The organism is Mucilaginibacter sp. OAE612 (assembly GCF_041806395.1).
Classification (GTDB): Bacteria; Bacteroidota; Bacteroidia; order Sphingobacteriales; family Sphingobacteriaceae; genus Mucilaginibacter; species Mucilaginibacter rubeus.
This window is the reverse complement of the sequence record NZ_JBGMUW010000001.1, coordinates 3171351-3286693: the sequence shown is the minus strand read 5'-3', so window position 1 is coordinate 3286693 and position 115343 is coordinate 3171351. Positions and strand designations below refer to the sequence as shown.

Annotated in this window: 84 protein-coding genes and 1 tRNA gene (2 of these 85 cut by a window edge); 42 read left to right on the top strand and 43 right to left on the bottom strand. The window is 43.2% G+C overall.

All coding sequences use genetic code 11. The features are described from left to right. The 14 genes from ABID99_RS13570 to ABID99_RS13505 all read right to left on the bottom strand — a co-directional run. Positions 1 to 1122 carry the 5' portion of a glycosyltransferase family 2 protein gene (locus ABID99_RS13570; protein ID WP_373614026.1) on the bottom strand. The gene continues 93 nt to the left of window position 1, outside the view, so 1122 of the gene's 1215 nt are visible here — the first part of the coding sequence; the start codon lies at positions 1120 to 1122; its stop codon lies beyond the left edge, outside the window. A 58-nt stretch (positions 1123 to 1180) separates the two neighbouring features. Then, positions 1181 to 2398 carry a glycosyltransferase gene (locus tag ABID99_RS13565; protein WP_373614025.1) on the bottom strand — a complete coding sequence of 406 codons (1218 nt, stop codon included), beginning with the start codon at positions 2396 to 2398 and terminating at the stop codon, positions 1181 to 1183. Between the two features lie 9 nt (positions 2399 to 2407). Continuing rightward, the gene (locus ABID99_RS13560) at positions 2408 to 3751 is read right to left on the bottom strand and encodes a lipopolysaccharide biosynthesis protein (protein WP_373614024.1); all 1344 of its coding nucleotides are present in this window, start codon (positions 3749 to 3751) and stop codon (positions 2408 to 2410) included. A gap of 10 nt (positions 3752 to 3761) precedes the next feature. Further along, positions 3762 to 4376: a DapH/DapD/GlmU-related protein gene (locus ABID99_RS13555; RefSeq protein WP_176624223.1), complete on the bottom strand. Its 615-nt coding sequence runs from the start codon at positions 4374 to 4376 to the stop codon at positions 3762 to 3764. A gap of 24 nt (positions 4377 to 4400) precedes the next feature. Then, positions 4401 to 5888 (bottom strand): O-antigen ligase family protein, encoded by a 1488-nt coding sequence (locus tag ABID99_RS13550; RefSeq protein ID WP_373614022.1) that lies wholly within the window; start codon positions 5886 to 5888, stop codon positions 4401 to 4403. 24 nt (positions 5889 to 5912) lie between these two features. Then, positions 5913 to 6050, bottom strand: a complete 138-nt coding sequence (locus ABID99_RS13545; RefSeq protein WP_175489921.1) for a hypothetical protein — start codon at positions 6048 to 6050, stop codon at positions 5913 to 5915. Between the two features lie 47 nt (positions 6051 to 6097). Continuing rightward, the gene (locus ABID99_RS13540) at positions 6098 to 8263 is read right to left on the bottom strand and encodes an AAA family ATPase (RefSeq protein WP_188831762.1); all 2166 of its coding nucleotides are present in this window, start codon (positions 8261 to 8263) and stop codon (positions 6098 to 6100) included. A 3-nt stretch (positions 8264 to 8266) separates the two neighbouring features. Continuing rightward, positions 8267 to 8950 (bottom strand): TolC family protein, encoded by a 684-nt coding sequence (locus tag ABID99_RS13535; protein ID WP_176624230.1) that lies wholly within the window; start codon positions 8948 to 8950, stop codon positions 8267 to 8269. A gap of 4 nt (positions 8951 to 8954) precedes the next feature. Then, positions 8955 to 10043 (bottom strand): sugar transferase, encoded by a 1089-nt coding sequence (locus ABID99_RS13530; protein ID WP_188831763.1) that lies wholly within the window; start codon positions 10041 to 10043, stop codon positions 8955 to 8957. Continuing rightward, positions 10024 to 10410, bottom strand: coding sequence for a PleD family two-component system response regulator (locus ABID99_RS13525; protein WP_188831764.1), 387 nt, complete (start codon positions 10408 to 10410; stop codon positions 10024 to 10026). Before ABID99_RS13525 ends, ABID99_RS13530 begins: the two co-directional genes overlap by 20 nt. 427 nt (positions 10411 to 10837) lie before the next feature. Then, complete coding sequence (locus tag ABID99_RS13520) at positions 10838 to 11221, bottom strand: VOC family protein (RefSeq protein WP_090525066.1); 384 nt, start codon at positions 11219 to 11221, stop codon at positions 10838 to 10840. Positions 11222 to 11285: 64 nt separating this feature from the next. Further along, a complete protein-coding gene (locus ABID99_RS13515) occupies positions 11286 to 11507 on the bottom strand; it encodes a hypothetical protein (RefSeq protein ID WP_090525068.1) in 222 nt (73 codons plus the stop codon). A gap of 105 nt (positions 11508 to 11612) precedes the next feature. Then, complete coding sequence (locus ABID99_RS13510) at positions 11613 to 12047, bottom strand: VOC family protein (RefSeq protein ID WP_188831766.1); 435 nt, start codon at positions 12045 to 12047, stop codon at positions 11613 to 11615. Positions 12048 to 12213: 166 nt separating this feature from the next. Continuing rightward, entirely contained in the window at positions 12214 to 12963 is a 750-nt protein-coding gene (locus ABID99_RS13505) for an NUDIX domain-containing protein (RefSeq protein ID WP_090525072.1), read from the bottom strand. A gap of 143 nt (positions 12964 to 13106) precedes the next feature. Between ABID99_RS13505 and ABID99_RS13500 the strand changes: the two genes are divergently transcribed. Continuing rightward, positions 13107 to 14738 carry a carboxylesterase/lipase family protein gene (locus ABID99_RS13500; RefSeq protein WP_373614020.1) on the top strand — a complete coding sequence of 544 codons (1632 nt, stop codon included), beginning with the start codon at positions 13107 to 13109 and terminating at the stop codon, positions 14736 to 14738. A gap of 81 nt (positions 14739 to 14819) precedes the next feature. Here ABID99_RS13500 and ABID99_RS13495 read toward each other — a convergent pair whose 3' ends face one another. Further along, a complete protein-coding gene (locus ABID99_RS13495; RefSeq protein WP_354482310.1) occupies positions 14820 to 15212 on the bottom strand; it encodes a hypothetical protein in 393 nt (130 codons plus the stop codon). A gap of 106 nt (positions 15213 to 15318) precedes the next feature. On the opposite strand from ABID99_RS13495, the gene ABID99_RS13490 reads away from it, so the two are divergent. From ABID99_RS13490 to ABID99_RS13475, 4 genes are all read left to right on the top strand, one after another. Then, on the top strand, positions 15319 to 15513 hold the full coding sequence (locus ABID99_RS13490; protein ID WP_176624244.1) for a hypothetical protein: 195 nt from the start codon (positions 15319 to 15321) through the stop codon (positions 15511 to 15513). A 50-nt stretch (positions 15514 to 15563) separates the two neighbouring features. Then, a complete protein-coding gene (gene hscB, locus ABID99_RS13485; RefSeq protein WP_373614019.1) occupies positions 15564 to 16088 on the top strand; it encodes a Fe-S protein assembly co-chaperone HscB in 525 nt (174 codons plus the stop codon). Positions 16089 to 16107: 19 nt separating this feature from the next. Next, a tRNA-Leu gene (locus ABID99_RS13480) sits at positions 16108 to 16187 on the top strand. Positions 16188 to 16334: 147 nt separating this feature from the next. After that, positions 16335 to 18194 carry a WG repeat-containing protein gene (locus ABID99_RS13475; protein WP_373614018.1) on the top strand — a complete coding sequence of 620 codons (1860 nt, stop codon included), beginning with the start codon at positions 16335 to 16337 and terminating at the stop codon, positions 18192 to 18194. Positions 18195 to 18485: 291 nt separating this feature from the next. Here the strand turns inward: ABID99_RS13475 and ABID99_RS13470 are convergent, their stop codons facing one another. From ABID99_RS13470 to ABID99_RS13450, 5 genes are all read right to left on the bottom strand, one after another. Then, positions 18486 to 18692: a hypothetical protein gene (locus ABID99_RS13470; RefSeq protein ID WP_373614017.1), complete on the bottom strand. Its 207-nt coding sequence runs from the start codon at positions 18690 to 18692 to the stop codon at positions 18486 to 18488. A gap of 60 nt (positions 18693 to 18752) precedes the next feature. Continuing rightward, a complete protein-coding gene (locus ABID99_RS13465; protein ID WP_373614016.1) occupies positions 18753 to 21227 on the bottom strand; it encodes a DUF5686 family protein in 2475 nt (824 codons plus the stop codon). A gap of 510 nt (positions 21228 to 21737) precedes the next feature. Further along, the gene (locus tag ABID99_RS13460) at positions 21738 to 24011 is read right to left on the bottom strand and encodes a histidine kinase dimerization/phosphoacceptor domain -containing protein (protein WP_373614014.1); all 2274 of its coding nucleotides are present in this window, start codon (positions 24009 to 24011) and stop codon (positions 21738 to 21740) included. Between the two features lie 210 nt (positions 24012 to 24221). Continuing rightward, positions 24222 to 24503 carry a hypothetical protein gene (locus ABID99_RS13455; protein ID WP_373614012.1) on the bottom strand — a complete coding sequence of 94 codons (282 nt, stop codon included), beginning with the start codon at positions 24501 to 24503 and terminating at the stop codon, positions 24222 to 24224. A gap of 76 nt (positions 24504 to 24579) precedes the next feature. Further along, entirely contained in the window at positions 24580 to 26928 is a 2349-nt protein-coding gene (locus ABID99_RS13450) for a PAS domain S-box protein (protein WP_373614011.1), read from the bottom strand. Between the two features lie 242 nt (positions 26929 to 27170). Here ABID99_RS13450 and ABID99_RS13445 point away from each other — a divergent pair, with 242 nt between their 5' ends. Then, a complete protein-coding gene (locus ABID99_RS13445; RefSeq protein ID WP_090525095.1) occupies positions 27171 to 29483 on the top strand; it encodes a PAS domain S-box protein in 2313 nt (770 codons plus the stop codon). A 144-nt stretch (positions 29484 to 29627) separates the two neighbouring features. Here ABID99_RS13445 and ABID99_RS13440 read toward each other — a convergent pair whose 3' ends face one another. Beyond that, complete coding sequence (locus tag ABID99_RS13440; protein ID WP_373614010.1) at positions 29628 to 32009, bottom strand: ABC transporter permease; 2382 nt, start codon at positions 32007 to 32009, stop codon at positions 29628 to 29630. Positions 32010 to 32708: 699 nt separating this feature from the next. Between ABID99_RS13440 and ABID99_RS13435 the strand changes: the two genes are divergently transcribed. The 4 genes from ABID99_RS13435 to ABID99_RS13420 all read left to right on the top strand — a co-directional run bounded on the left by ABID99_RS13435 (position 32709) and on the right by ABID99_RS13420 (position 41484). Then, entirely contained in the window at positions 32709 to 38693 is a 5985-nt protein-coding gene (locus ABID99_RS13435; RefSeq protein WP_373614009.1) for a DUF2341 domain-containing protein, read from the top strand. Continuing rightward, positions 38690 to 38923 (top strand): hypothetical protein, encoded by a 234-nt coding sequence (locus tag ABID99_RS13430; protein WP_090525102.1) that lies wholly within the window; start codon positions 38690 to 38692, stop codon positions 38921 to 38923. The genes ABID99_RS13435 and ABID99_RS13430 overlap by 4 nt, the downstream gene beginning before the upstream one ends. Positions 38924 to 38997: 74 nt before the next feature. Beyond that, positions 38998 to 40983: an ATP-binding protein gene (locus tag ABID99_RS13425; RefSeq protein ID WP_373614008.1), complete on the top strand. Its 1986-nt coding sequence runs from the start codon at positions 38998 to 39000 to the stop codon at positions 40981 to 40983. 126 nt (positions 40984 to 41109) lie between these two features. After that, positions 41110 to 41484, top strand: a complete 375-nt coding sequence (locus tag ABID99_RS13420; RefSeq protein ID WP_090525106.1) for a PleD family two-component system response regulator — start codon at positions 41110 to 41112, stop codon at positions 41482 to 41484. 70 nt (positions 41485 to 41554) lie between these two features. On the opposite strand, the gene ABID99_RS13415 is transcribed toward ABID99_RS13420, so the two are convergent. Continuing rightward, positions 41555 to 42964, bottom strand: coding sequence for an MmgE/PrpD family protein (locus ABID99_RS13415; protein WP_373614007.1), 1410 nt, complete (start codon positions 42962 to 42964; stop codon positions 41555 to 41557). Positions 42965 to 42974: 10 nt separating this feature from the next. Beyond that, on the bottom strand, positions 42975 to 43145 hold the full coding sequence (locus tag ABID99_RS13410) for a hypothetical protein (protein ID WP_176624282.1): 171 nt from the start codon (positions 43143 to 43145) through the stop codon (positions 42975 to 42977). A gap of 106 nt (positions 43146 to 43251) precedes the next feature. On the opposite strand from ABID99_RS13410, the gene ABID99_RS13405 reads away from it, so the two are divergent. From ABID99_RS13405 to ABID99_RS13390, 4 genes are all read left to right on the top strand, one after another. Further along, positions 43252 to 45450, top strand: a complete 2199-nt coding sequence (locus ABID99_RS13405; RefSeq protein ID WP_373614006.1) for a hypothetical protein — start codon at positions 43252 to 43254, stop codon at positions 45448 to 45450. Between the two features lies 1 nt (position 45451). Next, the gene (locus tag ABID99_RS13400) at positions 45452 to 45919 is read left to right on the top strand and encodes a low affinity iron permease family protein (protein ID WP_373614005.1); all 468 of its coding nucleotides are present in this window, start codon (positions 45452 to 45454) and stop codon (positions 45917 to 45919) included. A gap of 167 nt (positions 45920 to 46086) precedes the next feature. After that, a complete protein-coding gene (locus ABID99_RS13395) occupies positions 46087 to 46575 on the top strand; it encodes a DUF421 domain-containing protein (RefSeq protein WP_373614004.1) in 489 nt (162 codons plus the stop codon). A 5-nt stretch (positions 46576 to 46580) separates the two neighbouring features. Next, positions 46581 to 47306, top strand: a complete 726-nt coding sequence (locus ABID99_RS13390; protein WP_373614003.1) for a DUF72 domain-containing protein — start codon at positions 46581 to 46583, stop codon at positions 47304 to 47306. A gap of 48 nt (positions 47307 to 47354) precedes the next feature. Here the strand turns inward: ABID99_RS13390 and ABID99_RS13385 are convergent, their stop codons facing one another. The 5 genes from ABID99_RS13385 to ABID99_RS13365 all read right to left on the bottom strand — a co-directional run bounded on the left by ABID99_RS13385 (position 47355) and on the right by ABID99_RS13365 (position 51877). Next, the gene (locus tag ABID99_RS13385; protein WP_229701486.1) at positions 47355 to 48413 is read right to left on the bottom strand and encodes a DUF892 family protein; all 1059 of its coding nucleotides are present in this window, start codon (positions 48411 to 48413) and stop codon (positions 47355 to 47357) included. An 82-nt stretch (positions 48414 to 48495) separates the two neighbouring features. Further along, entirely contained in the window at positions 48496 to 49548 is a 1053-nt protein-coding gene (locus ABID99_RS13380) for a glycoside hydrolase family 130 protein (protein ID WP_373614001.1), read from the bottom strand. After that, the gene (locus ABID99_RS13375; protein WP_090525118.1) at positions 49545 to 49916 is read right to left on the bottom strand and encodes an STAS/SEC14 domain-containing protein; all 372 of its coding nucleotides are present in this window, start codon (positions 49914 to 49916) and stop codon (positions 49545 to 49547) included. The genes ABID99_RS13380 and ABID99_RS13375 overlap by 4 nt, the downstream gene beginning before the upstream one ends. Further along, on the bottom strand, positions 49900 to 50367 hold the full coding sequence (locus ABID99_RS13370; RefSeq protein WP_090525120.1) for a hypothetical protein: 468 nt from the start codon (positions 50365 to 50367) through the stop codon (positions 49900 to 49902). The genes ABID99_RS13375 and ABID99_RS13370 overlap by 17 nt, the downstream gene beginning before the upstream one ends. Continuing rightward, complete coding sequence (locus ABID99_RS13365; protein WP_373614000.1) at positions 50354 to 51877, bottom strand: FAD-dependent oxidoreductase; 1524 nt, start codon at positions 51875 to 51877, stop codon at positions 50354 to 50356. The genes ABID99_RS13370 and ABID99_RS13365 overlap by 14 nt, the downstream gene beginning before the upstream one ends. Before the next feature lie 238 nt (positions 51878 to 52115). Between ABID99_RS13365 and ABID99_RS13360 the strand changes: the two genes are divergently transcribed. From ABID99_RS13360 to ABID99_RS13335, 6 genes are all read left to right on the top strand, one after another. Further along, the gene (locus ABID99_RS13360) at positions 52116 to 52499 is read left to right on the top strand and encodes a TraR/DksA C4-type zinc finger protein (protein WP_090526195.1); all 384 of its coding nucleotides are present in this window, start codon (positions 52116 to 52118) and stop codon (positions 52497 to 52499) included. Continuing rightward, positions 52496 to 52723, top strand: a complete 228-nt coding sequence (locus ABID99_RS13355; RefSeq protein WP_090525124.1) for a hypothetical protein — start codon at positions 52496 to 52498, stop codon at positions 52721 to 52723. Before ABID99_RS13360 ends, ABID99_RS13355 begins: the two co-directional genes overlap by 4 nt. Beyond that, a complete protein-coding gene (locus ABID99_RS13350; protein WP_090525126.1) occupies positions 52720 to 53448 on the top strand; it encodes a DUF72 domain-containing protein in 729 nt (242 codons plus the stop codon). Before ABID99_RS13355 ends, ABID99_RS13350 begins: the two co-directional genes overlap by 4 nt. Positions 53449 to 53932: 484 nt before the next feature. Then, positions 53933 to 55912, top strand: a complete 1980-nt coding sequence (locus ABID99_RS13345) for a glycoside hydrolase family 127 protein (RefSeq protein ID WP_373613999.1) — start codon at positions 53933 to 53935, stop codon at positions 55910 to 55912. A gap of 446 nt (positions 55913 to 56358) precedes the next feature. Beyond that, the gene (locus ABID99_RS13340) at positions 56359 to 58362 is read left to right on the top strand and encodes an FAD-dependent oxidoreductase (protein ID WP_373613997.1); all 2004 of its coding nucleotides are present in this window, start codon (positions 56359 to 56361) and stop codon (positions 58360 to 58362) included. 217 nt (positions 58363 to 58579) lie between these two features. Next, positions 58580 to 59587: a GntR family transcriptional regulator gene (locus ABID99_RS13335; protein WP_373613996.1), complete on the top strand. Its 1008-nt coding sequence runs from the start codon at positions 58580 to 58582 to the stop codon at positions 59585 to 59587. Here the strand turns inward: ABID99_RS13335 and ABID99_RS13330 are convergent. Then, on the bottom strand, positions 59582 to 60613 hold the full coding sequence (locus tag ABID99_RS13330) for a GntR family transcriptional regulator (protein WP_373613995.1): 1032 nt from the start codon (positions 60611 to 60613) through the stop codon (positions 59582 to 59584). The genes ABID99_RS13335 and ABID99_RS13330 overlap by 6 nt on opposite strands. 253 nt (positions 60614 to 60866) lie before the next feature. Here ABID99_RS13330 and ABID99_RS13325 point away from each other — a divergent pair, with 253 nt between their 5' ends. The 13 genes from ABID99_RS13325 to ABID99_RS13265 all read left to right on the top strand — a co-directional run bounded on the left by ABID99_RS13325 (position 60867) and on the right by ABID99_RS13265 (position 84561). After that, positions 60867 to 62126, top strand: a complete 1260-nt coding sequence (locus ABID99_RS13325; RefSeq protein WP_373613994.1) for an oligogalacturonate lyase family protein — start codon at positions 60867 to 60869, stop codon at positions 62124 to 62126. Positions 62127 to 62139: 13 nt separating this feature from the next. Beyond that, positions 62140 to 64998 carry a glycosyl hydrolase gene (locus ABID99_RS13320; RefSeq protein WP_373613993.1) on the top strand — a complete coding sequence of 953 codons (2859 nt, stop codon included), beginning with the start codon at positions 62140 to 62142 and terminating at the stop codon, positions 64996 to 64998. A gap of 170 nt (positions 64999 to 65168) precedes the next feature. Next, entirely contained in the window at positions 65169 to 68384 is a 3216-nt protein-coding gene (locus ABID99_RS13315) for a SusC/RagA family TonB-linked outer membrane protein (protein WP_373613992.1), read from the top strand. A gap of 19 nt (positions 68385 to 68403) precedes the next feature. Further along, complete coding sequence (locus ABID99_RS13310; RefSeq protein WP_373613990.1) at positions 68404 to 69927, top strand: RagB/SusD family nutrient uptake outer membrane protein; 1524 nt, start codon at positions 68404 to 68406, stop codon at positions 69925 to 69927. 224 nt (positions 69928 to 70151) lie between these two features. Beyond that, the gene (locus ABID99_RS13305; RefSeq protein WP_373613989.1) at positions 70152 to 71516 is read left to right on the top strand and encodes a glycoside hydrolase family 28 protein; all 1365 of its coding nucleotides are present in this window, start codon (positions 70152 to 70154) and stop codon (positions 71514 to 71516) included. Beyond that, positions 71497 to 74430: a sugar-binding domain-containing protein gene (locus tag ABID99_RS13300; RefSeq protein ID WP_373613987.1), complete on the top strand. Its 2934-nt coding sequence runs from the start codon at positions 71497 to 71499 to the stop codon at positions 74428 to 74430. The genes ABID99_RS13305 and ABID99_RS13300 overlap by 20 nt, the downstream gene beginning before the upstream one ends. 1 nt (position 74431) lies before the next feature. Next, positions 74432 to 75199, top strand: coding sequence for a rhamnogalacturonan acetylesterase (locus ABID99_RS13295; protein WP_373613985.1), 768 nt, complete (start codon positions 74432 to 74434; stop codon positions 75197 to 75199). Positions 75200 to 75213: 14 nt separating this feature from the next. After that, positions 75214 to 76020: a rhamnogalacturonan acetylesterase gene (locus ABID99_RS13290; RefSeq protein WP_373613984.1), complete on the top strand. Its 807-nt coding sequence runs from the start codon at positions 75214 to 75216 to the stop codon at positions 76018 to 76020. Between the two features lie 26 nt (positions 76021 to 76046). Then, positions 76047 to 77120, top strand: a complete 1074-nt coding sequence (locus tag ABID99_RS13285; protein WP_373613983.1) for a glycoside hydrolase family protein — start codon at positions 76047 to 76049, stop codon at positions 77118 to 77120. A 9-nt stretch (positions 77121 to 77129) separates the two neighbouring features. Next, complete coding sequence (locus ABID99_RS13280) at positions 77130 to 79271, top strand: hypothetical protein (RefSeq protein WP_373613982.1); 2142 nt, start codon at positions 77130 to 77132, stop codon at positions 79269 to 79271. Between the two features lie 43 nt (positions 79272 to 79314). After that, entirely contained in the window at positions 79315 to 80460 is a 1146-nt protein-coding gene (locus ABID99_RS13275) for a glycoside hydrolase family 88 protein (protein WP_373613981.1), read from the top strand. Then, positions 80460 to 82931: a glycoside hydrolase family 31 protein gene (locus tag ABID99_RS13270; RefSeq protein ID WP_373613980.1), complete on the top strand. Its 2472-nt coding sequence runs from the start codon at positions 80460 to 80462 to the stop codon at positions 82929 to 82931. The genes ABID99_RS13275 and ABID99_RS13270 overlap by 1 nt, the downstream gene beginning before the upstream one ends. A 22-nt stretch (positions 82932 to 82953) precedes the next feature. After that, positions 82954 to 84561 carry an arylsulfatase gene (locus ABID99_RS13265; protein WP_373613979.1) on the top strand — a complete coding sequence of 536 codons (1608 nt, stop codon included), beginning with the start codon at positions 82954 to 82956 and terminating at the stop codon, positions 84559 to 84561. Between the two features lie 194 nt (positions 84562 to 84755). On the opposite strand, the gene ABID99_RS13260 is transcribed toward ABID99_RS13265, so the two are convergent. From ABID99_RS13260 to ABID99_RS13230, 7 genes are all read right to left on the bottom strand, one after another. Continuing rightward, on the bottom strand, positions 84756 to 86684 hold the full coding sequence (locus ABID99_RS13260; RefSeq protein ID WP_373613978.1) for a PAS domain S-box protein: 1929 nt from the start codon (positions 86682 to 86684) through the stop codon (positions 84756 to 84758). A 134-nt stretch (positions 86685 to 86818) separates the two neighbouring features. Beyond that, positions 86819 to 87070: a hypothetical protein gene (locus ABID99_RS13255; protein ID WP_188831807.1), complete on the bottom strand. Its 252-nt coding sequence runs from the start codon at positions 87068 to 87070 to the stop codon at positions 86819 to 86821. A 117-nt stretch (positions 87071 to 87187) separates the two neighbouring features. Continuing rightward, positions 87188 to 88042 carry an SDR family oxidoreductase gene (locus tag ABID99_RS13250; RefSeq protein WP_373613977.1) on the bottom strand — a complete coding sequence of 285 codons (855 nt, stop codon included), beginning with the start codon at positions 88040 to 88042 and terminating at the stop codon, positions 87188 to 87190. Between the two features lie 298 nt (positions 88043 to 88340). Next, on the bottom strand, positions 88341 to 89291 hold the full coding sequence (locus tag ABID99_RS13245; RefSeq protein WP_373613976.1) for a manganese catalase family protein: 951 nt from the start codon (positions 89289 to 89291) through the stop codon (positions 88341 to 88343). Positions 89292 to 89415: 124 nt separating this feature from the next. Continuing rightward, positions 89416 to 91098: a glycoside hydrolase family 26 protein gene (locus ABID99_RS13240; RefSeq protein ID WP_373613975.1), complete on the bottom strand. Its 1683-nt coding sequence runs from the start codon at positions 91096 to 91098 to the stop codon at positions 89416 to 89418. A 6-nt stretch (positions 91099 to 91104) separates the two neighbouring features. Further along, positions 91105 to 94089 carry a glycosyltransferase family 2 protein gene (locus ABID99_RS13235; RefSeq protein WP_373613974.1) on the bottom strand — a complete coding sequence of 995 codons (2985 nt, stop codon included), beginning with the start codon at positions 94087 to 94089 and terminating at the stop codon, positions 91105 to 91107. Then, on the bottom strand, positions 94086 to 95348 hold the full coding sequence (locus ABID99_RS13230) for a glycoside hydrolase family 2 TIM barrel-domain containing protein (protein WP_090525169.1): 1263 nt from the start codon (positions 95346 to 95348) through the stop codon (positions 94086 to 94088). The genes ABID99_RS13235 and ABID99_RS13230 overlap by 4 nt, the downstream gene beginning before the upstream one ends. A gap of 449 nt (positions 95349 to 95797) precedes the next feature. Between ABID99_RS13230 and ABID99_RS13225 the strand changes: the two genes are divergently transcribed. Further along, positions 95798 to 97243: a phytoene desaturase family protein gene (locus tag ABID99_RS13225; RefSeq protein ID WP_373613973.1), complete on the top strand. Its 1446-nt coding sequence runs from the start codon at positions 95798 to 95800 to the stop codon at positions 97241 to 97243. Between the two features lie 88 nt (positions 97244 to 97331). Here the strand turns inward: ABID99_RS13225 and ABID99_RS13220 are convergent, their stop codons facing one another. Continuing rightward, positions 97332 to 97916 (bottom strand): RNA polymerase sigma factor, encoded by a 585-nt coding sequence (locus tag ABID99_RS13220; protein WP_373613972.1) that lies wholly within the window; start codon positions 97914 to 97916, stop codon positions 97332 to 97334. A gap of 139 nt (positions 97917 to 98055) precedes the next feature. Between ABID99_RS13220 and ABID99_RS13215 the strand changes: the two genes are divergently transcribed. The 3 genes from ABID99_RS13215 (at position 98056) to ABID99_RS13205 (ending at position 104316) form a co-directional block, all read left to right on the top strand. Further along, on the top strand, positions 98056 to 99225 hold the full coding sequence (locus tag ABID99_RS13215) for a FecR family protein (RefSeq protein WP_373613971.1): 1170 nt from the start codon (positions 98056 to 98058) through the stop codon (positions 99223 to 99225). 138 nt (positions 99226 to 99363) lie between these two features. Continuing rightward, complete coding sequence (locus ABID99_RS13210; RefSeq protein WP_373613970.1) at positions 99364 to 102786, top strand: TonB-dependent receptor; 3423 nt, start codon at positions 99364 to 99366, stop codon at positions 102784 to 102786. A gap of 9 nt (positions 102787 to 102795) precedes the next feature. Beyond that, positions 102796 to 104316: a RagB/SusD family nutrient uptake outer membrane protein gene (locus ABID99_RS13205; protein ID WP_373613969.1), complete on the top strand. Its 1521-nt coding sequence runs from the start codon at positions 102796 to 102798 to the stop codon at positions 104314 to 104316. Between the two features lie 231 nt (positions 104317 to 104547). Here the strand turns inward: ABID99_RS13205 and ABID99_RS13200 are convergent, their stop codons facing one another. Further along, positions 104548 to 105000: a pyridoxamine 5'-phosphate oxidase family protein gene (locus tag ABID99_RS13200; protein WP_090525181.1), complete on the bottom strand. Its 453-nt coding sequence runs from the start codon at positions 104998 to 105000 to the stop codon at positions 104548 to 104550. Between the two features lie 395 nt (positions 105001 to 105395). Here ABID99_RS13200 and hemA point away from each other — a divergent pair, with 395 nt between their 5' ends. Further along, positions 105396 to 106667 carry a glutamyl-tRNA reductase gene (hemA, locus tag ABID99_RS13195; RefSeq protein ID WP_373613968.1) on the top strand — a complete coding sequence of 424 codons (1272 nt, stop codon included), beginning with the start codon at positions 105396 to 105398 and terminating at the stop codon, positions 106665 to 106667. Between the two features lie 234 nt (positions 106668 to 106901). Next, entirely contained in the window at positions 106902 to 107594 is a 693-nt protein-coding gene (locus ABID99_RS13190) for a hemerythrin domain-containing protein (RefSeq protein WP_090525184.1), read from the top strand. Positions 107595 to 107608: 14 nt separating this feature from the next. Here the strand turns inward: ABID99_RS13190 and ABID99_RS13185 are convergent, their stop codons facing one another. From ABID99_RS13185 to ABID99_RS13170, 4 genes are all read right to left on the bottom strand, one after another. Further along, positions 107609 to 109672, bottom strand: coding sequence for a copper-translocating P-type ATPase (locus ABID99_RS13185; protein ID WP_373613967.1), 2064 nt, complete (start codon positions 109670 to 109672; stop codon positions 107609 to 107611). 38 nt (positions 109673 to 109710) lie between these two features. Beyond that, positions 109711 to 111903, bottom strand: a complete 2193-nt coding sequence (locus tag ABID99_RS13180; protein WP_090525188.1) for a multicopper oxidase domain-containing protein — start codon at positions 111901 to 111903, stop codon at positions 109711 to 109713. 43 nt (positions 111904 to 111946) lie between these two features. Then, positions 111947 to 112450 carry a DUF3347 domain-containing protein gene (locus tag ABID99_RS13175; RefSeq protein WP_373613966.1) on the bottom strand — a complete coding sequence of 168 codons (504 nt, stop codon included), beginning with the start codon at positions 112448 to 112450 and terminating at the stop codon, positions 111947 to 111949. A 128-nt stretch (positions 112451 to 112578) separates the two neighbouring features. Then, positions 112579 to 112977, bottom strand: coding sequence for a hypothetical protein (locus tag ABID99_RS13170; protein WP_090525192.1), 399 nt, complete (start codon positions 112975 to 112977; stop codon positions 112579 to 112581). A 196-nt stretch (positions 112978 to 113173) separates the two neighbouring features. Between ABID99_RS13170 and ABID99_RS13165 the strand changes: the two genes are divergently transcribed. Beyond that, entirely contained in the window at positions 113174 to 113635 is a 462-nt protein-coding gene (locus tag ABID99_RS13165) for a DUF3659 domain-containing protein (RefSeq protein ID WP_373613965.1), read from the top strand. A 52-nt stretch (positions 113636 to 113687) separates the two neighbouring features. Here ABID99_RS13165 and ABID99_RS13160 read toward each other — a convergent pair whose 3' ends face one another. After that, positions 113688 to 113813, bottom strand: a complete 126-nt coding sequence (locus ABID99_RS13160; protein ID WP_255485223.1) for a hypothetical protein — start codon at positions 113811 to 113813, stop codon at positions 113688 to 113690. 36 nt (positions 113814 to 113849) lie between these two features. On the opposite strand from ABID99_RS13160, the gene ABID99_RS13155 reads away from it, so the two are divergent. Together ABID99_RS13155 and pta are read left to right on the top strand one after the other, a co-directional pair. Then, positions 113850 to 114224: a hypothetical protein gene (locus tag ABID99_RS13155; RefSeq protein ID WP_090525198.1), complete on the top strand. Its 375-nt coding sequence runs from the start codon at positions 113850 to 113852 to the stop codon at positions 114222 to 114224. Positions 114225 to 114254: 30 nt separating this feature from the next. Beyond that, positions 114255 to 115343, top strand: partial view of a phosphate acetyltransferase gene (gene pta / locus ABID99_RS13150; RefSeq protein ID WP_373613964.1) — the 5' portion only. It continues 1017 nt past the right edge of the window; 1089 of the gene's 2106 nt are visible here — the first part of the coding sequence; the start codon lies at positions 114255 to 114257; its stop codon lies beyond the right edge, outside the window.

The following is a 115343-nucleotide window of genomic DNA, read 5'->3' as shown; positions in this document are numbered from 1 at the left end:
CAGAAGTAAAAACATGGTAAAAAATATAAGCGGCAGTTTAAGCATGGCTTCTAAAAGTTTTCTATTATAAAACGATGTTGGTATGGCAACTATGATGCCAAGGTAACAAGCCACTGTTGCCCCGAGCCACAAATGCCAGTGCGGGCCTATGCCCGGAGTAAAAAAAGAGATCAATAGCATAAAAGGCATCAGGCCAAGCATTAATACGCGCGGCAGGATAGCCATCTGATAAATCTCATTCACGTAGTCAAAATTGCCGCGGAAAAATTGGGCCGGCGCGGTTGCTCCATACTTTTTAAGCAAGTTAAACTGAGCCGAAAGCCAGCGCTTACGCTGCTTTTCAAACACTGCGGGATTACTCACTTTTTCATCGTAGATATACGCTTTTTCTGCATAAGCAACATGGATCTTATCACGGGTCAATAATAAGCCCATTTCCTTGTCAAACCCGCCCACGGCATCAATACGCGACATTACATTTACAAACAGGTTGTACTCCAAGGCCATACCCGAACCTATAATGGCTGCCGAAAAATTAAACAATTGCTGCGATTTTCTGAAAATGTGATTGTTAACTTCTTCGCTTACAGCATCAAGTATTGCTACCTGTGTGTTTGAGTTTTTTGCTACCCTATGGCCCTGCACCACCCGGTGACCTGCTTGTAAATAGTTGTTGATCTGGTATAGGTAATCGGGCGCGGCAATGTTATCAATGTCAAAAACAACCGCGGCATCAAATCCAACCGCCGTGTTTTCAATGGCTTTGTTCAGCGCTTTTGATTTGGTGCTGGTTTCAAAAACCACCTCTACTACCTGCAAAGGCATCTGCTTTAATTTAACAATGGTTTCAGGTTTCATGGAGTCGGCTATCACACAAACCGTGAACATATCTTTAGGGTAATCGATAGTTAGTGCCGCCGCCGCCGAGTTTAAAATAATTTCATCTTCTTTATAAGCGCAGATATAAACTATGAATTTACTGAGTGCGGTGGCTGTAGCAGGCGGTTTGATAGGGATTAATTTTCCGAGTACCGAAAATACAAACAGGTACAGGCTATATACACCAAGGTATATAAACAGCAAAATGGCGATTAGGGATGCTATGAATTTAATGATTTCCATGTGTTTTATTGCTAAACCCTGTTTGTATTAATTAGCAGCAGGTTTGTATTATTAAAAATTAACTTTTCCGTTTATTGTTCAAATTTGTTGCCAGCAAACTTTTGATCTCTGTTATACGGTGCTCCCATGTATTTTGTGCGGCTATTTTTAATCTTTTTTGTTGTAAAAAAGGAGTGTCGTTTAACGATAAATTAAGGGCAGCAGAAAATTCATCAACATTTTTGCAGATATATACGCTGTCGCCGGTAAACTCTTCTAAATCTTCGTTAAAATCAGTGATCACTACCGGCCGGCCCGATCCCAGGTATTCAAATAACTTAAGCGGGAAAATGGAACTGCTTACATCATCTTTTTTGAAGGGGATAATAGCAACATCAAATCCCTTAAGCACGGCAGGCAACTGCTCATAGGGTACTGCTCCTTTTTTGAAAATATTAGGCGCGTTAAAAGCAGGATTATTCTCATAATCTTTACCAACCGGACCTACAAATACAAAGTTTTTATCGGGGTTTTGTTCGAGTAGCTGTGTTAATAAATTATAATCAATACGTCGTTCAATATTGCCGAAATAACCGATTATCGGTTTAGGGATATCAAAAAGGATATCTGCCACAGGCAACGCCGGATCCAGCGCTTTTTGACTATGGCCGATGTCGGCTGCATTTGGTACGAAGTACGAGTTAGGGTTAAGTTTTGCTTTTGCATTGCGTAACTCTTTACTGGTGCTGATCACCAGGTCCATATCTTTCACCAATATATCTTCGGATATAAGGCCGTGACGGATCTGGTATTCCTCAATAAGGGGATCAACGCAATGATAAACTTTTAATAATGGTTTCAATTTCAACAACCGGTGCATGGTTGGGTAGTAAAACGCATAGGAGTTGATAAAGATATAGTCCTTTATTTCAAGGCTCTTAATAATTTTATTGAGCCTCGCCGCTACAATTCGTTCGTTCACCTTTACGGCCAGCCGATAGACAGCTCCTTCGGGCAATGAATTGATCGACGGCACCGGAGGCGTAATAATAATCTTTAAATTAGGGATCTCTGTTTGGATAAAACTATTTTTGGGAGAAAAGAAGTGCGGTTTGCGTGCCTTATAGCCCGGCGTATTTTTAAACTGGATATAATCTTTCCAGGTATAGGGCCTGTCAACATAATACACGTAGTTATCTTTGGCCAAATGTTTGGCCATAGTATAGTTTGTTGATTCGAGGCGGCTATCAAACTGCATTTGCGAAAATATTACGATATGCCGATTTTTAAGCTCCATATAACTTAATTATTCAGTTAGTCGTTTTCCTTTTATTTTGCCCATCACAACACCTATAAGCTCTTTTAGTTCGATGTAGCCTAAGACAAAGATGTCGGATATTTTAAACTGAAGATGTTTTTTTAATGCCCAGTACCCAAATATAGCGCCGGTAGCAAAGGTAAAGATAGAAGCAACTGCTACCGCATACAGGTTGTGGAATATGAGAATCCCCGTAAAATCGCCTATTACGTTAACTGTTAGCATCAGGAACACTTTGATCATGTTAAGATGTGGTTTATTGATGATATCAAGCGTTATCCCGAAAAACCTGTCGATAGGCAACAGCATTACATAACACATAAAAATCCTGAAGATATTGCCTGCATCAGAATGCTGGTATTTAGCGCCGAAGAGGAGTCCAATAATAAGGTCGGCAGCAGCAAAACAGATCACAGCGATAGGGGTAAGCGCTATGGTAAGCATGCCCGCATATTTTTTCATGATGTAGGTGACATATTTTTGATCGCCCCGCTGTACCGCTGCCGACATTACCGGCAATGCAGTAGAAATGAAAGCCCTGAGCGGGATTTCAAAAATCTCCATAAGTCGTTGCGGAATGTAGTAAACAGCCAACAGGTCGGGGCTGAACATAGGCTTTACGATAAACGTATCGGAGCTCCTGAGCAGGTACGAACTTATAGACGTGCCTACACTGTATTTACCAAAATGGGCCATTTGTTTTATTGTAGCCCAGTTTTTGTATGCTATGGTTTTTACCTTAGCCCAGCCTGTAATAATGCAAATAACGCTGCTTAACAGGTTAGCTGTAAAGTAACAATATATAGTTGTTTCAAAATTTGATTTGCCTGCAACGGCAACGCCAACCACCAGCGCCAGAAAACCTCCCTGGTTCATTAATTGCAAGGTGAACATTTTATCAAAGCGCTCTTCGGCCTGGAGCGTCCAAAGGCTCACCGCCGATGGGAGTGTGCATAAATAAATGATACTGAACCATTTAAGTGTAATTCCTATATCAGCATCCGGATTTGTGTAAATAAAATAGATCAGGAGATTTACGACGGCAAATACGCAGGTGACCATAAAACCCAGGTACCAGGCGGATCCTGATATATTTTTCATTCTTTCGGATGTGGAGCCCGAATAAAATTTAATGACCGATGTTTGCAGAAAACCCGTGCGAAAGGTATCGGCCAGTGTAAATACAATCTGGAAAAATACATAGTTGCCAAAGGCGGGTTTACTTAAGCGGCGGGCCAGCAGTGATAGTATTACCATTCCCAAAACCGGTAATACGGCGTTAGTCGCCAGTGAAAGCGTGTGTTTGTTTATTAATTTTTTAAATAAACTCATGTATCATGTTTTACGCTTTCTCCCACAATTGTGTTGTAAAATTATATTGTTTTATTACTTTGGCGGGGTTGCCAACTGCTACCGAATAAGGCGGGATATCCCTTGTAACCACACTGCCGGCCCCAATAACCGAATGTTTACCTATAGTTACACCGGCGGTTACCACACAATTAGCGCCTATCCACACATTATCATCAATAGTAATTAATTGGGTGGTTACTTTTTGATGGCGGGGCGGTATACTTACGTCCTGATAGCCATGATTAAGGCCGGATATTACAACATGCTGCGCGGTCATGCTGAAATTGCCTATTTTAACCGGGCCAATTACTACCGTACCGATGCCAACGCCTGATCCTTCGCCGATAAATACATCGCCAACGCCGTTATTGATCACAGCGAAGTCTTCCACAATACTTTTTGCGCCAAGGGAAAACTTGTTAAACGGAAAAAGGTCCATCCGTGCATTAAACCTTACTACACTGTTTTTGCCCCGGTGATGGAAAAAGCGGTTAAGTATCAGCCTAACCCAAAGCCTTGGCCTCGACTGTCCGGGCGGAATAAGCATCCAGTGGACTAATTTTTTTAATTTGGGATTTGATTTTATGGATGATACAAATGACATCTGCTTAATTAATTAGTATTGTCCCTATACTATTTTTTTTAATTGCTCCTGCTCCTGGTTGTCAAGGCGCTTGCATACTACAAGGATGGATATGGCCAGGTAGAACAGGATGTTTGATGGGTATTGAACGATAGCCTGCTGCGGAAAGTTACCAATATTGAACGCGAACAAGATTAGCAACATAGCCAGGCAGTAGTTTTTAAGTTCAGGGTTTTTGATACTGAAGTAAAAGTTTATCCCCGTTTTAAGCACCACAAAAAATAGTGTACAAAATAAGATGAGCCCGAGCCAGCCCATTTCAACAGCTACGCGCACATACCCGCTGTCGGGCGGGAATTTGGCTAACATGGAGTTTGGTGAAAACTTACGGCCCCAAACGCCTACAGAACCTAAGCCGCCACCAATAGGGTGGGAAAGGATATAAGGCTTGATCCTCCTTTGATTTTCAGCACGGACGTTGTAAGATGCGTCATCGGATGGGTTAAAAGCTGTTTGAAACCGCTTGATCAATGGGTTGGAGGTCGGCATTACTATCAAAATGCCGAGCATGCCTCCTGCCACAAGTGTGAAAAATAAAACCCGTTTGTTGAAGTTTAAAACGGCCAGCATGGAAAGCGCTCCTGGTACCAATACATAGGCAGCCCTTGTACCGGAATAGAGCATAACATATAAGAAGAAAGCAGCTATAAAGCCCAGTAATACTTTGCGTTTAACAGGTAAATTGCCCATGATAAGCACAACACAGAGCAATGCGCCTATAACCATGTTGTATGAAAATGTAACAGGGTCAGAGAAGATGGCAAATTTACGCATATGACCGTTGATGAACAACAAGCTTACACGGGTAGGATCAGAATACAGGTATCGGCGCTCGAATGAAAAAAAACCTATATTTTCTTGTTGAAAAGCAGAAATTCCCGCCAGTATATCCAGCAATAACCAAAGCTTTAAAAGCGTTTTTATAAACTTTACCGTGCGGATCTGGTAAACAAAAACAAAGTACATCAGCATAATGAAACCCACAGTCCGAACGGTATAAATCCAGGCCAGCCGCGATGCGGCTGCTGGGTTTACAAACTCAAACATATTGTAAGCCAGCCATACCAATATCATGTAGCTGATAGGATTTTTAAAATAGGTCCAGTTTTGTTCGGTGCGCTGTTTTATAAAAAAACCAAGGATAAGCAGATAGGTGGTTACATCCATCAATGTACCGATGGGTACTCCGCTTGGTAATAATTCAGCAACGTAACTGATGAAAAATGCACCTATGATCAGCGCGCAAATTCCGAATTCAGGATAAACGGTAATGGCAAATACAATAGGTAAACCTATAGTTATCGCTAAAACAGCACCTACCCCTATAAATCCAAGCTTATAGGTTAAAAAACTTATCACAAGTGAGATAATCAGCAGAAAAAACAGGGCAAACGGATGCGAAAACTTTTGAATCAGAAGCGCTTTCCAAAAGTTTTGCTTAATTTCAGTATTACCTGTTGGTTCATTGCGCATGAAGTAGTAACTCTTTTTATAAATTTACAGGAACAAGATCTTCACAGCCCATACAAATACACTGATAAACGCAAATACTATAGCCGCTTTGCGTGTTTTTTTTTGAAGCGGACTTAAATCTCCAAACGGATCCTTTTTAGGTTTGGGAGGGTCAATTCTCATTTTAAGTAACGTTAAGTATATGAACCGGTGTTGCGCGCTTCGTTCAATTAGGAGCGTTTTTCTTTGTTCTGATTGTATTCGGTTTTATTGAGTACCCAGCCGGCAAACTTGTTTTCGAGCCCTTTTAAATAGGTTATGTGCTGTTTCTGAATATTGTTTATTTTCCTGTTGGCTTCAAATACAGCTATTGTTTTATTTGCAAATAATAACCATTCTTTGGATTTATTAAGCGCGGTAAGTGGGGCAGTATCAATAATCACAATATCGTATTTAGTCCGCAGCTCGTCAAATTTGCTCTTAACAAAGCCTTCGCTGCCAATTTCAAGCAGGGTTACATCACCTCCGCGGTTGCCTAAAACGGTAGTGTTTGAACTGCTGAGCTCGGGTTGGCCAAATTGGCTGTTTTTAAAATAATCTTCAAGGTATACCTGCGGCTGAGCGGTATTACTTATCGTGGCGTTATTGAAGTTGCCATCAATTAACAATACTCTTTTGTTAATCATGGAGTAAGAGTACGCCAGGCTTATCGCCAGCAGTGTTTTGCCTTCGCCAGGCTCAATGCTTGTTATGGCTAAAATTTTTTCACCTTTTAATTCCTGGTCAATCTCAAACCGTATAGAGCGCAACAGCTCTTTAAAGGTTTTCATTTTTTCACGGTGCTCCACATCCCACAGCTTGCGCAGATCGAGATTCTCACCGCTGATCTTATTCAGATAGCCTAATAACGGTAGCTGGGTTTTATTAACCAGTTCGGTAGGGCTTTTAATAGTATCATCGATGTAAAATAATACGAACAGCCAGAAGAGACAGGCAAATAAACTGCCCATGCCGCTTAATATAATAAGCAGCATTTTTTTTGAAGGTTGGGCCACGTCCGGCTGGGCCATCTCAATCTGGACCAGTTTTATTGAAATGCTTGAACGCAGGTTAGTTTCATTGTATTTGTTCAATACATCAAGATATTCTTTACCTGCAATATCAATATCAAAATAAAGGGTTTTTACTTTCGCATCAAACGGAACCAGGCGAGAGAATTTAGCATTAAGATTCGTGAGCTCGTCATTTATTGATTTAACGCTGTATTTAGCCAAATCGCGGGAAATCTCAAGACCAAGCTTTTGTTTAACCTGATCCTCTTTAGCCACAAGCGGATTGGTAATGTATTTATCAGATGTTAAATTTACCTGATTTGAGAGCTGTTTCTGTAACGAATCAAGAGATTCTTTATACTTATTATTAAACCCGCTGCGTACATACTGGTCTTCCAGTATATGCAATTGGTCCTGAGTGGAAATGATAGCCTGGTTGTATTTGTTGGTTATCGACTCAACATATTTCCTTTCATCGGGTGAGAACTTTTGGACGATAGCATCAATGGCGCCCTGATTGGATATTACATCCTTTTCGGCCTGCAATTTTCTGTCATTGTAAGTCATGATCTGGCTAAAAATCGCTTTGGACTGCTCATCCAGGTTCAATACACCGTTTTGAATTTTATATTGCTGTAATTCGCTGGTTTTTTCACTCAGCGCCTTACGTTTGGTATCTAACAGATTTGATAAAAAATTTACTGCATTTGATTCATTTTGCTTTACGCTTTGGGTATAATAGTCGATAAACTGTTTGCATAATGTATTCACTACAAACGCCGAAAGCTGAGGGTTTTCTGAATTAAAACTTACAGAAATAAAATCACTGCTTTCTTCACGGTAAATTAGCAGGTCTTTTACTATGTTACGCTCATCGTATTTCATTGACCTGAGCAAACCAATAAGTGAGTTCTCGGTTTTATCATAAACAGATAACGGTTGAAGGGTGGCAAATTTCTTTTTAAAAATCGCTAATACGTTATCCTTTTCATAAGGCCGCAATTCAAGTAATTCCTTACTTTGTTTACGAAAGGGATAAGGATCGCTCAGGTCATGGATCATGAGCGAATAAGAAACCTGGTCAATAAGTTTCTTTAGCTTCATGATCGCCATGAGGTTACTGAATTCGCGGTAAACCTGTTGCTCTTGTACGTTAGTCGTCGGATCTTGATCAAGAAGATGGCTGGACGCGTCAACTATGCCGGTGGCTATTTCCGCGTGCGACTGGTAATTATCAGGTAAGTTTTTTACCAGGAAAAAAGAAGTGATTACTGCTACAAGCGGTATTATTATCAGTACAGTTCTGTATTTCTTTAGTAGATTGAAAAAATTGCCTATCTCCATCTTTTACTTAACGTCTTCTAATTTAGTACCCAATAATTCTTCAAGATTGGTTTTGGCTGTAAATGTCGATAATTCAGCTTGTACTTTAAAGGCGTTTTGGCTGTATAAGGTGGTAAGCTGTTCATTATAGATCTGAAAAGTTGTTTCGCCTTTTTGAAACGCGTATTTTAATTGCTTAACAGCACTTTCGGCATCAATTACAGCATTTGCCCGCAGTCTTAGTTCGGCCTGTGCTGCCAGATATGAAAAGTAAAGACGTTTAACCTGGGCCTCAAGGCTTAACATATACTCGGCCTGTTGAAATTCGGCTGCTTTATAAATTTCTTTCGTTTGCCTGATAACTCCCGGCCTCGAAAACAGGTGTCCTAAGTTTAGCGAAAGGCTTATTTGATAACCTTTAAATATGGTTGGCTGCGAAATGTTGATAGACGTTTGCGGACTATAAATGTAAGATGCAGTTAAACCATCAAGCCATGAAAACACGGCTGAGTTATAAACGGCTTTGGCTGCATTTACCTGGCTTTGACGGGATTTTACTTCGGGGTAGTTTTTTTTAGCAGTTGCTATAAGTTTTTCAAGAAAAGGATAGTTAATGTCACTTACAAATGAAGTTTGCTGCGCATGTACGCGGGTGGTAAATAAAAGAGCAATTATAAAAATATAAATGGGCTTCAGTTTCAGGGGCATATAGTTATACTTTTTCTTTTTGGAATAATGCGGGTACTGTACCGGCAATAATTTTTAAATCTAACCAAATAGAATATTTCTGCGCATAAAAATTATCTAATTTTTTCCTTTCACGTTCAGACATGTCTTCCTTTCCGCGTTTGCTGATCTGCCATAGGCCCGTTAAACCGGCAGGGCCAAGAAAACGCATCGACCACTCGTTTGAGGTAAGCATCTCGGCCTCATATAAAGGCAATGGCCTGTTACCAACTACCGACATATCGCCCCGTAGTATATTGAATAATTGCGGTAATTCATCAAGACTTGAATTGCGTAAGAAATTGCCCAGCTTGGTAATACGCGGATCATTCTTGATTTTTACAAAGGCGACTTTATTGTCGCCTCCTTCGGCGGCATATTGATTATTTTCGGCAGATAACTTGGCCAGCAATTGATCGGCGTCGGTACGCATCGACCTGAACTTATAAAAATCAAATACTTTATAACCTGTACCTACGCGTTTGCTTTTGTAAAATACCGGGCCTTTTGAATCCAGCTTAATTAAAATAGCAACTATCAGCATAACAGGCGATAATACAAACATCATACCGCCTGAAATTACCAGATCGATAAGACGCTTACCTGCCGGCATTTTATAAGTCGTATCAACTACTTTTGAAAGTTCAAGCAATTTGGGCTTTATCAGTTTAAAGCGCACCAAAAAGTTAAGCCTTTCGCGAAGGTCACTTATGGAAAACGGTTCGCCATAAAAATCATGAACCTTTAATTTAATGGCTTTTTGTCTTAGCGTTTTATCATTTTGTGATGAAAGAAGTACAATAATTAAACCACTAAGAAGAAAGCTTTGCTTAACTTCTTCAACCATTTTAATCCATTTGCCCTCAGTATCAACTTCAACCAAAATAATATCAGGAACGGATAAAATAGATTGCTCGCCTAAATAATCATTCAACTGGTCAATAGAGTTGTTGTAAGCAATTTTAAAGCCTTCATTTAGTCCAGCCGAAATCATTTCCTTAAACTCGGTGCCGGCATAGGCTATCCTGATATTAGAACCTGAACTTTCGTTCCAATCAGATGTTTGGTGATTCATAAACTTGTAAAACTTGATTAATAGCTGTTTTTAATGCAGTTGGGTTAAACGGCTTGTGAATGTAAGCATCAACCTTAAAGGGCATGTTGCTTACCTGGGCATCAAGATCATGGGCGGCCGATAGCAATATAACAGGTATTTCACGATAAAAGCCACTAATCTTTACGTTCTTAATAAAAGACTGGCCGTCAAAATAAGGCATCTGGAGGTCGGATATAATCAATTCGGGCATATGGCCGTCTTCGAGCCAGCTGAAAGCTTCGATGCCATTATTTTTAACTACAATATCATATTCTTTTGACAGAATGAAGTTGAGCAGTTTTAGGATACTCAAGTCATCATCAACTATAAGTAGCGTTCTTTTCATGCTTAATTAATGGGGATTATTTATAAAAGAGAAGCAAATGTTTTGTTAATCAGTTTGTTGTATGTTATTATTATTTATTGTAAATGCTGATATGTTAAAAAAAATATAAATTTAATAAATGTTATTAATGAAAAGGAAATGGTTTATTAGCCGTTTTTAACTAACAGCTAAATATAAAATAAATAGCCTTACAATTAGCGTGTTTTGTTTTTCACTGTAATTGCATGCAAAAAACATTCCTCAAATAAAAAAAACAGCCGAAATCAAAGGCTTAGTAGGCTTTTATACGGTTAATATATAAAATGGTTGTGAAAAATTGCGATATTAACAGAAAGTTAATAACCGTCGAGGAATTTATTCCCACGGCGGGTAGCTGTAATTCCCCAAAATGGGATTTAATTTATACCGGGTATAGGTATTTATAGCGCTACTTTTCTATCACGGATAAAAAATTTCCGGCGGGGTCTTTAAACCAGGCTATTTTGGGCCCCCCATCAAGAAAAAGGCCTTTTTCGTTTGTCTTAAAATTCTCCTGGTTATAAATCTCAAACTTAACACCGCGTGCGCTGAGTTCATCAACTGTTTTTTCCACATCATCAACCGGGAAATTCAAGATGGTGAAGGTAGCCGGGGTATGGTTGGGTTTAGTGTATATTAATATGGGGGTGCTCCCTGTAATATTAAGGTTAAGTAAGCCTTGCATTTCGGGTACATCACTTACATCTAACCCAAGTACATCAGCATAAAACGCCCTGGCTTTAGCTGTATCATCTACCGAAAATCCGCTGAATGCTTTGCTGTCTTTTAACATGATAGTTGACTTTATGTTATTGATACTACCTTGCTTTTTAATAATTTGTTTTGTAAAAGTGAGTTTAGCCTTCCAAAACTTCGGCCCGGCAACCTAACTCATTTAAAAAATTGATGAGCGAGTGGGCGCATAATGTGCCGCTATCGCACTGTACCCGCAAAATCCGGTCACAATCATCAAGATCGAAATTGGCTTTATGGTTGCCAAACGTGCTATGGATGGCATTCAAAAGCATATTAGCCTGGCGGCGTTTATTTACATTGGTTTTAAAAACTTCTACTATCATAAGCCTGTTTTGGTGTGTACCTAAAACCTTTGGTTGAACAATAGAAATGTTTGATTTTTTAGGGACGGTGTTTGGTTCACCAGCCCCTAAAGAATCAATAAATTATTATTTGGTGGCGTTAGGATTGTATGTGATCATCCAGTTTATGCCAAACCTGTCGGTAAGCCAGCCAAAATAATCGCCCCAAAACTCATCATGCATAGGCGAAACAGCGTTACCGCCTTCGGCTAAACCGCTATACAGTTTGTCTGCCTCCTCTCTTGATTCGGCACTTATGGTGAGCGAGAAGTTATTACCCATAGTTACGAATGGCATACCTCCCGCGCCAATCGCATCCGTACCCATCAGCATGCTGCCGTTAGCAAGGGGGAGTGCAATATGCATAAGCTTATCCTGGTCTTTTTCGGGTGTATTGGCAGCCGCAGGCGAGTCTTTAAAACGCATAACCATTGCAAACTCACCACCGAATACTGACTTGTAGTGGTTAAAAGCTTCTTCGGTATTACCGTTAAAGTTTAAATAAGGATTGATAGCTAACATGATGTGATGTTTTTTGTAGATTTATAATTGAGTGATTTTATAAAAGTAAAATTAAGTCTTGTACCCTAACATAGGAGGGGGGTATCAAGACATGTTAAGGGGTTAATTGCGACATTGTTTCATCGCAAAACACACAGATGGATCAATAAAGAGGGTATTGCCGGCTTTAGCTATTATCCGCCGGCACTCCGTCCGAAACAAATTTATATAGGTATGGTGCCTTATGCGCGCCGCCAGTCCATTTTTTTGCCACCCGCTCCAAAATACCCAGCCCCAGCATTTTACGCTGAAAAGCAGCGCGGATCAGCGTTTTGTTAAGAATGGTTTCGTAGAGCGATTGCAGGTCGCCCATGGTAAATTCCTCGGTCATGAGGTTAAAACCTATCAGCTTTTGGTCAAGCTCATTCTGCAGGGTTTCCAGCGCTTTATTAATAATTTGCTGATGGTCCTGCATCAGCGCAGGCAGTTCATTCAGGCTGTACCAGTCGCAGCTATCAGATATTTCATCGGGTGTTGGGATAGCCTTGGTAAAATCAACCAGCGCATAGTATCCCACCGAAATAAAACGCTTTAATAACCAGTGATCAGCGGGTGGGTTATAGCCACGGGCCTGCATAATGGCCTTAAGCGGCCCGGGATCATACCGGCTGTAATTGCCAAAAACATAAAACTGTTCCAGGTAGATGTTGGTTAAGGCTGTTCGGCTTTGAAGTACCCGCCGCGCCGCTTCGTTCACATCCTCATTATCATGAATAAAGCCGCCGGGAAGCGCATATAGCCCGGTATTTTTATAAGCCAGCAGCAATACCTTTAATTGGTTGTCATGAAAACCAAAAATAACTGTATCTATAGCAAGACCTGGTAGAAAACCCTCGCCCGCGATGTTATTTTCCAGTTGGTAAAACTCTTTATTCATGTATCGTAATAAAACAAAGGCACAAGTAAATAAAAAAAATTGATAGCTATCGAAAAATAATTTATTATTGTAACAAATTGATACAATAAGGATCGAATTCAAAAAATCTCTATCAATTAAACCTGACTAACCAAATACCAGTAATGAAGAAATCAATTTTAGTAATGCTGTTGCTTGCACAAGTTGCCTCGGTAAAAGTAATGGCGCAGCTATCGGCAAACAAAACCACCGTTGAGAACGGTGCGCTTGAGGGCACTCGCGAAGCATCAAGCGTATTAAGTTTTAAAGGTATTCCTTTTGCACAGCCGCCCGTGGGCGATTTGCGCTGGAAAGAGCCTCAGCCCGCCAAAAACTGGGAGGGTACATTAAAGGCCGATCATTTTGCCCATAACCCCATGCAGAAGCCCATTTTTGGTGATATGGGCTTTCGTTCATCGGGTATGAGTGAAGATTGTTTATACCTTAACGTATGGACACCTGCAAAATCAGCCAAAGAGAAGCTGCCTGTATTGGTTTATTTTTACGGTGGGGGCTTAATGGCCGGCGATGGTTCTGAATCGCGCTATGATGGTGAAAGCATGGCTAAAAAAGGTATTGTAGCTTTAACTGTTAATTACAGACTTGGTGTATTTGGCTTTTTTTCGCATCCCGAATTAACTAAAGAATCACCTAACCATTCGTCGGGCAACTATGGGTACCTTGATCAGCACCTGGCCTTGCTTTGGGTACAAAAAAATATAGCTGCCTTTGGCGGCGATCCCAAACGTGTTACCATTGCGGGTGAATCGGCAGGGTCTATCTCCGTATCGGTACAAATGGCTTCACCTTTATCAAAAGACCTGATCGCGGGTGCTATCGGCGAGAGTGGCGCGGGTATCAAACCAACACTTTTCCCTATACCATTGGCTGATGCTGAACAAAACGGCCTCAAGTTTGCTGCTAACGAGAAAGCCAATACCCTGGCCGATCTCCGGGCCATACCCGCCGAACAATTGCTGAACGATGCTTTTAAACCCGGTACACCGCCAATGTCGGCCACTATTGATAATTACCTGTTGCCAAAATCGTTGCCTGAGATCTTTATGGCGGGCGAACAGGCCAAAGTTCCTTTGTTAGTGGGCTGGAACTCGGCCGAAGTGCCATTCCAGTTCATGATGCGTGGCGATGCGCCAACGCTTGAAAATTATACCAAAACGCTGAAACAATTATATGGTGACAGGGCAGAGGAAGCATTGAAACTATACCCGGCTGCCAATGACGGGGAAGTGATCAAAGTTGCAACGGACCTATCAAGCGACCGGTTTATCGTATACAGCACCTGGAAATGGGCCGACTTGCAGGTACAAACGGGAGGGAAGCCGGTTTACCGCTACCTGTTTTCACGGGTGCGCCCGGCCATGGTAGCTTCTATGGGGAATGCCACCCCTGGGCTTGCCGGTGGTGTGGTTAAGGGCGACGCCGCAAAACCTGCCCCGAAAATGCCGCCGCCGGTGGGGGCAGCACATGCTTCAGAAATTGAATATGCCATGGGAAACCTGGCCGGGAACAAAACCTATGCCTGGACACCCGATGATTTCAAAGTATCCGAAACCATGGAAAACTATTTTGCCAACTTTATAAAAACTGGCAACCCTAACGGCGCAGGCTTGCCAAAATGGTCGGCAATTAAGGATAACAATCATGTTAAATTTATGAATATTGACGTTAAAAGCGAGGAGATGCCGGAGGTTAACCGGGCGCGCTACCTGTTTTTGGATAAAGATTACATGAAATAAGAAATAAGATTTTTTCAGACCAATGGGCTGGCTCCTGTGATTTTTCGCAGGGGCCTTTTTTGTGGATCAATATCATTACATTTATATAATGAAATTTTGTCCGGTAAAAAGCGTGTTATCCAAATGGTTGTTAACTGCCATTATAATACCTGGCTTTTTTACTTTTTCAGGGCTCACTGCCCAAACTGCAAATAAGATAGCTCTACCTGATACAACTTTAGTTGTCAGTTTTGTAAACAGGGTCTCAAAATCATTATCATATAAAGCGGCTCTTAAAACGGCTAAGCGGAATAATCGTTCAACTTTTATTTCCGGGGATAGCTGTCCTGCTGCGTTAAGCTTTTTGCATAGCAGGAAAGCCGATGTCAACATTAAACAAACTTCGAAATTGTTTATACCCGGCAGACTCAACAAACAGGCTCTTTTCAATAAAGATTTCAATCCGGATTTAGGCGATGCCGATAATTCCCTCATAGGATAATTCTTCCTTACTGATTACCCAATGTGGTAATCATTCCCATAAATTATTTAGGAACAAACCTAAAAGGATAATACCTGTCGTTTATTTTCTGAGATCGAAATGAAAAGACTTAAAAAGTTCATAAGGCTTTGCGGGCTTATATTGTTTATGGCATTGGCCACTGCCGGGATAGGTATATTGGGCGTAGCGCCCACTTTAACTAAAGACAGAAAGCTGTTTGTAGATATGCACCCCAAAACAGAATTGGTAGAAAAAGCCGAAACCGACCAACGCGTAGCAGATAACTTATTTTAACATTAAGTTGATAGCGGCATGGATAAATTGTTAATAGTTATCTTTGCCCTATGAACTATTTTGAATTTTATGGCATCCCCGAATCTTTTAAGGTTGATCAGGCGCTGCTTAAGAAAAAGTTTTATGAGCTGAGCAAGCTTTACCATCCCGATTTTTATGCCAATGAGGATGAAACCAGGCAACAGGAGATCCTGGAGCTATCTACCCTAAATAACAAGGCTTACCATGCGCTTGGTGACCCCGCAAAGCGCTTGGAATACATTTTAAAACTGCATGACCTGGTATCTGAAGGGGCAAAACCACAATTGCCTGCAGATTTTTTAATGGAAATGATGGATATTAATGAGCGCCTTATGGAAGTTGATGATGCAACGCACCTGGCTGCCATAACCGCAGAAACACTTGCTATTGAAGGTGATATGAATGACGAGCTGGCGAAGCTGACCGAAGATTATGAACAGTTGGACGATACCGCGAAGGAAAGCCGCCGGATAGAAATTGCAAATATTTACTATAAACAAAAATATCTGTTGCGAATTAAGGAGAGTTTATCTACATTTGCAGCCCGCTTGTAAGGAAAGACACTTACAACATGCCCAGCTGGCGGAATTGGTAGACGCGCTGGTCTCAAACACCTGTGGGAAACCGTGCCGGTTCGACTCCGGCGCTGGGTACAGGTAAAGTTAGGTACTACCTAACTTTACTGTAATAATTAGAAACCCTCTTTACAAATGCGTAGAGAGGGTTTTGTTTTCTCCACAAGTCATAATCCTCACTATTCAAGCTTTCATTTATAAATCTAATAAACGTAATTTTATTAAATGGATATTATGAAATCAAAGCCAACAATTAAAATAGAAGAACAATACTATTTAGGCAAATTTGACAACGATTTGTATGTTAAGATTTCTAATTATGGAAAATATGGAATAGTAAATATTGACGGAGAAATTGTTGTCCCTTGTATTTATGATGATATCGTTCCCATCGAAAAAGATTATAATACAACTTGGCAAAGAACTTACGATGGTTTTAGTTTTGGGAGTTCGGGATATGCTGCCGTGTTACAAAACGCTAAATGGGGAGTTATAAATAAACAGAATCAATTAATCTTAAATTGTGAATTTGAAAAAATTAACTGCTATTCAGAAGGCTTATTCAGCATAGTAAAAAATGAAAAATGTGGATGTGCCGACTTGGACGGCAACATAATAATCCCTTTCGGCTATAATCATATCTACGGGTTTAATAACGGATATGCTGTTTATTATTACGCTGAAATAACTAAGTATACTGCTTTAAGGTCTGTTACTCACAATTCACCTCGCTACGGCGTTATTAATAAAAAAGGACAGATAATAATAGAGGCTAACTATGCCAAAATGATACAATTACCATTGGGGTCTAATTTTGTTGTAGGTGAAACATCTGATAAATATTCATATCTGATAAACGTAACCGGGCAAATATCTTCAATAAGTGAATTTGAACTCATTTATAACTTTATTAATGGCTATGCAATTATTAGAGCAACTGAAGATCAATATGGTGTGATAAATGAAATAGGACAAATTATAATACCGCCTGTTTATAATGGAGCAGACTATTTAGGTAATAAAGCTTTTCTTGTATATAAAAACGAAATTCTTGATACCAGGAAGTATTTCCTGATAGACGAGAAAGGAGAAATTTTAAGTCAAACCGGTAAATTTTCTTACATAGAAAAACGCAATGGCTACCTGTTTTATCAAGAATACTATTCCAAATATGCTTCTAAAATTGGTGTATTGAATGACGGATTTAACATTTTATTACGCGCTAATTATTTCGATTTACATGTTTGCCGAAATGGTATTCTTTCTGTAAAAACTGAAAAATCAGGTAAAAGAATGTTAATTGATTTCAAGGATAACATATTGTTAGAAATAGATGATCATATTATAGATGATTTTAAAGTCTGGTATAATATAGATGCCAGCAAGTTAGTTTTGGCGCCAGTTGATCAACAGCTCTGTGCAATTAACAATTCGGGTACAATTGTTAAGAAACTTAATTATTCATTCGCATTCCATCTGTCAATAAACCCATTTGACGGTAGCGATTATTTGTACTTAACCTTAAACGGCTCAAAGACTGATAGTAACTGGGTTGATTATATTGGCAAATGGGGATTAATGGATTCGGACTTTAATGAAATTATAACACCGAAATACGATCAATTGGAGCCTTTCAAAAAAAATAAAAATTTAATATTGGTTGCTAACGGCCACATTAATTACCCTCACAGATATGAAACTGAAGATGGTGATAGTATTTCTGCAGAAGGGTTAGTATACGGAGTTATTAATTACCTTAACGAAACTGTTATTCCTTTTGAATATAATAAGATTGATGAGACGGATTATAATCTGTTTGTTGTTTATCAGGGTGGAAACATGGTTTTTGACGGTGACGATTATGAATGGCACTATGAAACTGTGAAAAAAGGAGTAGTAGATATTAAAGGAAGATTGATTGTCCCGCTCATTTATAAAAACATTTCCATCCAAAATCACATATTCGCCTTCCATGAAGATCCTCTTGTAACTGTACCAACTAGTTATGATGTTTTCGATTTATTTGGGAATAAGCTGCTTAAGCCTTTGCCCCAATTTAGGCGTAAAACGTTGAATAATTTTTAGATGTATGGATATCCAAACTATATAGGACATTCCTTGATTCTCGACAAGAAGAAATATTGAAAATTTCAAATTTCCGGTTCAATTCAAAACCGCTACATAAAAAAACAGAAGCCTATTAAAATCAGTTTTCATTTATCCATTAACTTTCTTTTATAAATCCTTTCGATTTTAGATCATAGATTATTGGTTCTATAAGCCGCAAAAAGCTTTCTAAATATTGAAAGTATTCCCGCTGATCGGTACCGAGCCGGGATGAAAGCTTTTCGAAGTTTTTATCCCGGCTTTTTTTCTCTATAATCTGTTGTTAATCAGGTAAATAAAAAATTCCGCCGAGTTAATTTGAGCGGTTCGTACAGCTTTTTCTAAGATCTTCCATTTTTCCGGAAAGATCGAACCAGTAATCAGCCTCTTTTCGTCAATTTCAGCCTCTCTATACAGTTTAAACAGCATATTTAGCCGCAACAACAATGCTCCGTCTATAATTTCGGCGTTATCCATCTGTTCAGTGTTATTTTCCTTCAAAGTTTTTAACCCCGCTTCAATTTAGTTTCATTGGTTTTAAAATTCAGGTTGGAAACTGAATTTGATGCTGAAGACGCGTGCGCCGGGTTGGTCAAGATAATTGCAACGGCGAATAAGGTCGATCCGCAAAAATTTGAAAATATTGGCTATACCGGCCCCGACTTCAACATACGGTATGCTGCCAAGGGTGTAGGTGCCGTTGGAGCCTTTGGTTGCAGCAGGTAAGCGATAAAGGCCTGTGCTTTGAGCCGGATCATTTTCGGCACGCAAGCCACCGTACAATATTTTGGCAGAGATGAATTCCCGCCATTTTAGATGCTTGATTAGCGGGACTTTGTTTAGCAGGAAGCCGTTAAAGGTGTGCGTAAGGTTAAGGCCAACGTAATGATCGCTCACAAATTCAAGATAGTTCATGGCATTATAAGCATCTCGATTGTAGGCGAGCGATTGATTGGCGGGGCTGATATTGAGCAAGGGAAAAGGCACTTTGCCCAGCACGTAGCCGCCGAGCAGGGTAACATCGGTGAAGCCTGCCTGAGAGAGATAAAAGCGCTTATAAATGTTAATGCCAAAGTCGGTATATGCATACTTGCCACCAAAGCTACGGTTAATAAGAAGGTCATAAATAGGATAAGGGTTATGGATACTATGCCGCGTACGGCTGCCCTGAATAAGCTCTTCGTGCGGCGCATAGCGTAAGTGAAGATTTAGCTCGCTGGTAGTTAAATTGTTCACCAAACTACCATCATCATTTTTTTGATAAACCAGTGCTGCAGCAGGTGTTTGCTGCCAGTTTTTATAACCCAGAATGTACGAGAAATGATTTTCGAAATCACGGAAGTATTGTAGCTCAAATATTCTGCTATATAGCCAATAGTTGGTTTTTCCGGTTTGAAAAGATGAGAATGCTGTAGCACGGTTGGTTACCGAAAAAGTATGACCAGGTACATCTACATCATATAAATAGCTTACCTTAAAATAATTATTAGGAAAACGGTAGGGCGCTGTTTTATTTAAAGAAAAATAAGCGATTGCATTCCCTTTTACCCGATGGTCTTTAGTGCCATAAGCGCCATATCCCTCAAAATAAAAGGTGCTATCCAGCAATGGAGTAGTTCGTCCGCCCAATTCCAAATGCAGGCCTTCCTGGCTATTAAAAGATAAAAAATGTGCAATTGGTCCGATTTGCACTGGCCCCGTATCGGCATAGCCCGCCGTAAGTGTAGACAGCCACCACATAGTTCTTTTGTAAGACGGCATTTGTTCCAGTTTGTACAACTTTTCGTAAACCTGTGCCTGGCCTTTGCTAAGCGTATCAAAACCAGCTTTGCCCGTAGCCACCTGTAAAGTCTCACCCTGGTAAAATGCCACAGTCTGCGGCGCGCCGATTTTGTAGTTACGATATATCACCTTACGCTCTCCAAATACACCCCAGCCTTTTTTAGTCAGCCCAAAATCTGCCTTAACCCTACTGCTGGCCAGTTCATACCGACCGCCAGTTTGCTGGGCAAAATCTAACAGTACATCAAAGCTTCTAACAAAATTTACATTAATCTTCCCATTTAGCCTTAATTCACAAGCGGTTACTGCAAAATGCCCGTCCAACGTTACAACTAACCTACCCTCAAATAACAAATCTCCTTTTGTACGTGGCGTAAAAGCGAGCTCTACCTGTTTACCCATGGCTGTGCTAATGGTATCCGTAATAAAAAACTTATAATAATTTGGCGCATGATCCGCTATCGGGCTCAAAAACTGGTTAGCTATAATAAATAGGTTATTCTCATAAATATCCACCTGATGACCGTACAGTTGATTTACATAAAGTTTAACCCCCGCGGTATCAATAAACTGCAATATATTGACGCCTTTATAGGCTCTCTGTATCTGTATTTTCTTCTCCGGCTCCTTTCGAAAATAAATGTCCGACAGTTTTTCTTCCAGCAACACCGGCAAAAAAGTTTGCCCTTGTACCGTATCCAACATAAACTTATATTGGCTAAAAAATTTACTCTCAACCACTTTCTGCGGTAAATTAAAAAAAGACAGCCCCATTCTTTCATACTGCTCGTATTGCAAATAAGCTGCAGCCTCTGCCCGGTTCTCCTGCTTATGATCGATCACTTGCTGAATGAGCGCGACTGCCGGATTTCCTTTGTTGCGATAACGCTGCCCTCTCACCGAGGTTATCGTTACATTTGCCAGCTCATTGGCATCCCGTTCAAGCAATACTTGTAATTTATTCGCTTGCCCGGGTACAATTACTTTAACGGTGGGTAAATAACCAACATGTGAAAATGCTACCTGTGTAAACGTTACTGCTCCGGCCAGCCGAAACCGCCCCAGCGAATCTGCCTGTGTGCCAATATTACTACCTGCAAAAGTCACTGAAACTGATGCGAGGGGCTCACCACTGGAGGCATCTACCACTTGCCCTGTTACTAACGTCTGCGCTGCGGCCCATAAGCCTGATATTGAAAAGCATATCAAAAAACAAAGACGCAAACGCATGATTAATTAACCATTTCTGTGAAAATATGTTTTTGTCTTAAAAAGCATTCAGATAGTCTTCACTTTCTTTTTCGACCTGATAGCCTAACGAGACAGCCAAACCTTTAGCGCTTTACTTCAAGTTTTTAGGAGGCCAAAGCAAATTGGCAAAGAGGAGGCAGTACTATTGGTTTACCCACGCCGAGCGGTATTTTGAAGTGTGCTCGTCAACGCCTCCGGAATATCCAATTATCATTAGCGTCAGTTAATCTCCTCTCTTAGCGGGATATTTGATAACAAAATTAGTTCTTGTATAAACTGGTTCAAACCAACTACATCAAGGAGTACAATTTTAGGGAAGTTGTTAATTTTATTGACAACAAAAATGATAGGACTGCGCTGTGAAAAAAATAACGATCAATCCAAAAAAAGCTTTTGATTAAAAGGAGTTTATTTTTCATTGGGATACATTAAATATTTATGTACAATCTAAGATTTTGCCAGGATGAAAGGTTTTCAATTAACGGTATACTATAAATAATCCTTTTCTACAAAGGCTTCTTCCCGGTTTTGTTCAACAGGAAAGGTTATCATTAAGGTAACGCCATGGCCGTTTTCAATTGCAAATTTCCCTTTTAACTGCTTGCCAAGCGCTTTCATCATTTCCATCCCAAGGGAATTAGCTTCACTAAAGTCAAAGTCGGGAGGGAGGCCGCGCCCGGTATCAGATACCTTTAAAATTGCGTTTTCGTCGTCTGACGTTGACAGGCTCACCATGATCTCGCCGCCTTTATGATCAAAAGCATATTTTATAGCATTCGTGATGGCTTCGTTTAATATTAGCCCGATGGGTACCGCCAGGGCCGGATCAAGGTTAAGTGGATTTAACACCTGTTTTATTTTGATCTGCCTGTAACCTGTATCGAACGAATCGCTCAGGTAATCGATCAATTCACCGATATAAGCGGGCATAGATACAAGGGCAGTGGTTGTGCTGCTGTAGAGTTTCTGGTGTAAAAGCGCAATGGCGTTTACCCGGTGCTGACTGCCGCGAATTGCTTCAAGCGCGATATCGTTTTGTAAATAAGCCGACTGTGTGTTCAGAATGCTCATCACAATTTGCAGGTTATTTTTTACCCGGTGATGTACTTCTTTCAACAACCATTCCTTTTGCAGCAGCAGATCTTCCAGCAGAACGTTTTTGGAAGTGATCACCTCGTTGCTTTTTTGCTTATGTACGTTTTGCCTGAATAATAATGCCGCTATGACCAGCAATAAAAATATGGCACCCATAGTAAGGTTTTTAACCAGGTTGGCCTGCTGTAAATTAGCCCGCTCAAGCTTGCTCTTTTGGTTTAAAAGTGTAATTTCTGCTTCTTTTTGCCGGGTTTCATATTCAATTTGCAGTTGTTCAATCTGTTTGCTTTTGGTGGTATTAAATATCGAGTCTTTGATGATATTGGCTGATATAAGATGATGAATAGCCGACTGATACTGCCTCCGGCTGGTATCCATGCCAAACCAAAGAGTTTCATTGGTGCCAAGGTCATTGTCATTACCAATCTTCCTCAATAGGTCCTGGTTCATTTTGAGGTATTTTAACGCTTCGGCAAACCTTGCGGTTGCGGTGTAAAACTTAATGATCAGTTCATAATAGCTGGTCCGCGCATATAAATTGAGGTTGGGATTGTTGGTTTGTTGTATCAGTTTGTCGCAGTAAATTTTAGCCGTATCATACTGTTTTAATGCCAGGTAAATTTTAAGATAGGTTTGACTTACCTCATCGCCTCCTTCATATAACTTACCGGAGGGATGCACAAATTTTTGAGTCACCTGTGTTAAAAAGGCTTTGGCTTTTTGGGGCTGATGCATCCGGAGGTAAACATCAACTATATTGCCTGCCAGCAGGTATATGGTTGCATTATCTTTCTCCGATTTTGCAATTTCCAAAGCACGTGAAAAATAATTGATGGCCTTTTGATTGTCGCCAAGCTTTACAAAATCATAGCCCAGGTTATTGTTGATCTGGCATATTAACCTCACATTATCCGCGTGGCTTGCGGTGGCAATTTTCAGGGCCTTTAGTTCATAGCTTATGGCTGTTTTATAGTCGCCCTGGGTATAATATAGCCTTCCTAATAACGCGTAAAGCCCCTGGGTTTCGGTGTAGTGAGCCTGGTCATAATAGGCTAATGCCTTTTTAGTTTCGGCAAAAGCAAGGGTATAATCATTCATCATCTGGTGCAGGTCGGCTAATAACCGGTAACACCTGGCAAGTTCAACCAGTTGGTTTGTACGTTCAAAAGCACCGACGGCCAGATTTAAATAGCGAATTCGGGAAACCATGGTTTGCTGCAAAAAATCCTGACTGTAATATTCAGATAACTCAAAATAAGCTTTACCAAGCAGCACCAAGTTATGTGCCTGCTTAATTTCCTGTATGGTTTGTTCAAGCAATGCGCGGCCGTTTTTGGATTGGCCTTTCGACTTGTAAAAAGCCGAACGGATCAAAGCAATGCGAAAGCTGGTTTCAGCCTGCGGAGAGCGGTAATTAAGCTGTTCGGCCTGGTTAATAAAGTGAGAAGCACTATCCAACTGTGCAGTGGAAGGGTGTCGCAGATGGGTGAAAAACTCCGCCAGTTGCAGCGCAACATGGATGCGGCTGGTGGCAGAACCCGGGAAGCTTTTTTGCGAAAGCAAAGAATCAACATGGCGTCTGGTAATTTCCTGCGCGTTTGCTGAAATGGCCAAAAGAAAGCACAGGATAATCAGTTTGCATTTTCGTATCGTGTCAGCTCGTTTCATCTTTGGTTGGGAGCCTGTCTGCATCAATCTTTTTTTTTAAATTTAGGTATATTCAAGTACATCTGCTAATTTAAAAGCTATACTTGTGTGATGTAATTTATTAGTATTCAGTGATTTTAAAGCTTTGTTAAAAGAAATGATTAACAACATCGAAAAAGAAATAGCATAAAAAAAACATTAGCAAGGCTATATCGGAATTAAAAAGGTCTTTTAATATATTTTATCCGGTATAAATATATCCGTATTTGATAGATCGTCATTGATCAGGATGCTGCAGCTCAATACATTTCTTTTAATTGTTGAGTGATGGCCGGTAATTTGTACCAAACAGGTGCCGCAGCTCCCCATTCCGCAGCACAGCCCAAAGCCCGGAATTGCCAGCTTATCACATATGAGCGACATTAAACTGTGATATTGCCCGGGGAGTGTATGGATACGTTCGCTATTGCCCAGGTGATGCAATGTAAATAGAATGGTGTTTTTTTCGGGCATCGTATGTTACTTTAAACTTTAACGGGTGCGATAGGTAAATTAATAAAAAATCCGGTTACCCGTAATGATGCTCGGTTTAAGCCAGTGGTAAACTGAAGTGAAAAACAGATCCTGTACCGCTTTCGCTTTCTGCCCAGATCTGTCCTTCGTGCCGGCGGACGATCTCGGCACTTAAATAAAGCCCTATACCGAAACCTGAAATATGACGGGTTTGGTTACTTTCAACCCGGTAATAACGGTCAAAGATCCTCGGCAGGTCCTGGGCATTAACCCCCATCCCCTCATCTTTTATGCTAACCTGGGCAAAGCCATTGACCGGAGCGCATTTCACTTCAATCTTCCCGCGTTTGGGCGAGTATTTAACGGCGTTGCTAATCAGGTTGGAAATTACCGAGCCGATCTTTTCCCTGTCGGCGTTAACCTGCACATGATTACTGATATCAATGTCAATAATATGAGTGGAAACAGTGAGCCCGTATTCCTCAACAACTTCCCTGATCAGTAGGTCCAAATCAAATAATTCTTTATTAATAGCGATTTTACCTGATTCCAGGCGCGATATATTCAGGAAACCGTTGATCATGCTGCTCATTCTCTTCGCCTGGATCTCCGCCTTTTCCATAGCGCCCGCGAGAAAACTATCAGGATTATTTTTCAATTTGAGATTAGCTACCTGGATCAACGCCATTAGTGAGGTTAATGGGGTTTTAAGTTCATGGCTCACCATACCTATAAAATCATTTTTTCGCAGCTCGTCCTGTTTCTGTTCTGAAATATCCCTGGCGATCTTGGAAACCCCGGTGATCTTTCCGTGTTTGTCGCGTATAGGCGAAATGGTTAGGGATACGTCCAGGACACGACCACCGTTCGCCAGCCTTTTTGTCTCAAAATGCTCCATGCGTTCCCCGTTTTTCAGGCGGGTTATGATCTGCGGTTCCTCATCCTGCCGGTCTTCCGGAACCAGTTTAAGAATAGATTGTCCTATCATTTCGGAGGCCGGGTAACCAAAGATCCTTTCTGCCGATTTGTTCCAGCTGGTGATCGTCCCCTCCAGCGATTTGCCTATTATTGCATCATCTGATGATTCTACGATGGCGGCCAGTTTGGCACTGCGTTCCTCTGCTCTTTTCTGATCGGATATGTCAAGCGCGATCACCAGTCCGGCATACACCATTCCCCGTTCATCTGTTAATGGTACAAAATCTACCTGCAGATCATGGCCGCCGGTGCTTTTAAGTTCGGTCCTTATCTGCTCACCGTTCAACATCCGCTCATAATACTCCCTGGTTATGGCATATCGCTCCGGAGAGTTAAGTTCGGCCATATGTAAACCTGCATAACTATCTCCATTGTACCCTAATTTTTGCATCAGTTCACCTTCCATCGTTATCAGGTTATGTTCTCTGTCAATAACGAGGATCAGCGAGCGGGGAATATTGACGGCGATAGAACGGAATAACTGCTCCTTCTTTTGTATTTCGTCCCTGCTTTTTTGTAGTTCCTCATTACTTGCCAGCATTTCTTCGTTTGATGCCGCAAGTTCTTCGTTAATCGCGGTAAGCTCCTCATTAAGAGCTTGCGTTTCCTCTTCACTTTCTGCAAGGGATTTAGTGCGTGAAGCTACCAGTTCCTCCAGCGATCCGTTCATCCGTGAAAGTGCCTGCTGTGCCTCCAAAAGCTCCCCATTGATTGAGAGGAGTTCCTCGTTTGTTGTGCTGATCTCTTCATTAGCCGCGGTAAGCTCCTCGTTAAAAGCCGCGGTCTCCTGTTCTTTCACCTCCAGTTCCTGCTGCAGGCGTTCTTTTACCTTTACATCCCGAATTGCACTAATATATGACAGAGAGGCGATCACAACGGCGAGTATGAGCATTGCGATTATGGCTGCAGGAGCAACAAAGGTATAACGTTCCAAAACCGCCCTGCGTTCGTCCAATAGTTTGCTTTCGGTATCTTCTGCATGGTCAACGGCAAGGCGCAATGCATCCATGGCAGATCTTCCTTCTTCCAGATCGGCTGTGGAAACAACCTGTTGATGTTGTTTTTTTGAAACAAGTTGTTTCAGGATGGCCATTCGCCGGGTTAGTATCGCTTGAATGCTTGCCAGGTTGGCTTGCTGCAGAGCGTTATCGGCGGTTAAGGCACTTACCTCACTAATCAGGCGCTGTGTTTTGAGATAGGCACCCTTATAAGGGCCTAAGAAGGCGGTTTTGCCGGTAAGCAGAAAGCCACGCTGCCCTGTTTCTGCATCTTTCATCGATGAAATAGCTTGTTCAAGCTTCTGGATCACCAGTGTGCTGTGGCCAACAGCGTTATTGCTATTTAGCAAATTATTAATCGTATTATAGGAAAAGAATCCGACGATCAGCAGGATCAATATCGAAAACCCGTAGCCGAGCTGTAAATTGCGGGTAAAGTTCAGTCGCATAGAGATACCGGGTATCAATGATGTTAAGTGGTATACAATAATTTATGTTTTTACGAAAAAAACCAAAGGGATGGTTTGGCGTTACCGGTAATAAATATCGAAGGTAACATAGATGTTACAATTATTTGGTGCTTGCTATTTATACAACGGTTTAATTTTAATTCAGGGGCTTAATTTTTTTAATTGGTAACTTACTAATTAACAATAACGTTTAACAACTTTATTGATTTTACTGACTATATATGAGAAAAGGGGCGTTCGGAATTGCCTTTGCTTATTTGTTGATTAGCCTGCTGTGGATCCTGTTCAGTGACCGGCTGTTGTTTTATTTCGAAGGAATACTTAGCCCCCACCAATACCTGTGGCTGAGTTTAGGAAAGGGGTGCCTGTTTGTGATGGTTACAGCAATTGCTCTTTACGTTTTGATCAGGTCAGAAGAACGAAGGTTGAAACAGAGCGAAAAGCAATACCGGAGCATGTATGAATCCAATCCAAACCCAATGTGGATTTACGAGCCGGGGACACTCCGTTTCATTTCGGTAAACGATGCCGCAATTGCGGTTTATGGCTACAGTGCGGAGGAGTTCAGGCAACGGACAATATTGGATATCAGGCCTTTGGAAGACCGGGAGAATGTGATTGCTTCGTCCGATCGGGTAGACAGTAAGCTCAATGATAGCGGTACCTGGCGTCACATTAAAAAGGACGGGCAACTGATTTATGTAAATATTACCTCGCATAAAATCTGGTTCAATAAAAAGCCCCATATCATGGTTATGGCTCGTGACATGACCGAACGGGTAGCATTTGAGCAAGCTCTTGAAAAAGTAAACCAGGAGCTTTTAGAAGAAAAACACAAGCTTAGTGAAACCCAGTTGTTGTCGCGGGTGGCCGGATGGGAATTCTACCCCCGTGAAAACAAGCTGATATGGTCAGACGAAGTTTATCGCATCGCAGGTTTGAAGCGGGATGGGCGCGAAGCATTCGATATTTATGTAAATCACATTTTTCCGGAAGACCGGCCGCTGATGATCAACGCTTTGCATGAGCTCATCAGTACCGGTAAACAACTCGATGTAACGCACCGCATCACTGCCCTGGATGGCACAACCCGTTATATCCGGCAGCTTGCCCGCGTTGAAAGCACCGGGGAGCAGGAACTTAAGATAGCAGGTTCGCTACAGGATATTACTGAGCTCAAGCAATTGGAAATGGAGCGTAATCGGTATCAGTATAGCTTTGAGCATACGCTGAACAGTATTACCGATTGCTTTTTTGAGCTCGACCGCCAAATGAAGATAACCCGGATAAACGACATCTTTCGGGAGATGGTTAAAACAGACAGAAGCCAGATTATTGGTGCAAGTATTTTTGAGTTTTTTCCTAAAGCCGAAAATAAGTTTTATCATGTTTACCATAAAGCGCTTGAAGAAAGGGTTATTGTAAGGCACGAAGATTACTCGGTTATCCTGCAGCGCTGGCTCAGGATGGCTGCTTATCCTACCGATGAAGGTGTTGCCGTATACTTCGCCGACATTACCGAAGACAGGCTTAAAGACGAACGGTTAAAAGAAGCAGTTGAACGTTACGAACTGGTGGCCCAGGCGACGAGGGATGTTGTTTATGACCTTAATATTGTTGAAAACAAACTGATATACAATACAAGCCTTACACATTTGGTGCAAATATCGCTCGACGAAATCAGTTATGAACTGGAATGGTGGCGGTCGCTGATCCATCCGGATGATATGGAAGAAGTAGTGAGCAGCCAGGAAAGGATCAGCCGTGCCGGTTTAACCAATTGGGAATGCGAATACCGGCTTAATTGCGGTAAAGGTGAATATAAATACGTGATGGACCAGGGGTATTTTATATATAACGAACAGAAGCAACCGATACGACTGATAGGAGCGGTAAGAGATATTGATGCCCTTAAACGCAGCACCCAGGAAAATAAGCGGTTGGCAGGGATCATCAAACAGGTAAATAATATGGTGCTTATTACAGATGATCTGCGCAGGGTGCAATGGGTAAATAATGCCTTTGTAGAGCTGACCGGTTACGCCATGGAAGAGGTGGTAAATAAGATGCCGGGTGATTTTTTGACAGATCCCGATGACCCGGTGATCCAAACGTTATTAAGGAAACAGCAGGCCAGGGAAGCTTTTGGTATTGATACGATCATTTATACCAAAAACAGAACCCCGGTTTGGGTATCAGCCCAGTTAACCCCTGCATATGATGAAGATAACGCTTTTCAGGGCTACATCATCGTTTGTCAGGATATAACTTACCGTAAAGAAAAAGAAGAAGAGGTTAACAGGCAGAACCGTTTACTCCGTGAGATAGCGTGGATAAGCTCGCATGAGATCAGGCGGCCTGTGGCAACTATGCTCGGATTGGTAAACTTGCTGGATATGGCAGAAGATGAGAACGAGCGAAGAGAGATTTTTTCAAAACTCCGCGAATGCGCGCGGGAAATGGACAGCATGGTGCATGAGATCCACCGTCGCATTGAAGCGGAAAAAGTAATGCAAATTGCGCGCGATCTTTAAACAGGTAACTTAATGGTTAGCATAACGGCTTAGTAAAAATTTAACATTACGGCATTTATCGTTTTAGCGAAAACCTGCCAAATAAAATTAACGACAGGTCTTTTTTTAACTTCACCCCACTATACCGTAACCGGAATTTTCCGGTTATTCGCTTTTTAGGCTCTTTACCGGGCTTGTTAACGCTGCTTTTATCGTCTGTAGGCTAACCGTAAGCAGTGTGATGACAAGCGCTGTAAAACCGGTAATAATAAATATCCACGCCGATATACCCGCCCGGTAATCAAAATGCTGGAGCCAGTTGTGCATCAGGTAAAACGCTATCGGTGTAGCTAACAGTAATGAAAGCATGACCAGGCTAATGAAATCTGCAGATAATAACCGCCAAAGGTTGAAAACTGTTGCCCCCAGCACCTTGCGAACGCCGATTTCTTTCACACGTTGTTCGGCCATAAAGGAAGCCATGCCAAATAATCCAAGGCAACTGATAAAGATTGCCAGCCCGGCAAAGAATGCGGCCAGCCTGCCGATGCGCTGCTCGTTACCAAATTTCTGAGCGTAGGCCCCGTCGATAAAAGTATATTGGAAGGGCTGCTCAGGATTAAAACGTTTAAATACCCTCTGGATATTTGCTATAGCAGTACCGGCGCTCACCTTTGGATTAATACGCAGTAATACGGCGCCTCCGGCATCTTTATTAAAAAAGTAAACGCATGGCTTCACCTGTCCGTATGGCGAATCGACAATAATATCTTTGATCACGCCGATGATTTTAAAAGTGACGCCATAAAAAGTAATACTATTTCTTAAAGGGTCCTTCATCCCCATAAACTTCACGGCGGATTCGTTGATGACTACCGCTGTTGAATCAGTCAGAAAATCTTTAGAAAATTCCCGTCCCTCCCTGAATTGCCATCCGGCGGTTTTTCCGTAGCCGCCCGAAACGCCATTCTGCTGAAAATCTATGCTCAGGTTCGGATCTTTATCTTTCCATTCAATGGCACTGGTGCTGCCCGCGGTTTGTGTTGGGTTTACATCTCCCTCTGCTGCGGAAACCACTGTGCCGGTTTTGTAAAGTTCATCTTTTACGGCTTCGAAACTTTTATGGATTTGGTCTGTACCCGGGTTAACTGATAATAACCCGTCGCGGGTATAACCCACAGGTCTGTCTTTTGCAAATTGCATTTGCCTGAAAACAACAATGGTGCCTATAATTAGCGTAACAGATACTGTGAATTGCAGCACTACCAATGCTTTGCGGGGGAGGGCAGCCATTTTTCCAACCCTGAAAGCTCCCTTCAGTACCTTTACAGGTTGGAAAGAAGACAAATAAAAAGCGGGGTAACTACCTGCCACTATGCCGGTAAACAAGGTAAAGCCTATTCCCATAAGCCAGAAAAAAGGGTTAGCCCAGGGGATAGTTATTTGTTTGCCGGCTACTTCATTAAAAAAAGGCAAACTCAATTGCACAAAAAGCAGCGCAAGTACAAAGGCAAAGGATACACATAATACCGATTCACTAAAGAACTGATAGATCAGCTGGCCCCTGGCCGAGCCGATAGCCTTGCGGATACCCACCTCGCGGGCACGCTTTTCAGACCGCGCAGTGCTCAGGTTCATGAAATTGATACAGGCCAGTAGCAACACAAATACGCCAATAATACCAAACATCCATACATACTGGATACGGCCGCCTGTATTTTTACCATCCTTAAATTCATCATAAAGATGCCATTTGCTCATGGGCTGCAGGAACAGCGCAGGTTTCTTTTTAGCGAGAACAGCGCTCACATTACGCAGCTTGGCATCTTTTATTGTTGATGAGATGACCGATAGGTCGGCGCCTTCGGCAGTTTGAACATATAGCGTACAGAAGTTTGGCCGCCATGGTTCACGCATCGATCTGATGTCATTGGCAGTAAACCCCATATCAAAGGGCGCGATAAAATTGAGGCCAGCAAATGTGGCATTTGAGGGCATGTCTTCAAACACGCCTCCAACTTTTGCATTGTAATGGTTATCAATCTTTAAAGTTTTGTTGATCGGATCACTGTCGCCAAAATAAGCTTTAGCCGTTGAAGCGGAGATCAGGATAGATGAAGGATCGATAAGCGCATTGCGGTTGCCTTTCAGCATTTGCAATGTAAACATTTCGGGGCCGTTAGGTTCCATGAACATGCCGGTACGGTTGAGTTTTTTGTTGTCAAGCGCCAGCATGTGATCGCCATAACCGGCGCTGTTCACCACTTGCTTAAAAAGGCTTCCGTAGTTTTTGCGCAGTTCCGCGGCCAGGGGCAGCGGAACTGATTGCCATGTTTGCACTTCCCCGTTATTGGTTACATTTTGAATTACCTGGGCAATAGTGTCTCGGTTTTTATGATTGCTATCAAAGGATAGCTCATCCCATATCCACAGGCCGATCAGCATAGCTACTGCCATACCAACAGATAGCCCGGCGATATTGATAACAGAGTGTACCTTGTTTTTGATAAGGTTACGCCATGCAATTATTAAATAATTTTTGATCATAAAATTGATTGTTTAATTGGCAGCCACCGATGCGCAGACAGGCCTGCTTCAAGAATATGTATTAAATGTGTGCCAAATGATTAATTTATTGTAAGTCAATTGAATGCGATGTGTGTGTGTCTTGGAATCGTTCGTTTTCGCACAGTGATTGTGCGGTTGCGGATGGTTGATTTCGGATCTGTTTCGGTGGAGTGTAACTTTTTTAATAAATGTTCTTTTATCTGGATACCGAAAATGCCTTTTAACGTTGAGTATCAATCTGAAATATAGGTGTCTTGTAGAAGATCATGCGTTGCCGCCGTTACGGTGCCATTATTTCGCTTTCCCCTGATTAACTATTTTTTACAAGTCTAACCTTAAGGGTTACCAACTATTGTTTGGTCAGCAAAGAAGAAGGCCGGCGGCTATCCTTCATAGGGTAGCCGCCGGCATATAATAATCTTTGAAAATAAAGGCGATTCCTGTTCGCCGGTCATCGGGCAATAAAGCCGAAATCTTTTCGCTGCTTATTTTCCTGCACGTCAATCGAATGATTAGTTTTTATATTATTTGAGCGTATGTTTAAGTGTTGATCGCGTGCTTATAATACTTTGTTCAAATAACTGATTTTCTGTAAATAACTAAACCAATTGATCTGGCTGGCCGTATAAAGGTTGAATATTATTAAGAATATTATTTAATAACGTTTTACCTGTGAATATGAGAGGGCGTCATGCTTACTTTTTACTATCGGTTGTTTTAATATTGCTGGGGAATAACATTTTTGCCGCTGTTCCCATCATTACCTATACTTCATCCAATGTTTATACAGTTGGCACAGCCATTACTACCTTGACCCCCTCAGTTACTAACGGCGTTAGCGCGATAGGCTATGGTGCGCCGACAGCGCTTACGGGTGCTACCTTAAGCAACCCGCGCGGAATGGCTATCGACGCGGTCGGCAATATTTATGTAACTAATACAAGTAACAACACCATCAGCAGATATAATTCAAGCGGTACTTACCTGGGTACCTTTGGTACGGGTGCTACCATGTCGCTTCCTAAAGACCTGGTTTTTGATTCATCGGGCAACGCTTACGTGTTGAACCTGGGTGCTACCCCGGGCACAGGCAGTGTATATAAATATAATTCAAGTGGCGTATACCAGTCTACCATACTGAGCAGCTTAAATTATGCATTAGGAATTACCATCGACAATTCGGATAATATTTACATTGCCGATCAGGGCGCTGTTACGGTGCAAAAATACAATACCAGTGGTACACTGTTACTATCGCTGCCCACTACTAATTTAAGCACTCCACTTGGAGTAGCTGTGGACGCATCGGGTAACATTTACGTATTAAATAACGGCACCGGGAATGTAACAAAATACAATTCGGCCGGCACATTTCAATCTATTTTTCTTAGCGGGTATACATCAGCGCAAGCCATAACCATTGATGGTGCCGGCAATTTTTATGTAGGCGACAATGCAGCTACCAATATAGTTTATGTTTACAATCAAAGCGGTACGTTACTTACCAGTAAAGCCCTTACGGATCCTGAGGGGATAGCTGTTGACAGCAAGGGCGTCATATTTACCGCGGTCTATTATGCCAACCAAATAAACAAAACTACGCCAACCGGCGGCTTTTTTTTAAACAAGGCTTTACCTGCCGGATTAAGCTTTAACAGTTCAACAGGCAGCATCAGCGGTACCCCGACAGCAGCGATGGCAGCCACCAATTATATTGTTACGGGCTATAATGCCAGTGGTGCAGGTACCAGTAATACATTTTCTATTACGGTTAATCCTACAGCCCCTACAGGTACCGGCGGTTCAACGTGCGGTTCGGGCACTGTAACGCTTTCAGCTTCAGGAAGCTCCCCGTCGGGCGGGGTATATAACTGGTATGCAGCTCTTACCGGCGGCTCATCTTTAGGAACGGGAGCCACCTTTACTACGCCAACTATATCGGCAACTACTACTTATTATGTAAGCTATACTCAAAACGGGGCAACAAGCACGCCGCGCATCGCCGTAACTGCAACAGTAAATGCCAAACCCGTTATATCAACTGCGCCCACTACAGGCAGCTTATATCTTTCCTATCCGTTTACAGGTAACGCTAATGACGCCTCTGGTAATTTTAATAATGGAATACCTCAAAATGCTCCCACACTTACTACTGATCGTTATGGAGCAGCAAGCAGTGCCTATAGTTTTAATGGTTCAAGTCAATACATGGCCACTTCCAGCCTGATACTAATTAGTCCGCAAACTTTTTCTATCAGTGTGTGGTTTAAAACAAGTTCGGCAGGAGGTAAGCTGGTCGGTTTCGGTTCGTCACAAACCGGGTTAAGCTCAAGTGCTTTTGGTTATGACCGTCATATTTATATGAATAGCAGCGGACAACTATACTTTGGGGTTAAACCTGGCAGTACATATAACACAATAAACACTACTGCATCCTATGCTGATGGCGCATGGCACCATGCAGTTGTAACTATGTCATCTACAAATGGGGCCAACCTGTATGTAGATGGCGCACTGCAGGCCAGTGATCCTACGATGACATCAGCAGGAGCTTACACAGGTTATTGGCGGGTTGCTTATGACAATTTAGCAAGTTGGCCAGGTGCACCATCCAGTTATTATTTTAACGGCTCACTGGATGACATAGCTGTTTATCAAACCGAGTTAACTGCGGCTCAAGTGTATACGTTATACGGTGCAGGCAGTGCCCCGGTTTGCCCCGGCGGTACACTTGCTTTCCAGGCCAATACGGTAAGCGGCGCTACCTACTCATGGTCGGGGCCGGGCAGCTTTACATCTACCTCTCAAAATCCTACAATCAGCAATATTACATCAGCAAATGCAGGCACCTATGTACTTACTGTAACCGGTTCAAATGGCTGTACCTCGCAGTTAAATGTAACCGCAGTTGTAAATGCACTGCCTTCAACAACATTTACTGCAACGTCTTCGGTAAACATTAACTCAAACGCTACTGTCACTTATACAGGGACAGACCCCTCAACTTCAACTTATAGTTGGGATTTTAATGGAGGCACACCTTCAACCGGTACCGGGCAGGGACCGTTTTCGGTACAATGGGCAACGCCCGGAACAAAAACAATTACTTTGACTGTAACCAATGCTGCGGGCTGCTCGTCGTCATCAACACAAAATGTAACTGTAAACCTGGGTACCTATGGTAATTATGCTTTTGGTGAAACCATCACATTAAATACAACCTCGCTTGGCATTACATCAAACCTTACCAATTTCCCGGCATTACTCAGCATACAGGATAATAACCTGATCATTACAAATACATGTTCAGACAAAGTGCAAAATCCCAACGGCCCCAATTACGATTTTGCATTTGTAAGCGGCGGCAGCGAGTTATATTACCAGGTTGAAAGCTACAACCAAACCACGGGAACCCTGCTGGTCTGGGTACAAGTCCCTACTTTAACTTATGCTACCAACAATATCATATCTTTTTATTACGGTTCAAAATCACCTACGGTAACACACAATACGGCATTTTTTGCGAATACCTGGGCAAGTAATTACCTGGCTGTATTCCATTTTAATGAATCGAGCTATACGGGTTCGGTTGCTGATGGTACCGCGGGAGGGCATACGGGCACTGCCAGCGGGATGACCTCGGCGGACCTTGTTACCGGTAAAATCGGCACGGCTTACAGCTTTAACGGATCGAGCAAAAAAATTACAACCAATGCCGTATCTGTTACAGGCCCCTTCACCTTATCTGCCTGGGTTAAATTAGGGGCTACAGGTCTTGATCAAAAAGTAATGACAAACCAGGATGCAACAGGAGGGTTTAGCGGCGGCTATAAAATGGGGATCTATACTAATGACATCCCTGAATCGGAATCGGGTATTGCCACAAACAGGCTTAGTATCCCTAATCCAACTGCTTTTACCAGCGGCGCATGGCATTATATACAAAGTGTTTATACAGGTACGACCCTCAGTACATATGTTGATGGAACACAATATAAAATATTACTATCGGTCGTCAATCCTGCTGCTAATACCAGCTTTTATATTGGAGTAGGAGAAGGGGGGAACAGCTATTATTTTAACGGGGTAATTGATGAACCGCGTGTTTCAAATGTTGCAAAAACGGCCGATTGGCTTAAGGCAGAATATGTAAATCAAAATAACCCGGCAACGTTTACTACTGTTGGTACAACCTCTGTTAATGTCACTAATGCGGCAAGTATACCGGGCGCACTAACCTATACTTATAAAGGCGTTACAGGAACTTATACCGATGCCAGCAACTGGGATAACACCACCGCTGGTACCACCAATCAGGCACCTGCTTTTGACGGTACAGCTACTTTAATTATTCCAACAGGCAAAAGTATTACAATTAATTCTGATGCTTCGGTATACGGGCTTACTTTAAGCGGTACGGCTTCAATAAGCCTTAAGGCAAATTTAAGTGTTGGGTGCAATATTTATAACCAGGGCACCGGAAAAATAGATTGGAATAATTTAAATACATCAAAGATAACCTGGAATGGGACCAGTGCCGCTCAAAGCTACAATGGTGCAGCCTCTACAGGGTATACACATGTGGGCACTATGGAAGTGAATAATTCGGCGGGTGGAACAATAACGGTTAATAGTGATACACTTGATATTTACAGCGAGCTCAAAATTACCAAGGGGAACCTGGCGGTTGCCTCCGGGGCTATTATGGTACTCAAAAGCAGTTTCTCTCAAACGGCCTCTGTCGATCCTATCCCGTCAGGGTACAGCATTACAGGTACAGTATATGCAGAACGTTATTTCAAGGCCGGGACTATTGCTACCAATACCCGCAATTATCGGCTTCTGTCTTCCCCGGTAAATACCACAACAGGTGCTTATAACCTCAGTTATCTGAACGCCAATTCGGGGAATTTCTCCGGGGTTTTTGTTGCCGGACCAACAGGGACGACAGGTGGATTTACTGTCACCAACGCTGCCTCTACGGTTTATTTATACAAAGAGAACCTGCCTGCAAGCAGCACTACTTTTAATTCCGGAAATTTTAAAGGCTTAACAGACATTTCGGGTAATACAATATCTTATTATACCGGCACAGGCACCACCACTGCAACAACAACGCTTCCGGTAGGTAATGGCTACATGTTATATTATGCCGGAAATAATGTTAACAATGTTACCTCCACAACAGCACTGAATAAACAATACCGATTTGGCGGAAGCTATATTGACCCGGATGCTTCAACAATGGTAGCTGTTGGTACACTTAACCAGGGCAGCATCCCGGTAAAACTATGGTGGAACAGCAGCGCCACCACTTTAAGCAAAGCACAAACCGGTTATAATCTGGTAGGCAATCCATATGCGTCTTCTATTGATTGGGACACTTTTTCGCAAAGCAGTTCAACAAACGGTATTTACGGCCCCGGTGTATCTGCTACCATATATGTTTTTAATTACACCAATAAAAATTATGGTACTTATACCGCTTTGATCCCGGGGGGCATTGGCACCAATAATGCAACCCGTTACATTGCCAGCGGACAAGGCTTTTTTGTGCAGGCTACCACAACCTCGGCTTCATTGACTTTTAATGAAGTTGCCAAAACAACAGTGCAACCCAGTTCCCTGGGGAGTACCCTTTACATGTTGATGAGCAAAAAAGGTCAGGCATTAGCCAGGCCCCAGTTAATGCGGGTGAAACTCTCCTCTGATTCGGTTAATACGGATGAGATTATGGTATTATTTGATCCCGGATCCAAAAACGAATATGAGCCTTTTTATGATTCAGACCGGTTAAACGGCATCGGAAACGTTTCGACACTGGCCAGCTACGGATACAGGAGCCAAAATATGCTCGCCATTAACAGGATGAATGTTATCGATTCCACTACCCGGGTAAAGTTATTTGTGAATGTTAATAATTCGGCGACCACAGATACAATTTCCGGTTCGGGATTTGAATCACTTGATTCGAGATATGACATATATCTGCTTGATCATTATAAAAAGGATTCTTTGCTTTTCAGCCAGTATAAACGTTACCCGTTCAATATCGACAAAACAGATACAACCAGCTACGGCGCAAACAGGTTTGAGATCGTATTTCATAAAAAAAGTTCATTAAACTACCGGTTGCTGAGTTTTGAGGCAAGCCCGGTTAAAGACGGTATTCAGTTAACCTGGAAAACTGAGCATGAAGGAAACCTGTCGGGCTTTACACTGCAAAGGCAGGACGGCTCTAAGGAATTTGTTCTTTTAACATCAATGTTAAGCAATGGCAGCGGATCTTATACTTATATAGACAGGTTCCCGTCAACAGGAACCAATTACTATCGCTTGCAGCAAAATGATGCTTTTAATACGATCAGCTATAGCAAAATAGTAGCGGCAAGTTTCAATGCACCTGGTATTATTAATGAGCAAATTACACTTTATCCTAATCCAGTTAACAGCGAACTTTATATTAAGATCAATAGAAATGTACCGGACAGGGTGGTACTTAAGGTAACCGGCATAACCGGCCAGGTAATGTTTTACCGGGAAACGGATGGCAATAATATACAACAGAACGTAGGCAGTCTGCTGCCCGGAAACTACATTGTTGAGATTTCGGACAAGGCAACCAAAAGGCTGATTGGAATTAAAAAATTTAATAAAAAATGAAATTTTACCTCTGCAAAACAATCTATCGGGTCAGTAGGATATTATTGACTTTTTACCTGGTTATAAGCCCCATTTTGCTGTTTGCTGATGATCCGGGCGCACCGTGTGATGACAGCGACCCGCTGGATAATAATTGTCCGTTGGATACCTGGATTATTTATATATTCATATTAGTTCTTATTCTCACAGCTATCCGCCTGTACAAAAAGCAGCATGCCTTCGGTCGTTAACACGCGGGAGTGTTGAGCAGGCCTTAAAGTGTCAGGGAATAAAGGCATTATATAAACATTTAGAAAACATATCAATGTTCGGCTTGGCAACGATTCGCAAACTTCGTTTATATACGCTGTGTATTATCATGCATGGTATCCTGGCTTGTATTGGAAATATAATTATCAGTACTTCTGCATGTCGTGCCCAAACCAATAACATAAATACGCAAATAAAAAATCTCGATAAAGCAAAGCACGACACCGACCGGGTAAAGATCTATTACTCTATTTCAAGGTTGTATTGGAGCAGGAATGCCGACAGCGCGCTGCTGATGGCACAAAAATCCCTTGATCTTGCAAAAAAAATCCATTATGAAAAAGGTATTGCACTGGCATATCTCGCAGAAGGGGTAGCCTTCGGGTACAAAGGAAGATGGCCCGAAGCTCTTAACAGTCATTTACAGTGCCTGCGCATTAGTGAAAAACTGGGCATGGAAGGGTTAAGCGGAAATGAGTATAATAATATCGCCGGCCTGTACACCTCAATGGAAGATTATTCGAAAGCGCTTTATTACAGTCAGAAGGCTTATAAGATAGCTATGAAGCAAAACGACCCCGCGCATGAAGGAACGTTTAGCCCGTTGGTGAATATTGGCGAGATATTTAAGAAAAAAGGATTGTCAGACTCGGCAATTGCTTATAACTTAAAGGCTTTGGTTATAGCAAAAAAGGTAAAGGACCCGGTTTTTACTGCCGCCGCAATGTACAATATTGCCGAAAATTATATTACGAAGAAAGAATACCGGCTTGCCGAGGGTTATTTAAATAAGGCGCTTGATATTGCGCAAAATGCTGGCGACGACGAAGATGTTGCTTACTGCCATACCGGCCTGGCACTTACATCTTATTATACAGGTAAATACAATTCGAGTATGCTGTATGCACAAAAAGGGCTTGACGAAAGCAGGAGATCAGGTATTGTTGAACTCATTCAAACCGCCTATAACGTATTATACTTAACTCATCAGAAAATGGGTAATTACGAACAGGCCCTATATTACCGGAACCTTGAAGTTGCTTTGAACGATAGCTTGAAAACTGAACAAAGACTGAAAACTATCAGGAATATGCAGTCTGCTTACGAGCTGGAAAAAAAGGAACGGCAAATTGATTTGCTAAATAAAAATAAAATTATAGGTCAAAAAGAGCTGGAAAAAGTAAGTCTGAAGCGGGATATTTTAACTGCGGGCACCATACTTTTAGTATTGCTCGCTTTTATCCTGCTCAGAAATTACATGCAAAAAAAGAAGCTCAGTGAGCAACTAGCTCTGCAAAATAAAAACATATCTGAGCAAAATCTTCACCTCGAAGAACTTGTACACGTAAAGGACCGCCTGTTTTCAATTATCGGGCACGATTTAAGGGGACCGATCCATACCATCAGTCATATGATGGATATAGTAAAGGAAAAAAGCCTGTCGGAAGAAGAAAGCGATTATTGGGTTGAAAAAATAGATGAGACCCTGATAATAACCTCAAGCTTGGTGGAAAACCTGCTATACTGGGCAAAAAGTCAGTTGGACGGAATCCAGCCCAATCCTGCCGGTTTTGATGTGCGAAAGTTAATTGATCAAAATGTTATGCTGCTGAAACAGCGGGCCGCTGAAAAGAAAGTGGTAGTAACAAGTGAGGAGATAGCTGAGCCCGTGATGGTATTCGGAGATGAAACTATGATTGATATTGTGATCAGGAACTTATTGGAGAATGCCGTAAAGTTTTCAAAAGCGGGTGATCATGTTACCGTAACCGCGGAAAAAAGCGAGGCCTTTGCGATATTGAAGATCCGGGACAACGGGAAGGGAATCCCCGAAGAGGCGCAATCAAAAATATTTAACAAATATACCTCATATACCACTTTTGGCACAGCCAGTGAAAAGGGGAGCGGTCTGGGGTTGTTATTATGTAAAGAGCTTGTGGAAAGAAACAATGGCACCATATGGTTTGAAAGTAAGGCCGGGATCGGAAGTACGTTCTATTTTACCGTGCCGATAGAAAACGAAGAGTTGGTGGCTGTTTAAAGCTGTTTTAAACAGGCCAGACGATGGGATGTTTACTTATTCTTCAATCATCCTCCGATATCAGGGCATGATGTTTGTGCAAAAAGAGCTATGTTAATATGTTAAAACGTAGCTTTTAGAACTATAATGATTGCCTCTTATCAGAAAAGAGTCCTGGTTGTTGATGATGATAAGGACATTCGTGAGTTAATACATCTGATCCTGGAGATGGAGGGATATGCGGTGACCGAACTGGATAACGGTCATGGCGTCCTTGAAGCGATACAGACCTTACGACCAGATGTTGTGTTGCTGGATGTTATGCTGGGCGATATGGATGGCCGCGATATTTGTAAACATTTGAAAAATGATCCGGGTATGCAGGATATACCTATAATCATTGTTTCGGCAAGTCACGGGTTGCATACGATGCACGAGAAACAATGCGGGGCCAATGATTATCTGGCTAAGCCTTTTGATGTGAATGAACTTGTTAATCATGTGCGTCATTTTGCCGCTTGATGGCTGCCATGCGGTAAATCTCCGGCTGTGCCATGGCCCTGCAGTTACCATAGTGGCTCAAATAATTTCTTTATATAGCTGCCAGCAGGTTAATTAGGGTTGAAATTTCGGGGAGGTTTTCGAGGTTACGAACGATGCCGATCAGTTGGTCCTGCATCTCAGCGGAAACAATATTGTTGCTCAGCCGCCGAAATTTTTCAATCGTATCATTCCATGTAAACGGACGGGTAAAAAAGCCATGGTAATCTTCCTGTTCCCTGGTTAGGGTTTGGCCGTTTTTCATGCTGATCTCCACCTTGGTTTTCATTTTATCGGGATATGCAACGGTATAAGGATCAAGGATACCGGCAACTACCAGCGGTTGATGCAGTGGGAAACCCGTACTTACTTTCACTTTCTTTAGTAATTGCTGTACATCGTTATTTTTAATTCTTTCCGGCTCATATTGTTCGGGATAAACTTCGCCATCGAGCAGGAGCACTGCGGCAGCATAAAATAAACTGTGATCAGCCTGTTCCTTCGTTTCCACAATTTGCCGGTTGCCGTAAGCACCGGATCCTATGATATGATATGCAGTTAAAAATGTGGTGAGCTCAACGTTTTCAATCTCTTCCGGATTAACCTGCTGTTGTTTGCGCAGCTGGTCAAGGGCTTCCAGTGTGGCCTGTGCATGTACTTCTACATTATATTTCTTCAATACGCAGCGTGGTAGCAGTTCAAAGGTCTCACTGTCCCAATCATAATCCAGCTTCATGCCAAACACATCATCAAAGCCCTTGGGGCCTTCAAAAATGGCCACCGGGCCGGTCATCCCTTCTCGGGCCAGGAAACAGATGTTAACGCAGTTCAGCGCATCCAGGGAAGATGCAAACCCCTTCCACTCATAGGTATATGATGCCCGGCTGCTTACCATCGGGCTTATTGAAGTGCCGGTAATGCCCAGTGCATGAGCTGTTTGTTCTTCAGTCAGGTTTAACAGACGGGCAATTCCAGCCGTCATTGAGTAGCCTAAAAGCAAGGTATGATCGATGCCTTCCTTCATGACTGGAATTTCCAATACGAGGCGGCATTCTATCTGGTAAGCCACGGCCATGGCAGCAAGGAAATCCTTACCTGATATCGGCCCAAACTGCGCTACTGCCAGCAGCGGGCCTATATTATCACTGGGATGGCAGGTAGCTTCTTTGCCCATAAAATTATCCATAAAATCCGGATAACGGATAAGCGCTGTATACAATTGTGCCGCCCGGTCGTAGGGTAAGTTTTCAATAAGCGGCACTTTGCATTTGCCGCCTTCGCCCATAACCTGCAATTGCCTCAATAATTTTTGGATGGCAGGTTTGTTACCGGCGTGGATCAGCGACCCCAAAGCGTCAAGCAGATGGCGTTTCAGTTGTTCGATGGAGGTTTCACCGATGTCGTCATAGCGGGCATTAAGCGCGAAACGGGCGATCTTGAAATTCTGCAGCTCTTTTTCCATGATATACCTGTTAATTGCTGCGGCCGCGAAACAATGAGATAACCCAGATGATGACCGCGATAACGACGATTACCGCGAAAATGCCCACGGCAGCACCGGCTTTAAAAATACCGACAATGGCATCACAGCTGCTCAATAACAGGCAAAGGCTTAAGAATAGTGGTGTAATTAACTTTTTCATAGACTGATAGTTTTATAATTAAAACTTAAAACAGCAAGCGATGTTTTAATTATCATTTAAAAGATATTTTTCAGCGATTTTTTTAATTGTTAATCGATTTAAACCTATGAACGCATCACCCTGGCTCAGGAATACCAAAGCCGCCCTGCATTTGCCTGACCTTATTCCGGTATATAAAACCACAGCAGGCAGTTATGATTTTAAAATATATGACCTTGGAGACAGCTGCTGGCTGGTGGCCGGATGGCCGGATGGCAACGAGATCGCTTTCCGGTTGGCCTATTCACCAAACGACCGGTTACAGATCACACTAAAAGAAAGGAAAAACGACGTGCGATTGAAGATTGGCTCGTTACTGGGCGACTACGAAGTTGTTTTGACGCTACCCACAGAAAACCGGCCCGTACTTCATTACACCACCAGGTTAACGCCGGCCTCCACCTTATTGTTCCCTTACTGGCCGCGCGACATTGTACCGCTTGGCTCCGGGGGAAGTGAAAGCATGGCCGACGGAGAAATACATACCAGGCAGGTGGGTACACGTTCGGGACAGCTCTATTTTAGCATGAACCGGCCAAAAGCGGGTTCAGTATTATACCTGCAAAACCTAACCGCGTTGGCCGGTTACAACCAGCAAACCGAAACCTCCGCGGCGGACAGTGTAGGCGGTGAATGGCCTGAAATTGGCTTTGCCTTGCCGCCCACCATTAAAAATAAACCGCTGGCAGCAGGTAAAAGCTATACTTTGAGTGATGCCTTTATTGTTTTTTCGGAAGAAGTGCCTGCTGATGAGGCGGCTATGGTTCAGCAATATCTCAACCTGCTGGCTGAAGTTTACCTGGCTTTACCCAAACCGGCAACCAATTATACCCATTGGCCCGACATACTTGGCAAAGGACTAAAGGACCTGATAGACAGCCCGGGCTGCTGGGTACAACTTGATGGTCATCATTATTTTAACGCCTATGTATCAGACTATGTCACTCCTCCCGAAATCATGGTGCAACTGGCGGTACTGCTTCCTTTACTTGATTATGTGGAATGGAGCGGCGCGGAACTGGAAGTAATGAAAAAAGTTAAAGCCGGCTTGCCATCATTTTATAGTGAAAAATACGGCACCATAATGCGCTGGCACCCAAAAGCAGCCGATACGCTGGAAGGTGAGGAGGAGCAAAAACAACCGCTGGTTATGGATTCCTGGTACCTGCACCACCCTTTGTTAAACCTGTCGCGTCTTGCGCTGAAAGGCGATAAGGTTGCCAGCAAACTCTTTTTAGATTCTTTGGAATTTTCGATACGGGTGGCGCATCATTTTAATTACAAATGGCCGGTTTTTTATAAAGTAGATACCCTTGAGGTAGTGAAAGCCGAAACGCAGCCAGGCAAAGGAGGTGAAAAGGATGTGCCCGGTTTATATGCCCATGTCATGCTGCAGGCCTGGGAGCTTACGGGCGAAAAACGCTATTTAACCGAAGCGGAAAAAGCCGCTATGCATTTGCGCGGCCAGGGTTTCGACCTGTTCTACCAGGCCAACAATACCGCCTTTTCAGCTGGTGCAATGCTGCGCTTATATAAAATCACCAAAAAAGAAATTTACCGCGAGCTTAGTTACCTGTGCCTGGCCGGTGTGTTTAACAACGTGAAGCTGTGGGACTGTGATTATGGCTATGGAAAAAACTTTCCGACATTTTTTGCATTGTTCCCGCTTAATGATGCTCCTTATACGGCAGTATACGAAGAGCAGGAAGTGTTCTGCGCGCTGCATGACTACCTCCGCCACGCCCAGGATATTGAGATTTTACCATCAGTACGCCTCCTGATAACCGAATATGTCCGTTACCTTGTAGACCGAGCCGCTTATTATTACCCAACAATGCTTCCAAAAGAAATGCTCCAGGAAAAGCCCAAAATAGGAGAGGTTGATCCGAACCTGTGGATCGCGCTTGAGGATTTACACGACGGCTGGGAAAAATCAGGGCAGGTAGGTCAGGAAGTATATGGGGCAGGCAACGCTTTCGGGATCTTGCCACGCCACTATATCCGTATACCTGATCAGCCTTTCATGGTCTTCACTGATTATCCTGTTTACCGATTTACCACCAGGAAGCAAGATTATCTTCATGTCCGCATGGCGGGCGATAATCGCATCGACTGCCGCCTGATGGTGGTTAAGAGTGGTCCTGGCAAATTACCAGGGGTAGAAGTGCGTGTTAATCAGAAGCCTATCGACGGAAAAAAAATCAAAGGCGGCCACTTTGAATATTTAATACCCGGCAATGCCGAAATCACTATTAGCTGGAAATAACATGAAAAAGAAAATCAATTACTTTGAGCGGTTCTCTAACTGGGCTACCGCGGCAACCGGCAGTTCGGCCGCTTTTATTATAGCCGCGTCCACCATAGTGATATGGGCTGTTACCGGGCCGGTATTTCACTACTCGGAAACCTGGCAACTTATTATAAACACCGGCACAACCATCATTACTTTTTTAATGGTCTTCCTTATCCAGAAGGCGCAGAATAAGGATTCGAAAGCCGTCCATTTAAAACTGAATGAATTGCTGGCTTCTCATGAAGGTACCAGTAACAGGATGGTTAATATTGAGGACCTGAGTGAAGAGGAGCTGGATCACCTATACAAGTTTTATATCCGTTTGTCTGAACTGGCGCAAAAAGAAAGTGACCTTACCAAAACACATTCTATTGATGCCGCGCGGGTAAATCAGCAAAATAAATCAAAACGTTATACCAGGAATAATAAGAATTCAGGGTAACCTAATGCCTGGAACCGGCTCATTAATTATTGAGATTATGATAAGTAAAATAAAATTTTTGATCATCATCGGGTTTGTTGCAGCGGGCATTTGGCTGGTGGCGAGGCATCGTTCGGCCCAAAACGTCAAACCCGGGTTTGTGCAGCGGGCCTTTTAAAAATTGAGTTATGGAAAAGTTATTGATCACTGTTTTTGGAGAGGGGAAGGACCTGAATGCGCTGCAAATGAGCAGCCGCGGCGTTGTTATCTTTTTTATCGCGCTTATACTGATCCGCATTTCGGGGCGCCGGTCTTTTGGGTTGCGTACCCCGTTGGATAATATCGTCAGTATTTCGCTTGGGGCTGTTATGAGCAGGGCGGTGGTTGGTGCCTCGGCTTTTGTGCCTGTTATTGTTTGCTGCTTTGTGATTGTGTTGCTGCACCGGCTGCTGGGCTGGCTTATTGCACGTAACAGCCCTTTAGTTAGTTGGGTAGAAGGGGAAAAGATCCCGCTTTTTCGTGGCGGCCGGTTTGATGAAGAGCGGATGAAACGGGCACTGGTTTGCCGTGAAGATGTCATGCAGGGTGTACGCAAATCTGCACTTACTGAAGATTTAGAAAAGATAGACAAGGTGTATATGGAACGGAATGGCGATATCAGCGCCATTAAAAAATGATATGTATGGATTGGCATATAGGATGTTCAGGGTTTTACTATCGTCACTGGAAAAATACTTTTTACCCGGAGGGGTTGGCGCAAAAGCGCTGGTTTGAGTTTTACGCCGGGCAATTCCGTACCCTGGAGTTAAATGTGACCTTTTACCGTTTTCCGCAATTATCTATGTTGCGTACCTGGTATGAAAAAGCGCCGGCTGAGTTTCGCTTCGCGGTGAAAGCCCCCAAGGCTATTACCCATTTTAAGCAGTTTCACGGAACCGTGGATATGATCACGAGTTTTTATGATACCATTCGCGATGGTTTGCAGGAAAAGTTAGGGCCTGTATTGTTCCAGTTCCCGCCGCGTTTTCATTATGATGAAGAACGTTTGGCACGCGTGTTGACGCAATTGGATCCCAGCTTTAGTAATGTATTGGAATTCAGGCACCCGGGCTGGTGGCAGGAAGATGTTTATTCACGGCTTAGGGAGCGTGGTGTTTCTTTTTGCGGTATGAGCCATCCCGAACTGCCGGATAAGTCTGTTGTAACCAGCCCTGTGGTATATTATCGTTTTCACGGTGTTCCGGATGTATACCGCTCATCTTATAGTGATGCTCAGTTACGGGAATTTGCCGATGAGATTAATTCAAAACCGGAAGTCCGGGAAGCATGGTGTTATTTTAACAATGACGCGGCAGTGGCAGCTATTCCCAACGCAAAGTCCCTGCTGCAATTTTCGGTTAAGCACTGAAAGGTTAATAAATAGGGCGACCGAAGCCGCCCTAACAGTCGGTTTGTTTTATTCTGTTTCCGCTGCTGCGGCTTCATTTACATAGTTTTCAGCTACCTGGGTTAACAGTGCATCGGCATTTTTCTCCTCGGCCAGGGTTTCCTCAAGTAGGCTTTGCGCTTCGCTATAGCCTAATGTACCGGCCAGCGTGCGCAAGGTGCCGTACGACGCGATCTCATAATGCTCCACTTTCTGTGCCGCTGAAATGATCGCTACGTCGCGTACTTCGGTACCTTTGTCGGTATCTGACAGCAATTCTGTTGCTTCATTCAGCAAACCTTCCATGGCCAGGCATTTTTTAGCCGAAGCTTTCTCACCAATAGACTCGAATACGCTTTCCAGTCGGGTTACGTGGTTTTTGGTTTCTTCCAGGTGGGTGGTGATGGTTTGCTTCAGATCTTCTGAGGTAGCTCCCTTGATCAATTTGGGCAGGGCGGTGGCCAAATGCTTCTCGGCCCAATAAAGGTCCTTGATCTCGTCAATGAATAGTTCTTTCAGCGCGCTCTCGGCTTCCGGGCTGCGGCTGGCCGCTGCTGCGGTCTTTTTGCTGTTTGTTGTTGCCATAGTAGATATATGTTGATGATAATTAAATTGAGTTAGCGCCCTGATCAGCATCTCCGCGGTAGCTTGGATAGTTTGCTGAATAATTTCTTCGCATGATCCCTGAAATACTTTTCGAAAGCTGAGGTGCCTGTCGTGGATCAGTGCATATACAAACATAGTTCCAACCGGTTTTTCCGGGGTTTCGCTGCCACCGGGTGTAGTGAGCCCGGTAACGGTTACCTGTATGTCGGATGGGATAAGGTGTGCCAGGCGGTATGCCATTTCCCTCGTCACCTCCATCGACTCTGGTGTAAACTGATCAATCAATCCCTTCGGTACCCCTAACAGGGATACTTTGAGATCGGCATCATAGCAGGCGATCCCACCCTTGAGAACCTGGCCGGATTCGTCGGTAAGTGCAAACTCCGAACAAAGCCAGCCTGCCGTAGCGCTTTCGGCAAAAGCAATGGTCATCCCCTGTTGAGCTATCAATTTACTACATTCTTTAATCTTATTTTCTGCCATGATTAATTGATCCAGGCCTGTCGATTACAGACTCTATAAAAACCTCCGGAAATACGGTTTTGTTTTGTTGTAATTTATTATTTTAATAATAAATTAAAGTTTGGAGAATGGCACCGATAGAGAAATGTGCGCCGCAAACAAACTCATCGGCTGCTCCATAATAGATGGTTAAACGGTCGCCATCGACAATATGGCCGTTAGTGAAAACAACATAACCGAAAAACCCGCTAAGCTCATAAGCCTCGGTTGGCACCATAATCGGGTTACCACTTCGGGCGATAACCTTTGATGGATTGTTAATATCCATTAAAAAAGCTCCAAGACAATAACGATGTTCAGCATTTGCACCATGATATATCTCCAGCCAGCCATGTTCCGTGCGGATAGGTGCCGCGCCCGCGCCAACGCGACCGCTGTCCCACATTCCGGGCCGGGTTTTTATCAGGCATTGGTGATTGCCCCATTGCCGGCTGTCTGATGACTCTGCCAGCCAGATATAATTGCCGCCGATCTCTTTGCTGCTTGGCCGGTGTAAACAGTAATATTTTCCGCCGATCTTTTCCTCAAAAATTGCGCAATCCTTATTATGCGGAGGCAGGATCATTCCGCCGCTTTCAAAGTGCTGCCAATTGGTGGTTGTTAGGAGGCCTACACCTACGCCGCTGTCAGATACAGCGGTATAGGTGAGGTAATAAGTGTCATTTATCTGCGCAACCCGGCAATCCTCTATACCAAAACGTTCCAGGTATCCCTTTCCGAATAAGGGCGGATAGCCTTCCTGTTCAGTAAAACGGATCCCATCGTCACTGGCCAGTAAACGTAAATGCGAAACTGTGGTGAGATAATCCAGCCCCTTGTAACTAATGACCCGGGCATCGGTAGCGATAAGGTCGGGGTCGTTAAGCGGCACTTTAATGATTTCGGTATTGCCCGTGGCATCCAGAGCAGGGAAAAATAAAACTCCTTCCTCCTGCATAACCCCTTCGGCTACCCTTACAATAAGCCAGGTTTTACCGCCATATCTAAAAACGCCGGGATTAAGCAGGCTGATAATTTGTAAACCCTCGCGACTGGGAGCAAGATCTTTTGGCAGCAGCAAAGGGTTTTCGGGAAAGCGTTGTGCCAGGTCTTTCATATTTCTTCCCCGCTAACCCAGGCTTTGGCCTCCTCCAATTGATCGGGTGAAAAACCGCGCGACTTGCCCGGTATCATAAACCGGAAGAGGTCCGTAAACCATTCCACACCTTTCTGGTAGGTTACTACCGCAATGCGGTGCCAGTTTGTAAAGTTCGTTAGCCCAAGTTTGAGGTCGTCCCACCAGGCCGCCAGCGTGAAATTCTCCACGCCTGTTCCCAATACCAGCAAATAGTTAATTTCACCCTGGCGGTTTTTCAGCTCCTGTATCTTGGGTATCAGTATGGTCTCCATATCGTTGCGGGTTACTTCGCCGCTGGCATAAATCCCTACCACGTGCTGCGGGAGATTATTAATTATTTGTAGCATAGCTTGTTGTTTTTTGTGAGATGTGATAACCAATGCCGGCAAAAACTGCGAACACAATATGTGCTGGTATCAGTTGCAGATAGTATTTTTTAAAGTTGAGGGATGGGGGCAACGGGTGCATTTTAAAGGTCGTTTTCCAAACAGCTACAGCTAACAGCCCGCTTAGGCCACCCAACCAAAGATTTGTTTTAAGGTCAGGTTTTAATTTACCGCGGTGCCATAGTTCTACATAAACGAGCGTAAACAGCAGGCCTACGCCGTAATGCCCCAGCCAGCCTAACGCCTGGCTTTGCTGTTTATCTAATTTAGGGATCAGACGGCCGGTTAGCTGCCCTAGTCGCTCCGGTTCGCTAAAGTTTTCGCCATCGGCCAGCGAGACAAGATAGCTGAACAGCGTCATGAAGGTAGTGCCGGTGACTCCCGAAATTAAAATTTCTTTAGTTTTCATCATCGCTTATCCTGGTAAGGCCTTTGGTTGCGGGTCCGGTTAATACATTGCCATCAATATCGTAGCGTGCACCATGACAAGGGCAGTCCCAACTCTTTTCTTCGCTGTTCCAGCTAACAATGCAGGCGGCGTGAGTGCAAACGGGACTTAAGGCATGTATGGTGCCGTCGTCATCGCGGTAAGCGGCGATTTTGTTTCCGTCTACTTCAACCACTTTGCCGGTGCCAGGCTTTAACCTGTTCAGCGAATCGGGACTTTTAATATTCAGGCGATCAGCCACAAAGTGGTAGGCTACATCGGCGTTTTCTTTTACAAATTCGCTAAACCCGTCTATCGGTTTTATTCTGCCCGGATTAAACAGTTTTTCATATTTGCTGCCTTTGCCGCTTACCAGGTCGGCAAGGATTTGGGCGGCAACACTTCCAAGCATCATGCCGTTGCCATTATAACCGGTTGCGCAGTAAATACCATTGGCCGCTAAAGGCATGCGGCCGATATAAGGAAGGCCATCTACGGGTACATAATACTGGCTTGACCACCGGTATTTCACCGATGATACATTATAATACTTACGTGCATATTTTTCAAGGTCGCCAAAAGCTTTCTCCGGCTCTTCGTGCCCTGTCTTATGATCCAACCCGCCAATCAACAATAATTCCTGTCCGTCTATTACATGTGTCCGCACATAATGATATGGTTCCTGGCAGTCATAAATTAGTCCGTCAGGATATTTTCCGCTATGGAGTTTAACGGCCAATACGTAACTGCGGTAAGGTGCGCATTCGAAATTGAGTACATTGATATTCGGCGGCATGTGGGTGGCATAGATTACATTTTTTGCACGAATCTTATTTTCACCGGCCTGCACATTATGTATTTCATCTTCAGTGACTATTTTTTCAACAAGCGTATTTTCTAATAAGGTGCCGCCGGCTTCCAAATAAGCTTTTAGTAATCCTTTTAAATATTTTATGGGATGAAATTGTGCCTGGCCATCGAAAGCCAAAGCTTTTTGAAAAGGAACAGGTGTCGGTACTTCGTCAGTATATTTTACAGGAACGCCAACTTTGGTAGCACCCCGGTATATGTCATCCAGCATTTTCACTTCATCTTCATTTTCGGCATACAGGTAACCGGTTTTCGGTTCATAATCGCACTTAATGCCATAGGTGTCGATATTGGTTTTAATCAGTTCGAACCCCTCATTGATCGCATCTGCAAAACCCTGTGCGCCTTCCTCGCCAAAAGCGCTTTCAGCTTCGCTGTAAGTAGTATCAGCAAAAGTATTGATATGCGCGCTGGTGCCGCCGGTTGTGCCAAAACCGGTATTATGCGCTTCTGTAATAATGGTAGCCTTGCCTGCTTTTTGTAATAGCAGCGCCGCCGTCATACCGGTAATTCCTGCGCCAACAATGAGGCAATCGTATATTTTATCTTCGGGCTTAACCCTGGCTGCCGGACTGCTGAGATACTGCCAGGGGCTATTCCTGGTACCATCTCGTTTGAGGTTCATAAATGTCATTGCATAGATTTTGTACCATTAAATACAGCGCAAATGCGTAATAGTTTCTTTTGAAGAATATTTTTAATTATTTAATTAAATTTGCGGACACAGCTGATACAATCAACTTTTTCGCGGGGATATGGTGTTAGGGGTTAATCCAAAGGGTTGGGGACGAGCGATTTGAACAGGTTTGTTTGCCTTATCACATTTATGCCAACCATTTATGCAAATGTTTGTTAAGCCAATCATGCAACAAGAAACTACTAAAACACGGTACACTGATACCGAATTAAATGAATTCAGAACGTTGATCAAAGAAAAGATCGGCATGGCACGCGAAGAACTGCAGGAACTGGTGGGTACCCTCAGTGCTTCAAATACCAACGGGGATGATGCCGCAATTGCGGGCAAGACGCTTGAAGATGGTTCGGCAACTTTTGAAAAGGAGCAGATCAACCAGCTGGCCGCCCGCCAGAAAAAATTTATCGAGCAGCTTGAAGCCGCGCTGATGCGTATTGAAAACAGAACTTATGGCATTTGCCGTTCTACCGGTAAACTGATACCAAGGGAACGCCTGCTTGCTGTGCCGCACACTACCCAAAGCATGGAAGCCAAACTTAAACAGGCATGAGTTCGGCATTTGTAAAAGAAGGGGAGGCCAGGCACCTTAAAGATGTTGCACCGAATATAGGCGCACTGCTTTTTTTTCTGCGGGTGGAAAACAACGGGACTATTATCCGTGATGAGAAAATCTACTTTAGTCAAAAACATGGCCGTGATGTTTATGAAATGAGTGACGGCCTGGCCTATGCCCTTGACGATGACAATCATTGGTATATCATACTTGACCTATGAAAGGACTATTTTTTGGAGGTACCAGTGGCTTACAAATCGACAGGCCCAGGCGGGATTTTCCGCCTGAATACAGCCATTTGTCGCGGCTGGGCTATTATGCTTTGCAGGAAAATAGCATCGAGGTTAACAGCTCTTTTTATAAAATCCCGCAAGCAAAAACCATAGCCCGGTGGGCAACGGAAGTAACCGAAGGTTTTCGATTCACTTTCAAGCTGTGGCAGGGGATCACGCATCAAAAAAGTTTGTTTTTTAATGAGGAAGATGTTACCCGTTTTATGCAGGCTATCCATTTGCCGGAAACTGAGCGGGGCTGTCTGCTTGTTCAGTTTCCGCCAAGCCTGCAGGCGGGTGCACTTCCTCAATTAACAGAGTTACTGGAGGCCCTTAAACCTTATACCTGGCCCATGGCCGTCGAATTTCGTCACCCGTCCTGGTACAGGGATGAAGTTTTTGAACTTTTAAACTGGTACCAGGCTGCAATGGTACTGCAGGATATGCCCAAATCGGCCACGCCCATGGAAATCACTGCCGATGAACTGGTTTACCTGCGCTTTCATGGCCCATCAGGCAATTATAAAGGAAGTTACAGTGAAAGTTTCCTTTCTGAATACGCATCGTATATCAATGAATGGCAGCAGGAGGGTAAAACAGTTTACGTGTACTTCAACAATACCGCCGGGGCGGCACTGGAAAATCTCCAGTTATTGAAACAGCTTCTCGTTTAAGCAATACCCCTGGTAGCTTAAATCTGCCCTGTAACGAACGCTTTATTGGATCGGTATCTGCGTGTGTTTATTAGTGTTATAAATACAATTAATTTTTTTATTTCTGTTTTTCGATATAAATTATTTCTTATCTTGTCGTCGTTATAGCCTAAAATAGTTACACCATGGCAAAATTGCTGCTTAGGATGTGATAAACGTAAACAACGATCTGATTGGTTAATTTTATCTCGCTTAATTAAATGTATTTAGTACGCTTATAATTATGTGCGTACGAAATGCCGGTTAGGATGATTTTATCTTAAATGAAAAATTTTTATGATCATGCGGATGTTCAATTGATCGGGCTTTTTGAACCTGGAGATATTGACGCGTGTGAAGGAATCTACAACTGGTATTGGCTAAAGCTCGTAGGATACTTATAGAAATAAACAAAGCGCGGGATGGCGGGTTGGCCGTTACTGCTTTTGAACTAATAATCATCAGGATGAAAAAAAGATTACTTATTGCATTATCATTTTATTGCGGCGTTGCTTACGCGCAAACTAAGGATTACCCCATTAAGCCGGTATCATTTACCAATGTAAAGCTTAATGATAAGTTTTGGACCTCGCGTATCGAAACTAACCGTACGGTCACCATCCCGGCATCATTTGCCCGGTGCGAGAATACCGGCAGGGTTAAAAATTTTGAAATGGCGGCTGCCCGCAGCGGTAAGTTTTGTACTAAGTTTCCTTTTGATGATACGGATATTTATAAAACCATTGAAGGCGCATCTTATTCTATGGCCGTTCATCCGGATGCAAAGCTGGATGCCTATGTCGATTCATTGATCACGATAGTAGGGAAAGCGCAGGAGCCGGACGGATATCTTTATACTGCCCGTACTATTGACCCATTGAACCCGCACGCATGGTCGGGCCCGGAGCGTTGGGTAAAAGAGAATGAACTGAGCCACGAACTGTATAACTCCGGACACATGTTTGAGGCAGCGGCCGCACATTACCTGGCTACCAACAAGCGCAACTTTTTAGATATCGCGCTTAAAAATGCCGATCTGCTGGTTAAAACCTTCGGGCCGGGTAAAAGGCATGTAGCGCCCGGCCATGAGATTGTGGAAATGGGCCTGGTACGCCTGTACCGTATCACCGGCAAAAAAGAATATCTCGATCTTGCTAAATTTTTTATTGACGAAAGAGGGCACCGCACCTATGATAAAACCAGTACCGACGAATGGAAGAACGGGATGTACTGGCAGGACAATGAACCTGTCATAGCACAGGAAGATGCCGAAGGTCATGCCGTAAGGGCAATGTACCTGTACTCGGGCATGGCCGATGTTGCCGCTTTAACCGGCGATAAGGAATACATCGCCGCCATTGATAAGATCTGGAACAACATGGTTGGCAAAAAGATCTACGTGCAGGGGGGAATCGGCGCAGTGCCGGGCGGTGAACGTTTCGGAGCCGATTATGAGTTGCCAAATACTACCGCTTATAATGAAACCTGTGCGGCAATAGGTGATGTGTTCTGGAACCAGAGGATGTTCCTGCTGCACGGCGAGTCGAAATATATTGATGTGATGGAAAAGGTTTTATATAACGGGTTAATTTCGGGTGTTGGGCTGGATGGCAAGACATTCTTCTACACCAATGCCATGCAGGTAACCAATGGGGTTACACATCATGAGCTTGAGCCCGAGCGTTCCGGCTGGTTTGAGTGCTCATGCTGCCCAACCAATATGGCGCGTTTCCTGCCGTCGTTATCAGGCTATATGTATGCTCAAAAGGATAATAATGTATTTGTGAACCTGTTTATTGCTGGTACAGCAAATATGGAGATTGGTAATAAAAAAGTGAGCATTGTTCAAAGCAATAATTACCCGTGGAATGGTGCACTGTCGTTTGCTGTAACACCGGAGACGGCAACTAATTTTGCTATGCACATCCGGATCCCGGGCTGGGCAAGAGCACAGGCGATCCCGTCTGACCTGTATGTTTTCCAAAATAAATCGGCTGCAAAAATCAGCCTGAAACTAAACGGCAAAGCGGTTGCTTATAAAGTTGAAAATGGCTACGCTGTAATTAACAGGCAATGGAAAAAAGGCGATAACATCCAATTAAACCTGCCGATGGAAGTTAAAAAGGTTATAGCCAATAAGGCATTGGTTGATGATAAAGGTAAAACAGCCCTGCAACGCGGCCCGATTATGTACTGCGCCGAGTGGAAAGATAACGGCGGAACGGTGAGCAATTTAGCAATCCCTGTAAACGCAGCTTTTAAACCTGTAGCCGAACCAAACCTCTTAAATGGCATAACTGTTTTAAAAGGAGAGATCCTAAGTAAAACAAAAGGCGAAGCTGCTAAAAAGGTAGAACTTACGGCCATCCCTTATTATTCATGGGCAAACCGTGGTAAAGGCGAAATGACCGTTTGGTTTCCCGAAGTAAATGCCGCTGCTAAATAAATATATGAAGCCTCAGCAACTCTCCAGCAAAAAAATAGGATGTTTTAGGTTAATTGCATTCAGCATTCCCGTACTTGTTTTATTATTTGCCAAAGCATTGCTGAGGCTTTTCCATTACAGGCATGATACCAGCCTGTTTAGCAAATACCCTTGATGACCCTGACTATTGGGTGATCAATAAATACGCGAAAAGTATTTTTATACACTACAGGTCCAACTGAGCTAACCGCGCAGGTATTGGCAACTCATCGCAGCAAACTTCCGAAACCTATACGCCATCATTTAAGCTCCCCGGCGTGATCTGAAAACATTTATATATTTTTTTAAAATTGTCAGATATTAGGCTTAAAATTAAATAACCAAAATTTACAAGTCTTAACTACCTATACCTTAAGATTTACCGGCATATCTTTTTTCTGAAAATTTGAAATGTTTAATAAGCAATAATGAAAAATATTAAAGTGATCATCCTTGCAATCATAACTACCTTTTTTATGGCCGGGGCTTCGGCTAATGCGCAAAGCAGCAAATTAATCACCGCCGATGTTTGTGTATATGGCGGAACCTCCGCAGGGGTAATCGCTGCATATACGGCAAAAAAGATGGGCAAAACGGTGATTTTGATAGAGCCGGGAAAGTATTTAGGTGGCATGAGTTCGGGAGGTCTTGGCTACACGGATATTGGGAACAAATATGTGGTGACCGGCTTAGCACGTGATTTTTACCGCCGTATAGGTACGCATTACGGAAAATTTGAACAATGGATATTTGAGCCAAAGGTAGCGGAGGGAATTTTTAATGATTATGTAAAAAGGGCTGGCTTTCCTGTTTTATTCGGGAACAGGCTTATAAAAGTGAAAAAGGAAAAAAATCAGCTAAAGGAAATTATAGTAGAGGACAGCTATAAGCCCTCTGCTGCTACCAATAAAACTATTCGAGCTAAGGTATTTATTGATTGTACTTATGAAGGGGACCTGATGGCCCGCTCAGCTGTTTCTTATACTGTAGGGAGAGAAGCTAACAGCCAGTATGATGAAACTATAAACGGAGTGGAGTTGCTGGATAAACACCAGTTTCCGGATAGTATTGATCCCTATAAAGTGCCGGGCGACGCGAAAAGCGGTTTATTGTGGGGTATAAATAAGGAAGTATTACAAGCAAATGGTGCGGGAGATAAAAAAGTGCAGGCATACAATTTTCGTATCACGTTAACCAATGTGCCCGAAAACCGGATCCCAATTTCAAAACCCGAAAATTATGATCCTAAAAAGTATGAGTTACTGCTGCGTTTAAAAGAGAAGCAACCCTGGAAATCAATTTCCGATGTTTTTATTATAAGTAAAATGCCCAGTGGCAAAACGGATATCAATAATAACGGAGGTTTCTCTACGGATATGATCGGGATGAACTGGGAATATCCGGAGGCTGATTATAATACAAGGGCCAAAATATGGAAGGAGCATGAAGATTATACCAAAGGTTTCTTTTATTTTATCGGCAATGACACCCGCATACCCGGAAATATCAGGGACGAAATGAAACAATGGGGGTATCCCAAAGATGAATATACGGATAATGGGAACTGGACACCACAGCTTTATATCAGGGAAGCCCGACGAATGATTGGTGAACTGGTTATGACCCAGCATCATTGCCAGGGAAAAGAACAGGTAGAAGATGGAGTAGGAATGGCCGCATATGGTATGGATTCGCATAATTGCGAAAGGTTGGTAGTTAATGGCATAGTGAAAAATGAGGGGGATGTTCAGGTACATGGTTTTGCGCCATACGCTGTTTCGTACAGAGCTATAGTCCCAAAGCAAAAAGAAGCCGCTAATTTATTTGTCCCGGTATGCTTATCTGCAAGTCATATAGCTTACGGATCAATCAGGATGGAGCCGGTGTTCATGGTATTAGGCCAATCTTCGGCTGTGGCTGCATGCCAGGTTATTGATAAAAAGATTGCGGTACAGCAAGTTAATGTAAAAGAGGTGCAAAGCTTGCTCAGGACAGACCCTCTTGCAGATGGTAGTATACCCGAAGTACTGGTTGATAATGAGGACAGTCACATAACAGGCGACTGGAAAACTGAAAAATCAGGCGGCTATGGGCCAACCTATCTCACGGATGATTCAAAAGCAGAAACTGCAAAATCGGTAAGGTTTATTCCGGAAAGAGTAAAAAAAGGTGCTTACCGCGTTTATACCTATTTTCCTAAGGTTATGAATCCGGCAGCAAAAACTTACATTACTATTTACGATGGTGAGAAGGCCACAGAAAAGATAATCAACCAGTCTGATTTGCAGGTAGAAGGCCAAACTTCAGGTGAGTGGCTTCCACTGGGATTATATAACTTTTCAGAAGAAAAGAAGGCATATGTAGAAATTTCCAATAAAAACGCGGATGGCGTAATTGTGGCTGATGCAGTGCTTTTTGTGCCTGTTAGGTAGTTTTATCGTTCATATGCGACGCTTAAATTGTTAAAATGGCCTTATTAAGTATAAATTTATTAGAGATGCAGTCTTCAAGTATCTGATAAAAATACCGGTGCTGCCGATAGCCCCAATATTTTAATTTAATAATATTTTATATTTTCATTGCTTATCACGGCTTTGATAAAATTAAACTATGTTTAAATCGCCGTTGTAAACCAATTAAACAAGCATAATGCAAACAAAGCAAAGAGCTAATTACGGGGTGAAATCCCTCGTGCAGCAAATTGTCGGATCAATCAGTAAGAATATTGACAAAGGTGTTTACCGGAAAAATGAAAAGCTGCTGTCAATAAATACATACAGCAAGCAACACGGTGTAGCAAGGGACACCATTGAAAAGGCTTACACGATACTTAAGAGCAATGGCTATATCCGTTCGGTTTCCGGAAAGGGTTATTTTGTAGTCGGTAAGCCCGATGTGCGGATCAAGGTACTTTTGTTGTTTAATAAGTTAAGCTCTTATAAGAAAACAGTTTATGATACCATCGTACGCACCCTGGGTGATAAAGCCAGGGTCGATCTTCATATTCATCATTATAATCCCGCTTTGCTCGAGGAAAGTATAGATTCAAATTTGGGCAATTATCATTATTATGTGGTAATGCCGCATTTTTTTGATTATAGTAACGAGCAGGAATATTTAACCATTTTAAAGAAGATCCCGGTTGATCAGTTGATATTGCTGGATAAAGATTTGCCCAAATTAGCCAGGCAGTCGGCTGTATTCCAGGATTTTCGCAACGATATCTACGGTGCATTAAATGTGGTCACCGATCTGATTGCCAAATACAAAAAATTAATAATCATATATCCCGTAGACCGTCACCATCCGCCCGAGATTAAGGATGGAATAATGCAGTTTTGTGAAGAGAAAAACAAAAAGTTTGAAGTAATAGACGCGTTTAAAACAGACGATCTTAAAAAAGGCTCCCTTTATATTGTATTGACCGAAAATGACCTGGCCGACTTGATTAAAGGCGCCAGAACAAGTGGATATGAATTAGGGAAAGATATAGGGATCATATCTTTTAATGAAACCGTGTTTAAAGAATTATTGGATATTACTGTTATTACAAGTGATTTTGAAGAAATGGGCAGAAAAACAGCAGAGCTAATGTTGCAAAACAAAGCCGCGGTTATTAAAAACGCCTTCAAAATAATTATCCGGAAATCGCTATAACGAAGCCCTGAGTGTAAGGTAAAAAGGCACCTCATAACGGCCCGTAGAGCCATTTTTAATAATATCCGCGGTCATTTTTCCCATTTCCTCAAAATCTGTGGATATGGTGGTTAAGCCATTGAGGATGATTTTTTTTAGCGGGGTTTCATTGTATGATATCACGCCAACATCTTTACCTATCTTTAATTCCGTAGCCAGGATTCTTTCAATCAAAACCACAAGGTCATTTTCCATAAGGTTAATGAATACATCTCCTTCATGTATCGGTTCGCCTTGTATATCATGAACTACCTTGTAAGTAAACGCGTATTGGATACAAAAACTGAAAAAGCCTTTCAAAATCTCGCCCGGAAAATAAGTGTATTCAGGAAATATGATCTTTAGGGTGTGATACTTCCTTAATTGCGGCAGGGCTTCCTCCAGGGCCTGGTAAATGTCTTTTTCAAAATTCTCGTACACGGCAGCAAAATCGCCTTTTATCCCTGGCACTAATTTATCAAGTATGATCAGTTTCTCTTTGGGTAGGGTATTAATAATATCGTGAACGTTTTCGCCGCCGTGCATAAAGTGCGGCAGGATCACATAATGAGTGTAATCGTTGCTATTATTTTGAAGCAGTTTTTTAAAAAATTCGAAGTCGTTATTGTATATATAAAAGTCGATAGCTGCTTCATGCCCAAGACCATCAACTATGGCATCATAAACCAGCTTTTTATGAGTGCTTAGCTTGTTAAATATTAAAAAAACCTTAAACTGTTGCCCGGCTTCAGTGTTTTTGATGTAATACCCCTTGCCAGGTACCGAGCCAAGCAAACCGATTGATTTCAGGTGTTTGTAAGCTTTTTCAGCAGTATCACGTGATATTTCAAAATTGCAGTTTAACTCATTAATGGATGGCAGCGTTTCGTTAATGATTAATTTTCCTTCACGTACACTTTTGATGATCGAGTTAGCTAACTGGATGTATTTGGGGGTAGACGAATAATAATCAATATAAATGTATTCTAAAAATCGTGAAGACTTCATAACTATTGAACTGGCTACTGGCAAAAACTTAAAGTTAATCAAATTAGGTTTGATAAGACTCCCACCTTTTGCGTGTGTAAGCCGGGGAAGCTTAATAAGCAGCCAAAATAAATAAAGTGATGAATTTGTTACAATAACAGAGCCTTCAATCAGGATGGTGCAGGACGCTGTTGGTATAAACATGCTCTAACTTTATATATTATAAACCTCGGCCCATATAAACCGGCCGGTAACCGGATAAAATTATAACATAATGATCAAGCTGCCCTACAAGATCTTGCTGTGTTCTGTTTGCGTTTCGTTGCGGCTCATTGTACCCGTACAGCTATTGCTTGTCCTTTCACAGGTTGCAGAGGCCCAGGCAGTAATGGAAACAGGTGGCACCAGGCATATGCCCGAACAATGGATTGATAGCGAAACAGGTCATAAAGTAATCCGCCTGGTGAACCGCGAAAATGACAATGGCAGTTTTTACTTCAACAATACACCTTTTGTTCCTCAAATAAAGAATGAAGGCGACCTAATGGTATTTTATGGTAAAACGGACAAGGGAGAGCAGCTATTTACGGTTAATTTAAAAACTCAGAAAATAGAGCAGTTAACAAACAGGTCGAAAGTATCCGGCGAGATGGTTTGCGCCAAAACCCGTGAAGCGTTTTACCAAAGTGCCGACAGTATATTCGCCGTAAATGTTAACACCCATAAAACAAGGTTCATTTACGCCTTTTCTCCCGACTTTAAAGGAAGGGTAGGTACTGTAAATGCCGACGGAACTTATATGGCCTGTGTTAAATCTACCGGTGAGCAGGAGCGTGAAATACTTGCAAAATATCCCGAAAAGCATGATTTCTTTAACCGGATCTATGATGCCCATATCCAACATACCTTATACGTGCTTGATGTTAAACATAAAACATTGAAACAAATACACCAGGAAAACGAATGGACAAATCACCTGCTTTTTTCGCCTACAGATCCTGATAACCTTTCATATTGCCATGAAGGCCCCTGGGAAAAGGTGGACCGGATCTGGAATATCAATATAAAAACCGGCGAAAACAAGCTGTTGCACAAGCGCACCATGGTCAATGAAATAGCCGGTCACGAGTTTTTTTCACCGTTGGGTAATACTGAGTGGTTTGATTTGCAGAAACCTAAGGGGCAAACTTTTTTTCTGGCAGGTATCAACATGAAAACAGGAAAAGAAGACCGTGTTTATCAAATGGACAGGAACGAATGGTCTATCCATTTTAACGTAACTAAAGATGAACAAACCTTTGCCGGCGACGGAGGTAATTCCGGGCAGGTAGCCAAAGCACCCGATGGCATGTGGATCTATTTGTTTAAGCCTAACGGCGATCATTTTAAATCAGAAAAACTGGTAAATATGAAACATCATAATTACCACCTGGAGCCTAATGTGCATTTTTCGCCCGATGAAAAATGGGTTATCTTCAGGGCCAATTTTGAAGGTCATGAGGGCGTTTACGCTGTAGAAATTGCCAAACACTAATACCCCAAACAGGATGTCATTGATCAAAAATAATTTTAAAATAGCTGTTGCATTCGCACTGGCAATAGGTTCGCAAACAGTATCTGCGCAAATCGGCTGGCCTGCAACTACCAAACAAACCAGGCCCTGGGCCCGCTGGTGGTGGGAAGGCAGCGCGGTAAATAAAAAAGACCTGACCTGGAACATGGAAAGCTACCGTAAAGCCGGTTTGGGTGGCCTGGAAATTACACCGATCTATGGCGTAAAAGGGCACGAAAATGAGTTTATACAGTACCTGTCGCCGCAATGGGTAGATATGTTAAAGTACACGCTGACGGAGGCAAAACGGCTGAATATGGGCATTGATTTGGCTAATGCTACCGGCTGGCCTTTTGGTGGCCCCTGGGTTACCAATGAAGATGCCAGTAAAGAACTGTTCTGGAGAAATTACGATGTCAAAGGTGGTGAAAAGCTGGGCGAACCTGTGGTATTTGTACAGCAGCCCCTCGTGAGGGCCGACGGGCAAGCGCCAAAGATCACAGATTTGGTTGAACCTATCAGTAGTAATAAAAATTTGCAGTTGATGGCCCTTGACCAGGTACGGTTTGAAAAGCGGATCCCTTTAACGGTTTTAATGGCTTATGATGGCAAGGGGCAGGTATTGAACCTTACCGATAACGTTGATGCAGCCGGCAAACTTAACTGGACAGCACCCGCCGGCGAATGGAAACTTTATGCCCTTTTTCAGGGTTGGCATGGTAAAATGGTTGAGCGTGCGGCTCCCGGAGGTGAGGGTTATGTTATCGATCATTTTTCCAAGCCGGCACTTAATCATTACCTTGCCCGGTTTGATCAGGCATTTAAAGGGCAGGATTTAAGCGGGATCAGGGCATATTTTAATGACTCGTACGAAGTGGATGATGCCCGCGGGCAATCGAACTTTACCCCACAGTTTTTTGACGAATTTATTAAGCGCCGCGGGTACGATCTGCGCGATCACTTGCCGGCTTTATTAAGTAATGATAATAAGGAAAATAATAGCCGCATACTATGCGACTATCGCCAAACCATATCCGACCTGTTGCTTGATGATTTTACCAAACCATGGCATGACTGGGCCAAAACCAGGGGCGCTTTAATCCGCAATCAATCACACGGTTCCCCATCAAATATACTGGATCTATATGCTGCTATTGATATTCCCGAAACAGAGGGCGATGATGTGTTGCGGTTTAAATTTGCCACATCGGCAGCACATGTAATGGGAAAACCTCTTGCATCGTCCGAGTCGGCGACGTGGCTTAATGATCATTTTCTATCGTCGCTGGGAGATGTTAAACAGGCTATTGATAAATATTTTGTAGGAGGCGTAAACCATATTTTCTATCACGGCATCAGTTACTCGCCTCAAAATGCCCAATGGCCGGGATGGTTATTTTATGCTGCAGTTCACTTTAACCAAACTAACCCGTTCTGGAGTGATTTCTCAACTTTAAATCAATACATAACTAATTGTCAGTCGTTTTTGCAGCAAGGAAAGCCCAATAATGATATATTGGTTTATTACCCGTTATTTGATAGCTTTTCCGAGCCGGGGGATAGGGGCCTGCTTAAGCATTATGATGCCATGAAACCCGATTTTAAGGGGACAGGCTTTGAATCCTCTGCCGAAGAAATGCTTAAAAAGGGCTACACGTTTGATTTTATATCAGATAAGCAAATAATGGATTTACAAACCTCCGGTACTCATTTGCTTACCGGCGGTCTTAATTATAAGACTATCCTTTTGCCTGATAATAAATATATCCCGCTCGAAACCTTTAATAAAATGGTGGATCTGGCAAAGGCCGGGGCAACAATAGTGGTATATAAAAATCTTCCATCGGGTGTGCCCGGATACACGGGGTTACAGGAGCGTGAAAAGGCATTTAAAACACTGCTTGCCAGGTTGAACTTTACTGCCGAAAATAATGGTGTTAGAATTGCCAAAGTTGGCAAAGGCCGTTTTTTAATGGCAGATGATATTGCTCCGTTGTTGGATGCGGCGGGAATAAACAGGGAACAAATGATCGATAAAGGCTTGCAATTTGTACGCCGTACTTACAAAAATGGGAACAGCTACTTTATAACAAATAATGGCGGCAACCAGGTTAATGGTTGGGTAGACCTGTCCGTTAGCGCTGCATCAGTAGTAGTATTTGATCCCATGACAAAAAATTATGGATTGGCTAAAACCCGGAAGCAGGCCGATGGCAAAACCGGCGTTTATCTGCAATTATCACCGGGGCAAAGCTGTATTTTACAAACCCTGCCTGTAAAAACTCAAATAGTAGCGTATCCTTATTATCAGGTTGCAGGTAAATCAGAGCCTATCAATGGTACGTGGACACTGAGCTTTACCGAAGGTGGTCCGACATTACCTCAGCCAATAAAAACCGCAGCGCTCAAATCATGGACTGATTTAGGCGGTGATGATCTCAAGGCTTTTTCCGGAACGGGCAGTTATGCTATCTCCTTTAAAAAGCCGGTGCAAAATGCTGCTGTTTGGAAGCTTGATTTGGGGAAAGTTAATGAAAGTGCAGAGGTTTATTTAAACGGAAAAAAGCTGGCCACGCTCATCGGTCCGCAGTATGTGATCACCATACCTTCAGCACAGTTAAGGACGGTCAATCAGTTGGAAGTAAGGGTTGCTAACCTCATGGTTAACCGGATCATTGATATGGATAGGAAGCATATCCCTTACCGGATATTTTATAATACCAATTTTCAATCCCATAGCCCGGGCTCTAAAGAGCCTGACGGGCTTTTTACGGCTATAAACTGGGAACCGAAGCCTTCCGGTTTGATTGGGCCGGTAACACTTGAGCCGGTTAAGCCGTTGTTTGTTAAGTAATTATTTAAGGGTTAATTTCAAAAAGGTGGTCATGTTGGCCGCCTTTTTTTGTGTTTTTAATGTATCGGAGCAGGATACTACAGGATGGTATTATTGAAATTAACTTTTATGTTCGTTTATACAATTATAACCCAAACTGTACCAAACAGTAAACCCCTTAATTTGATTTTATGAAAAGAATTTTTATTTATTCTTGTAAAATGCTATTGCTGTTGCTGCTCTTTAATGTGGCAGGGGCAAACAGTGCATTGGCACAAAAGCTTAGCATTACGGGTACTATTACAGATAGTAAGCGCCAGCCGGTTTCGGCTGCTTCCGTGCAAATAAAAGGCACGAAATCAGGTACCACGTCTGATATTGACGGAAAATACTCCATTAAGGCTTCCACAGGGCAGGTTTTAATATTTAAATCAATCGGTTTTGATGCTAAAGAAGTTACCGTAGGCACAAACAATACCATCAATGTTAGTTTAACGGAAACTGAATCGCAATTGAACGAAGTGGTAGTAATCGGCTACGGCGCTCAAAAACGGGCTAATGTTACCGGATCTCAGGCTACCTTCAAGGCCGATAACCTGAACGAGCGGGCTATAACCCGTGTTGACCAGGCCTTGGTAGGCCAAATGGCAGGTGTAACTGTTAAGCAAACAACGGGTGTGCCGGGTAAAGCATTTAGTGTTAACGTGCGCGGCAGCGGCTCCATAAGTGCCGGTAATGAGCCCTTATATGTAATAGATGGATTTCCTTTATCTGTATCAGCAATAGGCAGCGGTGGTAGCTTTGGCTCAGGAAATCCGCTTGATAATATCAACCCAAATGATATTGAAGATATCCAGGTTTTAAAGGATGCAGCAGCGGCGGCTATCTACGGCTCAAGGGCGTCAAACGGCGTTGTATTGATCACCACTAAAAAAGGAAAATCGGGCAAGGCTAAAATTAGCTATAGTGCTTACTACGGTTACAATGCTGCCGCCAAATATTTACCTATGCTTAACGGCGACCAATGGATTGACAGGGCTACCGAAATGATCAATGCTGCCTATGTGCTCAAATATGGTGCAAAGGGAGCAACTGCCAGTGACGATAATGCAACACGTCAGGCGATGAATGGCGGTGCCTTTAGCTCAGCCTATATGCTTGATCCAAGATGGGCTATGCCGGGCCATCCCGGGCTGCAGTATATAGACTGGCAGAAAGCGATTGAGCAGAAAGGAGCTATGCAAAACCAGGCATTAAGCGCAAGCGGTGGCAACGAATTTGTAAATTATTTTATTTCGGGCAACTACGCCAACCAGGATGGTTTTGTGAAAGGCCTGGGTTATAAAGCCTACTCGGCCAGGGCCAATGTGGAAGCTCGTATTGCCAAAAACCTGAAATTAGGTTTAAACATTGCACCCACTTATTCAATTTCGCAGGATCCGGGTGTTGAGGGAAAAGACAATATTTTTCACCAGGCCATAAGCTATAGCCCTATTCAGGAAGATACGGTAGGTTTATATCCCAACGCGTTTAAGAACGGACAATACACTTGGGGCAATTCGGCAAACAGCCCTATCGCTAAATTGGAGAACAAGGTAGGACAAACCAAAAAATATCGCACATTAGGCAGCATATTTGCCGAATACGAAATTATAAAAGGGTTAACATTAAGAAGCTCACTGAATCTTGATAATGTTGACAATGCCACTAATAGCTACACACCTTATACCATCGCGGGTAATCTTGCTGCCAGAACATTTGATGCTGCTAAAAATCCTAATTTAACAGCTAATACTTCAGGATCATACAGCACCTTTAAAAGGCAAACCTTTGTTAATGAAAACACGCTGACTTATAATACCACTATTCACGCAAATCACAGTCTGAGTATATTGTTAGGCCAGTCTTACAATACCGATCGTTTAGATCAGTCTTCATTATCATCAGTTGGCGGTTACACCAGCAGCGTTATCCAAACTTTAAATGCTGCCGCAGCGGTAACAGGCAGTACCTCCAGCACTAAAAGTGTGTTGGTATCATACTTTAGCCGCGCGCAATATGCATATAAGAACAAGTATCTGTTATCCGCAAGCTTGCGTGAAGACGGTTCCTCAAGGTTTGGCGGCAATACCAAATACGGTATTTTCCCTTCAGCATCTGTAGGCTGGCGTATCATACAGGAAGATTTTATGAAAAGACTATCTGCGGTAAGCGACTTGAAACTACGCTTTAGTTATGGCGTAAATGGTAATAACAGCATTGCCGATTACGGAAGTATTTCGCAAATAGGTTCATATGGATATGTTTTGGGTTCACCTCAGGCTTTAGCCATCGGGCAGGCACCAAGTAACTTACCAAACCCAGATATCAAATGGGAAAAATCACAAACTTATGATGTGGGCCTCGACTTCGGGTTTTTCAGCAACCGTTTAACCGGTTCATTTGATTACTATAACAAACTAAATACCGACTTGTTGCTGAATGTACCTATCCTGCAATCTACTGGTTTCAGCAGCCAGCTGCGCAATGCAGGTTCAGTACGTAACGTTGGTCAGGAGCTGGAATTGACAAGTCGTAATTTGGTTGGCAAGGTTCAATGGAGCACATCAATTAATATCAGTCATTACAAAAATAAAATCGTAAGCCTTTACGGTAACCAGAAACAAATTATTATTCCAAACTCCTTTGATGTTTCAGACGCTATTTTGAGCGTAGGCCAGCCAATAAACAGTATCTATGTAGTAAGGCAAATCGGTTTCCTTACACAGGCCGATCTTGATAACCATGTGGCAACCTACGGCACCGGTGAAACCGTTGGTGACCCGAAATATCAGGACTTAAACGGCGATGGTGTGATAACCGAAGCCGATAAACAAATTGTTGGCCATCCCAACCCCAATTATACCTGGGGTATTACCAATACTGTACGCTGGAAAGGCTTCGACCTTACTGTTTTAGTGCAGGGCCAAAATGGAGGATCTGTTTATTCCTTACTGGGTAGGGCCATAACCCGTACCGGCCAGGGCTTTACTGATAATGCTCCTGCATTTTATGATAACCGCTGGAGATCTCCTGAAAACCAGGGCGCCGGCCGCGTTAGCAAAGCCTATTCTACATTTGGTTTCGTAGCCAATACCGATTGGTTGTACTCTTCAGATTATGTGAGGGTTAGAAATATCACGTTAGGGTACGATCTTAAAAACATCTTTAAAACCAAAGTTTTAGGAGCAGCTCGCTTGTACGTTACGGCCGAAAACTTCTTCGGGCATGACAAATATTATGGAGGTTTCAACCCGGAGGCGCAAAACACAGCCATCAGTTCTGACAGTAACTATCCCGAAGCAGGTGATTACGGAGGCTTGCCGTTGGCTAAGTCATTGATCTTTGGGTTAAATGTTACTTTTTAATTATTTCAACATTATCAAAATGAAAAAGATATTTTTTCTATCAACCATAACAGCTGCATTTTTAATGGCCTCCTGTAATAAGGATTTAAACCAGGTGCCTATATCCGCTTCAACAACAGCAACTTTTTACAAATCGCCAAGCGATTTTTTACAGGCTACCAATGCCATTTATGCCGATCTGCACAATTACCCGGTGCGGTTAGCCAACATGTCTGAAATCCGTTCGGATAATATTTACGGTGTTTCAGTTACCGTACGTGACTGGGACCCGGTGAATGATTTTTCTCCCTCATTAGCAGCAAACGCTTACGTTACCGAAGCCTGGGGGACCGACTTTAATGGGATTTTCAGGGCTAATACCCTGCTTGACCAGGTTGCCAAAAATGGCAGCTACGTAGGTTCGACATCATTAGCAACCAGGCTGCAGGCCGAAGCTAAATTTCTGCGGGCATTTTATTACTTCGATCTGCTTAGGTATTTCGGCAAGCTTCCAATCATTGACCACCCGGTTACTGCGCCTGAAGCAAATTCTATCGGCCGCAGTTCTGTAGCTGATGTTTACAAACTGATTATAGCCGATCTGCAATCGGCCGTAGCTAACTTACCCACCACATATACCGGGGTAGACGTAGGCCGTGCCACCAAATATGCTGCAGAAGCTTTGCTGGCACAGGTGTATATGGCTAAATCGGCACCGAATTACGGTATTGAAGGGCCTGGAACGGGATCAAACGAATGGAATTTGGCTTTACCATTATTGCAGGATATTATCAGCAGCGGCAAGTTTGCTTTTGAACCTACTTACAGCAATATTTTTTCATACACCAATCAAAGCCCAGCCGTTAATAAAGAGGCCATTTTTGATGTGATGTATACCAGTGGCATAAGCGGTACGAGTGATCTTTACGGAGCGTCGTTCCCATGGACACTTGCTCCAAATGCTTACTTTTTATCTATTAAGGATACAAAATCAAACGGAAGCCTGGAAATCATCCCGGTATCAAATGATCTGGCCAACAGTTATGACGCTGCCGACGTGCGTAAGGCATTTACGATATATACCGCGGGTTACACCAATGCTGGCAGTACAGAAAATCGCCCGTTCTTTAAAAAATGGCTTGATATAACTAAAATCCCAACCGCAAGCCGGTTTGACTGGGGAATTAACTTTATTGCCATCAGGTATACCGATGTTTTAATGCTTAAAGCCGAATGTATTTTGAATGGCACAACCGGCGGATCCCAGGCTGATGTTGACGCTATTGTCAACCAGGTACGTACAAGGGCCGGCTTACCGCCGGTAACAGGTGTAACGCTGGCACAGTTGTTTGATGAGCGCCGTAGGGAGTTTGCCGATGAAGGTTCGCGCTGGTTCGATCTGCAAAGAAGTGGTAACCTTTTAACTATTATGAATAGCTGGATTGCCAAAGAAGATGCTCAGAAAGCGATAAAGCCGGTTATTGCTAATTATGTTATTTACCCTGTACCACAAACACAATTGGATGCGGCACCGGGCTTATATTCACAAAATCCGGGGTATTGATTTCGGTGAATGAATTATCCTGATCATCATAAAAATGGTTTATCCTTCGGGTTTTCGGAGGGTAAACCATTTAGAGAATAACCCGATGTAGTCATTGGTCGAAAGTCTTAAGTTCCAAGTCAAAAAATGAGCTTAACTTTTTCACTTAAGACTTAGTACTATTAACTTAACGCTGCCTATGAAATTATTACGTTATTCTTTTCTTCTGATAGTTATTACAGCAAATGCAGGTAAACGGGCAAACTAACCTTGACTGGGCAAAAAAAGTTGGGGCCAGGCATGCGTCGCAAAAAACAGCAGTGTGGTATGTTAATGATAATGGTGCGGCTAATGATGGCAACACCGTAAATACAGCCGACATACAAAAAACTATTGACCAATGCTCGGCTAAAGGAGGTGGTACAGTTTCATTTAAACCCGGTAAATATTTAACAGGCTCCATTTTTTTAAAGAATAATGTTTGCCTCAATATTGATGAGGGAGTAACGTTGTTGGGTAGCCAGGACTTGAAAGATTACCCCGAAATTGATACCCGCGTGGCCGGTATCGAAATGAAGTGGCCGGCTGCTTTGATCAACATAGCCGGGCAAGCCAATGTGGCAATTACCGGGAAAGGACTGGTAAACGCACAGGGTAAACCATTTTGGGATATTTACCGCAAAATGCGGGCTGAATATGCCCCCAAAGGTTTACGCTGGATAGTTGATTATGACGCCAAACGTCCGCGTACGTTGCTGGTTTCCAATTCGGCAGATGTTACCATTAAAAATATTACGTTGCAACAGGCAGGGTTCTGGACGGTGCAGTTGCTTTATTCGGATCATGTTACTGTTGATGGCATCACCATCCGCAATAACGTTGATGGGCATGGGCCATCGACAGATGGGATAGACATAGATTCGTCCAGCTGGATCCTGGTGCAAAACTGCGATATTGACTGTAACGACGATGATTTTTGCCTTAAAGCCGGCAGGGATTGGGATGGGCTGAGGGTAAATAAACCAACCGAATATGTGGTGATCCGCAAATGTGTATCAAGGGCGGGGGCAGGGTTGCTTACCTGCGGCAGTGAAACATCGGGGGGGATCAGGCATGTGCTTGCCACCGATCTGATAGGTAACGGAACCAGTAATGGGTTAAATATTAAGTCGGCCATTACCCGGGGTGGTACGGTTGAGGACATCCACTTTACCAATATAACCATGAATGGCGTAGGCACGGCTTTTCAAATTACAATGAATTGGAACCCAACCTATAGTTATTCTAAACTGCCCGATGGTTACAATGAAGCAACGCTGCCCGACCATTGGAAAAAGATCCTGCATAAAGTGGAACCTGCCGAAAAAGGGATCCCGCATTTCAAAGATGTTTTTATTTCAAATATTAAAGTAACAGGTGCTAAAAAGGCCATTAACGCTATAGGTCTTAAAGAGTCTACGATGCAAAATTTCCATTTTGATGGGGTTAATATAGCGTCGGGCACAGCTGGCGATGTGCAGTTTGCAGAAGGATGGGAGTGGAAAAACTCACAGATAGTTACTCAGGACAATACTAAACTTAATTTAACTGATGTCAGTGCAGGTCGATAATAAATACAAGACTTTAAAAATGCTCCTGCTTTATATAAGTGCAGCTTTGGGAATGCTTTTTTGTGCCTGGTCAGTTCCCCGGATACAAAAGAGTAGCAATGTTATTTCACTGGCAGGCCAATGGCAATTTCAGATGGATCCGGCTGATAAGGGGATTGAAGAGAAATGGTTTTTAAGATCACTAAAGGATACTATTCACTTGCCGGGCTCCATGACCCAAAACCTAAAAGGTGATGATATCACCCTTAAAACAAAATGGACAGGAAGTATTTATGACAGTTCATGGTTCTACAACCCACGTTTGGCAAAATACCGGATGCATGGTAACCTCAAAATACCTTTCTGGCTTACACCTCCAAAACATTACACAGGGGCGGCATGGTATAAAAAGGAAGTAATTATTCCTGCGGATTGGAAAAATAAACACCTTGTGCTTTTCCTCGAACGGGCTCATACCGAAACCAGGTTATGGGTTGATGATACCGAAATTGGGATGCAAAACAGCCTGGTAGCCCCGCATCAATTTGATCTGGGAAACAAACTATCGCCCGGAAAACATCAAATTACACTTTGTATTGATAACCGAGTTAAAGCGATCAACGTAGGACCCGATTCACATAGTATTACTGATCATACACAGGGCAACTGGAATGGCGTGATCGGCAAAATGGAATTGAGAGCCAGAAGCCAGACCTGGCTGGATGACATCCAGATTTATCCAGACCTGAAACAAAAAACAGCCCATATCAAAGTACGGATTAAAACCGAACGCGGAGCTGTTAACGGTAAAATCACACTTTCGGCCAAAGCATTTAATAGCCCGGTTTCGCAACTTATACCCACTGTAAGCAAGCTGGTTAATATCAAAGATAGCATCGCAGAGTTAACGATTGACTTGCCGATGGGCGTAAAAATGCAGACATGGGATGAATTTAATCCGGTTTTATACCGGCTTACAGCAATGCTGCATATTGCGGATGGATCAACAGATACCAGAGAGGTTAATTTTGGCATGCACGAGTTTAAAGCCGATGGTAAAACATTTACCATAAATGGCAAACCCGTTTTTCTGCGTGGTACGGTGAATAACTGTGAGTTCCCGCTTACCGGTTATCCGCCTACTACCGAAGCAGAATGGGACCGGATCTTTAAGATTTGCAGGGAACACGGGCTTAACCACATGCGGTTTCACTCCTGGTGCCCGCCTGAGGCTGCTTTCGATGCAGCTGATAAAGCCGGCTTCTACTTGCATGTGGAAGGGCCGTCATGGGCAAACCATGGCAGTGGCTTAGGTTTGGGCCGACCAATTGATCAATATATTTATGACGAAACAAACCGTATGGCTAAGTGGTATGGTAATCACCCTTCATTTTGCATGATGGCTTATGGTAATGAGCCCAGCGGCAAACAGGTAGAATACCTTACCAAATTTGTTGATTATTGGAAAGCTAAAGATCCGCGCAGGCTTTACACAGGGGCGGCGGTAGGCGGCAGCTGGCCGGTGATCCCCAACAACGAATATATGGCCCGTGCAGGTGCGCGCGGTCTGGCCTGGAACCAGCGGCCCGAAAGTTATTCGGATTATAGCAAACAGATAGCCCAGTTTAATGTGCCCTTTGTAGCTCACGAAATGGGCCAGTATTGCGCCTTCCCCGATTTTAAAGAAATCAAAAAGTATACGGGAATCTATAAAGCCAAAAACTTTGAACTTTTTCAGGAAGACCTTAAAGATCATGGCATGGCCGATGAGGCCGAGAAGTTCCTGATGGCTTCGGGAAAATTACAGGCTTTATGCTACAAACATGAAATTGAAAAAGCCATGCGGACGCCCGGATATTCGGGGTTTCAGTTGCTTTCGTTAAATGACTATCCGGGTCAGGGTACTGCCCTGGTTGGTATACTCAATGCCTTTTGGGATAGTAAGGGATACATCACAGCAAAGCAGTTTGCCCGGTTTTGCAATTCCACCGTACCACTTATCTGTACGGAAAAGTTTGTTTATCAAAACAGTGAAACGCTAAAGGCGCAGGTTGAGCTGTTTAACTATAGCAAGCCTATGGCAACTACGCTTAACTGGAAATTAACCGATGCTCAGCATAAAGTGATCAGCGAGGGTGTGCTGGATAAAAAAAGCTATGTAATGGGGAACTGTCAGCAGGCAGGAGTGATCAATGTCGCTTTATCAAAAATAAAATCGCCGGTAAAACTGAACCTTGAAGTAGCCGTGCCTAACACTCAATATGTAAACGACTGGGATTTTTGGGTGTATCCCGCAAACTTGCCTGCTGTGAAAACCGATGTGTATTATACTACTTCGCTGGATGATAAGGCCAAAGAGGTACTCAATAATGGCGGCAAAGTATTTCTGAATGCCTCGGGTAAGGTAATAAAGGGCAAGGAAATTATACAATCATTTACTCCTGTTTTCTGGAATACCTCCTGGTTTAAAATGCGCCCTCCGCATACGCTTGGTTTTGTGTGCGATCCTAAGCATCCTGCGTTTAATGATTTCCCGACATCATCCTATAGTGAAATACAATGGTGGGATATCCTCTCGAATGCGCAGGTCATGCACCTGGAAGATTTTCCGGCAACATTCCGCCCGGTTATTCAGCCTATTGATACCTGGTTCATGAACCGCCGTTTAGCCTTATTATTTGAAGCAAAGGTAAGTAAGGGGAGTCTGATGGTGAGCAGTGCCGATCTTTCGCCAACAACCGGCGAAGACAGGCCGGCGGCAAAGCAATTATATTACAGCATTTTAAAATATATGTCGTCACCGCAGTTTAAACCTGCTGACAGCATTTCGATGGAAACTGTTGATGATCTTTTCAAAACGGCTTCAAAAGAGGTGTTCATATCCTATACCAATGGCGCACCCGATGAACTGAAGCCTAAAAACATAAAAAAATAGTATGAAAGTATTGAAACCGGTTTTAGCTTTATTAATAATAGCCTTTGTGGGCCTGGCTTTTATCAATCAGCAAAAGCCAACCATTTATTTAATTGGCGATTCCACTACGCATAACAACGATAAGGAAACATGGGGCTGGGGGAGCATTATCCCATACTATTTCGATCTGTCGAAGATCAATATTGAAAACCATGCCATGGCCGGTCGCAGTACACGCACTTTTATCAAAGAAGGCCGGTGGAACAAGGTTGATTCGCTTTTAAAGCCGGGCGATTATGTGATGATGGTATTCGGCCATAATGAAGGCAGTAAACCCGATACTACCAAAGCCGGGTATCGTGGGGTATTAAAAGGCACCGGTAATGAAACTGTAGAGCTTACCTGGCCTAACGGTACTAAAGAAACTGTACATACCTATGGTTGGTATCTTCACAAATTTATCAGGGATACCAAAGCTAAAGGTGCAACGCCTATTGTACTATCCATGATTCCACGGAATGAGTTTCGTGATGGCAAGGTTATCCGTGCCGATAACGATTATGGTAAATGGGCACAGGAAGTGGCACAGCAGGAAGGTGTCATCTTCATTGATATGAACCGTATCACAGCCGATAAATATGATCAATGGGGAGCCGATTCAGTTAAGAAATTCTTCCCCGGAGATCATACCCACACTAACAAAATGGGAGCTACCGTGAATGCAGAATCAGTAGTTGATGGCATCCGGGCCAATCCCGTAAACCCTCTGAATAAATACCTTAAAAACTAAAATTTCGGGCTGCTATGAAAAATATGATCCGTACAAATGCCGGCTTAGGCTTACTGCTTGTCCTGGTTATGCTGTTATCTTCTTTTATGTTGATGAAACCTGCCGATAAGCCAACCTTTTACCTGATAGGCGATTCGACTGTAAAGAATGGTAAAGGCAAAGGCTATGGTGGTTTATGGGGATGGGGGAATTACATAGCCCCTTATTTTGATACAACAAAAATATCGGTCGAAAATGACGCACTTGGCGGCACCAGCAGCCGCACCTTCCAAACTATGGGCTTGTGGGATAAGGTACTGGTTAAAATCAAACCCGGCGATTTTGTGATTATGCAGTTTGGCCACAATGACGCCGGTGCGCTGGATGATACAGCCCGGGCCCGCGGAACTATCAAAGGTATTGGCGACGAACAACAGGAAATATATAACCCGATAAGGAAAGTAAAAGAGGTGGTACATACCTATGGCTGGTACATGCGCAAATTTATTGCGGATATTAAAGCGAAGGGGGCAACACCTATCATCTGTTCGCCAATACCTCGTAATGTGTGGAAAGATGGTAAATCTGCAGGCCGCAATAATGAAAACAGCTATGGGCAATGGGCACGTGAGTTGGGCGAACAAACCGGGACTTTTTTTATCGACCTAAACAAACTAATTGCCGATGATTATGACCATGAAGGCGAAGCGAAAGTTAAATCAACCTATTTCGGCACTGATGGCACGCATACGCTTGAGCCGGGTGCGCAGCTAAATGCCAGCATGGTTATTCAGGGCATTCGTTCATTCAATCAGTTGGCGCTCAATAAATATCTAAAGTAATAGGTTCCGTAAATAATTGTGTTTGGATGATGAAAAGAAGAGATTTTATTGAACAGTTAAGCATGGTTTCGGCAATGGCGTTATTGCCAAGTTTGGCCTTTGGTGATACGGATGATCATATTTCGGCATTTGCCAAAAAGCTAAGGCCTGTTGGCCGTGCGTTGGAAATGGATGGTTATTACGTTTGGTGCAATAGCCCTATTGAGGGGCCCGATGGCCGGATCCATGTGTTTTTTTCGAGGTGGGTTGCTTCAAAGAAAATGGGCGGATGGATCAATGGATCCGAGATATGCCATGCCGTGGCAGATACACCGGAAAGCGAGTTTAGATTTCTGGAAACAATCCTTGCCCCGCGGGGGCCGGGTTATTGGGATGCTACTACCTGTCATAACCCGTCGATAAAAGTAGTTGATGGTAAATATTGCCTGTTTTTTATGGGTAATTCCAACGGTAAAACCAATACAAAACGGATAGGGTTGGCCATGGCTGATTCTCTTGATGGCCCATGGACGCGGCCGGATGAACCACTGCTTTTGCCCGGACCCGAAGGGGCCTGGGACGATCATTGTACAACCAATCCCGCATTTGTTAAGCATCCCAACGGGCAGTATTGGCTGTTTTATAAATCATGGAACACCAAAGAATATGAAACGTCAACCGACCCATTGGTAAAGGGTAACCGCAAATATGGTTTGGCTATTGCCGATAAGCTGGAAGGCCCTTATATCAAGTATGATGGCAACCCGGTTATAGATTTTTCGGGCCGGGGCAATAATGCCCAGTTGGAGGATGCCTTTGTTTGGCTTGATAAGGGTCGCTTTAAAATGCTGGCCAGGGATATGGGCGTATTTAATCACCAGTATGGTTTATACATGGAATCAAAAACCGGCAAGAAATGGAGCGAGCCTGAGATTGGCTATTTTAATGCCGAATATTACCATATCAATCAACCGCCACCGCCAAAATACCTGAACAAATACGGCAGGTTTGAAAGGCCCCAGCTCTTATTCCAAAATGGGAAGCCCACTTACATGTTTACTACCTCGCAGGGCGGTAAATACATGACAGCATCGCCATTCATATTTAAAATAAATTCATAACACCGTGATATGAAAAAACTACTGCCTGTATATTTTGCATTATTTGCTGTTGTTTGGCCGGTTTTATTGAGGGCGCAAAATAAAATAGACCGTAAGGCTTTGGTGCAAAGGCACAATGTAATAAATAATGGCACCGACACGCTTTCTTCCTTGTCTGTCGGTAATGGTCGTTTTGCTTTTACGGTTGACGCTACAGGCTTACAAACCTTTCCTGAACATTATGATAAAGGCATTCCATTAGGCACACAATCTGAGTGGGGTTGGCACAGCTTTAAAGATACCGCAGGCTACAAGTTTGATGAAACATTAAAAACCTATATGCTCAATGGCCGCAACGTAAGCTACTCGGTACAATGGAACCAGCCTGGCCGTAACAGGAATGCTGCTAACTGGTTTAGGGAAAATGTACATCGCCTGCAATTGGGCAATCTTGGCTTTGTGTTATTGCATAAGGATGGGAGCGAGGCACAGATAACCGAGATCCAAAATATCCGGCAGGAACTTGATTTATGGACGGGCGCTATTAGCAGCTCTTTTACATTTGATGGTGAGCCCGTAAAGGTTCAAACCTACGCGCACCAGGATCAGGACCTGGTAGCGGTGAAAGTCCAATCGCCATTGTTAGCGCAGGGCAGGCTTAAAGTAAGGCTGCGTTTTCCTTTCCCCTCCAATCAGTTTGCCGATTATGGCGACAATTGGAAAAATCCGCAAAAACACTATTCGGCAATTGTTGGTTCCGGTGCCAGCCAGGCAGCCATCATTCATCGTTTAGATACTAACCAGTATTTTGTACGCCTCGCCTGGGATGGGGCAGCATCGCTTAAAAATATCGCTGTTCATCAGTTTGTATTATCACCGCAGGGCAAAACCAATGAATTAACATTTACCTGTTTGTTTAGCCCTAAGAAAACAACAACACTTTTACCCGGGTTTTCCCAAACGCAAACAAACAGCATTCAGCAATGGAAGGCCTTTTGGCAAAGCGGCGGTGCGGTTGATTTTAGTGGTAGTACCGATCCCCGGGCAAAAGAACTGGAACGCAGGGTAGTACTGTCTCAATATCTTACCAAAATACAATGTTCTGGTCATCAGCCCCCACAGGAAACAGGTTTAACGTATAATAGCTGGTATGGTAAGCCCCACCTGGAGATGCATTGGTGGCACGGGATTCATTTTGCACTATGGGGCAGGGAGCAACTGCTCGAAAATAGTCTGGGTTGGTACCATCATGTAAAAGCCAATGCCCGTGCTATTGCTCAAAGACAAGGATATGATGGCGTCCGCTGGCAAAAAATGACCGACCCAGATGGCAATGAAAGCCCATCATCGGTAGGGGCATTCCTGATTTGGCAGCAGCCTCATTTTATTTATTTTGCCGAACTGGATTATCGTGCCCATCCGAATAAGCAAACGCTGGATAAGTATAAAGATCTTGTATTGGCTGACGCTGATTTTATGGCCTCATTTCCAACTTATGATAAGGAGCATGACCGGTATAATTTAGGCAAAGGAATTATCCTGGCGCAGGAACGTTACAAGCCCGAAGAAACATATAATCCAACCTATGAGTTGCAATACTGGCGCTGGGCTTTAAATACCGCTCAGCTATGGCGCAAACGCCTGGGCCTGCAGCCGGATAAAAAGTATGCCCAAATCCTGGATAAATTGGCCCGGTTACCCCAAAAGGATGGCGTTTACCTCGCTGCTGAAAGCTCGCCCGATGCCTATACTAATCCTAAATTAAAAACAGACCACCCGGCAGTATTGGCTGCTTATGGTATGCTGCCCTATAATGATAAACTGGATACCGTGGTAATGAAGGAAACCTTTAACCTGGTTTGGGATGTATGGGATTGGAAGGATACCTGGGGCTGGGATTTCCCGATGACTGCCATGACAGCAGCCCGTTTAAATATGCCTGATAAAGCTGTCGATGCTTTGTTTATGCCCATAAAAACCAATACTTACTTAGCCAACGGCCACAATTACCAGGACGGGCGATTACGCATGTACCTGCCTGGCAACGGTGGTTTACTGGCCGCTGTAGCCATGATGTGTGCCGGCTGGGATGGCTCAACCACTGTAAATCCCGGTTTCCCAAAAGATGGGAAGTGGAAAGTAAGGTGGGAAAGGCTCAGGAAAATGCCTTAATGTGTAACGTGTCTTTTTAGAATGGATATATAAAATCTACGATATGAATAAATTATTGCTTACAATAAAAACGGTATTAAGCGCATGCGCTGTTATGGGTATGATAGGTAGTGCATTTGCCCAACAGCCTACAAAAACAGAGGTGTTGGCCGGTATGACCCTGGCCAATAATTATTTTATGCAGAAATGGCCGGATCCGGGAGCGTCTGTTACCGTAAAAAATGTCACCCGTACCAGCAATTTGTGGACGAGGGCTGTTTATTACGAAGGGCTGATGGCGATGTATAAAATCGATCCTCAAAAAAGGTACTATGATTATGCAGTTGATTGGGGCGAAAAACATCAGTGGAGCCCTCGTGGCGCTGTTGATACCCGTAATGCCGACAATCAATGCTGCGGGCAAACCTATATCGATCTTTACCTGATTGATAAAAAGCCCGAACGGATTGAAAAAATAAAGCAAAGCATCGACCTGATGGTGAACAGCGAAAAAAAGGATGACTGGAACTGGATAGATGCGTTGCAAATGGCCATGCCGGTATATGCCAGGCTCGGTGCAGTATATAACGACAATAAGTATTATGAAAAGATGTTCGACATCTACAATTACTCGAAAACCATTCACGGCGGTAAAGGATTGTACAATACAGCCGATCATCTTTGGTGGCGTGATAAAGACTTTGTACCCCCATATAAAGAACCTAACGGAGCGGATTGCTACTGGTCGCGCGGGAACGGTTGGGTAGTGGCTGCCATGCTGCGCGTGTTGGAAGTTATGCCAAAAAATGCACCTCATCGCAAGGAGTATTTATCGGTATATAAAGAAATGATTGAGGCTTTGGTTCCATTACAGCGTGTTGATGGCTACTGGAATGTGAGCCTGAAAGATTCGACCAATTTTGGCGGGAAGGAATTGTCTGGCACAGCCTTGTTTACTTATGGTATGGCCTGGGGAATTAACCATGGCATCCTGAAAAAGAAAACCTATTTGCCAATAGTTTTCAAAGCATGGAATGCTATGGCAAAAGAGTGCCTGCATCCGGATGGTATGCTTGGTTTTGTGCAGGGAACAGGCAAAGAACCCAAAGATGGCCAGCCTGTTGGCTATAACAATGTGCCCGATTTTGAAGATTATGGTTTGGGATGTTTCCTGCTGGCAGGCAGCGAAGTTTATAAATTGAGCAAGTAATGAAAACGGTATTCTTGTTTTTAGCCTTTGTTTTAATCACGGTGGCTGCCTCCGCGCAAATGGGTATTGGCAGCAATAAATCCGGATATAAAAAGGATGGCAATACCTTGTTGTTCAGTAATGCCAACGGCGATGTTAAAATTGAGTTCTGCTCCGAATCCATGTTTCGGGTAAGGGCCAGCTGGAGCCGCAAATTTGCGCCGGATGAGCATTTAATGCAGGAAAACTATACATGGCCCGCTGTTGATTATAAAATAACTGATGCTAAATCGGCATACATAATCCAAACATCAGCTTTGATTATTACGGTACCTAAATCGCCGTTTATAATTAATGTGGCAGATAATAAGGGTGTGATGTTATCGTCAGAATATGTGCCTGATAGTAAGCAGAACGGCGGTTTGCATCACATGGGCGATACCGTGATGTGTACCAAAGACTTGTTACCCGATGAGCATTTCTTTGGCTTTGGTGAGCGTATGGATTTTACCGACCAGCGTAACAAACTGGTAAAGCTGAACGTGGGCCGGGGAAAAAGCAAAAATAATTTGCTTGGTGCCTATAACGTCAACGAGGCCAATTATTGCCCTGTGCCATTTTTTATGAGCACCAGGGGATATGGCATATACCTGCACAATTCATCGGCAACCGAATGGGATATGGGCAGTAAAACTGATAATGAATACAGCTTTAAGGCCAATGATGGCGAACTGGATTATTACTTTATTTACGGTCCAACATTCCCGGTTATCTTAAATAGTTATTTAAGCATTACAGGTAAGTCGTCTTTGTTGCCAAGGTTTGCTTTTGGCTTACACATGGGCACTTATAGCGGCGGCACCTGGGGGCATGAGGAACTTACTTCGGATAGGTATGTGATAGAACTGGCCCGTAAAATGCGCGAGATGGGTATCCCTGTTGATATTCTTTTTCTTGATTCTACCTGGCGCTTGTTTGGTAAAAATGGTGGCAAGGGAGCTACAACATTTGAATGGCGCGAAACATTTAAAGATCCCAAAGCCATGTTTGATAGCCTGTATGCCATGAATTTTAAAATGGTGGGGCTGCATATCCGCCCAAGGTTTGATAATGCCAAAAATCTGAACCTGCTTGATGAGGCACAGGCCAAAGGTTTTACCTATCCCGAAAATGGCAAACCGGGCGAGTTTGTGAACTTTTTTGATCAGCAGGCTGCAAACTGGTGGTGGGATAACGGGGTGATGAAAGTTGCCTCAATTGGTGCTAAATTCCTGAAAACGGATGAAGGCAGTGCCTTTGGTTCATTAGCCAATGAAAGTGAAAAAGTGGGCCCTACAGGTAGAGAAGTGGCACAACTTCATAATGTATTCCCTATTGCATATGCTAAAGCACCATATTTGAAATTTCAGCAATACAATGGCATTCGTGGTTTAAACCAAACGCGCGAAGGTTATTCCGGCGTCCAGCGTTACCCGTTCATTTTTGCAGGCGACTGGCCAAGCGAATGGCAATACTTTGCGCCGGTTATAAAAGCCGGATTAAATATTGGCATGTCGGGCGTTGGATATTGGGCACATTGCATGGGCGGTTTTGAACATGCGGCCGATCCTGAGTTGTACATGCGTTGGGTACAGTTTGGCATGTTCAGCCCGGTGGCTATGGTTTTTGGCATGGATCACCCGGGTTATAAAGAGCCCTGGAACTATGGAGCCGAAGCTTTAGCTAACTTTAAAAAGTACGACGAACTCCGTTACAGGCTGATCCCCTACATTTATAGCAACGCGTACACACAATATCAAACCGGTATGCCACTCATGCGCGCTTTGGTGCTGGAATACCAGGACGACGCCAATACCTACAATATAGCCGACCAATACCTGTTTGGTGACAATATGATGGTTTGCCCGGTAACTGTAAAGGGAGCACAAACACGTACTATATACTTGCCTCGCGGAACCTGGTTTGATTACTGGACCGGTACAAAATATACCGGGAAACAATACATAAATATATTAACCCCGGTCGATCATTTACCCATTTTTGTAAAGGCAGGCAGCATTATCCCCATGCAACAGCCAATGAAATACATGGATGAAAAGCCGGTAGATGTAATTACACTTGATGTATTTCCTGACAAGGGATCGTCGGAGTTTAAACTGTACGAAGATGACGGTGTAAGTTTAAAATATCAGCATGGCGATAAGGCGATCACTCATGTTACATTGGTAAATGGTGACGGTGGCTGGGAATTGCAGATTAAGAAACCGTCCGGTAGTTTTATCCCCGCGCAGCATACCTATCTGGCCAAAATACATTGGGCCGGTGATAAGGAACCTTCTTCAATAACAGAAAATAAAGAAACATTGAAAATGGCCAATGGTGTTGAGGCATTAGATAAAGCAGCGGGCTGGTATTACGATAAAGCAACTCATTTGCTTTGGATAAAAACTTCCCATAGCAACAGGGAGGATATTGTTCTTAATTTCAAATAGATAACGACTTATAGCTTCCCCTATGAAAAAGTTCCTCAAAATTATTTCTCTTTTTGCTATAGTAAGCAACCCGGTATTCGCCCAGGATAAGCATGCGGCTAAGCGTCCAAACATCATTATTATCCTGGCTGATGATATGGGTTACTCGGATATCGGCTGTTTCGGCTCTGAAACCCAAACGCCCAATCTTGATGCGATGGCCAAAGGCGGTTTGCGCATGACACAATTTTACAATGCGTCGCGCTGTTGTCCAACCCGGGCATCGTTACTCACCGGCCTTTATCAGCATCAGGCAGGAGTGGGCGATATGGTAAACCATCGCGATTTGCCGGCTTATCAGGGCTATCTTAACCAGAACTGCGTAACAATAGCCGAGGCACTTCAGCAAAGCGGATATAATACATTGATGGCTGGTAAATGGCATGTGGGGACAGACCCTTCGCACTGGCCAGTTAAACGCGGATTTGATCATTACTTTGGTTTAATTGATGGGGCAAGTAGTTATTTTAATCCAATAATGCCTTATCGTCCTAATCAAAAACTTACCATCGCTTTAGACGATAAAGAATACACACCGGGGCCAAACTGGTATTCAACCAATGCCTATGCCGATTATGCCCTTAAGTTTATTGAGGGGAATAACGGCACAGGCAAGCCATTCTTTTTGTACATGGCTTTTACCAGTCCGCACTGGCCAATTCAGGCACTGCCCCAAGATATTGCTAAATACAAAGGCAAATACCTGAAAGGTTGGGATAAGCTCAGGCAGGAGCGGCTCGAACGTCAAAAGCAATTAGGGATCATCGCTAAGGATGAAAAACTTTCGCCAAAGGATAAGAGCGTACCGGAATGGGATAGCCTTACCCCGGAAGAAAAAGAGCAGTTTGATACCAAAATGGCAGTATATGCCGCTATGGTCGACCGGATGGATCAGAACATAGGCCGCATCAGGAAAAAACTTAAAGAGCTGGGTGAGGATAAAAATACGGTGATCATGTTCTTGTCAGATAATGGCGCCAGTAATGAAACTATCTCGGGGCCGGGTTTTACCCCCGAGGTACTGGCTGCAAACAGTAAGCCTGCAAGTGACCCAACATCTTTTACATCATACGGGTCATTGGGGGCTAATGTAAGCGACACACCTTTCCGCTTATTTAAACACTGGGAATATGAAGGGGGGACAGCTACCCCTTTTATAGCTTATTTTCCCGATGTGATTAAGCCGGGTTCTATAGTCAATAAGCCTGCCCACATTATAGATTTGATGGCTACCTGCTTTGATCTGGCTGGTGCAACTTATCCTAAAGTTTATCATGGCAATAACATTACACCTACAGAGGGTATAAGTCTTGTCCCCGTATTCAAGGGGCAAAACTGGAAAGGACACAACGGGCTGTTTTTTGAACATGAAGGTAACCGTGCTGTAAGGCAGGGAGACTGGAAACTGGTATCACAACGTCCCGAAAATAAATGGGAGCTTTACAATATCAGCACCGACCGCTCCGAATTAAACGACCTGAGTGCCCAATATCCTCAAAAAGTAGCCGAGCTTGAAGCCATGTACAAGACATGGGCCATTAGGGCAGGTGTGGTGGAATTTGATAAATTAGCAAAAGCAAAAGGCGAATAATTAAATGGTATTAATCATTTGCTTATGCGGCAACAGAGCGATAGCGGCTATAAAATTAGCTGTAAACTTTGTGCATTAAGCGTCCAGCTTTATCAATAGCAATATTTCAGATCAGGTCCACATGAGCCGCGCAACGGATAACGCCAGGATTATTGATATTGGGTGGAATCGGTAGGGTTGGGCAGATGGAAGACTTACAAATTATCGGGTGATTCGGCCCGGGGAAGCGAAAAATAAAAAGTTGATCCCTTATCCAATTCACTTTCAGCCCAGATTTCACCGCCATGCCGTTTAATAATTTCGGCACTGAGATAAAGGCCGATCCCGAAACCGGAAATATGGCGTGTATGATTGGTTTCAACGCGGTAATACCGGTCGAAAATATAGCCGAGATCATCGGGCTTTATGCCCATGCCTTCATCTTTTACACTCACTATTACCATACTGCCATTGAGTTTACAACTGATATCGATCTGGCGGCCTTTGGGCGAGTATTTTACGGCATTACTGATGAGGTTGGAAATAACGGAAATGATCTTATCCCGATCGGCATTAACCGTGAGGTTGCTACATTCTTTAAGGCTGAAAATATGGCTCGTTACGGTTAGCCGGGTTTCCTCCAGTATTTCCTGCAGTAATTGCCCCAGATCGAACGGCTGCTTCTCAATTAATAATTTACCGGCTTCGAGACGCGAAATATTAAGGAAACTGTTTATCATAGTAGCCATCCGCCTGGTTTGCTGGTTTGCCTTCTCCATCGCATCTGAAAGGAATTGATCTTCACTCTGCGCTAATTTCTTTTGCGCAACCTGTATAATGGCAGCTAATGAGGTCAGCGGCGTTTTCAGTTCATGGCTCACCATACCGATAAAGTCATTTTTGCGTTGTTCCTCCTGCTTTTTATCTGTGATATCGCGTGCGATCTTGGATAGGCCGATTATTTTCCCTTGCTTATCCATAATGGGAGAGATGGTTAGCGAAACATCCAGTAACCGCCCATCTTTGGTTAGTCTCCTGGTTTCAAAGTGATCAACCCGTTCGCCTGTAATTAAACTGGAAAGAATGTGCGGTTCCTCGTTTTGCCGGTCTTCGGGAATGATCTTGTAAATTGTTTGCCCTATCATTTCCTCCGCTGTGTAGCCAAACATTCGTTCGGCCGCGGCATTCCAACTGGTGACCACACTTCCCAGCGTTTTGCTTACAATGGCGTCATCCGAAGTTTCGACGATCGCGGCAAGCTTTGCGCTTTTTTCTTCGGCCTGCTTGATCTCGGTAATATCCAGGGTTATGATAAGCCCGGATTCTACAATGTTGTCGTCATTTTTAAGCGGCACAAAATGGATAAGATAAAATTCTCCCGTTTCTGCCTTTCGCTCTATAGAAAACTTTTCGCCGGACAAAACCCTCTCATATAAATACCTGGAAGCTTCGTAGCGTTCGGGCGAAATCTCTGACGGATGCTTGCCTTCATAATCGCGCCGGTCATAACCCATCCTTTCCATAATGTCGCCTTCAATGGCCATATACCGGTGGTTCCGGTCAACGACGAGGATCAGCGAACCTGGAATGTTCAGTGCAATGGAGCGGAAAAGTTTTTCACTCCGCCGGAGATTTTCCTGGGCTTCCAGCAACTCCTCGTTGGTTGTGGCCAATTCTTCGTTGGCAGCTGCCAGCTCTTCGTTGGCCGCAGCATACTCTTCATTGGTAGCGGCCAGTTCTTCGTTGATGGCTGCCAGTTCCTCGTCAAGCGCCTCTTTGGTGTTTTCTAATATCCATATGGCTATGCGGGTAACCTCGCCCTTGTTATTCTTTACGGGCTTATAAACAAAGGTAACGGGTACAATCTCTTTCTTCCCATTAAGCATTTGTATCATCGTTCCTTTATCATCCTGGTGCTGCCTGCCTTCTACTGCTATTTTCAGTGCCGACTCATCACCGGGTTTTGCAAGGGTAAAGATTTCCCGGTAAGATTTCCCTGCCAGGTCTTCAGCCTGTTTATTGATCAGCTTTAACAAATGAATATTAGCTGTTTCAATGGTCATACTTTCCGCATGAAGTATACAAATGCCCACAGGTGCGTGGAGCATGATCGAATATAAATCTTCCTCGCCGGCTATCTGCATATAAGTAATAAGTAATTTCTTATGGATAAATATAAGTTAAATACAAATTAAGGAGATTAAAAATATTTAATTTACAGGTTATAAAAATTGACAGGCAATTGGTATTGAACGTGGGGTAGCTTTACCGACAGCGCTTATTTTTTAGGCAGCTGGCCGCTCGGCGGCACGTTGCCTTTCGATGTGGTATCTCCGGTTAAGGAATCCTGTAGGTGTTGTTTCCTTGCACTGTTTATGGTGCTTGTGTCGGAGATGGATGGCCCGCCGCCCCTGTTTACACTGCTGCTATCGGTAGAGCCACCTATTTTTCTATTTCGATCGGCAGGATTACAGCCGGTGCTGACGTAGAGCAACAGAGCGACCGCAATAATTAGATTTGTTGTTTTCATGGTGATGCTATTATAACGTTTAAAAAAAGGTGATTGTCTTTTACTGCTAAACAAGCCTGTCTGCCCGGAGGAAGATAACTGATGCTGCTCTTGGGTTTACTTTTATCAGATGTCACCTTATCCGTTTACTACTTCGCCGCCGTTAACATGGATTACCTGGCCTGTAATAAAGGAAGAGTCGTCTGATGCCAGGAAAACATAGGCGGGTCCAAGCTCAGAAGGCTGTCCGGCACGTTTCATAGCCGTTTCACTGCCAAACTTTTTGATCTTTTCTTCGTCGAAGGTGGATATAATAAGCGGTGTCCAGACGGGTCCGGGCGCTACGGCGTTAACGCGGATCCCTTTTTCTGTCAGGTTGGTAGCCAGTGATCGCGTAAACGTGGTGATAGCGCCTTTGGTTGATGAGTAATCAATAAGCGAAGGCGAAGAGCGATAGGCCGTTACCGAGGTGGTATTGATAATGCAATCGCCTGCATGCATATGATCTAATGCAGCTTCTGCAAAATAAAAATAGGCAAATATATTGGTGCGGAAGGTAACATCCAGTTGCCCGGGGTCAATCGCCCTAACGTCTTTTTGCGGAAACTGCATACCTGCATTATTCACCAGGATATTCAGCTTGCCAAATTCTTTTATAGTTTGTTGTACCGCGTGTTTGCAAAAGGCGGGGTCTTTTACGTCTCCTTTAATGAGCAGGCATTGCTGACCTGTTAATTCAACCAGGTCCTTTGTTATTTTGGCATCTTCATCCTCATCCAGGTAAACAATGGCCACATTGGCACCTTCCTGCGCAAAATGTACACTTACCGCGCGGCCAATCCCACTGTCGCCTCCGGTAATCAGGGCTATTTTTCCCTGCAACTTGCCGGCAGCTTTATAGTTGTCTTTAATGTATTCCGGAGCCGGATGCATCTTTGCTTCAATGCCTGGCTGCCTGTCCTGTTTTTGCGGTGTTTCTTCTTTGGTTATCATAAATTCTTAAAAAAAAAATTTGTTGTTGAGTTGATTAAATAAAACGGAATGCCGACTCTTATTAGAAGTTGTTTAATTAAATAATGATTTTTTTTCTTAAATGTTTATAATATTGAAAAAATTAGAAAATGTTTTGTAAGCACGGGAGTGCAGATCTAATAAACTTTCTTTAAAATCGATCGATATAAAGCTCTCGAAAAGGGGGGGAAGTCAGCGGTATTAAAAACGCCTGGGCAACTGTTTAGTAAAAGCCGTCATCAGCAGGATGACGGCCGGTAGCATTGTTTTTTTTAGTATTTCAGACTCTGTTATTATTATCAGGATAAGTACTCCATTGCGCCACGCCTTCGGGTTCAGAGTCCTTTACTTCTGTGCTTTTTTCCTGGCTCATTTGCTTATTCAGCTTTTCGGCCTGTTTAAGTTCCCTCGCCTTATCGTCTTCCAGTTGGGTGAGGCCCTGTGTTTCCCTGACGTGCTTGACCGGGTCAGCTATGTAAATGAATTCTTTTTTCAAATCGGGCATTTCGCCTTCATTCCACGGGCCGTGAACGTCGGCACCATTAGACATATTGAAATACTGCTGTGTAAAGCGTGGATCGGCTGCCAGTACCCCTGGTGGAAAGTTTGGCTGGATATCGTTTAAAGCCGCTTCGAACATCTTGTAATGCGCCACTTCACGGGTCATCAGGAAGGACAGTGTTTCGTGGATGTAAGGATCATTGGTAAACTTCATCAGGTGTTCATAAACCAGTTTGGCGCGTGACTCTGAGGCAAGATTACTGCGAAGATCGACGGTCAGGTCGCCATTTGAATGGATATAACTGGCACACCATGGTATACCCTGGCTGTTGCGGGGCGTAACACCGCCGCCCGTAATAACGCCAAACTGTGGATTGGCGAATACTGCCTGGTGAATAATATCTTCTTTGGCAGCTTTACCATTCAAAACCTGCATGATCTCGGAACTGTCGGCAGCATTCTTAAGCTCGCCATTAACGCCTTTGAGCAACATTTGAATAGTGGCGCCCACAATTTCAAGGTGACTGAATTCCTCGGTGGCGATATCCATCAACATATCATATTTGTCGGGGTATGGCACCTTGGCACCAAAGGCCTGCGTGAAGTATTGCATGGCTGCGGCCAATTCGCCATTCTCTCCGCCAAACTGCTCCAGTAATAAATTGGCAAACTGTGGGTCGGGGCGCGACACGCGCGCGTTAAATTGTAGTTCTTTTACATGGTGAAACATAACATTTGATTTTAGAGTAGATAGTGTTATGATACAACCATGGGCAATGTTTTATGTTTTATAATTTAAAAAATTTATTTAATATGAAAATATAAGTGATCTATTTTACAAATCGTTAATATGATTACTGTTTCAATAAACTGCAAAATTTAAGCATCGACTGCGGAGTAATACTCCAGTTAGGGGCTTTAATATCACCCCAGGCTTTGGGGTTGTCATACAAATTAAAGTAGCAAACGCCAAAAATATGAGGGTTTGCATTTATTGTTTCAGCGGCATCGGCAAGCCATTTGTCCTGGAAGCTTTCTGATCCCTTCACACCAAATTCGGTTATGAACAAAGGCTTATCAAGAAACCTCATCCGAAAATATTTTCGGTTAAATATGGTGCTAAAGGCTTCCTGCTTATCCTGATCGGTAATGTTTTTATCCGGCAAACCGTAAATGGCTATACTGATATAATCTACTACATCGCTTCCGGGCCAAAAATCTGCCGAGCCCCGGTCGCCGGCAGGTCCCCAAACCTTTCTGACATTTTTGCCCGGCCCTCCGTCAAACTGCATAAAATATCTGAAGGCGTTGATGTAGTTAACAGGATCCTGGCTTTGCCACTTGTACCGGTGGATCGGGATTTCCATTTCATGCATCCATCTGAGATAAACGATGTTTTGTGTGGCAGAAATTATATTAAATAATTTTTTAATCTGTTTGTTATAACGGCCGTTTAAAATACTTTCCATAACAGCAGTATCCAGTATTCCGCTGGTGTCACGCCATGGCTCCATAGTTACAATAACTTCATGGTGACGGTTAATGACCTCCGAAAATTTTTTCTCAAAATCGCCTCTTTCAACTTCGCCCCAATCTGTAAAAAGATGTTCTACACTAATTCTCGGTTGATTGAGCAGTTTTTTATTTGGATCAAATACCCCAATCTTGAGCGAGGTCCTTACCGGCTTTTTAGCTGCACTATCCGCGTAGTTGTCGGCACTGTATACGGTATTCCGGTATTTTATAAAGTAGTCTTTTTGTTGGTTTAGCCAACTGTATTTAAAAGGTGTTTTTCCGGCATTATCAATGATCAATACAGGTTTGTCTATAAACCTTAAGCGATGAAGCTTATGTTTTAACATATCAGAAACCGTACTGTCTTTTGGATAAAAGTGAGTGGTATCTTCTGATTTGCTTCCAAGTGTTATACTTACATAATCAACAATCCTATTTCCGGGCCAGTATTCGGTATCGCCGGGATAACCTGAGGGCCCCCAGATGATTTGTGCCTTTGGGGCAATCATTTTAATTTTTTTTGAAAAATAATTAAATGAAGTAATATAGTTTTTAGGCGATTTATATTGCCACGGAAATACGCTGGCCGGTACTTCCATGTCAGGATTCCAGCGGATAAAAACCTGATGGTGACTTTTTGCCGCCAAAACGGCCAGTTCATTGATCTGCTTATCAAAACCACCATTAAGCACTTCAGTTAAAACGTTGTTTTGATAATCTACGCCTTTAAGCCAGGTTTCCACGGTAATTAATACATCATTGTTAGCCAAAGCTGTTTCAACATTGCCCCGGCTTGACCTTATAGCTGTATTTTTAAACACTGCCGTGTAACAAATAATGGGTTTGGCCGGTAAGGTATCACTTAAATTCCTGCGGTTAAATATGCCAACCACCTGTTCGTTGCTGCGGTAGTAGTCATTTGTAAAATAATCACTGCGGAAAAGTTTAATGCCCCAAAAGGATATAACGAAGATTATACCTAAACTGATCGCTAAATAAATCTTTACGGACTTTTTTTTCATTGACGATTAATTTTGAAGAGGGGTATTTAATGTTGCGTAATCAACAGTTACATTATTGCCATCGGTTGCAACAAGGTACAGCCTGTATCTGTCGTCATTTTTTGGAATCGTAATGTATACGTCCGGACTGCTTCCTACCTTTTTCATGCCGGTAGCGTTACCCAAATTGTCTGTTTTGACAAGATACCATTCAAATTTCAATCCGGTTTTTAAATAGGCGGCGATATTCCAATGGCCGTAGGAAAATACCAGGGCGTTATAGCGCAGGGATGCTCCGGGAGTAGTTGTTAATGCAGGTTTTAGTATTTTAATATCGGGCAAATTATAGATAGGTGTATTGCCATTCCAGTTCCTGCTTATTTTATAAAGGTAACGTTTATTTCTGCCCCATACATCTTTTAAACCGTCAAACGTGACAGCAGTGCCGCTTTGTTGATCCTGCCAGTTAGCGTAAAAAATTCCGCCGGAATGCTGTACACCTTCGAGTGCACCGGGATCAGTGCAACTGAAAAAATAAGGCGTTTTAAAATCACAGCTAACATATTTCAATGACCGTTTATTATCAACAATTACTCCGAAAGCATCAATTGCCGGTATTTGCCCCTTTAATATTTGCATAGCAGGGTTGAGTGTGGGAGAGGATAAAAGGTCGATGGTTAATGGCCTTGTTGGGTCTTCATGTTTAATTTCATTTACCAAACGTTTTAACAAATTGATATAATGCTGTTGGGCCTGGTACAACTGTGGCCCATGATAAAATTGGGATAGTTGCTGGTAGGTACTATTGCCTAAATTCCAGGCACTGATGTTAGGGTTTGATTTATTTTTATTTATGGTGTTAAGGATGATATTGAATTGCTCGTGCAGGTAGGTGGTATCATTAATGAAGCTTGATGGGGCAGGCACCCAAAAGCTATAATTAATTTTTAAGCCCTTTTGTCCCGCTGCTTCAAAAATTGAGTGGTCGTAAATATTAGGTCCATATATTTTTATGGTATTTATCCCCGCTTTTCTAATGTCTTCAAAATCATTCACTATCATTTTTTTGGTTAGAGGAGCTATGTTCTTGTACCAGTAGTTTCCTTTAGAGTAGATTACGCCTTTTACTGAAGAAAAAAATGGAGGGTTTACTGATAGACGTTTTTGACCGGTAACTGGATCTTGTTCAATAATATTTGTCGAAGTATCTGAAAACTTTCTCGAAGTGCTATTGTAAAGTCGCGATTGCCTGACCAATTGGGATAACCCGGTGGTATCTGATGAGGAGATGAACTCGGCAAAAGACTTTTTGCTATTATCATTCTTTGCATCGAAACCACGCGCAACATTAAAGCTTGCATCTTCATCCGATTCCTGAGAAGCATAGATGCAGATGCCAACCACTAATATGCTAAGTATCAGGCTAACTTTCCTTACACCAAAATATATCTTTCTTCTTAACAGCCAAAAAAATATTTTAACATGCTGTATTTTTGAAACAACCGTAAATAATGTTGCATGTTTATCAAGGTAGGCCTGAAACTTGAGTTCTGAACTTGCGATAAGCATAAATATCATGAACATACAGTTCAGACCAACGATGCCGGACATGAAAAGTGTATAGGGGTTCCAGTCGTTGTAAAGACCGTAAATAATGGCTGCAATGGATACAACCAACACTACAATATTAGGTAAGTTGTTTTTTAAATTTTTTTCATCTTTGATATCCTTGGGGGTTGCTATGTAGGGAACGTTCTTCCTGATAATAGTATAGACAAAACCTAATATGAAAACCCACCATGTACCTATGAGCAGTAATCCCCCCACCACATGAAACCCCCGCTCATTATCCTCCATTACCCATTGCTGAACAAAATGCCTGATCAGGACAACTGAAGTTATAAAAGGAACACTGATAACTAAAAATTCAGAAAAGTCCATCCTTAACGGGAAAGCATCTGTGAACAGGGATATGACCGGAATTGAAAAATTAATAAGAAATACAAAACCAGATAAGTAAAATAGAGGTAAAAGGCCGTAATGAAGTTTCTGCCGCCAGTTGAATTTTCTAAAAAGTTTAACGTAGGAAGTCACCAGAAGCTCAAAAACCCCCCGCGACCATTTCAATTGTTGCTTATAATAAGCTGACAAAGTAGCCGGAACCAGGCCTCGGGTCAACACAGCGGGTACATAAACGGATTTCCAATTGCGTGCATGGAGCTGCATTGCCGTATGCATATCTTCAGCCAGCCCGGCAGCATGTCCGCCAATGGATTCCAAAGCTGTTCGCCTGAAAGTACAATTGGCGCCTATAGCCTGGACAGTTCCATAACTGTTCATGCACATCATCATCGGGCCGTAAAACTGATAGGTTTGTTGTGCCGCGCCTTTAGCTATCCATCCAATGTCATGATTGTAATAGGCCTGCACAATTTGCACATAACCAATTTCCGGGTTATCAAAATGAGCTATTATCGGATCCAAAAATTCGGGTACGGGTATATGGTCAGGATCAAGAATTACACATAGTTCGCCTGATGACTGGGCTAATGCGTTATTAATATTGCCGGCTTTGGCGTTGATCTTTTTAGTTCTTGTTATGTGATGAACACCCAGTTCTTTACAAACTGATTTCAGGTAAGGATCATCGGCCTCGTCACATAAAAAGGTTTCATGAGGATAGCGTATAGCCTGAATTGCAGTAAGTGTTTCAACAATCATTTCATATGGTTCACCTGCGCAAAACGTGGTAAATATGTCTACCGTATATTGTTTCGTTATGGGTAAAGCAGGCGGAACGCTTATTGACCAATAATGATACCACTCATATATTACCTTAAAAAAGGTATAAACAAAGGTTGATATTAATAGCCAATACAATGGCTGATAACCAATAACTGATTTTCTGAGCAGGCTATGTATCAAAAAAAACATACAAAGCAAACCGATGATAATCATCAGCCTTAAATAAAATAATTGCCGTTTGGAAGGTGGTTTTATAGTATTGTTCATGGATTTTTTAATACATAAAAGGGAGTGTTTGAGGTAGCAAAAGAGCCCTTTTGATCATATACATAAACCAATAAGCGATAAGGGCCTTCTGTGGCGGGTACTTTAAACTTCAAGTCCGGCCCGCTTTGCCCGATTATTAAACTTTTAATCTCCTTTGGTTTCTTTTGGTTAAAAACGCCATTGGGTTTGAACCAATCCTCCGCAAATATTTCCCATTTAAATGTTAAGCCGGTGGTATCAGGATCTTCAAGATACACTTTGCTGTTTATTGTTATGCCAGGCTTAAATAAGATATTGTCCCTGGCACCTTTTCCATCTACCAACATGTATTTCAGCACAGGGGCTTTCTTAGACGCTTTTTGGCCCGTCCAGATATAATGCATCACCTGAACGGCCTCGGTTTCGGAGCCATTTTCATCAAACATACTGAACCAGGTTGGCGTTAGTTCCTGTTTTTGGCCCCAATAAAACACCATCGACCCCAGAAACCTGGAGTTATTAACCGGCATGTACTTTTCATAGATAGAAAGATATTGCTCCGCCTTTTTTGTGCTGGTATTTTCAATATAAGCCCCCCAAGCATTTTGATTGTCTGCAACCCAGGGCCCTTCAATTCCCCATTCTGTTATCAGGAACGGGCCATCCCAAAACCAATTGAATTTCTGAAGATCTTCATTTAAAGTTTGGATCGAACCAAAAATATTGAATGAGATGAAGTCAATCTTCGTCCGCAGCTTAATATTGACAATGTTTTTCTTTTGAAAGGACATAATGGTTGTAGTAACCGGATGCTGCGGATCATCCTGGTGGATCATGTCGACCACGGCATTAAATATGGTATAAAACTGATTGTATTTCGGTTTGTAAGGGAATGCAAGCTCATTGCCCACGCACCAGCTCAAAAGCGCGGGATGATGCTTAAATCTATTAACAATCCCGGCAATTTTGGTAACATGGGCACTGGCCTTCGGGGTTTTATAAAAGTCATCTATACTTTCGCTTGGTGGCATTGGCAAACCTGCTATTACAGCTAAATGATGGGCCTGTGCCGAATCTAAAATACTTCCTAAATTTAAGGTGTCCCAAACCCTTATCGTATTGCCTCCAGCCTCGTTTAACTGTTTTAAATTTGTAAAACCGGAAGCTCCTTTTATGAAAAATGGCTCACCATTACGGTACAGCGAATATTTGCCATTTTCGTTTTTGATGTAAACTCCATTTTTATTGACATTGCGAGGCTGTGATCGATTACAAGACAAAAAAGAAAGGCAAAGTATCAGACAACTAATAATTAATCGTAAAAGAGGACATCTCATAAATAGTAGTTCGGTTCATTTAAAAATGCAAACGAAATTTTTGTAGCTACATATAAAACTCTTCGCCTTTTAATAAAAGGAAATTCCAACTGCAGGTTTTGGTTCATGTTGCGAATATTCAAAAAATCATGTAAATATTGACTGTATACGGAAAGTATAATTAATAGTTTATATGTAGATCAGGAATTAAGAGGAGGGGGCCAGATGTTAGCAGATACACCTTACTGCCGGCATGATTTGGGGGACATTTGCAGGATAAATTGCCCGAATTTATAGAACGTAAAGGCAAGGCGACAAGAAATGATGTGTATATTGTGCCTGATAACTTAAATCGTCAGTGCGCGTTTTACTAAGGCAAATTAGTAGCGGGCAAATCCAAAATACAGATACCTGTGAAACCGGAAAAGCATGATTATGACGCAGTAATAGTAGGCTCGGGGCCAAATGGCCTTGCGGCAGCCATATTGTTGCAACAAAACGGACTTTCGGTGTTACTGCTTGAAGGAAAAAGTACTATTGGCGGCGGTTTACGTACTGAAGAACTAACCCTGCCTGGTTATAAGCATGATGTTTGCTCAGCTATTCATCCGCTGGCAGTTGGTTCGCCATTTTTTGAAACACTGCCACTGCGTGAGCACGGCCTTGAATATATTTATCCCACAATATCTGCAGCGCATCCCTTTGATAATGGAACCGCCGCGGTACTTAAAAAATCCATTGTTGAAACTGCCAATCTGTTAGGTGCCGACAGGGATACCTACATCAAACTGATGGCCCCCCTGGTAACTTCGTGGCCCGGTTTGGCGTCTGATGTTTTAGGTCCGCTTACTTTTCCCAAACATCCGGTCCACCTGGCTGCTTTTGGGCTGGATGCTTTAACTTCAGTAAACTATTTGGCCAAACGCTTTAAAACTGAGGAAGCCAAAGGGCTTTTAGCCGGGATGGCTGCTCATAGCATTCTGCCGCTAACAAATCTTACCACATCTGCAATTGCTTTAGTATTGATGGTTAACGGGCATTTAAAAGGCTGGCCTGTGCCTAAAGGCGGCTCGGTAAAAATAGCGGAGGCACTGGCATCATACTTTACATCAATAGGGGGCAGGATAGAAACCAATACCTACATCAATAATTTTGATCAGCTGCCATCGGCAAAGACAATTTTGTTTGATGTTACGCCAAAACAACTGCTGCAAATTGCCGGACATAAATTTTCATCATTGTATAAATGGCAACTGGAACGTTATCGTTACGGGATGGGTGTTTTTAAAGTTGACTGGGCGCTTGACGATGTTATTCCGTTTAAAGCAGGAGAGGCCCGGCAAGCAGGAACGGTACATATTGGCGGTACGCTGAGGGAAATTGCTGCATGTGAACAGCAAATCTGGGACGGTTTGCACCCCGAAAAACCATTTGTACTGCTGGCCCAGCAAAGCCTTTTTGATAATACCCGTGCACCCCGGGGCAAGCATACCGCCTGGGCATACTGCCACGTTCCCAACGGATCAAACAAAGACATGACCGATATTATCGAAAAACAAGTGGAGCGTTTTGCCCCTGGTTTCCGCGAACGCATCATAGGCAGGCATACTTTTAACACAGGGCAACTGGAAAACTATAATCCCAATTATATCGGAGGTGATATTAACGGCGGGGTAATTGACATTGGCCAGTTGTTTACCCGGCCGGTATTGCGCCGCTCACCATACCGCACATCGGCAAAGGGGATTTATATCTGTTCATCATCCACACCGCCGGGAGGAGGGGTACATGGTATGTGCGGCTACCATTCGGCCAAACGTGCTTTAAAAGATGTGTTTAACATCAGCATTCAATCATAATTATTAATCAAAGCTCAGAAGTCCCAATAGCTCTTCATACCTAAAATGACAATAGGCTTCGCAAAGCCGTGCACCATCCCCCCCCGCATTATTTAAAAAACATATAGTACAGGCAAAGCATCGTTGAAACTTGCTTGAAACAGCTCCTTAGGTGTTTCAATGCCACGGTTATCTGGTTTTCAACCGTTCGTTTGGATATTCCTAAGCGGGCGGCAATTTCCTGGTTACTCAGGTTTTCCATGCGGCTCATGTAAAATATTTCCTGGCAGCGCTTGGGCAACTTCTCCAGGTAATAACTCAGTTCCTGTAACAACTCCTGATTTTTGATCCGGAAATCACCCTGGTTGTAGTCGGGGAAATTGCCTGCTTCCAGATTATCTAATTCCAGGATGACCGGGCGCTTTGCCGCACGCATGCGATTATAAACCTGGTAGCGGATGGCCGAGAGCAGAAAATTGGGGACAGATTCTATGTCCAGTTGATACCGGCGATCCCAGATATTCAGGAAAACATCATGTACTGCTTCTTCACTATTTTCACGGTCTTTTAGGTACCGGAGGGCAGTCTTATATAACCTTACCCAGTACCGGTCAAAAAGTAGGGCGAACGCGTGCTCATCGTCCTTACGTACGGCAAGCCACAGTTCCTGATCACTAATATGAGAATTGTACATACAATTGGTTGGATAAAATTAGGAAAAGCCGATCAAAATTATTTAACCTTTAAGCCTGGGCGTAAAAAAAAATAAAAATGTATGTGTGTGCCGGCATAAAATTTACACTAACATCATATAAACCTGCAATTGCAACCTGATGATAACTAAGAACGAGTTCCTTGCGCTGTATGAAAAATATATGAGCGGCCAATGCACTGATGCTGAAAAACAGCTATTGGATACATATCGCGATGAAATGCAGTTAGCCGACGAGGTTTGGGATGATGAAGAGGTAAGTGAAGCCGATGTACATGCGCGGATTTGGAAAAAATTAACTGAAAGCAGACAAAAGGCTGTTGTCATAAAACCTCTTAAACAAACGAGCTACAAATGGTTATGGGCGGCTGCTTCATTAGTTGCTATAGCTGTATTGGCTGGCTTGCTGTTTATGCCTACAAAAAAGGATAATACCACAGGTACAATAGTTAAGAATACTAAAACAACCATATTACCCGGAAGCAACAAAGCATATCTCACTTTGGCCAATGGCAATAAAATAGTACTTGATGACGCCAAAAATGGTCAATTGGCAGCAGGGATGGGCGTAAAAGTAAGCAAAGCAGCCAACGGTTTAGTGGTTTATAAATTTGACAGGAAGCCAAACGAACAAGGGCAGGCAGGTATCCCACAAATCAATACCATCACCACACCGCGTGGCGGCCAATACCAGGTAGTATTGGAAGACGGCACCAAGGTGCAGCTTAATGCAGCATCGTCAATCAAATTCCCGGAGTATTTTACCGGGGCGAACCGTGAAATTGAATTAAACGGTGAGGCCTATTTTGAGGTAGCAAGGGATAAAGCCCATCCATTTATAGTTAAGGCTAATGGTACACAGGTGCAGGTATTCGGCACCCACTTTAACATTAACGCTTATAGCGATAACCCTGATATTACCACCACCCTGCTTGAAGGCTCGGTTAAAATGAGTAAAGGCACAGCCGCAATAATGCTTTTACCTGGCCAACAGGGAACTGTAAACCAAAATGGTTCATCAATAAAAGTACAAAAGGCCGATGTTGAAGCCAATATGGCCTGGATAAACGGCTTTTTTATATTTCATGATCAAAGCATTGTGAATATCATGAAGCAGGTGAGCCGCTGGTATGACGTGGATATTGAGTATCAGGATACGCAGGTTCAGGAAAATGAATTTGGCGGTACCATCTCAAAATATAAAGACATTAAAGAATTGCTTGATAATATCAAGCTTACCGGTAGTATTCACTATAAAATTGAAGGAAGGAGGGTTATCATTATGAAGTAACCTCATACTTACATAATGCTATCCCAAAAAGAAAGTAACCAGGAGCGTTCGCACCGCCCCTGGCTCAAGCTACGGATAGCAATCAGGTCAGTTAACGATCATTTTTTCTCACAACCAGTTATTTAACCTAACATTCAAATGTACAAAAATTCTACTGCATTAAAGCGCGGGCAGATACCCCGTGCCGTATCAAAAATATTTCTGATCATGAAATTGTCGTTCTTTTTGTGTCTGGTTTCGATACTTCAGGTAAGTGCCTCAACCACGTTTGCGCAAAGGATAAGTCTTAGTAAAAATAACGCTTCGCTTGTTGAAACGCTTAAAGACATCCACAGGCAAAGCGGATATAGTGTACTCTACAATTCCAAAATGCTAAAAAAGGCACTTCCTGTAAACGTCGACCTTAAAGATGCGGGATTGGAAGAAGCATTGCAGCAATGTTTCCGAGATCAGCCTTTTAGCTATGTAATTAATAACACTACCATTGTAGTTACCCCCAAACCCGCCGAAAAGAAACCGGTACAGGTAATAACGATTACCGGTACGGTAAAAGATCAGAAAGGCATGTCTTTACCGGGTGTTACAGTAAAGGTTAAAGGTACCAACACGGGTGTACAGACCAATATTGATGGCAATTATACTGTTACTGTGAATGACAATAGCGCAGTGTTGGTATTCAGCTTTGTGGGTTTTGTTACCCGGGAGGTACCTGTAGGCAATCAAACCAAAATTGATGTAACGCTTAAAGAGCAAACATCGGCACTAAACGAAATTGTAGTGGTTGGTTATGGTACGCAAAAGAAAGCAAACCTTACAGGTGCTGTATCATCGGTATCCGGCGAGACATTGAATAAACGCCCTGTCGTTAACACTGCATCTATGCTTGAAGGTCTTGCACCGGGTGTTCAGATCAACACAGGCTCAGGCGAGCCGGGCAACGAGAGCGTATCTATCCGGATTCGCGGTAACAGCACATTCAGTGGCGCCGGTTCTGATCCGTTAGTATTGATAGATGGTGTTCCCGGTAACTTCAGCGATCTTAACCCAACCGATATCGACAATGTATCTGTTTTGAAAGACGCTGCATCTGCATCAATATACGGTTCAAGGGCTGCCAACGGCGTGGTGCTTGTAACAACCAAGCAAGGCAAGGCCGGACAAATGTCTGTTACTTACGATGGTAACTTAGGGTACAACAGCCCGACCAAGATGTTTAAACTGGTGACCAACTCTGCCCAATATATGGAGATGTTTAACCAGGCACGCATCAACAGCGGCACAACAGATCCTAACTCACTTTATCCGCAGGACCAGATCGATCTGTATCGTAACGCTACAGATAGGGTACGCTATCCTAATACCGATTGGCCGAGCCTGATATTCAGGACTGCTGTAACACAAAACCATAACCTGACATTTAACGGAGGCAGTGAAAAAACTACGTATAACGTGTCATTGGGATATGTTAACCAGGACGGTATTGAAAGGGGCTTTGATTATAAGCGATATAGCGCACGGATCAATCTGACTTCAAAGATTAACGATCATATAAAATTCGGCACCAACGTATTGTTAAAATCAGGCACCAGGGGTGCTGTAGCCGGTAATCCTTCATCACCAAGTCAGTGGGATGGTTCTTCGATGGATCTTTTCCTTTCGGCCATGTCGCAGGCGCCTACTTATGGTCCATATTTAGCTGATGGTAGCGGGCGGTACACCTACAAAGCTTATGACTTTGAGTATAACAATAAAAACCCGATAGCTGTACTTGATCAAAACTTCAGAAGGATCACCAATGATTACGCTGTAAACGCCCAGGGCTGGTTTGAAGTGCAGTTTACTAAAGATATTTCCTGGTATACTAAAGGCGCGGTAAACTTTAACATGGATAAGTACAAGGACTTTAAAGCTACGCTGGATGAGTATAATTTCCGCACTAATCAACTGGCAACATCTCTTGACCTGGGTAAAGGTTTAACAGATCAGGACGAGCAAACCGTTTATACCAACCTGTTCAGTTACCTGAACTATGCGCACAATTTTCATGGGCATAATATTAAAGCACAATTTGGCTATAGCATTGAGCAAAGTAAATATCAGTACTTATCAGGTTACCGTAAAAACTTTGCCGATCTGGACCTGCAGGAGTTAAACGCAGGTGGTTCTGATATTCAAAACGCAAACGGAACCAGTAACCAATGGGCCTTAATGTCTTATTTCGGTCGTGTAAATTACGACTATAAAGGGCGTTACCTTTTAGAGGGCAACATCCGTGATGACGGAAGTTCAAAATTCGCCGGTAAAAACAAATGGGGTGTATTCCCATCGTTTTCAGCCGGCTGGAGGGTTACTGAAGAGCCTTTAGTAAAAGCCATGAATTTAACCTGGCTGGATAATTTCAAACTAAGAGGTTCATGGGGACAGTTGGGCAATCAAAACATAGTAATGAACGGCTATGGTGCCAACTATCCGTATCAGGCTTTATTGAACTTTACCGGCAATTATTCTTTTGATAATTCGACACTGTTAACTGGCGTAGCTCAGCAAAACCTCAACAATCCGGCTATTAAATGGGAAACCACTACTATGACCGACATTGGTTTGGATGTAACAGTTTTCAAAAACTTTAATTTAACTGCCGATTGGTATAATAAAACAACGTCTGATATTTTAAGGCAGGCACAGGTTACCGCAGCTGTGGGCTTAAGTGCACCCACCATTAATGACGGATCGGTAAATAACAGGGGTATTGAGCTTGGTATATCGTACAATAATGTAATAACTGATGGCGCTTTAAGGGGCTTAGCCTTTAATGTAGGCGCAAATGTTGATCATAACCGTAACAAACTGGTGAAATTTGGTCAAACAGAAATTGGAGATTATACCATCAACCAAAACGGACAGCCGTGGAACTCATTCTACATGCTGCAGGTTATCGGGATCTTTCAGTCGGCAGCAGAGGTAGCTAATTCTCCTAAACAGTTTTCTGACTCTACCTTACCTGGCGACCTGAAATATAAAGATGTAAACGGCGATGGTAAAATTGATCAAAATGACCGTACAATAATCGGTGGTGTTTATCCAAAATTAAACTACTCATTTAACTTATCGGCCAGCTTTAAAGGCTTTGACTTATCAGCCATGATGCAAGGCGTTTACGGTGTTAAATCTTATGTATCAGGTTGGGGCACAATACCATTTGTACAGGGATCTTCACCAACTACCGATTGGCTGAATGCCTGGACTCCTGAGCATCCTTCAGCCACTATGCCGCGTCTTTATTTCGGGCAAAGTGCACCTGATAAAATAGGCCGCAGGTCATCGTATTTCCTGCAGGATGCATCGTATTTGAGGCTTAAAAACCTGGTGTTTGGTTACACCCTGCCGTCACAGCTTACCAAAAAAGTAGGTATCAACAGGTTAAGGGTTTATTTCGCGGGCGATAACCTGTTAACCATAACCAAATTTAAAGGCCTTGATCCTGAGCGTTATGGTAGCGGCGACCAGGTGCAGTACCCGCAAAATAAAATCTACTCTTTTGGTTTGAACGTTTCCTTTTAATTAGCCCACATGAAAAATCGAATTATAATAACCATCATATTAATTGCATCGCTGTTTTTAGGCGCATGTAAAAAGGCTCTTGATCTAAACCCCAACGATCAGATAGCCACTTCAACTTTCTATAAAACGAAAGCAGACTTTGACGCGGCTTTGGCAGCGGTTTACGCCTCCCTTCAGCCAGAAGAATTTTCCTATGGCATGGGCTTCAGGGATGGCTTTACTGATAACGGCTATAATCAGTTTAATTCGGGAGCTGCCAAGGATTTTGTACAGGGCAACTTTAACCCTACAACCGGCGGTTATGAAACAGCCATTTATAACGATAGTTATACCGGCATCGCAAGGGTAAACCTGTTTTTGCAAAATTTAGGTACTTATAAAGGTTCAGATATATCTGATAGCCAGCGTAAGGTGTATGAAGGCGAAGTAAGGTTTATCCGGGCTTTTCTATACTTCCAGTTATATAGCATTTATGGTGATGTACCATTGGTTGTGGAACCGCTTAACCTCAGCAATCAAAAGCAACCTAAAGTACCTGCAGCGCAGGTGCTTGCCCAGATCATTGCCGACCTGGATTATGGTATTGCCAATTTGAACGCTGCAGCTTATTATGCTAACGGCGGCCATGCAGCAGCGTCCTCTGCAAAGGCATTAAAGGCAAGGGTTTTGTTATTTGCAGCATTTGGCAGCACCGGTACGCCTGATGCCGCCATGCTAACCCAGGTACGAAACCTTTGTTTGGACTTGATGGGACAATACAAACTGAGTACCAACTTTGAGGATATTTTCAGGGATGCAACCCAGAAAAATAATACCGAGATCATGTTTTCGGTTAACTTCCTTGCGCCAAACAACACAGCTCCGTGGGACATGTATTACGGCGACTGGGATGCCTGCGCGCCTATGCAAAATATGGTAGATGCCTACGAGTGTACTGATGGACAACCATATGGCACTTCGCCATTAACCGATACCAAAAATCAGTTCAAAAACCGCGACCCAAGGCTGGCCAAAACAGTATACGCCGATTCGGTTTATTTTGGCCCTGGCAAGGTTCACCATCCTTCAAATTTGAGGCCTACAGGCTATGGGATTATAAAATTCCTCGAACCAAATAATATCCCTTACGGCTTTTCAACCCTTAGCCAGCAGGATGCGGTTATACTGCGTTTAGGTGAGGTGATGCTGATGTATGCAGAAGCTCAAAATGAAATTGCCGGCCCTGATGCAACAGTTTATAAAGCTATGGCCGATTTGCGCGCAAGGGTAAATATGCCGGCTTACCCGGCCGGGTATACCAAAGATCAGATGCGTGAACGCATCAGGCACGAACGCCGTGTTGAGCTTGCTTTCGAAGGCTTGCGTCACTATGATCTGTTAAGATGGCATATTGCCGGCCCGGTACTTAACGCGGTAAAAACCAGCCTTATCAATTATCATTTTGAGGATAAATTTTACCATTGGCCTCTGCCTCAAACAGAAATTGACAAGAGCGGAGGCGTACTTATACAAAATCCGGATTACAAATAGCAACCGGATCTTAAACGCCAGAGGCGGCCTGTCAAGAAGCGCATGCCAAAATCTGGACAACAGTCTTAATTAATCATGTGATGAGCCCGGTATTTTATCGGGCTCATTCTTTTTAGGTCGGGTTTCACCCATTCCAAAAGCCTTTGACCCTATAATGCCGTACTTTATATAAAAGCTAAAAGCAGAATGCACAAAGTCTAAAGATTAACGTGTTGATTATATTTATGCAGCTCAATGATGTTCAAACCTGCCGGTGACTTTGTCTATCCTGATCTTATAGACGATCAGGTCGATCTTGTCGCCAATATCATACTCATTTGCGGTTATACCATGGGAGGGATGGTCTGTAGCATGTTCCACCAGTGGCATAACCCGGTGGATCAGTAACTGCATTGTCTGCTCTTGTTCCGCTATGTCTGTAATTTCTTCAAATGTACCCCAGGCTATGACACTTTTCCAGCTAAAGATGTTTTTTATATCATCAACTTCAAAACAAACTTTAGGGTTTTTTCGCATCATTTCAATTTTCTTTCCCGGACCGGAATGCGCGTAGATTACGCCGTTCTTGTATACATAGTTAACGGGTACGATATACGTGGTGCCCTGGGCATGACACCCTAAACGGCCGATTACCTGCCGGCTAAGCAACGCTTCAATTTCCGGTTGTTCCAATTTTCCTAACATAACGGCGAATATTAATTGACCAAAGCTAAGCTCATCACTGTTTAAACAAAATGCTGCCGGTCAGTTAAGGGCATGATCGCCGTCACATTTGTGTCAGTATCCCTTGGGCTGTTGATGTTGTGATACATGTTATGCATCCCGATCTGCCGGCTGTTGTACATCATCGCAATCACAGGGATATTTACCTGTGATTGTTTTTTATGTTGCTTTATTAATCAATTGGACCGGTTTCGGGTGTACAATCAATTGTATAAGTGACGGCCGTCACTATTTTAACCTGCCGAACATCGCAACTTTACCTCATAAAAATAATGTTATGAAAGTAGTTGAGGTAAGCTATGCCGCCAGTAAACGAACGGTCATTTCCCTGTTATACAATTTAAAGTTTTAAAAGCGTGAATAATAAGAGCAGCATAACTGGGATCGAAAATTTTTACGCGGTCGGAATTAATTATAAAAAATCGGACGCCCGGCTTAGAGGCCGTTTTGCAATTTCAAACGAGCAATATGAAGCCATATTGAAAGAGGCCGGTAATTATGGCGTTAGCTCATTATTTATCTTGTCGACATGTAACCGTACCGAAATCTACGGAGTAACCAATACGCCAAATGAACTGGTTAATCTGTTATGCAGTGTTACCAATGGCGAAATAAAAGAATTTAAGGGTCACTGCTATAAAAAGGAAGGCATTGGCGCGGTTGAACATATGTTTAACGTTGCAGCTGGTTTAGATTCACAGATACTTGGAGACTATGAAATTATCGGGCAGTTTAAACAGGCTGTAAGATTTGCGAAAGACCGCGGTTTTATCAATACCTTTTTAGAAAAGCTATATAATACTGTTTTGCAAGCCTCAAAGCAGATCAAAAATCAAACGGGCCTCAGCAAAGGAACTACTTCCGTATCATTTGCAGCTCTGCAATCCATTAAGCAATATCATACTGATGCGACAAATATTTTGATTGTAGGGGCAGGTAAAATGGGGCAGCGTACATGTAAAAACATTAAAGATTACCTGGGACAAAAGGTTCGTATTACTTTGGTTAACAGGACTGTTGATAAGGCAGAGCGGCTTGCCGAAGAAATGGACGTTAGTTATGGCCATATAGCAGATTTGCCAACGCTCATTTCTCTTGCAGATGTTATTATTGTAACCACAGCTTGCGCTACGCCTGTAATTTTTAAAGCTGATCTTGAATATTGCAGTGAAAAACTGATCATAGATTTGGCAATACCCAACAATGTTGAACCCGCAGCATCAGAATTACCACACATTAAACTGGTTAATATTGACGAACTCTCGCTTGTTAACAGTGAAACTATTCAGAAAAGGCAAAGTCAGGTTATTGCCGCGCGAGAGATCAACAACCATTTCATCAACAGGTTTGTTGAATGGTGCGAACTGCGAAAAAGCTGCATAGTGGTGAATGCCATTAAAAAACAGTTAACCTCCATTTGTTTAAGCCAATCTAAATCCGCCGGCTGCGTTGCGGGCTTTGTATCTTCCACGGATGAACAAAGAATACAGCAAATATTAAACGGAACAGCGGGAAAAATAAAAGGCGTTAACAAAGCCGGCTGCCATTACCTGGAGGCTTTAAATGAATTTATGTCGCCCCCGGGTTTACCAACCAACATATTAAATCCTGAGCGAACGTTAATATAAATAACAATAGACAGCCAAGGCAGATGTTTGAGGTTATCGGATAAACGGAAGTAATATCAATTTTGCCTGAATATAACCGGGGCATGAAAGAGATTATTAAATAGCGAATAAGAAAAAGAGGGTTTCCGGCGTTCAAAATATCATAGTACCTTTATTACTAAACATATTTTGCAGTATTGCCTGATACAGTACGATTTTTGTTAGTCATTGATCATCATCTTATCTGACTTCGCTATGGAAACCGCAAATCAACACCGCAGGGATTTTATTAAGACAGCCGCCATTGGGTCACTAACCGGGCTGACATTGTTATCAGCTTGTAATGACAACGATGATGAGGAGGATCAAAAAGTATCGCCACCCGAGGATCTTATGCAGGAGCACGGTTTACTGAACCGGGTGCTGCTCATTTATGACCATTGCAAAGGCCTCCTAATAGATAAGCAGGGTTTCCCGATGGAAGCATTGTTAAACTCGGCTGGCATTATTCGCACCTTTGTTGAGGATTACCATGAAAAGCAGGAAGAAAACTATCTGTTCCCACGTTTTCAAAAGGCCAACCAGTTAACTGATCTTGTACAAACGTTGCTGGCGCAGCATAAGGCTGGGCGTACTATCACGGATGAGCTCATGCAATTAACTAAGTCTCAAAACCTGACCGATACGGAAAAACAGCAGCTTATTACCTTGTTGAATAATTTCAACAGGATGTACCGCCCGCATGAAGCGCGCGAGGATACCATTTTATTCCCCGCCTTCCGCAAGATCGTATCCCATCATGAATATGACGCGCTGGGTGAGGAATTTGAAAATAACGAACATAAACTGTTTGGCAAAAACGGGTTTGAAGACATGGTTGAGAAAGTGGCCGGTATCGAAAAGTCTTTAGGTATTTATGAGCTGGCCCGGTTCACGCCAGGCACCTAACTGCAAATTGCCAACTATTTTTTGTTTCCTATCGATAACAGGCTGGCATTAATAGCCACCACTACCGTGCTCACTGTCATGAGTACCGCGCCAATTGCCGGGCTCACCATAATACCCTGGTTGTACAGAACGCCTGCTGCCAGTGGCAGGGTTATCACATTGTAACCTGTTGCCCAGGCCAGGTTCTGTGTCATTTTACGGTAGGTGGCTTTACCAAACAGGATCAGGTTAACGATGTCTTTAGGATTGCTGTTCACCAGCACAATGCCGGCGGTTTCGGCAGCAATGTCACTGCCCGAGCCAACAGCAATGCCAACGTCGGCCTGTGCAAGTGCGGGGGCGTCGTTTACACCATCACCTGTCATTGCTACAAACTCGCCCTGTTGCTGTAATTCTTTGATCTTTTCCAGTTTTTCATGCGGCAGTACTTCGGCAAAAAAACCATCCATTTTCAGCTGTGTGCTAACACTTTCGGCAACCTGCTTATTATCGCCGGTCAGGAGTATCGACTTGATATCGTTTTCGTGGAGGGTTGCTATCGCTCCCTTTGATTCCTCCCTGATGGCATCGCCAAGGGCAACAAACCCGGCAAGTTTTTCATCGATCAATACAAATACCACTGTTTCGTTACTGGACACCTTGAAATTTGCCGGAAGGCCGATACTATTTTCTTTCAGATAACCGGGACTGACCACTTTGATGTGCTTTTGCTCTGTAACCGCTTCAACGCCTTTACCAGTGATCGCTTTAAATTGTGTTACTTCGGGAAGGGTTAGTTTTCTTTTTTTAACTTCACTTAAAATGCCTGTGGCTATCGGATGTTCTGAATTGCTTTCCAATGCCCCCGCCAGCCTAAGTAATTCATCTTCGCTTTTCAATACTCCTCCGGTAAGCACCGTCCTGGATACCTCAAATTTTCCTTTAGTTAAGGTGCCGGTTTTATCAAAAACAATAGAAGTGATCTTTCGTGCATTTTCAAAAGCAGTCCTGTTTTTGATCAACAGGCCATGTTGCGCCGATAAGGATGTTGATTTAGCTACCACGAGGGGAACAGCCAGGCCGAGCGCATGCGGGCAACAGATCACAATAACGGTCACCATTCGCTCCATGGCAAAAGCCAGGTCGTGCCCCAGGCTAATCCATACCACGAATGTAGTTATACCGGCTAAGAGCGCAATGATAGTTAGCCAACGGGCCGCTTTATCTGCTAACAACTGCGTGTTTGATTTAGCGTTTTGCGCATCGCGGACAAGATCGATGACTTTGAACAAATAGGAATCTTTACCGCTATGTGTAACACGAACTTTTAATGAACCGTTACCGTTCACCGATCCGGCAATCACTCGCTGGCCTTTTGTTTTTTGCACCGGGGCAGATTCCCCTGTCAGCATGGACTCATTCAGGTAACTCTCGCCATCTTCCACCATACCGTCGGCGGGTACCTTTTCGCCTGGTTTAATTAAGATCAGGTCATTTTCTTTCAGGCTTTCCGTTTTCACGTCCTCTGTAATGTCTCCTTTAAATACGTGCGCGGCTGAAGGCATGAGCTGGACCAGCAATTCGAGCTCGCGCGAGGCGCCGGCTATCGATTTCATTTCGATCCAGTGTCCCAATAGCATAATGAGAATAAGCGTGTCCAGTTCCCAAAAGAAATCCATGCCATTAAGCCCGAATACGGTAGCCGCACTGTACAGGTAAGCAACGGATATGGCGAAACCGATCAGGGTCATCATTCCGGGGTTTTTCGCCTTTAGTTCCGAAAGCCACCCGGTCAGAAAAGGCCGGCCGCCATAAAGAAAAACTGCCGTCGACAGCGCAAAAAGTATATACCGGTCGCCCGGGAAACCAATTTGCAGGTGCAGCCAGTGTCGGATCATGGGCGATAGCGCCAATATAGGTAGGGTGAATGCTAGCACTACGTAAAAACGCTTACGGAAATCAGCGATCATGGCTCCGTGATCATGCCCGGCGTGGCCCATGTCTCCATGCCCCATACCATTTTCTTCCTGATGTTGTGGATGCTGGTGCCCTTTCATTTCAGGCATTTCGTGCTGGTGTTCATGATGCTGATGTTCCATAGTCGTTTGTATTAATTAGCTTTACTTACTGATAACTACTAATAGGTTAATGTTAATCCGGCGCCTAAGCCCATATCACTGTCATAGTGGCTGGAGAAAGAAAAATTCTTATTAACGATATAGCGCAGTCCGGTGCTATATTCTTTATCGGTATTGCCTGTTATAGAAAACCGGAGCCTGCTGGTCAATGCAATATCCTCCCGGCCAAGTTGAAACCTGAGTTTGCCATTGCCATCAATACGGGCATCGGCCACAAACAGTAATGGTAAAGTGTAGGCCAAACCTGCAACTACCGTATGCCGGTTGTTTTTATTGCTGAGCTGACCGAACAGGTTTTTTTCCTGTTCGTTTGTTTTTTTATAATGATAATCAAATCCTGCATAAGCATACAGCCATTGCATACGGCCAAAGTACCTTCCAAACATCGTTTCACTCTCATATCCCTTGGTATTGTTTATTCCAAGGTGCCACATGGTAGAAAATTTCCAGCGGGTATTTGCTAAAGCCGCGTTGCCATCGCTGCCGTTTGTTTCCAGCCCCAGTTTGGCCGATGCATAGTATTTACGATCGTCGGCAGCTACTTTCTTAAATCCAGCTGCCGGGTCGGGCACTTCGGGGTTAGGCGGCGAGTTTTCGTAACTGAAGATCCGCCCCATACCGCTCATCATATGGTATAGGATATGACAATGGAAAAACCAGTCGCCGCTTTCGCTGGCACGGAATTCGATGGTGTCCCTTTCCATCGGCATAATATCCAGGGTGTTCTTCAGCGGCGAGTATTCTCCCTGTCCGTTTAATACCCTGAAATAATGCCCGTGAAGGTGCATAGGGTGACGCATCATGGTATTGTTATAGAGAATGATACGAACATTTTCTCCCCGCTTAATCAGGATCTTGTCAGATTCCGAAACGGTTTTGTTGTTGATCGTCCAGACATAGCGGTTCATGTTACCGGTTAATTCAAAATTGAACACTTTGGTAGGGCCGGTTGGAAGCGTTGTCGGTTGAAGGGCTTTCAGCATACCATAGTTCAGGGTAACCGGCGGCTTGCCTTTGTCAAGTTCGGGATACATCACGGTGTTCATGTCCATTACCTGGGTAGTCATCTTCATTCCTTCCATTTCCTTCATGTTACCGTGCATATCCATCATATCATTCATCATTTTCATGCCGTCAAAATATTTCAGCTTAGGCAGCTTTTTAGCGGCGTGTTTGGCACCGCTGCCCAGCCAAAGCGACGTATATTTGGTACGATCTTCGGGTGTCGCCAGGAACTCATAACTGCCATCGGCAGGGATAGTAACTATCAGGTCATACGTTTCTGCAACGCCTACGATCATCCGGTCCACCTCAACAGGCTGAACATCTTCGCCGTCATTGGCAACAACTTTTAGTTTGCCGCCCGCCCAGCCAAGCCAGAAATAGGTAGAAGAACTTCCGTTAATTACCCGCAGTTTCACCTTGTCGCCGGCTTTAAATTCGGGAGCTTGGTTTTCGGCCTTGCCATTGCTGAAAAAACGGTCGTAGTAAACATCGCTTACATCCATAGCCGTCATGCGTTTCCATTCATTGGCCAGCTTTGTTTTGAAATGTCCGGTTTGTATCGCCTGCAAATAATTTTGGGTACTGCCTTTACGGATGGCATACCAGTCTGTGGCATTATGGAGCCGGCGCTGTACCTGTTCCGGGTTTTCATCGGTCCAGTCGCTTAGCAGCAGGGTATATTCCTTTAAAGGGGATGGCTGTTTTTTATGAATGATAAATGCCCCGTACAGCCCGCTTTGTTCCTGCGTCATCGTATGGGAGTGGTACCAGTAGGTTCCGTGCTGCACCAGCGGAAATTTGAATAGGTGCGTTTCACCAGCCTTGATGGGCGTGGTAGTTAGATAGGAAACACCGTCATACCGGTTGGGCAGGATCAGCCCGTGCCAGTGGATAGAGGTTTCCATCATCATTTCATTGTGCACATAGATCTCGGCAGTATCGCCTTCGGTAAATTCCAGTTCGGGTGCAGGGATACTGCCATTTATAGCCATAGCCGGCCGCTGTTTGCCGGTATAGTTAACGGTGGTATCATTGATATATAAGTGGTAAATCTCCCGGTTACCTGTTTTGGTGAAAAACGGAAGATGCTTGCTCTGACCGGCAGACTCCATTTTCATCCCCGAATGTTGGGCAATGGAACTGACAACAGGCAGCAAAAAAAGGAACAATAAAATAAACTTCTTCATAGTATTAAAATATAAGGCCGGAGTATATGCCCCGGCCCTTTAATTACTTAGCTGCAGGTAAAGTTTCTTTTACAGCGCCACAGGTTAACATTTGATTGCCATAGTAGGGGTTTTGAATGGCGGCAGTTTCACTTAACCAATATGATTTTTTCATCGGACAATAATCGCGGTAAACAGGGGCATTGTTCAGCTTAATTGCCTGTACGGCGGCGAACATGTTTTCTGAAAGGCTGGCAAAATGTTCACGCTGATGCTTGATGTCATCGCTTTCCGAAATATGACGGGCATCGAACTGCAACTTATCCGCATATTTTGTCCAGGTAGTTTTATCGGCTGCTGAAAGCTTGTCGACCGGAAATGAACTGATTGCAGCCAGCAACATTTTGGCTTTGGCATTGGTTGCAGACGCGTCGCCGCTGATCAGGGCGTTTTTTACGCCATAATAGGCCGAAAGTACATCCGCTTTGGATGAAGTGTTTTGTGCTTTAACCTGGTTAAAAGCAAATAGCATGATGATGGCGAAAACGAAAATTTGAATCTTTTTCATGATATAGAAATGATTAAGTAATGAATATCATTTCCCGCCGTAGCAGGAAACTATAGATTAAAGAAGTTTTAGGGTTGCAGGGTAGCCATAAAAAAGCTACCGGGCTTCGGATTGAAGCAAAAGGAAAATCAAATGCGGAATGTGCAGTTGCGTAAAAAAACAGGTAGGGTAGTGACAAGCGGCGGTGACTGGCCAACCGGATGACTAATTTTCAGCGGCAGGTAATTGTAAGGCACTAACCCGAAAAGCGGTATAACCAACAATGCGGGGCTTGTGCCCAGGCCAATCTGGCTGTACGTAAGTGAGCTGCTCTTTTCCGATTTCAGTTGCTGGTGTTTATCTGTACAGCATTTTTTTGCAGCCTTGCCATGGTAGTTCATACCGCAAGTATTGCATTTTTTGCCCTGCTCATCATGCCACAACGCAACTTTGACCAGCCTGCCCATGCAGTACTGATAATGCAATGTTGCACCCGAAGAAACCCCGAGGTACAGCACAGCTAAAAAAGTTACGAACAGTTTCTTCATCACGGTACAAATATGAGCAAATTAGTAAAGTGTTGTTTATAGAATTTCTTTTTCTTTTTATGTTTTTTTGGGATAGATCACCTTCCAAACATAGAATAAACCATCCTTGCAATAAATGATAACCATTACTTTTTTACATGCTGATGATCAATGATTTGCTTTTTTAAATGCCGGTACTTTGGAAAAAAAAACAATCATGAAAAAACTAATCACAGCTATTTTGTTTATTACAGCTGCGCTATTATGGAATAGCGTACCTGCATTTGCGCAAACAGAACCTAAGAGTGTTCCTGCCAGCGAAATTCATATTAATAAAAAAGGTGAAATCCATGATCACGGCGGTACGCTGCTCGGGTATACCAGCAAAGATGATATCGTAAAAGATGCCCAGGGCAACAAGGTTTATTTTATCGACCGGGACGGTAACGTGATCGATGCCAAGGGCAATAAATTGGGCAAAGCAAGGAAAGACGGTTTTTATTTTAATAATGAGGGTGAAACCGTACTTAAAGTTAAGGATAAGGACGCCGAAGAATGCGAAATCCTTGATCCCGCAGGACATAACCTTGGCACGACACACAAAAATTATAAACTGCATGCATGCGCCGCGCATTGTTTCTGGCTGAAAAAGAAAAATACGCCACACCCGGTGCATTAATTAAAGGGAGTATCACAACATACTCCCTTTTCTGTTTGCTAATTCAAAGCTGCTAATCAGCACTTTCATAGTTGTTGTTTTTAAGCGAGGGTTGTATCCCCACTATCCTGCTCAGCCCGTAGTTAAATATGACGGAGATCATTTTTGTTTTTGATTGTTTACCCTTATCAGATTTCATCCGGCAACGATATTTGTACTATAAAATATTCAAACGATGGAAGCACTTATCGAAGACACCGAACTGGAATTTGAACTTCAGGAAATTTACCTCACTGGTAAACAATGGCTGGCAGACCTGGCCTTCATGGATAATGAGCATGCCTTTTTAACAAAACTGCTGGCTGGCGAAAAAAGCCCGGCCAGGCATATGGAAGAAGGGCTGCACTCCGCTATGCTTGAGCAACATGACCTGCATAAAGATATTCTTCATTTCATAAACAAAATAGAACAATTGATCGTTGTTCCGGGAGCTGTGATCGGGTTATCGCTGATAGATGACTTTATCAGTTTACAGATCAGGGTAGGGGGTGCTTTATTGGCAATGAAGGACCTTAAATTGGCGTTTACAGGCATAAGGCGGGCTGCTTAGTTCCACAAGAAAACTTAATTTATAAAGGTTTTGACAAAAAGTATTTATATCACTTCGGCCGAACCCTATAGCGGCAAATCAGTTATTGTATTGGGCCTGGTGGCTATGCTGCTTGGCCGGGCACAAAAGATAGGTTATTTGAAACCCATTATACCGTTTGGCCCGGAAGAGCAGCCAGATACCCATATTGAAACGGTTTTGGCACATTTTCAACTACCGCAAACTTATCGGGATACCTATGTATTTACCCGGCAGGGGGCTATGCAGCAGATCAAAGATCAGCACCAGGGCGACATGATCGACGCGATTATCGCACGGTTTAAGGCCTTAGAAGCGACGTGCGATTTTACAGTAGTTGAAGGGAGTGATTTTGAAGGGCAGGGAACGGCATTTGAGTTTGAAACTAACCGGCTCATCGCCAAAAATCTGAACTCCCCCGTCTTACTCCTTGTATCGGGCGTGGGGAAAACCACTGCCGGAATTGTTCAGGATGCGCTGAATTTCAAGCAGGCTTACCAGGCGCAGGATATTCAGGTATTAGCGGTTGTTGTCAACAGGGTACAGGCCGATCAGGCTGCAGATGTACAACAATTGCTGCGTGCGCAATTGTCTGAAAATATACTTATCGCGGTTATACCCGCTGATCCGGGCCTGGAAAACCCAACTGTTCACGATATTTTTGAAAAGTTGGACGGCAGGTTGCTGTTTGGTAGTGAACACCTCGGAAACCAGGTTGATAACTTTGTGACCGGCGCCATGCAGGTGCCCAATTTTTTGAATTATCTGAAGGAGAATGTTTTGATCGTTACACCTGGCGACAGGGGAGATATTGTCATCAGCTCGTTGCAAGCCAATCAATCTGCCAGTTATCCCCGCGTGGCCGGCATTATACTTACGGCAGGCGCAATTCCGGAAGAACCAGTGATGAGGTTGATTGAAGGATTGCAGAACGTTGTCCCTATCCTCGCTGTCGGGTCAGGCACTTTTGAAACAACTAACCAGGTGGCAGCGGTTAAAGCCCGTATTACAGCGGATAATACTAAAAAAATACGGCTTGCTACAGAAACATTTAACCGTTATATAGATATCGCCGCCCTTGATAAAATGCTGGTAACATAT

What these genes read in the sequence shown, in the direction of transcription:
- ABID99_RS13565 (WP_373614025.1), bottom strand. Translation starts at nt 2,398, where the DNA reads ATGGAGCTTAAAAATCGGCATATCGTAATATTTTCGCAAATGCAGTTT.
- ABID99_RS13560 (WP_373614024.1), bottom strand. Translation starts at nt 3,751, where the DNA reads ATGAGTTTATTTAAAAAATTAATAAACAAACACACGCTTTCACTGGCG.
- ABID99_RS13555 (WP_176624223.1), bottom strand. Translation starts at nt 4,376, where the DNA reads ATGTCATTTGTATCATCCATAAAATCAAATCCCAAATTAAAAAAATTA.
- ABID99_RS13550 (WP_373614022.1), bottom strand. Translation starts at nt 5,888, where the DNA reads ATGCGCAATGAACCAACAGGTAATACTGAAATTAAGCAAAACTTTTGG.
- ABID99_RS13545 (WP_175489921.1), bottom strand. Translation starts at nt 6,050, where the DNA reads ATGAGAATTGACCCTCCCAAACCTAAAAAGGATCCGTTTGGAGATTTA.
- ABID99_RS13540 (WP_188831762.1), bottom strand. Translation starts at nt 8,263, where the DNA reads ATGGAGATAGGCAATTTTTTCAATCTACTAAAGAAATACAGAACTGTA.
- ABID99_RS13535 (WP_176624230.1), bottom strand. Translation starts at nt 8,950, where the DNA reads ATGCCCCTGAAACTGAAGCCCATTTATATTTTTATAATTGCTCTTTTA.
- ABID99_RS13530 (WP_188831763.1), bottom strand. Translation starts at nt 10,043, where the DNA reads ATGAATCACCAAACATCTGATTGGAACGAAAGTTCAGGTTCTAATATC.
- ABID99_RS13525 (WP_188831764.1), bottom strand. Translation starts at nt 10,410, where the DNA reads ATGAAAAGAACGCTACTTATAGTTGATGATGACTTGAGTATCCTAAAA.
- ABID99_RS13520 (WP_090525066.1), bottom strand. Translation starts at nt 11,221, where the DNA reads ATGTTAAAAGACAGCAAAGCATTCAGCGGATTTTCGGTAGATGATACA.
- ABID99_RS13515 (WP_090525068.1), bottom strand. Translation starts at nt 11,507, where the DNA reads ATGATAGTAGAAGTTTTTAAAACCAATGTAAATAAACGCCGCCAGGCT.
- ABID99_RS13510 (WP_188831766.1), bottom strand. Translation starts at nt 12,047, where the DNA reads ATGTTAGCTATCAATCCTTATTTAAACTTTAACGGTAATACCGAAGAA.
- ABID99_RS13505 (WP_090525072.1), bottom strand. Translation starts at nt 12,963, where the DNA reads ATGAATAAAGAGTTTTACCAACTGGAAAATAACATCGCGGGCGAGGGT.
- ABID99_RS13500 (WP_373614020.1), top strand. Translation starts at nt 13,107, where the DNA reads ATGAAGAAATCAATTTTAGTAATGCTGTTGCTTGCACAAGTTGCCTCG.
- ABID99_RS13495 (WP_354482310.1), bottom strand. Translation starts at nt 15,212, where the DNA reads ATGAGGGAATTATCGGCATCGCCTAAATCCGGATTGAAATCTTTATTG.
- ABID99_RS13490 (WP_176624244.1), top strand. Translation starts at nt 15,319, where the DNA reads ATGAAAAGACTTAAAAAGTTCATAAGGCTTTGCGGGCTTATATTGTTT.
- hscB (WP_373614019.1), top strand. Translation starts at nt 15,564, where the DNA reads ATGAACTATTTTGAATTTTATGGCATCCCCGAATCTTTTAAGGTTGAT.
- ABID99_RS13475 (WP_373614018.1), top strand. Translation starts at nt 16,335, where the DNA reads ATGGATATTATGAAATCAAAGCCAACAATTAAAATAGAAGAACAATAC.
- ABID99_RS13470 (WP_373614017.1), bottom strand. Translation starts at nt 18,692, where the DNA reads ATGGATAACGCCGAAATTATAGACGGAGCATTGTTGTTGCGGCTAAAT.
- ABID99_RS13465 (WP_373614016.1), bottom strand. Translation starts at nt 21,227, where the DNA reads ATGCGTTTGCGTCTTTGTTTTTTGATATGCTTTTCAATATCAGGCTTA.
- ABID99_RS13460 (WP_373614014.1), bottom strand. Translation starts at nt 24,011, where the DNA reads ATGAAACGAGCTGACACGATACGAAAATGCAAACTGATTATCCTGTGC.
- ABID99_RS13455 (WP_373614012.1), bottom strand. Translation starts at nt 24,503, where the DNA reads ATGCCCGAAAAAAACACCATTCTATTTACATTGCATCACCTGGGCAAT.
- ABID99_RS13450 (WP_373614011.1), bottom strand. Translation starts at nt 26,928, where the DNA reads ATGCGACTGAACTTTACCCGCAATTTACAGCTCGGCTACGGGTTTTCG.
- ABID99_RS13445 (WP_090525095.1), top strand. Translation starts at nt 27,171, where the DNA reads ATGAGAAAAGGGGCGTTCGGAATTGCCTTTGCTTATTTGTTGATTAGC.
- ABID99_RS13440 (WP_373614010.1), bottom strand. Translation starts at nt 32,009, where the DNA reads ATGATCAAAAATTATTTAATAATTGCATGGCGTAACCTTATCAAAAAC.
- ABID99_RS13435 (WP_373614009.1), top strand. Translation starts at nt 32,709, where the DNA reads ATGAGAGGGCGTCATGCTTACTTTTTACTATCGGTTGTTTTAATATTG.
- ABID99_RS13430 (WP_090525102.1), top strand. Translation starts at nt 38,690, where the DNA reads ATGAAATTTTACCTCTGCAAAACAATCTATCGGGTCAGTAGGATATTA.
- ABID99_RS13425 (WP_373614008.1), top strand. Translation starts at nt 38,998, where the DNA reads ATGTTCGGCTTGGCAACGATTCGCAAACTTCGTTTATATACGCTGTGT.
- ABID99_RS13420 (WP_090525106.1), top strand. Translation starts at nt 41,110, where the DNA reads ATGATTGCCTCTTATCAGAAAAGAGTCCTGGTTGTTGATGATGATAAG.
- ABID99_RS13415 (WP_373614007.1), bottom strand. Translation starts at nt 42,964, where the DNA reads ATGGAAAAAGAGCTGCAGAATTTCAAGATCGCCCGTTTCGCGCTTAAT.
- ABID99_RS13410 (WP_176624282.1), bottom strand. Translation starts at nt 43,145, where the DNA reads ATGAAAAAGTTAATTACACCACTATTCTTAAGCCTTTGCCTGTTATTG.
- ABID99_RS13405 (WP_373614006.1), top strand. Translation starts at nt 43,252, where the DNA reads ATGAACGCATCACCCTGGCTCAGGAATACCAAAGCCGCCCTGCATTTG.
- ABID99_RS13400 (WP_373614005.1), top strand. Translation starts at nt 45,452, where the DNA reads ATGAAAAAGAAAATCAATTACTTTGAGCGGTTCTCTAACTGGGCTACC.
- ABID99_RS13395 (WP_373614004.1), top strand. Translation starts at nt 46,087, where the DNA reads ATGGAAAAGTTATTGATCACTGTTTTTGGAGAGGGGAAGGACCTGAAT.
- ABID99_RS13390 (WP_373614003.1), top strand. Translation starts at nt 46,581, where the DNA reads ATGGATTGGCATATAGGATGTTCAGGGTTTTACTATCGTCACTGGAAA.
- ABID99_RS13385 (WP_229701486.1), bottom strand. Translation starts at nt 48,413, where the DNA reads ATGGCAGAAAATAAGATTAAAGAATGTAGTAAATTGATAGCTCAACAG.
- ABID99_RS13380 (WP_373614001.1), bottom strand. Translation starts at nt 49,548, where the DNA reads ATGAAAGACCTGGCACAACGCTTTCCCGAAAACCCTTTGCTGCTGCCA.
- ABID99_RS13375 (WP_090525118.1), bottom strand. Translation starts at nt 49,916, where the DNA reads ATGCTACAAATAATTAATAATCTCCCGCAGCACGTGGTAGGGATTTAT.
- ABID99_RS13370 (WP_090525120.1), bottom strand. Translation starts at nt 50,367, where the DNA reads ATGATGAAAACTAAAGAAATTTTAATTTCGGGAGTCACCGGCACTACC.
- ABID99_RS13365 (WP_373614000.1), bottom strand. Translation starts at nt 51,877, where the DNA reads ATGAACCTCAAACGAGATGGTACCAGGAATAGCCCCTGGCAGTATCTC.
- ABID99_RS13360 (WP_090526195.1), top strand. Translation starts at nt 52,116, where the DNA reads ATGCAACAAGAAACTACTAAAACACGGTACACTGATACCGAATTAAAT.
- ABID99_RS13355 (WP_090525124.1), top strand. Translation starts at nt 52,496, where the DNA reads ATGAGTTCGGCATTTGTAAAAGAAGGGGAGGCCAGGCACCTTAAAGAT.
- ABID99_RS13350 (WP_090525126.1), top strand. Translation starts at nt 52,720, where the DNA reads ATGAAAGGACTATTTTTTGGAGGTACCAGTGGCTTACAAATCGACAGG.
- ABID99_RS13345 (WP_373613999.1), top strand. Translation starts at nt 53,933, where the DNA reads ATGAAAAAAAGATTACTTATTGCATTATCATTTTATTGCGGCGTTGCT.
- ABID99_RS13340 (WP_373613997.1), top strand. Translation starts at nt 56,359, where the DNA reads ATGAAAAATATTAAAGTGATCATCCTTGCAATCATAACTACCTTTTTT.
- ABID99_RS13335 (WP_373613996.1), top strand. Translation starts at nt 58,580, where the DNA reads ATGCAAACAAAGCAAAGAGCTAATTACGGGGTGAAATCCCTCGTGCAG.
- ABID99_RS13330 (WP_373613995.1), bottom strand. Translation starts at nt 60,613, where the DNA reads ATGAAGTCTTCACGATTTTTAGAATACATTTATATTGATTATTATTCG.
- ABID99_RS13325 (WP_373613994.1), top strand. Translation starts at nt 60,867, where the DNA reads ATGATCAAGCTGCCCTACAAGATCTTGCTGTGTTCTGTTTGCGTTTCG.
- ABID99_RS13320 (WP_373613993.1), top strand. Translation starts at nt 62,140, where the DNA reads ATGTCATTGATCAAAAATAATTTTAAAATAGCTGTTGCATTCGCACTG.
- ABID99_RS13315 (WP_373613992.1), top strand. Translation starts at nt 65,169, where the DNA reads ATGAAAAGAATTTTTATTTATTCTTGTAAAATGCTATTGCTGTTGCTG.
- ABID99_RS13310 (WP_373613990.1), top strand. Translation starts at nt 68,404, where the DNA reads ATGAAAAAGATATTTTTTCTATCAACCATAACAGCTGCATTTTTAATG.
- ABID99_RS13305 (WP_373613989.1), top strand. Translation starts at nt 70,152, where the DNA reads ATGCAGGTAAACGGGCAAACTAACCTTGACTGGGCAAAAAAAGTTGGG.
- ABID99_RS13300 (WP_373613987.1), top strand. Translation starts at nt 71,497, where the DNA reads ATGTCAGTGCAGGTCGATAATAAATACAAGACTTTAAAAATGCTCCTG.
- ABID99_RS13295 (WP_373613985.1), top strand. Translation starts at nt 74,432, where the DNA reads ATGAAAGTATTGAAACCGGTTTTAGCTTTATTAATAATAGCCTTTGTG.
- ABID99_RS13290 (WP_373613984.1), top strand. Translation starts at nt 75,214, where the DNA reads ATGAAAAATATGATCCGTACAAATGCCGGCTTAGGCTTACTGCTTGTC.
- ABID99_RS13285 (WP_373613983.1), top strand. Translation starts at nt 76,047, where the DNA reads ATGATGAAAAGAAGAGATTTTATTGAACAGTTAAGCATGGTTTCGGCA.
- ABID99_RS13280 (WP_373613982.1), top strand. Translation starts at nt 77,130, where the DNA reads ATGAAAAAACTACTGCCTGTATATTTTGCATTATTTGCTGTTGTTTGG.
- ABID99_RS13275 (WP_373613981.1), top strand. Translation starts at nt 79,315, where the DNA reads ATGAATAAATTATTGCTTACAATAAAAACGGTATTAAGCGCATGCGCT.
- ABID99_RS13270 (WP_373613980.1), top strand. Translation starts at nt 80,460, where the DNA reads ATGAAAACGGTATTCTTGTTTTTAGCCTTTGTTTTAATCACGGTGGCT.
- ABID99_RS13265 (WP_373613979.1), top strand. Translation starts at nt 82,954, where the DNA reads ATGAAAAAGTTCCTCAAAATTATTTCTCTTTTTGCTATAGTAAGCAAC.
- ABID99_RS13260 (WP_373613978.1), bottom strand. Translation starts at nt 86,684, where the DNA reads ATGCAGATAGCCGGCGAGGAAGATTTATATTCGATCATGCTCCACGCA.
- ABID99_RS13255 (WP_188831807.1), bottom strand. Translation starts at nt 87,070, where the DNA reads ATGAAAACAACAAATCTAATTATTGCGGTCGCTCTGTTGCTCTACGTC.
- ABID99_RS13250 (WP_373613977.1), bottom strand. Translation starts at nt 88,042, where the DNA reads ATGATAACCAAAGAAGAAACACCGCAAAAACAGGACAGGCAGCCAGGC.
- ABID99_RS13245 (WP_373613976.1), bottom strand. Translation starts at nt 89,291, where the DNA reads ATGTTTCACCATGTAAAAGAACTACAATTTAACGCGCGCGTGTCGCGC.
- ABID99_RS13240 (WP_373613975.1), bottom strand. Translation starts at nt 91,098, where the DNA reads ATGAAAAAAAAGTCCGTAAAGATTTATTTAGCGATCAGTTTAGGTATA.
- ABID99_RS13235 (WP_373613974.1), bottom strand. Translation starts at nt 94,089, where the DNA reads ATGAACAATACTATAAAACCACCTTCCAAACGGCAATTATTTTATTTA.
- ABID99_RS13220 (WP_373613972.1), bottom strand. Translation starts at nt 97,916, where the DNA reads ATGTACAATTCTCATATTAGTGATCAGGAACTGTGGCTTGCCGTACGT.
- ABID99_RS13215 (WP_373613971.1), top strand. Translation starts at nt 98,056, where the DNA reads ATGATAACTAAGAACGAGTTCCTTGCGCTGTATGAAAAATATATGAGC.
- ABID99_RS13210 (WP_373613970.1), top strand. Translation starts at nt 99,364, where the DNA reads ATGTACAAAAATTCTACTGCATTAAAGCGCGGGCAGATACCCCGTGCC.
- ABID99_RS13205 (WP_373613969.1), top strand. Translation starts at nt 102,796, where the DNA reads ATGAAAAATCGAATTATAATAACCATCATATTAATTGCATCGCTGTTT.
- ABID99_RS13200 (WP_090525181.1), bottom strand. Translation starts at nt 105,000, where the DNA reads ATGTTAGGAAAATTGGAACAACCGGAAATTGAAGCGTTGCTTAGCCGG.
- ABID99_RS13190 (WP_090525184.1), top strand. Translation starts at nt 106,902, where the DNA reads ATGGAAACCGCAAATCAACACCGCAGGGATTTTATTAAGACAGCCGCC.
- ABID99_RS13185 (WP_373613967.1), bottom strand. Translation starts at nt 109,672, where the DNA reads ATGGAACATCAGCATCATGAACACCAGCACGAAATGCCTGAAATGAAA.
- ABID99_RS13180 (WP_090525188.1), bottom strand. Translation starts at nt 111,903, where the DNA reads ATGAAGAAGTTTATTTTATTGTTCCTTTTTTTGCTGCCTGTTGTCAGT.
- ABID99_RS13175 (WP_373613966.1), bottom strand. Translation starts at nt 112,450, where the DNA reads ATGAAAAAGATTCAAATTTTCGTTTTCGCCATCATCATGCTATTTGCT.
- ABID99_RS13170 (WP_090525192.1), bottom strand. Translation starts at nt 112,977, where the DNA reads ATGAAGAAACTGTTCGTAACTTTTTTAGCTGTGCTGTACCTCGGGGTT.
- ABID99_RS13165 (WP_373613965.1), top strand. Translation starts at nt 113,174, where the DNA reads ATGAAAAAACTAATCACAGCTATTTTGTTTATTACAGCTGCGCTATTA.
- ABID99_RS13160 (WP_255485223.1), bottom strand. Translation starts at nt 113,813, where the DNA reads ATGAAATCTGATAAGGGTAAACAATCAAAAACAAAAATGATCTCCGTC.
- ABID99_RS13155 (WP_090525198.1), top strand. Translation starts at nt 113,850, where the DNA reads ATGGAAGCACTTATCGAAGACACCGAACTGGAATTTGAACTTCAGGAA.